Here is a 115343-nt window from a genome sequence, read left to right on the forward strand (position 1 = left end):
GTGGACAGGCATACGGATTGCGTTCCAACGCGGATAACTTTAGCTTTGAAGAAATGCGTGAAGGTGTGGAATTTGCCAAAAAATATGGAGCTAAGGTTTTCGTGGCAACCAATATTTATGCGCATAATGAAGATATCGAAGGCATTCAAGCGTATTTGCAAAACTTGTATGATGCAGGAATTGCAGCTATTATCGTAGCAGATCCAGCAATTATTGAAGTGGCTCAGCGTGCCGTACCGGGTCTGGAAGTGCATTTGAGTACACAACAATCCACTCTGAACTGGCAAGCTGTGAAGTTCTGGAAAGATGAAGGTCTTCCACGCGTCGTTCTCGGACGTGAGACAAGCTTTGAAGAAATTGAAGAAATCAAGGCCAATGTGGATATCGAGATCGAAGCCTTTATTCATGGAGCGATGTGCTCGTCATATTCCGGACGTTGTGTGTTGTCCAACCATTTTACGGATCGGGACTCCAACCGGGGTGGCTGCTGCCAATCCTGCCGCTGGAAGTATGATCTCTTTGAAGATGCCCGGGAAGATACCGTGTGGGTCAGCGAAGAAGAAATGCAACTGCAGGCACCTGCACCATTCAAATTGGGAGAGAACCAGCTACCCCTATTTCAGGAGCAGGACAATTCTTTTTCCATGGGTTCGAAGGATCTGTGCATGATTGGGCATATTCCTGAGCTGATTGATGTTGGTGTGGATAGTTTCAAAATCGAAGGACGCATGAAGTCGATTCACTACGTGGCTACCGTGGTTAACGTATATCGTCAAGCTATTGATTCTTATATGGCTGACCCGGAGAACTATGTATTGAAGCCTGAGTGGGTAGAGGAAATGAACAAGGCAGCGAATCGTCCACTGAATACCGGATTTTTCTATGATACACCGGATCATGAGGATCACATCTATGAACCGGAAGAAAAAGCGGTACCTTTCGACTTTGCTGGATTGGTTATGGACTATGATGCGGCTACAGGAATGGCGACCATTCAACAGCGCAATCATTTCAAACCTGGACAGGAAATCGAATTTTTCGGTCCGGGAGGCCACTTTTTCAAACAAGTGGTTGGGGAATTGCAGGATGAAGAAGGCAATGTGCTCGATGCAGCTCGTCACCCGTTACAGCGTGTAAAAATGAAGGTGGATCAACCTGTTTCCTACTTTGATATGATGAGAAAAAAGAAGTAGGTTCAAATGCCTAGTTTTCAACAAAATAATATTATGTTTTAACAATATAGTGTTATAAAATTTACAAATTTGACTTCCGTATATCGGTATATGGGGGTCTTTTTTTTATAGAAAAATAGGAAAAAAGTTGTAATAAATTTCGAAAAAACGAAAGGGGAAAGGAGAAAGCTGTCGAATACTACATATTTATAGGGGAGAGAAAGAAAAATCCAACAAGTAAATTACTGGCAGGTGAATGGGATTGGTTCAAAAGAAGCAGAAGGACAGTGGGGAAGAGTTGAAAATACCCGAGAAGGTTAAGCCCGAGAAGGTTCAGAAAGTAAAGAAAGAAAAAGTAGTGAAAAGTAAGACAGGGGATACTTCAAGCAGAAAGGCTTTTAAATTAGACTCAGGTAATCTGAGGTCAGGGTGGAACAAGACCAAAAACCAGTTGAAGAAGCAAAACTGGAAAAATGTTGGGGGAACAGCGTTAGAGCAAATGAAGAAGGTCAATCCGATTAAATCGGTAGGTGTTAAACTGTTTTTGATCTTTTTTGTAGCAATTATGTTTTTTGTAGTCGGTTTAGGTCTATTATCCTACGCTAAAGCCAAGGATACGATTGAAAAAAATGCTTCTCGATCAAACCAGGAAACGATTGAACAGACCAAGCAAAAAATGGACATTATTTTGGAGCGGTTTGTAGATACATCCACACAAATTTTCTTTGATCCAGAAATGCAGTCATTGCTTCAGAAGATGTCTGATACGAATTTAACGGCGTACGATACGTTTATAAATTCAAGTTCGATCAACAAACAATTGTCGAACATTGCATTTACGAATAAATCTATGGAAGCGATTTATCTTGTGCCGACAGACGAAACAAAGTCTACCATGGGCACAGGCAACAACAGTTCTTCCATGGGCGACATCCGTAAAGAGAGCTGGTACAGCGAGTTGGTCCAAGCAGGCGGATATCGCTGGCTTCCAACGGAAGTCAAAGAGGACGGCGCCACACCAACGTTCCGAATTGCCCGTTCAATGAAGAACCTGCAAGGGACAACCCAGTCCTATGTGTTAATCATTGAATTGAAATTGGAGGTTCTGGAGCAGCAATTGAAATCGCTTGATTTGGGTGAAGGCGCAGTCCTCCAGCTCATTGCTCCGGACAACAAGGTTGTAGCTTCAACAATTTCTGATCGTACAGGGAAAGATACGGATTTGACCTTTGTTAAGGAGCTAACAGACAAATCCGGTAGCACCAATACAGAGTATACCGTGGATGGAAATTCGACCGATATGCTGGCAGTGTATAGTACTATGGATTCATCCGCTTGGAAATTGATCGGAATGGTCCCAACTTCTATGCTGGTGAAAGATGCCAAAGGCATTCTGACACTGACTTTGTGGGTGGCACTCGTAGTTGCCGCTATTGCCATACTGATCGGTATTTGGATGGTTCGCATAATTGCCCGTCCAATGGGCAAATTGAAAGATCTGATGCAAGAAGGAGCAAAAGGTAATCTTAAAGTGCGTACACCATTTACCTCCAAGGATGAGATTGGTCAATTATCAGCGGCATTCAATCTCATGATGGAACAGATCACGAATTTGGTCGAACAAACCAACCGTTCTGCGCAAGAAGTGCTCGACACGGCTTCTGAGCTGAGCAGTGCATCCAAGAAAACAGCAGTCTCCGCTTCCGAGATTGCCGTAGCCACTGAAGAAATTGCAGGTGGAGCAAGTAGTCTGGCAACAGAAGCGGAGCGTGGAAATGAATTGACCGACAATATCTCCCGTCAGATGGAGAGTGTGGTCGCTGCAAATGAACAAATGGGTGATTCAGCTCGTCATGTAGAGAAGTCCAGTGAGACAGGTACACAGCATCTGAATCAGTTGATGACCAAAACGCAGAAGACAGAAGAAATGATTGGTGCGTTGGTAAACAAGGTGGATTCCTTGAAAGAGAGCACGTCTTCCGTTCTGAAGGTGCTTGACGTAATGCAGAATATTACTAAACAAACGAACATTCTCTCCTTGAATGCAACAATTGAAGCCGCTCGTGCCGGTACAGCTGGACGCGGATTCATGGTGGTAGCGAATGAGGTTCGCCAGTTGGCTGAACAATCCAGACAATCCATTGATATGGTTGGCGACATTACCGACAAGATTATGACCGAAATGAATGAGACGGTGGATCAATTGTCTGCAGCTTATCCGTTATTCAAGGAACAGATGGATGCCGTGAGAGATACCAATGTAATATTTGCTTCAGTACAGCAACAAATGGGTGCTTTTGTTGAGAGTCTGAGCATGGTCACCGGTTCAATCGGAGATTTGAATCAATCTCAAGGGACGTTATCCGAAGCGATGAGTAATGTCAGCGCTGTAGCTGAACAATCTTCTGCAACGTCCCAGGAAGTTGCCTCCTTGAGCAGTGAACAACAAAATATCAGTAACCAACTGGTGAATTTGTCTGCAAAACTGGAGAATGTGTCGACAGAATTGAAAGATACATTGTCTCGCTTTACAGTATAATTCGAACCTGTTTGCTTCATTTGAGAAGCCTGTACCTAATAAGGGACAGGTTTTCTTGTTGTTACCGGATAATTCCATTCTGAATGTAGAATACTATGCCAAAACGCTGAACGGAGTGGCCTGATGCATGTACAACTGAAACGGCGCATTTATATTGCATGTATTCTTCTTACGGGTTTATTCGCTTTGCTTATGATTCGTTTGGTTTGGATTCAGGGCATTCAAATCAACCGCACGATGCCTGGATTTCAACGTACTGTTCGTGAGATGTCCGTATTGCAGCGAGAACGAGGGGTTGTACTGGATACGGGACGAGGACAGTTTACTGATTATAAGGGGCAACCCCTAACAGGCAAGCTGGAATGGGGATTGGTCCTTTTTCCGCATCCAGATCAAACAAGTCATTCATATCCATCTACAATGGCAAATTCGGAAGTTAAGGAATTGGCAGCTCTATTACATACCGATACGAAGTCGTTACAAAAGGAATGGAATCAAGGGAACGCACCCCATTTCTGGACAGCAGGTGCCAACCAGCCGATTACGTTGACCGAATCCCAGGTTGCCCGACTACGTATATTGAAGGCAGACGGCGCAAGTGTATATCCTCTCATGACACGTTATGGACAAGCCACTACGGGTATGCAATGGTTGGGTTATCTTGCTGAACAGCCTGGATTCCCGAACGCACAGTCGCGTCATAAGAATGAGGTGAAGCAGCCTTTTGCCATGAAATCTGGAGCAGCTGGGTTGGAAAGAACAATGGAACCTTTATTGATGGGCATTGGGCCGACCCTGTTAACACGTATGGTTACAGGTTCAGGAGAGGTTATTCCAGAATTACAGCCGCGTGTGATTGCACCATCAAATACACACTACCCATTGCGTGCGGAGACGACGATCAATATCGATGTGCAGCAAGGGATAGAGCAGATTGTGAAGAAGTCCGGAATGAAGGAAGGGGCTATCGTTGTGCTGGATGCAGCCAATGCAGACGTGCGTGCAATGGTTTCGGCACCGTTCTATAATCCGCAACATGTAGACCCTAAACAAACGGCTTGGTCGAATCGTGCCGTGCAGGGGGCTGTATCGGGTTCCATATTCAAAATCGTTACAGCAGCGGCCGCGCTGGAATATCACGCAGTATCCAAAGGGGAGACTTTCCATTGTGGTGGCGAGTGGGGGAAATATGGTCTGTCCTGCTGGAAGGAGCATGGGCATGGGACATTGAATCTGGAGCAAGGGTTTGCCGAGTCCTGCAATATTGTATTTGCTGAAACTGCTCGTCGGCTCAGTATGGAGCAGTTGGAACGTACGGCAGATGCTTTGGGATTGGCACGTCCAGTTGGCTGGGAGGGAAAGCAAATCGCAGGAATGACGGTACTGCATCATTTTGATCATGAGGACGCAGGAAGAGTGAGACTGCCATCCGTCTCTCCTCAGGATGAAGGAGCCAAGGTACAGACGGCTATCGGTCAGCGGGACGTTCTGGTGACTCCATTACAAGCGGCTAATCTGATCGTTACGCTCTTGCATGATGGCAAGGTGAGTGCTCCACGCCTTGTTCAGCGTATCCGATATGCCGATGGCGATACGATGCTGGATATGCCGATGCATGATTCACCATCTTCGGCAGGACGGATCTCTCCAGCTACGGCGCATCAGCTGTTATCTTGGATGAAGAAGGTTGTCAGTGACGGAACGGGAAAATCCCTGCAACATGCACGGTGGCAGGTGGCAGGGAAGTCAGGCACAGCACAGGTACAGCAGCATGGAGAGAAACGTAACCATCAATGGTTTATCGGGTATGGACCTACGGAACAACCCAAATATGCTGTAGCTGTCCTTGTCCAAAACGTTGCTCCAAGCAGCCGTCATCAAGCAACGGCGATGTTCAGAAAAGTGATGGACTATTTGGCTGAATCCTCATGATTACCGGGAGGAGCAGGTTCTTGCACCGAAGGCTCAGCATTCATACCAGAGGTGGTGCTACCCGGTGTGTCCATCACTAATGGGGAGGATTCGAATTCATCCTTCGGCAAGTGAATCCATTGCTGGAGATATCCTTGTTGCAGTAGTTCTTTGAGCAGAATCAGCAGCACCGGAGACAATACCACACCGGCCAGGCCAAAGACGGAGAGCGAGATCAGCATAAAAGAAAGCATCAAGTATGCGGAAGAGACTCCGATTGAATTACCCGATATTTTGGGCTCCAGCAGTTGGCGTGTCAGCATGGTTACAGCAAGGACTACAATTAAGCCAATCGCAAGGCTGCTATTCCCCACAATGAACAGATACACAATCCACGGAATGAATATAACTGGAACACCCAGCAAAGGCACAAGGTCAAAAACGGCGCAGATGGCTGCGATGGTGAAGGCATTGGCAGTTCCAAGAATCAACAAGCCTGCATAAATCAATACAAAAGTAATCAGCATCATAATCATTTGGGCCTTCAAATACGAACGGATCGTCTTGAACACATGATTACGCATAAATTCAAGAGCCAGCTTCAACGTTTTTGGTGTTTTGGCCCGGGCAAATTTCCGCCAGGATTCAATCTCGATACTGAGAAAGAACGCGAGAATAATGGCAATCCCGAAATTAGTAATAAAGGAAGAAAATGAACTGAGAAAACCGATGACGATTTGTGCACCGCTGGTCACCCATTTGGACAGGAATCCGGTCAGTGTAGCAAAATAGTCACTAACCTTCTCGGTTATTCCGTCAGGTAAAGCATCGGACTTGTCCTGAATAAAATAAACCAGATTGGTGAATTCACGCTGGACCATCTCGATATAATAAGGAAAATTATCCTGCAAATTAGAAATTTGGGATACGATAATTAATCCCAATCCAAAAAAGGCAGCAACAATAACAGCAAGAAACAACAAAACCGAAATAGCGGCGCCCAAGGTTTTGGGCAATCCTTTGCGGTGCAGAAATCTTGCCAGGGGTTCGATCATCCAATACACTATAAATGAAAGAAAAACTGGCGCAGCCAATTGATATAATCGACTGAATCCGTACATGATAAAGTACACGGTTAATACGAGCAGCGCAATGTCAAAGACGGTGCGCCCATATTTTTTGTAAAGCGGCAGCATGGGCAGGGCTCCTTTGTTGGTCATTAAGGTAAAAATTAGGATGCATTTATTGTACACGATAGCTATCTTTTTGGGAAAAGAGGATTCAAGAAAAGGCTGAATTATGATAAAATTAAAGGCGGTTTATTTTGGTTAGTGCTATATTATGGCACGGTAATTCAGCAAGAGAAGCGGGGAGTTTGTAGCATGACAAATTTACTTCAGAGCATATTACTGTGGTTATTGTACATTTCATCGTTTTACGCCTTTATTCCGAGTTTAGTTAGCAGATTTTTCGGTTTTCGTGTGTTCAGGCGCGGGAGAAGTGAGACGGAGTTTTCCTTAACCTTTGATGATGGGCCGGACCCGGAATACACACCCAGATTGCTTGATTTACTACACCAGTATGGGGCAAAGGCAACGTTTTTTGTAGTCGGGGAGCATGCAGCCCATCATCCCGAACTCATTCAGCGTATACATGAGGAAGGTCATCTTCTCGGAATTCATAATTATATTCACAAAACGAATTGGTTGATGCGGCCGCGTACGGTTCGAGATCAGATTCAACGAACAGGTCAGATTATTCAGGAGGTTACGGGGGTAAGAACTTGTTATTATCGTCCACCGTGGGGGATTATGAATCTGTTTGATTTTTTCAGTAAAAAAGATCGTCGGATTATTCTGTGGTCGTCCATGTTTGAGGACTGGAGAAGTAGTGTAGGCGTTGAGAAATTGACAGAACGAATGTTGAAGGAGCTAAGGGGCGGAGAGGTCATGTTGCTGCATGATCGAGGGACTACCCTCGGCGCTGATGCACACGCGCCGGAGCAGATGCTCCAGGCGCTCGAAGTCGTATTGCAGGAGGCAAACAGGCAGCAGTTGCACAGTGTACGCATCGATACGTTGATGGGAGGCGTTACGGTGAGCGAACCTAAAAGTACAAATCAACCACAAACACATTTATCACCTTGGAAACGGATGGTTGTTGCTTTGTGGCTAGGGTGGGAGAAGTTGTTTCATTGGGTATACCATCTGCATACAGCGTCACCGGAGGACCCATTGCTGCATTACCGCTCCCGCGTATATCATGGAGCATTGGTTGAAATGAATGACGGTCATGTGATTCGTAACGGAGATCCGGTTATTGAACTTCATTTTGATAATAAAAAGCTTTTCGATCTAGGTATGACTTCACGCTCAAGTATGCATCTGGCCATTCGCATGATTCGGGCCATGGAACAGCAACTTCCTGATTTGGCCCGGCAGGTCGCACTTGAACCTGAACTTCGTTCAGCCAAGGCTCTATACGGTGTGAGCATGATTAACCGGGGACCGGAGAAATTCGGGTTTACGGTTCGGGAGTTGGCTCCTGGGCCGTTCAGTTCTGCATCCAAAGTGTATCTGAAACTTCTGCTGAGCGTCATTCATCCGGCAGGAACGAAACGTCTGAAGCAGCGATCCGAACAATTGGTTCCAAAAATGATTGCCATGCCGCTTGACGTGTTGCTGGATCGATATGGTCAGCACGCATTGGTAGCTGCAACGGCGGAACAGCCCTCTGAGGAATTGTTGGTTCCTGAACAGGATCTTGTACCTGAACGAAACTGATTGCGAAATGAATAAAGAAAAGGGTTGCCCTTCGCCGAAGTCGGCTGAAGAGCAACCCTTTATTTATGTTTCCGATATAGAAATTCACCGGATATCTCATACTTGAATTAGATACTCAGTACGCCACCGTTGCTTGCATTCGTTACCAGTTTGGAATAACGAGCGAGGTAACCGGTTTTTACTTTCGGTTCAAAGCCTTTCCAACCTGCGCGACGACGTTCGAATTCTTCGTCACTGATATGCAATTCGATGATGCGGTTGTTCAGATCAAGTTCAATAATGTCTCCTTCTTCAACAAAAGCGATTGGACCGCCTTCAGCAGCTTCTGGAGAGATATGTCCGATACTGATTCCGCGGGATGCGCCAGAGAAGCGTCCGTCGGTGATCAGACCTACTTTGGCACCGAGGCCCATACCTACGATCTGGGAAGTAGGAGCGAGCATCTCAGGCATTCCTGGTCCGCCTTTTGGTCCTTCATAACGGATAACGACAACATGTCCTTCTTTTACTTTGCCGTTTGCAATACCTTCGAGCGCTTGTTCTTGGGAGTCGAAGCATATAGCAGGACCTTTGTGATATCCACCAACCGAAGCGTCAACAGCACCAACCTTGATGATGGCGCCTTGTGGTGCAAGGTTACCAAACAATACAGCCAAGCCGCCTTTTTCGGAATGCGGGTTATCCAGGTGGTGGATGACATTTGTATCTTGGATTTCCTGACCTTCAACGTTCTCACGGATCGTTTTACCTGTTACCGTGATACAGTCGCCATGAATTGCACCTGGTTTCTTGAGCAATTCGTTCAGAACTGCACTTACGCCACCCGCATTGTGAACGTCTTCGATGTGAAGATCGGAAGCAGGTGCCAATTTTGCCAAGTGAGGAACGCGGTTAGCAACTTCATTGATTCGCTCGATTGGATACTCGATGCCTGCTTCATGAGCCAGTGCCAATGTATGAAGTACCGTATTCGTGGAACCACCCATAGCCATATCCAGTGCAAAAGCGTTGTCGATGGCTTCTACAGTAACGATATCACGTGGTTTCAGATCCATTTTGATAAGTTCCATCAGTTGTTTAGCGGATTGTTTAACAAATTCACGACGCTCAGGAGCAACAGCCAGGATGGTTCCGTTACCTGGCATAGCCAGTCCCATCGCTTCAGCCAGACAGTTCATGGAGTTCGCAGTGAACATACCGGAACATGATCCGCATGTTGGACAGCCGAACTGTTCAAGTTCAAGCAAGCTCTTATCATCGATTTTACCAGCTTGATAAGCACCTACGCCTTCAAATACGGAGGTCAGGGACAGAGCTTTACCATTGCTGTCACGACCTGCCATCATTGGACCTCCGCTGACAAACACGGTAGGGATATTACAGCGAAGTGCACCCATCATCATACCGGGTGTAATTTTATCGCAGTTCGGGATACATACCATGCCGTCGAACCAGTGTGCAGATACAACAGTTTCCACGGAATCCGCGATAATGTCACGGCTTGGCAGCGAGTAACGCATACCAATGTGTCCCATGGCAATTCCGTCGTCAACTCCGATGGTGTTGAATTCGAATGGAACGCCACCGGCTTCACGAATAGCTTCCTTTACAATTTTACCGAATTCCTGCAGGTGAACGTGGCCGGGCACGATATCGATGTAAGAGTTACATACGGCAATAAATGGTTTGCCAAAGTCCTCTTCTTTAACGCCCGCTGCACGGAGCAAACTGCGGTGCGGTGCACGGTCAAAACCCTTTTTGATCATATCGGAACGCATCTTCTTGGCTGACATGGTGTATTTCCCCCCAAATTTATAATATTGAGCAACATGAATGGAAATATAAATGGCAGTGCATCTGTCGTTTAATTTCATCCGTACTCTAAAAAAATTGACCAGTGATACTGGTTTCGAGCTTCCCGTAGTTTGTGAAGTTCTTTGCTGCTTTAAACCCGTGAACAACCCGGTTTTTCTATAGAGTCTATCACAACCGTCGTCATAATTCTACAATTCAATAGAAAGAAGCTTCAATCCATTAGTGGAATGAAGCTTTCTTGATTTGATGCACTGCATCAGGTGATCTTTCACCGCTACCTATGGGGATAGGCTAACTGCTCCCGCCTTTGCGGCCAATCTCCCGATAGAATTCTTTATTATGAGTGTCGGAAGTTGCTTCTCCACCCTTGCGTCCAATTTCCTTATAGAACTGAGAATCATGCGCATCTGAAGTCGCTTCTCCACCTTTTTTACCTATCATTTGGTAGAAGCTCCGATCATGCTTTTTGGATGTGGCCTTGCCACCTAATCTACCCGCTTCCTCGCGACTCATTTTGTGTTCAGACGTCTGTGGACGTGCCATTACAAATCACTCCTTATATCATAAGTAGATTGTTGTAGCGCGTATTCCTACTTACCACAACATTTCCAGCCTGAAACAAGTCGATTTGAATGGAAAGGAGCAGGATTTCAGTTTATCTAAACCAGGATGCTGAACGTTTTAATACACCCTGATGGTTGAAGTGAAAGCGGGAAATATCGGGCTCAATGAGAGGCTGAAAGGCATGACGGACGGCTGGGTGGGCCAGCGTTATAGCGAACAGTAACGCAATGGAGACAATCACCGGAATGTACAAGCTGGTCTCCATATAGTTGTAAACCCCGGACCAGACCGCCAAGCGAACGAGAAATCCATGTAAAAGGAACACATACAGAGTGCGTCGTCCCAATTCAGTCAATCTGGATGTTAATGAAGGGACCCAGGCGAGAAATAATGCTCCTGATCCAATTTCAAGTGCATAGATTCCGAGGCGGTAAATTCCTGCAAACCACTCATGATGTCCAAGCTCTGCGTAAGTCATGCTTCCCAGTAACCAGCCTGGTGAAATGTTGAACCCTCCGAGTCCAATCCAACCAAGAAGAGCAGCAGATAACGTAGCTGCAATTCTTCGGCCCCAGCCGGATCGCAAATGGGAGCGGATGGACGCTCCGTAGTCATACCCGATAACAAAGAAAGGAAGGAACACAAACGTTCGGCTGAAGCTCAACCAGAAACCATCAAAGGGTAAATATCCGGCACATACTCCCAGCATCACGGCACCCAGTAATCTATAGATCGGCTTCCAGGAGAGTGTAAGACGAAGCAACAGCCGCCAGCAGAAATGACTTGCCAGAAACCAGAGCAATAGATAAGGTGCAAAGAAAGACAAACGCATATGCGGTGTGTGGAATACGGTGAAATCCATTACTGCATACAGAGACTGAAACAGAAGGTATTGTAATGCAATCTGCTTAAGCACGTTACGGCCAGATGTACCTTTGAGTGAATGTCTGGCGAAGTAGCCGGTTACCCATACAAACAGCGGCATGTGAAACGTATATATCCACAGAAACAGAGCCTCTGCTCCTGCAAAACGCGTAATGATTGGTTCGAGAGCATTGCCTGCTAGTACACAGACAATGAGCATGAAGCGCAAGTTGTAAAAAAAGGAATCCTGATATTTGTGAATGATGGTCGGTTTGTTCATGTTGTAGCCCCCCTGATAACCCTTGGCGATTGCAATCTGCTTCTGTAATAAGGGTAATATGGATGTGTAACATTAATTGTGATATATTTCACAAGAGTAAGCGCTATCCTTTCTCAAAGCTGTGACAACAAAATGAACGCTCCGGGATTGACAACGGTTGCATAGAGGCTGACAATGGGGAAAGAAGATGAGAAATTGTAAATATAAGGAGGGGAGAATTCATGTCGACGAATACCCGCCCTAGCCCTGAAATTGTTACGTTTGGCGAAAGCATGGGTTTGCTGACAGCAAAGGATACAAGAGGTCTCGAATATGCAGCGACTTTAGACAAATCATTTGGCGGCGCAGAGAGTAATCTGGCTATTGGTGTATCCCGGCTTGGGCATACCAGCGGCTGGTTTGGCCGCCTGGGTAATGATCCGATCGGTAACATGATCTTGAAGGCAATTCGTGGTGAAGGTGTAGATGTATCCAGAGCAAGGATGAGCGACAAAGAGCCCACTGGTTTGATGATTCGTGAGAACGCTTCCGGGAAAGCCTCGGTGCACTATTATAGGAAGCTATCCGCTGCAAGTGCGATTACTCCTGAAGACCTGGACACGGATTATATTGCGGGTGCGCAAATCCTTCACGTTACAGGCATCACCGCAGCAATAAGCGCGTCGGGACTTGCTACTGTTGAAGCTGCTATACATATAGCTAAGCAGGCTGGTGTGAAAGTGAGTTTTGATCCGAATCTGCGTCTTAAACTGTGGTCAGCTGAAGAAGCGCGTCCTGTTCTGCTTCGTCTGGCTGAGCAAGCGGATTATTTCTTGCCGGGTCTGGACGAGATGAAACTTCTGTATAACGAAGAAGATGATCAAAAAGTCCTTGAGCGTTTGTCCGCCATGAATGCAGTCTGTATCGTGAAGGGCGGCCCTGATTTGACCTACGTATTGGTGAATGGTACCCTAACGGAAGTTCCGTACTTCAAGGCAGATCATGTCCTGGATACGGTCGGGGCAGGAGATGGATTCTGTGCGGGCTTTTTGTCCGGCCTTATCAAAGGATATTCTCCGCAGGAGGCGACCCGTCTCGGGAATTTGACCGGTTCCATGGTTATACAGGCTGTTGGCGATTGGGAGGCGCTCCCGACGTGGGAGCAGGTCGAGGCCAAGCTGAACAATGTAGCTCATGTTGAGCGCTAGTCGCTGCTGATATCATATATGTCTCATCTTCGTTCATTAATGTAAGGCTTGTAATAGACAACCACATTGACAAGGGAGAGAATGAAATGAAGAAGCTTCAGCTGCTACAAAAAATAACGGATAGTGGGGTTGTTGCGGTTCTGCGTGCAGATTCTGCTGATCAGGTTATCGCCATGGCCGAACAAGCCATCGCGGGTGGCATCAAGATTATCGAGATTACGATGACTGTGCCTAGTGCCCTCAAAGCCATCGAGAAATTAAGCCGTGTATACCATTGGAACACACAAGATCCAGAGAAATTTGCCATTATTGGAGCTGGAACAGTACTTGAACCTCAGACAGCACGTGCCGCGATTATGTCAGGTGCCGAGTTCGTTGTGGGTCCTTCCCTGAACCCGGACACTGTGAAAATCTGCAACCTGTACCGGATTCCGATTCTTCCAGGGGTTATGACCATTGCGGATGTTCAACGTGCATTGGAACTTGGCGTGGATATTGTGAAGTTGTTTCCCGGTAATCTCTACGATCCGTCCATTATCAAAACGATGAAGGGACCTATGCCACAAGCGAATTTCATGCCGACTGGTGGGGTGTCCTTGTCCAATCTAGGTGACTGGATTAAGGGAGGCGCCGTTGCTGTAGGTATTGGCTCGGACCTTACAGCGGAAGCAGTGAAGACGGGGGACTTGAGTCATGTTCGCCGCAAAGCGGAACAATATATGGATGCTTACCGCAAGGCCAAGGCTGAATAGCGATGAATGATGAAGAAGGGGAGCCTCAGGAATGAAGGCTCCCGTTCTGCAAGCCGCGGCACCTGCGGAAGTGCAGAAAGGTGATGAACGTTGAGAAACCGATATAATACAGGGCGCAAGAAGAGGGGCATCGGGAAATTCCTGCTCGTTCTTCTGGCGCTCATTGTCATTGGATGTGGGTTTGTGGCCTGGAAGCTGTTTACGCCTTATGGACCACAGGAGATGGCTCAGACAGCCATGGAAACTGCAAATCAGGTGACTGTAACTGAAAAAGAAAACTGGATTGATTTTGTACCGGACAAATCTGTTGGGGTGAGTGTTATTTTTTATCCAGGTGGATTGGTTAAACCGGAAAGTTATGCACCTCTTGCCCATGAACTTGCGGCAGCAGGACATCATACCATTATTGCAAAAATGCCTTTTAATCTGGCGGTAATCAAGCAGAATCTCGCAGATGATATTATTAAAGCCTATCCAGATGAACAATTTGTTATGGGAGGGCATTCTCTTGGTGGATCAATGGCAGCACGTTATGCGGCTTCCCATCCAGATGCACTTCAGGGCATCTTTTTCCTGGCATCTTATCCGGATGAAAAAGGCAGTGTGAAGTCACTGGGGATACCTGCGTTATCCATCTTGGGTACGAATGACGAAGTTGTGAATGCAACAAAGTATCAGAATGGTCGGGCATATTTGCCAGAAGATACGGTGTATTACACCATTGAAGGTGGTAACCATTCTCAGTTTGGTGACTATGGCCACCAGAGCGGTGACGGCGAAGCTGGGGTCAGTGAAGAGGAACAACTGTCTCAAACGGTTAAAACGACTGTGGGCTGGCTGGATACAATCAAGTAAGCTGCAATTTCAACGGTGAATGGAACGAATCCATAGCAGATGGGAACTGGGGGTGATACGTATGTCCATGCTTCAAATTCATGGTAAGCAAGTTACCTGCCGAGGCATTCTATTTGATAAGGATGGAACGCTGCTGGATTTCTTACAGCTATGGGGGCCGTGGGCGGATTCTTTGCTGAATCAGTTGGAATCACAGCTGTCAGAGCTTGGGGCCTCGTTCACGGTGGAGCGTGAGCAAGTTCTGGGTACGGTCCGCAATCGTGAAGGTCATCTGATCGGATATGATCTTCAAGGGCCATTGGCTATTGCCACAGTGGACGAGAGCAACGGTTTGCTTGCTGGGCAGTTGTATGCAGCAGGCATGCCTTGGAATGAAGCAATCACTACGATCCGCCGTTTTTCCAGTGTCGCCATGGGTGAGGTACGGCAGAGAAAAATGGCTGAATCGCTGCCTGGACTAAATGTATTTTTGCAGAGCTGCAAGGAAGCATCGATTCCCATGGCAGTCGTCACTTCGGACAGCACAGCTGCTGCCGAGGAACATCTGGAGTGGATGGGCATCCGGTCGTATTTTACATCGATTGTTGGAAGTGACCGGGTGACTCGGGGCAAACCGGATGGAGAGGCTGCGGTTCTGGCTTGCCGGGAATTACATATTCTTCCTGAGGAGGCTGTGGTGATCGGTGACAGCAATGGGGATATGCAGATGGGACGTAACGCAGGGGTGTCCTATAGAATTGGTTTCTGTCCAGAAATCCAGAGAAGCCACTATTTACATGACGCCAATGCAATTATCCAAAATTATGATGAGTTAAAAATCATCTCTGAATATTCTTCACAGGGGTGATCTCATAAAGGAGGAGAGAGGATGAACGCAACAGAACAACTGGCTGCCTGGATTAAGGAAAGTTCAAATATTGTTTTTTTCGGAGGGGCCGGAACTTCAACGGAAAGCGGGATTCCCGACTTCCGCTCTGCCGCTGGCTTATACCAGACAGAGCAGCATTCACCCTACCCACCGGAAGAGCTGCTGAGCCGACATTTTTTTGATCAGCATGCTGATATTTTTTATGATTTTTATCGAGGCAAAATGCTTCATCCCGATGCGATGCCCAACGGCTGCCATCGACTGCTCGCCAGATTGGAGCAGGAAGGAAAACTTCAGGCGGTTATCACGCAAAATATCGACGGGTTGCACCAGAAGGCTGGCAGCAGCAATGTCCTGGAGCTTCATGGTTCGATCCATCGAAACGCTTGTATGGATTGCAAGAGATTTTACGGGTTGGATGACATTATTACGGCAAAAGATACGGTTCCTCGTTGCACTGAATGTGGTGGCGTGATCAAGCCGGACGTCGTGCTGTATGAAGAAGAACTGGACCAGACGATATTATATCGTTCGGTTGACGCACTGTCCTCGGCAGATTTGCTGCTGGTTGGTGGAACTTCACTAACGGTGTATCCTGCCGCACAATTGATTACGTACTTTCAAGGGAAACACACGGTCTTGCTGAACGCTACACCTACGGCTTACGACAGGCGAGCTGATTTGCTGATTACAGACCCTATTGGTGAGGTAATGAATAAGGTGGACCAACTTCTTGGTTAAACGTAAGTCAACATTGTCCGAATAACCGCATTCTCCGGCATACGGACCGGGTACTAGAGGCGGAACCTGGGGAAAGAAGGGATTCATGATGGTCTACGTAGCCAGCGATGCACGCTACGAAACAATGAAATACAACCGCGTTGGACGTTCAGGTTTGAAACTGCCAGCGATTTCACTTGGGTTATGGCATAATTTTGGTGGCATTAATAATGCGGAGAACGGCCGAAATATGATTACCCGTTCGTTTGATCTGGGCATTACGCATTTTGACCTTGCCAACAATTATGGTCCGCCGGCAGGTTCGGCAGAGCAGTTATTCGGTCAGGTTTTGGCACAGGATCTGAAGCCATATCGAGATGAACTGGTCATCTCCACCAAAGCCGGGTACTATATGTGGCCTGGACCTTACGGTGAGTGGGGTTCTCGTAAAAACCTGGTTTCCAGTCTCAATCAGAGCTTGAAGCGCATGGGTCTCGATTACGTAGACATCTTTTATTCTCATCGTTATGATCCCGAAACACCTCTGGAAGAAACAATGATGGCGCTGGACCATATTGTTCGTTCCGGCAAAGCATTGTATGTCGGCATCTCCAACTATCCTGCAGAACAGACGAAGCAGGCGGCCGAGATTCTCAAAGGCCTGGGTACACCTCTGTTGATTCATCAACCCAAATATTCAATGCTGGATCGTTGGATTGAGGATGGGCTGCAGGATGTACTTGATGAGTATGGAACAGGCAGCATCGCTTTTTGTCCATTGGCACAAGGCGTGCTCACCAACAAATATCTGAACGGTATTCCAGAAGATTCACGTGCCAAGGGCCCGTCTGTATTTCTGAATGAGAACAACATCTCGCCAGAGACATTGCGCAAAGTGCGTGCTCTGAACCAGATTGCAGCATCACGTGGTCAGAGTCTGGCCCAATTTGCTCTGGCCTGGGTATTGCGTGATGGCAAAGTTACCTCTGCGCTGATTGGTGCAAGTCGTCCTTCGCAGATTGAAGAGAATGTGGCTGCTCTCAGCCAGTTGGAATTCTCCTCAGAGGAATTGGAGCGTATTGAATCGATTCTTCGTCCGGAACCGGATCATAAATAAAGTTCAAAAGGTGCATCTTAGCCATAATGGCGGGATGCACCTTTTTTGTCTTTTATTATTTATGCTGACCTAGGCGATAGGAGATCCTACTTTTGATTACAGGGTTATCGCTGGTTCGGTGGTACTTGGCGTGTCGCTTGATGCAAGGGCCTGTTAAGAATGTTCTCCCGGTACAGACTAGGGGCTTCCCCATGGAATCGCTTGAACTGTTTGGAGAAATACAGCGCATCTGGCAACCCCACGGAGGCCGATACCTGTTCAATGGACAGATCCGGACGTTCCCGCAGCAGCTGGCGCGATTTATCGATCCTCAGTTTAAGCAGGTAGGTAACTGGTGATAGTCCGGTTTCCTGTTTGAAAATGCGGGACAGGTAAGCACGGTTATAGCCAAGACTGGCCGACATTTGCTCAATCGAGACAGGGTAGGCATATTGAGTAGACATGTATTGAATCATCTGTTTTACAGTTCGTCGTATGGAAGATTCACCTGGTACTAAGGTTTGCCCCTGAGAAAGGTGATTTTGTGCCTCGGCTAGAATCATATATAACGTACCCAATGATGTAAAATGAGAGCTTTCTTTTCGCTCGGCAAAAGCCGTCTGCATCACGGATAACCAATCGGAAATACCGCAGGAAGGACCGGCATGAAAGACAGATTTTTCCGGACGGAAACCTGCTTCCTCTATATGCTTGGCAGCCTGGCTGCCGGTAAAGGCCATCCAGCGGTATTGCCAGGGATTCCGGGCATGGGATTGGTAGCTTACAAGCTGCCCTGGTTGAATAAGGAAACAATCTCCTGCGGATAGTTCGTAGGTATGTAGTTCAGTACGGAACGTACCGGCCCCTTTTTCTACATAATGCAATAGATAATAATCGTATAGCTTCGGGCCAAGGGCGTGACCGGGAAGGGTCTGGCTTGCCCCTGCAAAGAGGACATGCAATGCCCCTTTTTCATAATAAACAGGATTGGAGGCAACCGAGTAGCTGAGTGCTCCACTTTTGCCAGAGGTTTCCGGAATTTGTTTTATCGGATCCCCCGTTAGACCTTCCTTACGTTGTTCAGTCATGATGACATTCCTTTCCTTCCTGGATGTTCCATTCATTATACGTCGAAAGGTCACATTTATCCATATGGAACACACATGGTTGCATTTCAAGAGGAACCGCCTTCTTGTATAATAACATTAAGAAAACCAACAACATTGAGATGGGGTGCAGCAGCAATGAACATAAATGAATTGAAACAAAAGTTTATTGACAAGTACGGAGAGAGTGGAGCGGACATCCGTGTGTTCCATGCCCCTGGGCGGGTGAATCTGATCGGTGAGCACATTGACTATAACGGGGGGTACGTGCTTCCGGCAGCGCTTGAATTCGGTACCACTTTGATTATCCGTGAGCGTGAGGACAACAAGTTGCAGTTGGCTTCCACGAATATGTCCTATGAAGGAACGCTGGATACGCCCTCGATTGGAAAAGAGAAAACAGGGGAATGGACGGATTACCCGGTAGGCGTCATGGTTGAACTGCAAGGCAAAGGCGTAAAAGTAACCAAAGGTTATGACTTCCTCTATCATGGAGAAATTCCGAACGGCGCAGGACTTTCCTCTTCCGCATCGCTGGAGGTTCTTACCGGGTTTGCTATCCAGTCGCTTGAAGGTGTGAATGATATTGATACGGTTCAACTTGCGCTGCTGTCCCAAAAGGCAGAGAACGAATTCGTTGGCGTCAACTGTGGCATCATGGACCAGTTCGCTGTAGCTAATGGAGCAGAGGATCATGCGATCCTGCTGATGTGTGACACCCTTGAATATGAAAAAGTGCCATTCCGTACCGGCGCCTACAAGCTGGTCATTGGTAACACGAACAAACGTCGGGGGTTGGTGGACTCGGCTTATAACGAACGTCGCTCCCAATGTGAGCAAGCACTTGCCATTTTGAAAGAACAACTGCCTGCACTGAACTATCTGGCGCAACTTACACCTGAACAATTCGTTACACTGCAGGATCACATCAAAGATGAGAAGGTAAGACAGCGTGCCCAGCACGTCGTGGAAGAGAATGCACGTGTACTTGCATCGGTGGATGCACTGCGTGATAACGATCTGGAAACCTTCGGCAAGCTGATGAATGCTTCTCATGAATCCCTTCGTTATCTATATGAAGTGAGCTGCGAAGAACTGGACGTGATGGTTGAAGAGGCTCAACGTATTCCAGGCACTCTAGGTGCACGCATGACTGGTGCAGGATTCGGTGGATGTACGGTATCTCTTGTGCATGAAGACGATGTAGAGCGTTTTGTAAGCGAAGTTGGAGCGGCATATGAAGCACGTACCAGTCTCAAAGGCGAGTTCTATGTATGCGGAGTAGGCGATGGCGTTAAAGAATTGAAGGAGGCGAAGTAAGATGGCGATTTTGGTGACAGGTGGAGCAGGATATATTGGTTCTCATACGGTAGCGGCTTTGTTGGAACGTGGCGAAGAGGTAGTTGTACTGGATAACTTGCAGACAGGGCATCGTGAAGCTCTGCTGGGCGGAAAATTGTATGAAGGTGATCTGCGTGACAAGGAACTTCTGGCGAAGCTGTTCGCTGAGAACTCCATTGATGCAGTCATCCACTTTGCGGCTAACTCACTGGTTGGCGAGAGTATGAAAGATCCCGTGAAATACTATGACAACAACGTGTTTGGGACATTGTGCCTGCTGGAAGCGATGAATGCAGCGAATGTACGTCGCATCGTCTTCTCCTCCACGGCTGCTACTTATGGCGAGCCGGAGAAAGTGCCGATTGAAGAGAGCGACCGCACAGAACCTACGAACGTATATGGTGAGACCAAGCTGATGATGGAGCGCATGATGTCCTGGTTCGATAAAGTACAGGAGATCAAATACGTCTCCCTTCGTTACTTCAATGCTGCCGGAGCCCATGATAGCGGCAAAATCGGTGAAGATCACCAGCCGGAGAGTCATCTTATCCCACTCGTACTGCAAACGGCATTGAAACAACGTCCACACATCGCCGTGTTCGGTGACGACTACGCGACAGAAGACGGAACCTGTGTACGTGATTACATCCACGTAAGTGATCTGGCGGATGCACATCTGCGGGCCGTAGATTATCTCCGTAAAGGGGAGAACAGCAACGTGTTCAACCTGGGCAACGGTCAAGGCTTCTCTGTTAAACAGGTTATTGAGACGGCTAAGAAAGTAACCGGACTGGATATTCCGGTTGTACAGGAACCACGTCGTGCGGGTGATCCAGCTGTACTGGTGGCTTCGTCTGCCAAAGCAAGATCCGTACTGGGTTGGAATCCAAAATGGACCAATCTGGAAGATGTCATTCAAAGCGCATGGAGCTGGCATCAGTCCCACCCTGACGGCTACGGAAAAAACTAGGAGGCGAACATCGATATGTCACAGACTCATATTGCAGCAGGTGCCACAGAGCGGACACCGGAGCAGCAGGAAGCACTGCATGCCATTGAACGTCTGGTAGCATTTGCCTTGCAGAACAAATTGATTGAAGAAGCGGATCGGGATTACAGCCGTAATCTACTGCTAGAACAGTTTGGGTTCTCCGAGCCGTATGCTGGAGTATTGAACGAGACGGTGTTGGATGGACCCCAACCATTGCTGGATACGTTAATTGATTATGGGTTCACCATTGGACTTATTCCTGAAAATAGCGATACGTTCCGTGATTTGCTCGATGCAAAAATTATGGGTCAATTGATGGCACGTCCATCTGAGGTGGTGCGCGCATTCCGTCATACGGAGCAGACCGAAGGCATTGAGGCGGCTACCTCGCAATTTTATGAGCTTTCAATTCATTCCAACTACATTCGGATGGACCGTATCTCCAAGAATGTGTATTGGACACAGGATACAGCTTATGGAGATATGGAGATTACAATCAACCTGTCTAAGCCGGAGAAAAGTCCAAAGGAAATCGCGATGGCAAAGCTGCTTCCGCCTCCGGTATATCCGAAATGCCAACTTTGTCGTGAAAATGTGGGCTATGCGGGACGGGTCAACCACCCGGCCCGTCAAAACCTACGTGTCATTCCTTTGGAATTGAACGGCGAACCTTGGTTCTTCCAATACTCGCCATACGTGTACTACAACGAGCACTGCATTATTTTCCATCACGATCATGTGCCGATGAAATTAACCAAGGATACGCTGCGTAGGCTGCTGGCTTTCGTGGGGGAGTATCCGCATTACTTTATCGGTTCCAATGCCGATCTGCCCATCGTTGGCGGCTCCATCCTGACTCATGACCATTTCCAGGGTGGACGTCATACCTTTGCCATTCAAAATGCGAAACCAGAGGCAGTATTCCGCCATGCTGGTTCGCCGGGGCTTACGCTTAGTCTTGTGAAATGGCCAATGTCCGTACTGCGGCTGGCCTCACAGGATCCGGCGGAGTTGCTCGAAGCGGGGAATGCCGTTTATGAAGCATGGAAGGTGTACAGCGATTCTACGGTGGAGATTGAGGCCTTCAGTGAGGTTGACGGAGAACAGATTCCACACAATACAGTGACTCCAATCGTTCGTCGCAGTGCGGACGGAGGATATGAGATGGACCTCGTTCTGCGGAACAATCGCACGAATGATGAACATCCCGAAGGGATTTTCCATCCGCATCGTGAAATGCATCATTTGAAAAAAGAGAACATTGGACTCATCGAAGTGATGGGCCTTGCAATTCTGCCAGGTCGTTTGAAAGAAGAGCTGGACAGCATCGCGGATATTCTTGCTGGGGATACCAAACTTGCTGAGGCGGCCAAAGCTTCCGAACATGTGTTGAACAAACATCTGGGCTGGGCAGAAGAACTGATCGAACGTTTCGGTCCCAACCTGAACAAGGAGCAAGCTGTTGCGATTGTGCAACAGGAAGTAGGCCTAAAATTTGCCGAAATTCTGGAGCATGCAGGTGTATACAAATATGATGAGGCAGGACGCCAAGCCTTCCGTCGTTTTGTAAGCAGCATGGGATATACCGAATAGTAGTCAACTAACCAAAACACCCGCCCAATCATGAGCGGGTGTTCTTGTCGTTCTTGACATTTGTGTGCATTGGAATGAACTACCGAGCCAGTTATAATAGAGGGAAGTCCTAGAGTACCACAATGAATTGAGGAAATGGGGTTAATAATATGGAAAAGAAGGCATTGGATATTCCGTTGATCACAGATGCTGAGGAACTGCAAGGCATGGTGGGTGAACCGCATGAACATGTGCGTAACAAGGCAATCTCATTTGTGGATTCACATGTTCAGAACTTTCTATCCATATCACCATTATTTTTCCTCTCCACGTCCGATCGTGATGGGAAAAGTGATGTGTCACCCCGGGGCGATGGAGCGGGATTCGTAAAAGTTTATGATACATATCGGCTCGTCTATCCCGAACGCCCGGGCAATCGGCGGATAGACTCTTTGTTGAACATTTTGTCTAACCCTGGTATTGGCATGCTCTTTTTGATTCCGGGTCTGAATGAAGTGCTGCGCATTAATGGTACAGCGTCCATTACCAAGGATGAAGAATTTATCGCGAGTATGGGCTGGACCGGTAAAACGATTGGTGCGGCTGTCATTGTGGATGTGGAAGAGTGCTTTATCCATTGTCCGCGGGCATTCAAACAGGCTGGATTATGGGCCTCAGAAACATGGGTGGATGCTGAAGATTTGCCTTCAACGAGCGAGATGTTTCGAGCCCACTTGCAAATCAACGGGTTGTTATAAAGTGAGTGGCTATCGATTTGTTTTTGTATAAACGGGGTACTATAATTGGAGTTGCACTAAAAAATTCTAAACTCCATTGGAGGCGACAATAGATATGAGATCATTTCAATTTTATAATCCAACCCGATTGATTTTCGGTAAAGGTCAGCTGGAAGCACTGAAAACCGAAGTACCGAAATACGGCAAACGGGTTCTGCTTGTATATGGTGGCGGCAGTATCAAACGCAGCGGTTTGTACGATCAGGTGATCGGTTTGCTGAAGGAAGTTGGAGCTGAGGTTACGGAGTTGGCTGGTGTAGAACCGAACCCACGTCTTTCGACGGTTCACAAAGGCGTAGACCTTTGCAAAACGAATAATATTGACCTGATCCTCGCTGTAGGCGGCGGCAGTGTACTGGACTGTGCCAAAGCGATTGCCGTAGGTGCTAAATATGACGGCGACATGTGGGACTTTGCTCAGCGCAAAGCCGTAGCACAGGATGCTCTTCCACTCGGAACCGTGCTGACAATGGCTGCAACTGGCTCGGAAATGAATGCCGGTTCGGTTATCACGAATCAGGATACACAGGAGAAGTTGGGCTGGGGCAGCGCGTATTCGTTCCCTGCGTTCTCAATTCTTGATCCGGTAAATACATATACCGTTCCTCTGGACCAAACGGTTTATGGCATGGTTGATATGATGTCCCACGTACTGGAGCATTACTTCCATCTGGATGCCAACACACCGGTTCAACTCGGATTCTGTGAGACGATTCTGCGCACAGTTATGGATGTAGCCCCTCGTTTGGTTGAAGACCTGGAGAACTATGAACTGCGTGAAACGATTCTGTACTGCGGAACGATGGCATTGAATGGTGTACTGAACATGGGTCTCGCTGGTGACTGGGCTACTCACAATATCGAACACGCGGTATCCGCAGTGTATGACATTCCGCATGGCGGAGGGCTCGCGATTCTGTTCCCGCATTGGATGAAGCATAATGTGGACGTCAATGTGGATCGTTTCAAACGTCTCGCGATCAATGTGTTCGAAGTTAATCCTGAAGGTAAATCGGACAAACAGATTGCTGAAGAAGGCATCGAAGCGTTGAGCAAATTCTGGACATCCATTGGTGCGCCTAACCGTCTGGCTGATTATGATATCGATGACAGCCAAATCGAAGTGATGGCTGACAAAGCCATGCTCTTCGGCCCATTTGGTAACTTCAAAAAATTGCAACGTGAAGACGTTGTATCTATCTACAAGGCTTCTCTATAAGAATAAAACATAAATACACAGCGATGTGTTCTGGAACCGCACGTCTCCTTTAACGGAGATTTGCGGTTTTTTTGTTGTGAATAAGAGCGAATTGGAGAATGTTCCAGGAACTGGACCATTTTGCAACCAGAATAACCATTATCGGGTCTAGGAACCAAATGAGGAAAGATTTTGAAACATAACAGTGGGTTGCTACGTATTTATTTACATGAGGAATGCCCAGTTGGATGGAATTGCGGCAGAAGAGAGGAGGAACGGGGAATGGAGTCAATCTATTGGGGGTGTCTAATCGGAGGAGCCATATTTGCAGTCGTCAGCCTTGTGCTAGGTGACTTGATTGATGGCTTGCTGGACGGGGCCTTTGAATTGCCAGGCCTTGATTTTTTCAAACCTGTTGTGCTGGCTGGTTCCATAACAACCTTTGGCGGAGCCGGTATTATGCTGACACGTTATAGCTCGATAAGTGCGATTTCGGCACTGATACTATCCCTGCTTATAGGTATTGCTGCAGCCATGCTGGTATTCTTTGCATATATCAAGCCGATGCGTAACAGTGACGTTTCCATTGCGTTTTCCATGAAAGAGCTATCCGGGAAAATTGGAGAAATTACCATTCCGGTACCGGAAAAAGGTTTTGGTGAAGTCATGATCAAGATTGCTGCCGGTAATACGGTGCACACGGCATCCAGCTTTGAACATCGTCCCATTGCGGCGGGAGCGCGTGTTGTAGTTGTGGATGTAACCGAAGGCGTGCTGCGTGTGTCGGAATGGGATGAAGATGTACTTAAAGATGTTTAAGGTAGTTTAACCGTTAGCAGTGTAAGCACTCATGTATGAATAAGGGGAGAGATGTGGAATGAATAATCTGGATATGGATGTGTTGTTGGTTCCTGCAATTGTTGTCGGTGTAATTCTGATTCTTGGTTTGGCGTTCTGGGCGAGGTACAAAACGGTTGGGCCGGATGAAGCCATGATCGTTACGGGTTCATTCCTTGGAAGTAAAAATATTTCCGACGATGACTCCGGACGCAAAATTAAAATTGTTCGTGGAGGCGGCGCATTTATCTTGCCAGTATTCCAGCAGTCAGAGTTTATCTCACTGTTGTCCCATAAGCTGGACGTTTCCACACCGGAAGTATACACGGAACAAGGCGTACCGGTCATTGCCGATGGTGTCGCCATTATCAAGGTCGGAAGCTCAATAGAAGACGTGGCTACTGCAGCCGAGCAATTCATCGGTAAGCCGGTAGAATCGTTAAGAGGCGAAGCACAGGAAGTTCTGGAAGGGCATTTGCGGGCCATCCTCGGAACGATGACGGTGGAAGAAGTATACCGTAACCGCGATCGCTTCGCGCAAGAGGTTCAAGGTGTAGCTGCCAGGGATCTGAAAAAAATGGGACTGCAAATTGTCTCTTTTACCATCAAAGATGTTCGTGACAAACAAGGTTATCTGGATGCCCTCGGTAAACCGAGGATAGCAGCCGTCAAGCGTGATGCTGAAATTGCGGAAGCGGAAGCGATGCGGGATGCACGTATTCAGAAGGCCAATGCAGAAGAGCAAGGGCAAAAAGCCGAGTTGCTGCGTGATACGAATATCGCTGAAGCTGCAAAAGAGAAGGAACTGAAAGTAGCGACGTTTAAGCGGGATCAGGATACTGCTAAAGCAGAAGCGGATCAGGCTTACCATATCCACGAAGCGCGTGCGAGACAAACCGTGGTGGAGGAAGAAATGAAAGTTGAACTCGTTCGTAAAGAACGTGAGATTGATCTGCAAGAGAAAGAAATTATCGTACGTGAGAAGCAGTATGATGCTGAAGTGAAGAAAAAGGCAGAAGCGGATCGTTATGCGGTGGAGCAGGCTGCCGAAGCGGATAAAGCCAAAAGAATGCGTGAAGCCGATGCAGTACAGTACTCCATTGAAACGCATGCGAAAGCTACTGCGGAGCAGAAGCGTCTTGAAGGGCAGGCTATGGCGGATGCAGAACTCGCTAAAGGTACAGCGGATTCAGAAGTTATTCGTCTGAGAGGACTTGCAGAAGCGGAAGCGAAGGAAAAACTGGCCGAGGCGTTCCAAAAGTTCGGCGAAGCTGCCGTGCTCGATATCATCGTCAAAATGCTGCCTGAACTTGCTGGTAAAATTGCGGAGCCGATCTCTGCGATTGATAAACTGACTGTTGTGGACACAGGTAAAGGTGAAGGCGCCACTCGTGTAAGCAATTATGTAACTGAGCTCATGGCGACGGCCCCTGAGATGCTCAAAAGCGTTTCCGGCATTGATGTGGAGCAGTTAATTAAAGGCCTCACCAAACCTAAAACAACAGCACCGGTTGCTATCCAACAGAGTGAACCTGTAACGACTCCCTCTATAATCGATAAGATTGTGGAAAAAGCTGGAGTTGACGAGTAAGACAACGAATTATAAAGCAGTCATGCTCTATTGACCTTAAGGCGAATTTTTGTTACTTTTTAAGCGAGACGTCCGGCGCGGTTTGCCCGCTTCCGGATGTCTTTTCTTTCTTACTAGGGTGTGACTGAATCACACCTAAGATGGTGTGAAAAAGAGGTGCAAATATTGAGTAGCCTGCAAGTAGCCAAAGCGCTAAATAATAATGTAATTATTGCACAGCATCCTGAACATGGAGAAGTTGTCGTGATTGGTAAAGGCATCGGCTTCAATCGGAAAACGAATGATATTATTCCTCTGATGGCTGTGGAGAAGATGTTCATTTTGAGAAACCAGCAGGAGCAGGAGCAGTATAAACAGCTTCTTCCACAAGTGGATGAAGCATTGATCGAAATTATTAACGAAGTCATTACGTATATTGCAGAACGTACGGACGTTCCTTTAAACGAACATATTCATATCGCACTGACCGACCATATTTCTTTTGCATTAAAACGGAAAGAACAAGGGATTGTTATCCAGAATCCGTTTCTATATGAGACCCGTGAAATTTATCCTGACGAATATCGTATGGGTGAATATGCGGTTCGTTTGATTAAAGAAAAACTGGGCGTAGATCTAGGAATGGATGAAATCGGTTTTATTGCGCTTCACATCTACAGTGCCATGACCAACCAAAATATTTCCCAAGTTCGCGAGCATTCGCAATTGATAACTGATTTGGTGAGCCTGGTGTCCACCCAACTGGATTATTCGTTTGAGACCGAGTCACTGGATTATTCCCGGTTACTGACTCATCTTCGGTTTGCCTTAGAGCGTGTCCGTCGGGGAGACAAAGTGGAAGAAATCCACAAATTGGATTCCCTGTTGAAGTTGGAATATCCTGAAATGTACTCGCTTGCATGGAAGCTAACGAAGGTGATGGAAAAAAGGTTGAATCTCCCAGTGTATCCTGCGGAAGTAGGTTATTTGACCATTCATTTGCAGCGCTTGAATCAAAGGAAAGAAGAAGAGAGTAAGTGAAAAAATTCCATCATTGGAATTCTGGTTCGACAAATTTCGTGTAAAGGCTTGCATCGTTTTTGAAGTGGTGCTACAATGGTCTCCGTAATCAAGCAACTGAATAAACACAAACGACGTGTTACTGATTCGATCAGGCATGAGTTATCTAGAGCGTGATTGTTCTTACCTTATACCGGGTATGCTATACCCGAAGGTTGGACCAATTTGCTTTGTTAACTCGTGCCTTTTTTGTTTTCCCTTGCTTGCTTCACAACATAAAAATTTAAAAGAAAGGGTGGATACGACGCAATGTTTAAAAAGCTTTTTGGTGTATTGCAAAGAGTAGGTAAAGCTCTCATGTTGCCCGTAGCGATTCTTCCAGCAGCAGGTTTGTTGCTCGGGATCGGTAACATGCTTGTAAATCCGGATTTTCTGCAATATGCTACAGCGCTAGATACCCCATGGGTAAGCTCGATCGCGACGATTATGATGAATGCGGGTCAGATCGTATTTGATAATCTGGCATTACTATTCGCTGTCGGTGTAGCTGTCGGGCTGGCCGGAGGCGAAGGTGTCGCAGGTCTTGCGGCCATCATCGGTTACCTGGTCATGAATGTGACTTTGGGTACGGCTGTTGGTGTTACGCCGGCCATGATCGGTGAAGTACCCGGTTATGCCAGCATCTTGGGTATCCCTACATTGAGTACTGGCGTGTTCGGAGGTATTATCATAGGTATTACCGCCGCGCTATGTTACAATCGATTTTTCAAAATCGAACTGCCGTCTTACCTTGGTTTCTTTGCAGGTAAACGCTTTGTCCCAATTATCACTTCAGTCGTTTCCCTCTTAATCGGGTTGCTTCTGGTAATCATCTGGCCTCCGATTCAAAATGGGCTGAATGCTGTATCTCACTTCATGGTAGATACAAGTCCGACATTGTCGGCGTTCATTTTCGGAGTGGTAGAACGGTCACTTATTCCGTTCGGTCTGCATCACATTTTCTATTCACCATTCTGGTTTGAGTTCGGTGAATATGTGAACAAAGCTGGAGATGTCATTCGTGGAGACCAGCAAATCTTCTTCAATCAACTGCGTGATGGTGTGAACCTTACAGCGGGAACGTTCCAAGTTGGTAAATTCCCGTTCATGATGTTCGGTTTGCCAGCTGCGGCGCTTGCGATGTACCATGAAGCAAGACCGGAGCACAAAAAGTATGTTGCAGGGATCATGGGATCAGCTGCGCTGACTTCGTTCCTCACAGGGATTACAGAACCACTGGAGTTCTCATTCCTGTTTGTAGCGCCAATCCTGTTTGCAGTACACTGTATCTTTGCAGGTTTGTCTTTCATGACGATGCAAATTCTTGGAGTCAAAATCGGGATGACATTCTCCGGTGGATTCATTGACTTCCTGATTTTCGGGATTATCCCGAACCGCACGCCTTGGTGGGATGTTATCATCGTAGGTTTGATTCTTGCAGTGATCTACTATTTCGGATTCCGATTGATCATTCGCAAATTCAACCTGAAAACACCAGGTCGTGAAGAGGCAACTCCTGAAACTGCTTCGGGCGGTGGAGGCTCAGGTTCAACGGATGATCTGCCTCACAATATTCTTGCTGCATTCGGCGGGCAAGATAATATCAAACATCTGGATGCCTGCATTACTCGTTTGCGGATTGAAGTAAATGAGAAATCCAGTGTAAATAAAGATCGTTTGAAACAATTGGGTGCATCTGGTGTACTTGAAGTGGGTAATAATGTACAGGCCATCTTCGGTACACGTTCAGATACGATTAAATCTCAAATGCAGGATATCATTGCAGGACGGACACCGGCACCAGCTCCAGCAGCTGTGGCTAAGCCAGCTCCTGAACAGGAAAAGGCGCAAGGTGAAGAAGGCGAACGTATTATTGCGGAAGACATCGTTATGCCAGTTAACGGCGAATTGATGGATATCACAAACGTTCCTGATCCGGTCTTTGCTGAGAAAATGACAGGCGATGGCTTTGCTGTTCTACCTCATGATGGCAAGATTACTTCCCCTGTATATGGTAAGGTGTTTAACGTATTTCCAAGCAAACATGCCGTAGGGATTATGTCTGACGGAGGCAAGGAAGTGCTTGTTCATATAGGTGTCAACACGGTGAAGCTGAAAGGCCAGGGCTTTAACGTGCTTGTGCAGGAAGGCGACCTGGTATCGGCAGGACAGCCGATTATGGAAGTGGATCTGGAGTATGTGAAAGCTAATGCTCCGTCGATCATCTCTCCGATCATTTTCACCAACCTGCCAGAAGGCTCGACAGTAACGCTAACGAAAAGTGGGTTACTGAAAATTGGCGATCAGCCGATTGTTGAGATAAAATAAGAAGTGTTACGACGATGGCAAGCAAGTGTAAATATATGCAATGCCTAAATTAAATTATTGAAAGTGAGATGATTGTAATGCAACAAACATTCAGAATTACAGACGAAGATGGTATCCACGCACGTCCGGCGACAGCCCTGGTTAATACAGCAAACAAATTCAAAGGTGCAGAATCCTTTGCAGAAGCTAACGGTAAAAAAGTAACTTTGAAATCCATCCTGGGTGTACTTTCCCTTGGTCTGGAACAAGGCGACACCATCAACATCATCGTTGAAGGCGAAGGAGAAGCTGAAGCTCTTCAAGCTCTGACAGACGTTATGGTTAACGAAGGGCTGGGCGAAATTAATGCTTAATGTCTCTGGGATCGCGGCTTCGGCGGGTATTGCTATCGCCAAGGCGTTTATCTTGGAGCATCCCAATTACTCTGTAGAAAAACGCGAAATCAACGACGTTGACGCAGAGATCGCGAAACTCGACTCAGCTCTGGGCAAGTCCCAGGCTGAGCTTGAGGCGATCAAAGAGCGTACTTTACAAGAGCTTGGCGAGAAAAAAGCTGAGATTTTTGCTTCGCATTTGCTCATTCTGAATGACCCGGAACTGATTGATCCGGTTAAAGCGAAAATTGCAGATGATAAGATTAATGCGGAATTCGCATTGAACGAAACAGCAACGCAATTTATCGAAATGTTCGAAAACATGAAGAGTGCTTACCTGCAGGAACGTGCTGCGGATATGCGTGATGTAACCAAACGTGTGCTAAATCACTTGCTTGGTATCGAATTCATGAGTCCTGCTGAGATCAGTGAAGAAGTGATCGTGCTTGCGGAGGATCTTACGCCTTCCGACACGGCTCAACTGAACCGTCAATATGTTAAAGGTTTTGCAACCAATATTGGTGGACGTACTTCTCACTCTGCAATCATGGCTCGTTCGCTTGAAATTCCGGCTGTCGTTGGAACCAAGGACATTCTGGCTCAAGCGAAACAAGGTGACATGATTATCGTTGACGGTTTGGACGGTCACGTACTGGTTAATCCAACGGATGATGTTATTGCTGAGTATCGTTCCAAACAGGAGCAATACGATGCACAACGTGCGGAGTGGAGAAAACTGCGTGATGAGCCAACGGTAACGGTGGACAACGTTCATGTGGAACTGGCAGCCAACATTGGTACACCGAATGATGTTGCTGGTGTTCTGGAGAATGGCGGCGAGGCTGTAGGCCTGTACCGTACCGAGTTCCTGTACATGGGCAGAGACAAGCTTCCTTCCGAGGACATTCAGTATAATGCTTACAAGGCTGTACTGGAAAAAATGGAAGGTAAACCTGTTGTTGTTCGTACACTCGACATCGGTGGAGACAAAGAGCTTCCATATCTGGACCTGCCAAAAGAAATGAATCCATTCCTAGGTTTCCGCGCAGTTCGTCTGTGTCTGGACCGTCTGGACATTTTCCGTACTCAATTGCGTGCATTGCTGCGTGCAAGCGTACATGGTAACCTGCGTGTCATGTTCCCTATGATCGCAACACTTGGTGAATTCCGTGAAGCGAAAGCTGTCTTGCTCGAAGAGAAAGAGAAGCTGGTTGCTGAAGGTATTGCTGTTTCTGACAGCATTCAACTCGGAATTATGGTCGAAATTCCTTCGACTGCAGTTCTGGCGGATCAGTTTGCCAAAGAAGTGGATTTCTTCAGTATCGGAACGAACGATCTGATTCAATACACGATGGCTGCTGACCGAATGAACGAACGAGTGGCATATCTGTACCAACCTTACAATCCAGCCATTTTGCGTTTGGTTAAAATGGTTATCGATGCAGCGCATCGTGAAGGCAAATGGGTTGGCATGTGTGGTGAGATGGCCGGAGACGAAACAGCAATTCCATTGCTACTCGGTCTCGGACTGGATGAGTTCAGCATGAGCGCAACATCTATTCTGCCAGCTCGCAGTCAGATCACCAAGCTGTCCCGTGCAGACATGCAAGAACTTGCTGCCAAAGCACTGGATATGCAAACGGCTGAACAAGTCGTTGAATTGGTTCAAAGCATTCAAGCGTAATGTAATTTTACGGGGTTTCCACCCGATTTTAAGGGTTTCTTTTTCCGATAAAAAAGCTGCAGTCTTGCAGCGATTTTGCCGGTATCTGTTGTTACAGCAGATACCGGCTTTTTTTGTTTTGGGCCGATATCACTATTCTGCAGAGAAGTTACATTTTTCCGTTTGTATCTTGGTTGAAAATCATTATCATTAAGATATTCGAACAATTCAAACAATGGACATCATGCTGAGGGAGAAAGTAGGGCTACCATGAAGGTCAATGAAAAAAAGGCAGGCAAGATGCTTAAATATAGCAGTATCGATTCGTTTGAAGTGTCCTGGAATGGAGAAATTGTTCATGCAGCGACAGCGGAACACTTCGCTATTCTTTGTACAAGTGGCTCAGGAACTTTGGTATCGAACGAACACATATCCCGATTGAATGAAGGGGAAGTCTATTTGCTGGCTCCTGGACAGAGGTTCAAGCTGGCGGCAGATGAGCAGGCGTTAAAAGGCTGTATGGTCCGTTTCGAAGTATACGAATATGGCGGAGAACAGCAGATGACCGCTACCCATGCTTTCATGGAGGGTTTGTTTTGGTGCAAAGATCCGCATCAACTCGCGCTCTCTTGTGATCGATTGCTTCAACTGGAGGTCGCTGGTGACGAGGAACACTTCAATAGACAGGCCGCATTATACGGTTTGATGACTTCACTTGTTCAAGCGGAGGCCAAGCCGGAAAGCGTTGAGTCTACCGTTTCTGCGATTGCCCGTGTTGCCGATTATATGAATGAACATCTGGATCATGAGTTAAAACGAGATGAATTGTCCAAGCTTGCTGGCCTGAGTCCAGGGTATTTTTCGTGGGCATTTCAGCAATATACAGGAAAGACCCCGACGGCCTATCTGATGGATGTCAGAATGAAACGGGCCAAGGAGCTCCTTTTGTCAGGTGATGGTGTAAAAGAGACCGCGGTCCGAGTCGGCTATGAAGATGAATTTTATTTTAGCCGCAGATTCAAACAGAAGATGGGACTTTCGCCTAATGCGTTTGTCAAAAGCCGCAGATATAGTATCGCAAGTGTCTCTGATCCAATCTCGGGCAGTTTACTGGCACTTGGCCTGCTTCCGAAAGCTGCTGCCTTTTATCCAAATCATGAATTATACAACCGAATGACTCGTCTGCATTCTTATGAGCTGGGGGAAGGGCAGATCTGGCAAGAAAATGTGGATCGATTGCGTGCGTCGGAGCCGGAGCTTATTTTCTGCACTGACATTCTGGGCGAGCGGGCGCGAAAAGAGCTGGAGCAGATTGCGCCGACAGTTGCCATCCCTTGGTTATCCGCAGACTGGCGCGAGCAGCTTCGAATGATTGCAGAAGTCATGGAGCATCGGGCAGAGGCGGAGGTGTGGCTGTCAGAATATGATGGCAAGGCGGAAGCGGTCTACCGCAAAGTAAGACGTAACATCGGTGGAGCTACCGTCAACATATGGCGTATCACGGATTCGGAATATCGGATATATGGCAAACGCAATGCTGGCGCGGTCCTTTATGATGATTTTAGATTGGCAGCTACGCATCGTCTCGATGACATCAATGTTTTTGAATCGGTGACTAAAGAAGCTCTGGAAAAATACGACGCAGATATGCTGATTATCATGGTAGATTCCACACAGCAGGCGGCCCGGACATGGAAGGCGCTCCAGACGAGCGAGCAGTGGCATCGTTTGACAGCGGTTCGGCATGGACATGTGTACGAGGTGGGGACAGAAAAATTGTTTGAGTATTCAGCATGGTCGCATGATCGGGCGCTGTCCTATTTTATGCGGTTATTTGGCTGACTAAAGTCCAGTTCACTCCGTTTAAATATCCATGTTTAGCGGAAGCAATGAATGATATGATACGTATTGAGAAAGAAAATCATTATCAGTGTAAAGAGGAGGTGACATTCCATTTCTGGAAAGCCGCCTTGGAATCTGGAGCAATTGTTCGAAGTACCTCGATTATACCCGGTTTCAGAAGATCAACATACCAGCGTACATGCTTGCTTCTATGAGGGTGTGTCATATAAAGGTCGTGCTACTCGCATATTTGCCTACTACGGCATCCCGCGTCCGGTCTCTCCTAACGAGGAAGTTCCCGCGGTAATTTTGGTTCACGGTGGTGCGGGAACAGCTTTTAGCAGTTGGGTGAAAGAATGGATGGCACGAGGGTATGCTGCGATAGCCATGGATCTGGAAGGGCATGTTCCATTCGGGGATGAGGAGCACACCGAACGGATGGAATGGCCTTCACATTCATGGAGTGGTCCTGAGAAACAGGGTGTATTTGCAGATTACGAACAGCCTGTTGAAGATCAATGGATGTATCATGCCGTAGCCGCTGTAATATTGGCTCATTCATTGCTCCGCTCTTTTCCGGGTGTAGACAAGCAGAGCATAGGTATAACAGGAATTTCATGGGGAGGCATCATCACAAGTTTGGTTGCGGGGTTAGACACCAGGCTTTCTTTTGCCATGCCCGTTTATGGCTGTGGGTATTTGCATGAACCGGGTTCCTATTATGGGCTTAGCTTTGCATCGATGCCGGAGGCAGAGGCAGAACGTGTTCGTCTATTATGGGATCCATCTACATATCTGTCGGAAAGCCGCTTGCCGATGTTATGGCTTAACGGTAGTAATGATACCCATTTTCCGTTGACCATATTTAACAAGTCTTTTGAGCAGCATCTGGAGTGCCATCCGAACAACAACAAAAGCAGACTAAGCCTTCATCCGGGTCTTGGACATTCTTATAAGGAGGCATGGGCATGCGAGGGGGTCTTCGCTTTTGCAGACAGTATCGTTAAAGCGAAACCTGCGCTTGTTGAAATTTGTGAGGAGAAACACGAGGACGGTTGGTTTGTCGTTCGGTATGATTCATGCCTTCCTGTTCTGGAGGCCAATCTTTATTGGTGCGTGGATGATCGCAATTGGAGAACCGCAAGATGGGAGTCCATTCCCGCTTCGTTGGATACAACGAACTGCAAAGCGCTCATACGTCTTCCACAGCATGGGAGTTCGTTTTTTATGAATCTAAGAAATGAAAAGGGTTGGATCACAAGCACACGTGTAATGAGAAATGAGAGAATGGCAAAAAACAAAATAATAGAATAACCAAAGAATAAGGGGATCTGTAGAAAATGAAACAACGAAATCAACGCTACTTCACGTTAACAGCAGTTTTGCTTGCGGTGTTATTATTGATTGTGGCCTGTGGCAACAAAGAGAAGTCAGGTTCGTCTGAGGCAGAACCGACGAAACAGGAACAAGCGGCATCGGATGAGTCCCAAGATACCACGTTTACATTTAAGGATACAAATGGTGAGCAGACATTACCGCAAAAGCCAGAAAACATTGCTTCCACAGTGACATATTTGACGGATCACCTGATTGCACTTGGCATGACGCCAAAAGCTACGGTGAAATCACAGAACGAAGATTTTCCGTTATATTTGAAGCCATTCTTGAATGATGTGGCTATCATCGGTGATCAAGGTAAGGTAAGTGCAGAGAAAATGCTCTCTCTTGGACCAGATCTGATTGTGACGGATACGAACAGCAAAGAGCAATACGAGAATTATGCCAAAATTGCTCCAACGGCCATGCTTGAGAATGGATATGTGGCACCTGATTGGCAGACGGCATTTCGAGCTACCGCGGCGGCCTTTGGTCTGAACGAAAAGGCAGAAGAAGTGATAAATACCTATGAAACGCATAAAGCTGAGGCGATCCAGAAGGTTCACGCCAAAGCAAAAGGTAAGACACTCATGGTATTGCGCATAAGAAATGATATTCGGTATTACGGAGACATGGACTACAAATGGCTTTATGACGATTTTGGTTTCTCCAGACCAACTGTTTTCCCCGTGACAAGCGCTGAAAGTCGCTATGAAGTGCTGTCTAATGAAAAGCTGCCAGAAATCGATCCGGATTACATTATCCTTATCAATGATAATGAAGAGATCTATAACAATCTGCAGACCTTGGGGATTTGGAAAAACATGAAGGCTGTTAAAAATAATCAGGTATTCCAGGTGGCGTCGGATTCGTGGTTTGGCGGGTATGGACCCAATGCGGCTACTTCTATGCTGGATGACCTGAATCGTTTGTTCGGCGAATGATGAATGACCGGATTCGTGAGGAACTGGGGAAGAACTTTAATCTTGTACAGGAACTGAATGGTGTACCCGTGGCATCGCTATGTGGAGAATCTATTGTTGATCCGGAGGCAATGAGAAGCTTTTTGTCCGCCTATCAACAGTTAATCGAGGGACAGGATCTAACGGTTGCCGCAGCCTATTTCACCAGTTGGTTCGGTGATGTGGCAGCTGCGCTGCAATATACCGTATCCGTCCATGATTCAGCTCCGAATTTTTCGCTAGCCAATCTGAGTATACATTTGATGAAGGAAACCGGCTATACACGAATTGCTTTTCAACTTGAGAACATGGATGTCACTCTCGCTCCGAAGGATTCGGAGGAAAGAACGGTCTGGCTTGAAGCAGAATTAAGACGTTTTTACAGTCAGACTGCACGTCCCCTCATGGAGTGTTTGTCCAAAGCTTCTGGGTTGCATGTCAGCATGTTGTGGGGGCAGTTGCCAACGGCTCTGCAAAACTACAGGGAGAATATTCATAATACGTATCAAGACGATGAAGCTCTCTTGCGTCAGTTTGCCGCTGATGAACTGGTGCTGCAAAATGGTCTGGAAGCTGATGTATTTGGTCTGGCCAAGAATCCGCTTCGTGTCAGGGTTCGGATGATTGATCATCCGCTGGAGCCTACGAAGAGACTTGCGATCAAAAACGTCTGTTGCTTGCAATATTTACGACAAGGTCGCTCCTATTGTTACACCTGTCCGCGATTGGGCAAGAAGGAACGGGCCAATTGGAAGCCCTAGACCGGAGAAGATATAATAAAGCTGACAGGTTAATAAGCAATAAAGAAAACAGCCGCGCAGAAAGCAAAATGCGGCTGTTTTTGGCATTTATTAATGATTATCAACGACTGAATATGTTTTCATTAGTTTATTAGAGGTTAGCTTTTAACTGCAAGCACAGTTCAGTACAGGTTTACGGGCTGCTGTTGTTTCATCCAGACGGGTAACCGGTGTGCTATAAGGGGCATTGAGTACTAATTCAGGCGTTTCTTCTGCTTCTTTGGCAATGCGAATCATCGTATCGATGAACCCATCCAGTGTTTCTTTGCTCTCGGTTTCCGTTGGTTCGATCATGATGCACTCCTCAACGTTCAGCGGGAAGTACACGGTTGGCGGGTGATACCCAAAATCAAGCAATCGTTTGGCAACATCCAGCGTGCGTACACCATATTGCTTCAACCCCCGGCCAGACATAACAAATTCATGTTTACACACGCCTGGATACGGAATCTCGTAGTAAGGTGCGAGACGAGCCATCATGTAGTTGGCGTTGAGCACTGCACATTCAGATACCCGGCGTAAGCCTTCAGGTCCATAAGTACGAATGTAGGCATAGGCGCGGACCAGAATACCGAAGTTACCATAGTAAGCTTTGACCCGGCCAATGGATTGATCGCCTTCGCGATCCAATGCATATATGCCCTCATCATTTTTGATGACCATCGGTTTCGGCAGAAACGGAATCAAGCGGCTCTTCACGCCAACCGGGCCGGCACCAGGTCCACCTCCGCCGTGCGGAGTACTCATCGTTTTATGCAAATTCAGATGCACTACGTCGAAGCCCATATCGCCAGGTCGGGTGATGCCCATAATGGCATTGGAGTTGGCTCCATCGTAATACAGCAAGCCACCTGCCTGGTGCACAATGGAGGCAATCTCCTGAATGTCTTTTTCGAAAAGTCCGAGTGTGTTCGGGTTAGTCAGCATGAGTGCTGCGGTGTCCGAACCAACAGCTGCGCGAAGTGCGTCCAGATCTACGAGCCCGTCTGCGCGGGAAGGGATCGTTACCGTTTCGAAACCTGCTACTGTGGCACTTGCCGGGTTGGTCCCGTGAGAAGAGTCCGGTACGATAACTTTCGTGCGCTGTTCACCACGGCCTTCGTGGTAGGCACGGATCATCATGAGCCCAGTCCATTCGCCATGTGCGCCAGCAGCTGGTTGGAGCGTAACGGCATCCATACCGGTTAGTCCGGCAAGGTCATTTTGCAACGTGTAGAGCAGTTCAAGTGCACCTTGAATGCTGGATTCATGCTGATAGGGATGAATTTTGGCGAACCCGTTGTAACGGGCCACATCCTCATTAATCTTCGGATTATATTTCATCGTACAAGAGCCCAGCGGATAGAATCCGTTATCTATCCCGAAATTACGACGAGACAGGGCAGTGTAATGGCGAATGACGTCAACTTCAAAAACCTCAGGCAATGCTGCTGCTTCCGACCGAAGCATTTCCCGGGGAATCAGGGAATCCACAGCTTGACGGGGAACGTCGCATTCAGGCAACGAATAAGCGACCCGACCCGGACTGCTGAGTTCAAAAATCAACGATTGCTCCGGTGCTGGAGAGGCAGCCTGGTTAGTGTCTGTTGTGATAGTTTCAGGTTGGCCCGAAGTGGAGATAGAGGTTACCGTTTCCGATTGTCCTTGTGCTGATGTCGTCGTTGTCTTTGTTGTCGTTTCCTGAGTCACAGCGATCCCTCCAATACACGTGCGAATTCGTCGATCTCTTCCTTGCTGCGTCGTTCAGTAACTGCAATCAGCATATGTCCGGCGAGCTCCGGATAATCACGTCCAAGCTCATAGCCGCCAATGAAACCTGCATCCAGCAATTTCAGTTGCAGTGGTTCCACATTTGTTCCTTCAGGCAGTTGGATAACAAACTCATTGAACGTAGGTGCGGTAAACGTAAGAGAGACGCCTGGAATTGCGGTAAGCGTGTTAAGGGCATAATGGCTCTTTTGCAAATTCAAATCAGCGACGTCGATCATGCCTTGTTTACCCATAATGGACATATATACAGAGGCGCTCAGCGCGAGTAACGCCTGGTTGGAACAGATGTTGGACGTCGCCTTTTCACGGCGGATATGCTGTTCCCGTGCTTGCAGCGTGAGTACAAAACCACGCTTGCCGTTGCGGTCCGTTGTCTGGCCTACAATTCGGCCAGGAATTCGGCGCATATGAGCTTGGGATACGGCGAAGTATCCGCATGTTGGGCCGCCGAGTGAAGCGGCGATGCCAAGGGGCTGCGCGTCGCCAACGACGATGTCAGCACCCAGCTTGCCTGGGGCTTCCAGCAGACCCAGCGATAGCGGGTTGGCGCTGACCACGAGCAGGCTCTTGTGCGCATGCGCAAGGTCTGCGGCCTGTTTTACATTTTCCACGGCGCCGAAGAAGTTCGGGCTCTGGATCATGACGGCTGCGGTGTCATCGGACACGGCGGCTTGCAGGGCATCCCAGTCTGTTACACCATTTTGATATCCAATCTCAACAATCTCCAGATTGAGGCCGTGAGCATAAGCTTGCAATACCTGACGGGATTCGGGGTGCACGGTACGTGACACAATCAGCTGTTTGCGGCGGGTTGCCGCTGCGGCCAGATTGCCTGCTTCCGCAAATGCAGTTGCACCATCGTACATGCTGGCATTGGCTACAGCCATGCCTGTCAACTCACAGATGTAGGATTGAAACTCGAAAATCGCCTGCAATTCTCCTTGGCTGATCTCGGGTTGATAGGGTGTATAGGCTGTATAGAACTCGGAACGGGAAATTACATGATTAATGACGGAGGGAACGTGGTGATCATAAATGCCTGCACCCAGGAAACTGGCGTGTGTCTCGAAGTTGGCATTCGCTGCCGCTTGCTTCGACATATGACGTGTCAGTGCGTATTCATCCAGTTTGGAGGAAACAGGCAGTTCGCCCTGATAGCGAATCTCCTGTGGAATGTCATGGAACAGATCCTCAATCGTTTCCACGCCGATGGTTGCCAGCATGGCACTCTGATCCTGCTCGGTCATGGGGATGTAGCGATGCTTGCTCATGCTTGATCAGCTCCTTGAGTAGGTGTCTTTGGCGCACGTGTCCGTTTATGAAAAGGGGTCTTCACGACCTCGGCTTTCAGTTTCTTGCCACGAATCTCAATCTCCAGCGGGGTACCCAGTGCAGCATATTTGCTGTCAATCAAGGCCAGCCCCAGATTACGTTTTAACGTAGGCGACTGGGTGCCTGTGGTTACTTCACCAATCTGTACGCCTTCGGCGTAAATGGGATAATGAGGACGAGGGATGCCGCGCTCCAGCACTTCGATGCCGACCAGCTTTCGGGCAGGCCCATCATTTTTTTGCTGCAACAAGGCTTCATGTCCGATAAACGGTCCTGCATTTAGCTTCACAAACATACCTACGCCAGCCTCCAGCGGTGTGATGGTTGCAGACAATTCCTGTCCATACAGGGGCAGCTTGGCTTCAAAGCGCAGCGTATCCCGGGCACCCAGTCCTGTCGGAACGAGTTCGTGACCTTCTCCGGCTTGCATCAATCCGTTCCAGACCTCAGCAGCTTGTTCCGCGGGAACATAGAGCTCAAAGCCATCTTCACCCGTATATCCGGTGCGGGATAACAGCAATGTAACGCCACATACCTTCGCATTTGCCACAAAGCGGAAAGGCTCAATCGAAGACACATCGGTGTCTGTCACCGCTCTGAGAATATCCACTGCCAGCGGACCTTGCAGAGCAAGCAGCGCCGTTTGATCCGAATCATTGGTCATCGTTACGCCTGGCGTCATGTGCTGTTGCAGCCATGCCCAGTCCTTGTCGATGTTGGAGGCGTTAACCACCAGCATATAATGCTGGTCTTTCAGTTTATAGATCAGCAGATCATCGACCACGCCGCCATCCGGATAACACATTAACGTGTATTGGGCCTGACCGGGAACGAGTGTTGTTACATCATTAGTGGTCATGTGCTGTAAAAAAGCTTCTGCGTGTTCACCTTGTACGGTGAATTCGCCCATGTGGGATACATCAAATAATCCGGCACGTTCTCGCACCGCTTCGTGCTCTTTCTGAATTCCACTGAATTGTACCGGGAGCTCCCAGCCACCAAAATCAATGCATCGTACGCCTTCATATTGCTGATAGAGTGGAAAGAGTGGGGTTCTAAGCAAATCGGACATCCAATCACCTCGTCATGGGCCGTCAACCGGCCGAGTGTATAACCGTGGATCAATGAATCTGGCATCATATTTTATTATAAAAGTAAGGTAAGGACGCTATAGGCAGCGCCGCTCTATAACCTGTTTTCGTTTTTTTGGGAAAAAGGAAAAGGACAGGCCAAAGAATCGGCATGCCAGAAGCACGCTGTATTCTTAGGCTCTGTCCTTGGTACCTGAGAGTTACCCCGCCGCATGATGCAGCAGGTTTCCCCTTGGGTGATCATAACGCCCATACAGGGCGATTAGATGCTCTCCAGAGTTGCGTCCCGTAAAAGTCCTTTTGCCTGAGAGATTCACCTCCGCTTGTCGGTGGCTTACTCCTTCGGCGTTACCGCATGTACACCCTGATTCGGGTGTCAAGGGTAATCTCTCCCTTTACATTCATCCGCGGGTATTGCATAGACCAATTAAACACATTTACTACTCTCATTAAAGCCTGAATCGTCTATTGATGTCAAGAACGATATCATAGATATGAACAAAAAATCCGAATGAAATTTTTAATTAACATTAAAATGTTCGTCTATTTATAAAGAGTGCGCTTACTTTTCTAATATTCACCATTATATGTAGGGAGGGTCCATTTGAGTTACAGGCATATAAGGAAGAAAAACAAATAAATTGTGAGGTATCTTGACATTTGAATCGAAAATATCATACGCTATGTTCTGGGAAAAAGGTTAAGGTCAAAGAAACGCATGCACTCATTAATGAAAAGCGAGGCGGATATCGATGAGCGAATTGAAAAGTGATTTCCTGTACAGTGAAGAGCACGAATGGGTGCAGACCGTAGGGGAGGATACCGTACGTATTGGCATTACCGAGTTCGCGCAGCATCAGCTGGGTGACATTGTGTTTGTAGAATTGCCTGACCTTGAATCGGATGTAAAAGCGGAAGACGGCATTGGAACGATTGAATCCGTCAAAACCGTTTCGGATTTGTTTTCTCCTGTCAGTGGAACGATTATTGCTGTGAATGATGCATTGCAGGATTCCCCGGAGCTGGTTAACAACTCCCCATATGAGGAAGGCTGGATGATCGAGATTCGTGTTGAGGGCGACCTCACAGCAGCACTTTCCACATTGATGAACGCGGATGCGTATCGTAAACATACGGAATAATATTAAGGTACAAATTTCCGCTAGATACGGAGTTTCAGCTTAATGGAAAAGTTCGTTTAACGTAATAAAAATGAATCGATTGATTATAGATCCGGATGGTGATACAGCTCATTCGGAGAATACTTAGGCGCAATTGCCTCACCTGGGACAGGATGAGGCAATTGCGTTTTTTTCGTTGTTACTCGACTAAGTAGATGGAATAAATATCAATCTAACGTGTTTCATCATTATTTCTAATTGAGATAGAAACAGCTCATTTAAATAGAAGAAATTTACAATTTCATTTGTCATTAAAATGGGGCATTTCGTGGGTATGATACATGAAAGGGAATAACAGGTTCCATTCCATATACAAAGTTTAAACATGGGACAATCCTTTAAATTTAAATCTTGTCATCAACGTTCATGACGGAAGTAGGTTTTCATTTCGTTGTAGAAGATACCGTTTTCATTTACGATATGGTTGTAAATTAAGATTTATTGAAGATTTGTACCTTTGTTCGTCTGGATCATCGTTGTCAAAATTCAGTGGAATTAAGGTTTAATATGTTGAGGAGGTTTTCAATATGAGTTCAGTGGACGCAAAGTCCGAAAAAAGCGGAGGAATACGGGTCGGCGTTCAGAAGTTTGGACGTTTCCTGAGTGGTATGGTTATGCCGAACATGGGTGCATTTATCGCCTGGGGTTTGATTACGGCATTGTTCATTCCAAAAGGATGGTTCCCTAACGCAGATTTTGCATTGCTGGTTGATCCAATGATCAAATATTTGCTGCCTTTGCTTATCGGTTACACAGGCGGTACCATGGTACACGGCCAACGTGGTGGTGTAGTCGGTGCAATAATGACCATCGGGGTTATTGTCGGCAGTGACATTCCAATGTTCCTTGGCGCTATGATTGCCGGACCATTGGGAGCTTGGGTCATTAAGAAATTTGACAAAGCTGTCGATGGCAAAATCAAATCAGGGTTTGAGATGCTGGTTAACAACTTCTCCGCTGGTATTATTGGTGGGATTTTGGCCCTTCTAGCCCTTAAAGGCATCGGGCCTTTCGTTGAAGCGATTAGCAAGGTGTTATCGGCTGGGGTAGAAGCTTTGATGAATGCTGGTCTTCTCCCGCTGGTCAACCTGATCATTGAGCCAGGAAAAGTATTATTCCTGAACAATGCCATCAACCATGGGATTCTGACACCGATTGGTACGGATCAAGCAAGAGAACTGGGGCAATCCGTATTATTCATGCTTGAATCCAACCCAGGACCTGGACTCGGCATTTTGCTGGCATACTGCTTCTTCGGTCGCGGATCAGCCAAATCTTCCGCTCCAGGTGCTGTAATCATTCATTTCTTTGGCGGGATTCACGAGATTTATTTCCCTTACATTCTGATGAGACCGATACTGATTCTGGCTGCGATGGCTGGTGGTGTGGCGGGTACATTGACCTTCATGCTGACAGGAGCTGGTTTGGTATCTGCACCGTCACCGGGAAGTATCATTGCCTACTCATTGTTAACACCTAAGGGCGGATATCTTGGCATGTTTGCCGGGGTAGCCGTAGCTGCGGTCATCTCCTTCCTCGTGGCATCCATACTGCTCAAAACAGGTAAACAGAAGGATGACGAAGATCTGGATAGTGCTTCCAACCGCATGAAAGATATGAAAAATCAGGGCAAAACGGGCAACCTCACCGTTGATAAAGACAATCGTGAAGCTGACCGTGCAGCCGATATTGCTTCTTCGGCAGTAAAAACGGATATCAATAAAATTGTATTCTCCTGTGATGCAGGTATGGGTTCGAGTGCCATGGGTGCCTCGATTCTGCGGAAGAAAATGAAGGCAGCCGGTGTGGATGTCGCTGTAACCAACACGGCGATCAGTGAGATTCCACAAGATGCCGACATCGTCATCACACAGAAAACATTGACTGACCGGGCCAAATCCGTGGCTCCAAATGCAGAGCATATTTCCATCGATAACTTCCTGAAGAGTCCTGAATATGAGGCACTGGTGGAGCGCCTCAAATCCGACTCCTGATGAGTAATATTACAAGGAGACAGCGTGAGATCGTGGAGTTCCTGCTGGAGCATCCTCATGAGGTAACTGCTGGCGATATAGCTGTTGCGGTCAAAGTAAGCACTCGTACCGTACATCGAGAGTTGCAGATGATTGAACAATGGCTTGAGCCCCTTGGCATGAGATTGGAAAAAAAATCGGGAACCGGGGTTCGAATTGATCCCGGTTCCGATGATTTGGCCGTATTGCGTCAACAACTTGAGCTTAACGAATATGTGGAGTTTACGCCCGAAGAGCGTAAACTCTTCATGCTTTGTATTTTGCTGGATGAATCCGAGCCTGTGAAGCTGCTTGCATTGGCCTCAGATCTGAAGGTAACCGTGTCTACGGCAAGCAACGATCTGGACGATCTGGAACCACGCATTCAGCTGGCTGGATTGAAGCTGGTTCGCAGACGTGGATATGGGGTCAAGATCAATGGAAGCGAGCTGGCTCATCGCATGGCTATTTCTGCGCTCGCTCTTGAATATCTGGATGAATCCGATTTATTCGGTAGACAAGCGGAGCAGGGAGTTTCCAAAGTAAACAGCAAACTTCTGGAAATGATAGGGCATGAGGATGTACTTACGGTCGAAAATGCATTATGGCAGCCGGATATTGAGTGGTTGGAAAATATCCCGGAACGTCAATACATGAAGCTGCTGATCCAATTGTCTGTAGCGGTCGTGCGGATTCGAAAAGGTTTTGGCATAGGTCGGGGCACACAACAGGACAAAAATGACGTTGGGAATCCTCTGCAAGATGAGCGGAAGGTGCCGGAATATTTGGCTTCACGGTTGTGCGGCGTTCTATCTGCCCAGCTTGGGCTGGAGTTTGTCGGCGAGGAGCAGGCTTATTTTCACAGGCTGCTAGTTGAAATCGAGCAATCGATTCATTCCTCGCGTCTACTGCCCATAGACGATCTGGTCTTACTCGACATGGTTCGTTCTCTTACAGATCGAATGCAGGAGAAAACTCATTATTCGTTCCATGAGGATCGTCTGCTTCGTGAAGGTCTGATTGCCCATATAGAGCCGGTGCTGGAACGAATGGATGGGCGGCAGCTCATCCGTAATCCGTTGCTTCAGCAGATCCGCAAAGATTATGAATCACTGTTTGAGGATGTAAAGAAAGCCGTGCGAGAGGCTTGGCCCAATACGGATGTGCCGGATGAGGAGATCGGATTTTTGGTAATGCACTTCGGTGCTTCCATTGAACGGCTGCGGGTGCTGAAGCGTGAAATCAGGGCTGTCGTCGTCTGTACGAGTGGGATTGGATCTTCACGGATGTTATCGAGCCGTCTGTCCAAGGAAATTCCCGAAATTCGGATTGTGGACAGCGTGTCCTGGTATGAAGCCGCGCGTATCCCAAAGACGGAATATGATCTGGTTCTCTCTACCGTGGATCTGCCGATGGATAAACATCAATACTACAAGGTGAGCCCACTGCTGACGGCAGAAGAAAGTGAACGTTTAAGACATTTCATCAGGACAACGACGCTTCAGCGGGAACATAGTCCCCCACCTGAAGCAGACTCAAGGACAACAGGACGAATTTCCGATCCGGTTGGACTGGAAGCGACCCTGATTGAAATCGTACAGATAATCGGCAAGTTTCAGGTGTTCCCGCTGGATAATCAGGAGATCGGATTTTTAGAAACGGCTTACGCCATGTGCAGCGTTTTGCATCAATCCGGTGTATTGAATAATCCAGATGAGATTGCCAGGCTGCTGGAGGAGCGTGAAGCTGTTGGAAGTCAGAAGATTCCCGGAACTTCCCTCGCTCTGTTTCATACACGCAGTGATGGCATTCACAGTCCTTCAATTACGCTGTTCCAATTGACAGAGCCGCTTCTACGCACGCCGGAAGACCCGGCAGGTGTCAGCCATGTGCTCTTGATGCTTGGACCCAGACAGTTATCGAAGGAAAGTTTGGAGGTACTGAGTGAGATCAGTGCGCTATTGTTGCAGGAAGAAATGATTGCATTACTTGAAAAAGGCAACCGGGATGATCTTATTCATTACTTGTCCCAAGAACTTGCGGGATTTTACCGCAGCAAAACCGAAATTGGAGGTATTCAAACATGAGTGTGTTAACTAAAGATAAAGTCATCATGAATGCAACGGCTCAGGACAAATACGAAGCGATTCGTATGGCAGGTCAAATTTTGAAAGACGCGGGACATATCACCGCTGAATACATCGACAAAATGCTGGAGCGTGAAGAGATTGTCTCCACGTATGTCGGCAACGGACTTGCGATTCCACACGGCACGAAGGAATCCAAATCATTCATCCTGTCCACAGGCATTTCCGTCATTCAGTTCCCGCAAGGTGTTGATTTTGGGGAAGAAAAAGCGTATATGGTAATTGGTATCGCCGCTCAAGGTGGAGAACATATGGAGATCCTGACCAGCATCGCAGTCATCTGCGCCGAGGAAGAGAACATGGAAGCTTTGCGTCATGCTCAAACCGCCGAAGAAGTCATCACTATTTTGGAAAGTGAAATGGAACTATGAAGGCCCTTCACTTTGGAGCAGGTAATATTGGACGTGGCTTTATCGGTTTGATTCTGTCCCGTGCAGGCTACAATGTTGTTTTCTCGGACGTTAACCAGGAGCTGGTTAAGGCTCTAGAGCAGCGTGGAGAGTATACGGTTGAACTGGCTAACGAGGCCAAAGACCTGGAGACAGTTACCGGTGTGAGTGCAATCGATGGAACCAATCTGGATACCGTTGCTCAGAATGTTGCAGAAGCTGAACTGATCACAACTGCAGTGGGCGTGAACATTCTGAAACATATTGCTCCCGGTATTGCCAAAGGACTTACGTCCAGACTGGGAACGGGCGATGTCTTCCAACCCCTTCATATTATTGCCTGTGAAAATGCAATTGGAGCCAGCACTCAGCTGAAAGAACATGTATATGGCCTGCTTGATGAGCGGACTCGCCTGCTTGCGGATCAGTACGTGTATTTCCCGGACTCTGCCGTAGATCGGATTGTGCCGATTCAGCATCATGAAGATCCATTGCATGTACAGGTAGAGCCTTTCTATGAATGGGTTGTTGACCGTTCACAAATGGCTCCTGCGTTCAAACCGGTTGAGGGTGTAATGTATGTGGATGATCTGGAGCCTTATATCGAACGGAAGCTGTTTACCGTAAATACGGGACACTGTATTGTCGCTTATATTGGATATGTGAACGGGTTTGATACAATTCAGAAGGCTATTGCCGATGAAAAAGTCAAATCCATCGTATATGGTGCCTTGCAGGAAACCGGAGCCGTTTTGGTGAAGCGTTTTGGATTCAATGCCGACGATCATCAGTTGTACATTGCCAAAATATTGGAACGGTTCGTTAACCCGCATCTGACGGATGAGGTAACTCGTGTAGGACGTTCTCCACTGCGGAAACTGTCCCCGAATGACCGTCTGGTTCGCCCAGCTCTCCAGGCTTACGAGTATGGAACAGAGACAACACTTTTGGCGATGGGTATGGCAGCAGCCTGCAAGTTTGACGTATCGGAAGACCCGGAAGCGGTGGAACTCCAGACTACGATCCAGCAAAAAGGGATTGCAGCAGCACTCAGCCAGTATACGTCCATGGATGAGAGTCATCCTGTACTGAAGCAGGCTGTAGCGCATTATCAACAAATGCAGAAGTAACGTTCTGTATTTCAATACAAAATAATATTGATTGAAGAAGAGCCTCACAGGGTTAACTGTGGGGCTCTTTATTTTGCTCTGTCTTCTTTTTATACGTATCCAGACATGCCTCGCAGATGCAGGACTTCCTGCGCTGGTCTGCCGGAATGGGGTCAAATACCCCTTCTGGGAACACAGCCCGGTTACACCAGCATTCTGAATGAGGACGACCAGCCGCATAGGAGCAGCCATTGGCCTCACCGCATAAAGGACATACAAGAACTTCTGGAGTGACTTTCTTTGTATCCTGCTCAACAGACATACGAGTCTTCCTTCCCCGATAAATTTCTAACCACGAACGATCGATAGGTTTATTAAAGTATAGCAACTCAACCCATTATATCAATCCTGTGGTTATTCTTCAGGGGGCAATTCAATTTTCAGTCCTTCCACATGCTTGCGACTCATCAGTTTGCGTTTCTTTCGGTTCTCTTTGGACTCCAGCACAATGTCGAGGTCATAGTCACCCGGATATAGTTCATCTGCGGAGATGTGCAAGGTCAGGCGTTTCTTGTGAATTTTGACCTTGCGCCCACGCAGCATGACTCCGATATTTCCGCGACTATCCTCCACATCACAGACGATGCCTGACTGGTTCAGATAAGCTGCATAGACGCGATCCCCTTTTCGGAATGCTTTGACAGGGGAGGTGGGTTCTAATGTTTCAGGCCGATCAGATTGCTTTCTCGTTCCAGTCTGTACGGACGGGCTGACAGGTTTCATCGTGTTCCTTGTTTTATTCAATTGTTCTTGTTCAACCGTGCTGTTTATTTGCGATGACGTCGAATTTACGTTAGGCACGGATGAAGTGAAGCTGGAAGAGACACTTTGCGGGACACCCTGATCTGAAATGAGCTTGGATCGCTCAATAATACGCTGTGGCATACCCAGTTTCAGTGCAATGGAATAGGCATAGCTGTCTCCGGCTTCTCCGATCCGCAATCGATAAAGAGGTTGAAGAGAGACCGTATCGAATTCCATTCGTGCATTCTCAAATCCAGGCGTGGCAGCTGCAAAATGTTTGATTTCCCCAAAATGGGTTGTGGCGATAACGGTAGCTCCACGGCTGTGCAGCTCCTCCAGCATGGCGATCGAGAGTCCCACTCCCTCACCGGGATCGGTACCGGAGGCCATCTCGTCAATAAGCACAAGTGTTGATGAATCGGCTTGCTCCAGGATGCCAATCATGTTGCGAATATGTGCAGAAAAGGTACTGAGTGCTTGCTCCATGCTCTGTCCATCGCCGATATCAACAGCAATTTCATGATACACGGCCATCTCGCCATCTTCAGCGACAGGCACAAGCAGACCAGATTGCATCATCAATGTGAGCAGACCCAATGTTTTGAGTGCAACCGTTTTGCCACCCGTATTCGGCCCGGTAATGATTAGTGAGGAATATGTTTGACCAATTGCAAATTCAAGCGGAACCATGGATGCACCCATAAACGGATGGCGGGCATGATGAAGCCGAACACGTCCAATGGCATTGACGCGTACAGTTCGTCCATCCATGGTGGCCGCATATTTCGCTTTGGCAAATAGGAAATCCAGAATCCCTACCGTTTCCGTATTTAACGAAATTTCACGATTATAAGACTCTGCGAGGGAGGTTAAGTCACCGAGGATTTTCATCTCCTCCCGTGATTCCTCGGCTTGCAGTGAAGACAGCTCCATTTGCAGGCCTACTAATTCAGCAGGCTCAATATATACGGTTTGGCCACTTCCTGATTCATCCAGCACACTGCCTTTAACGTGCTTGCGGAATTCTTTCTTAATGGGCAGCACGGTTCTTCCACCACGCTGACTAATCACATTTTCCTGCATGATGGAGCGGTGTTTGCTTATTAGAGAATCCAGCTTGCGCTTCAAGCGTTCCTCATTCACCGTCATTTTTTTACGAATACGTATCAGCTCCTTGCTCGCTTGATCCTGAATGCGTCCACTATGGATACAGCGTTCAATCTCGCTCAGCAGGGATTCCATCCATATCATGGATGAAGCGTAGCGACTAACTGTGGGGGCCACTTCGGATTTGCCCTCCATGTATTTCATAAGCTGTGCGCAGCTGCGCAGAAATTGGGCGAGATTGCTGAAATCACGTTCCGTAAATAAATAACCGGTGCCGAGCAGATCCATGATGGTCTCCATGCCATCCAGTGAAGGAATGGGCACACTGGCACCGTAACGAATCAAAGCAGCCGCTTCAGCGGTCTCTTCTAGCCGCATTTGAATCAGAGAAGCGTCGACCATTGGCTTCATGTCTCTTGCGTAACGTTTGCCCAAATAGGATAGGGCACAGGCTGCAACGTTTTTTTGAATTTGGGGATAACCCAGACTGGTTAACGTTTTTTCATTCATGCTTGATCTCTCCTTGGATATAAAATGGAATTTCGGTTAAAGCGATGGGACATATTCCCGGAAAACGCAAAAAGGGCGGAGAATGAACAAACGTCATTCTCCGCCCTTAACGTACGGGAAAGTAGGGCCCGTTATAGGTCTATACAAAAAAATCCACGCTGAACACAGCGCGGAAATAGACCCGGACACGTACAATCCCGGAGGCGATTTATGATATCCGCTGTTCTTAACTAAGTACAGGGTAATGGCGCATCATGAAATACACGTATGCCACAAGGCACAAGTGAATCGAAGGCCAAACTCCTGAATATGAAACTAGTTAGTTAAGAACGCTCACCGACATCAAAATCTCTCCTTTGATTGAGGAATATGCAACCAATATAAACTGGAAATTGCCTTGAAGTCAACCTTCAATAATAAATAGTGGACTTGAATAACAATGGGTTTTAAAATAACAATAGTAAATTAATCCAATGAAAGCGATATTATACATACGTTTTGCATTAGATCGGGTAGTGATTCCGAAATCGTTCTCGATCAAATAACGCAAAATGCACAAAGGAGGATGCTCTTTTTGCCTAAATACCTGCTGCGTTTGCTCTGTTTTACCATGATTCTCGGAGCCCTTCCGGTCATTGTTATTGGTTCAGTCTCCTATTCGATTGCTTCACGTGACATTGAACAGAAGGTCCGGGAGAGTAATTTGCAGATTCTGCATCAGACCCAAATGCGGGTAGAGCAAGTATTGCGCAGCCTGCAATTATCGTCCATCCAATATGTGAATTCTCCACTGGTATTACAAGCGATGAAAAAACCGCTGGACAGCAGCGAATTTCAGGAAATTCGTGATCTGACTTCCGGATTTAATAATCTGCAATCGGTTACTAATATCGATCAGGCCTATCTCGTGAATCTGGATGAAGACTGGGTCGTTTCGATGCGTTCCTTTGGAAAATTGGATGATTTCAGTATTCGGGACCGGATAGTCTCTTATTTGAAATATACAAACAGCCTGTTCTGGGTAACGCAAAATGTGAGTTCAACCAAAGAAAGTGTGCCGGTATCGGCGGGAGTTGGTGAAGCAACGCCAGAACACGCACCTACTCTTATTTCATCCGACAACGTGGTAAGCATGGTATTCAAGATTCCGATGATACCAACGAATGTGAAACCCAAGGGATTTCTGGTTATAGACATAGCCGATACAGAGCTAAGTACATTTCTAAGTCGAAATCCGAATTCAGGGGATATGTACGTCCTTGATCGGGAGCAAAAATATTTTCTCAACGATACAGAACAAGACGGGAAATACGATACGCTGAATCAGGAAATCCATGAAAAGGTACAAACGACGGGACAGTCGGAGGGTTTCTTCAGTGCAGAGGTCGAGGGAAGTCAGGTGGCAGTTAGCTACCGGCAGTCCCCACTCAATGGTTGGTTGTATGTATCCGTTGTATCGCTGAGTCAGATAACCGCCCAATCGCAGAAAATTGCATTGGTTACGGGAGTGGCTACATTAGTCATGTTATGTTTGACGGGATTAGTAGCCATCTACGGCAGTCGCAAGATGTATTCTCCCATTTCCAGACTTCTGCAGTTTACAAAAGGACTGGATTCTCCATTGGCTCCGTCGGGACGCCGTCAGGATGAATTTATATACATCGAAGAGCGATTATCGACCTTGTTCAGCTCGGAAAAGACGATGCGTGAGCAGATGAAGGGCCAGCATGTTCATTTGCAGGAATTTTTTATGACAAAACTGCTTACAGGCAAAATATCGGAAGATGACTTCAGATATCAGGGTCAGTTATACGATTTTCCAACCTCATGGTCCAGACTTGGGCTACTTACACTTCAGATCGATACCCTTGAAGGGACAAGGTATGAGGAGCAGGACCGGGATCTGCTGCTGTTTGCGTTAAACAATATGGTTGGTGAGCTGCTGCCCTCTGAGATTCGTTTCGCACCTGTCATGATTGATGACGCCCAGGTTACGGTGCTGGCATCCGTGCTTGATGATGAAGTACAGCTAAAAGAGTGGATGCACACTCAAGCCGAATTGATCCGTGAGCGGGTCGTGACCTATCTGAATCTGCCTGTAAGTATCGGTATTAGTCGCTCTTACTCTGCAATAGGTGATTCACCAAGGGCTTACCAGGAGAGTCGTGAGGCGCTGCAAGGCAGGGTAAGTTTGGGCAGCCGTATTATTTTGCATTACGAGGATATTCAGCCACGCGGTCAGACGGAGGCAGCGTTATATACACAGCTCAGGATGATTGAAGACCAGTTGGCTTCTGCACTAAAGCAAGGGGACGAGGAGAAAACCGATGCGTACTTTAAGCAATACCTCGGTCTACTTGCAGACAAGAAGCTGCACTTCAGCGAATACCCCGTTATCATGGTTCAACTGTTGTCCCGTGTGTATCAGCTTGTACAGGAGCAGGGTGGGAATGTTGCGGAAGTGTTGGGCGAAAAGGCCTCTATGGCTCGACTACTCAAGTTATCCACATTGGATGAAATGACGAACTGGTTCCGCAAATGTTTATTTCACCCTGTCATTCGATTCTGGCGTGAACAGGAAGAATCTCAATATCTGAATATTGCCCGGCGCATGATTCGGCTGATCGAGGAGCGATATGATCGCGAATTGTCGCTGGAAGCTTGCGCAGAAGAACTGAATTTTCATCCAGTCTATCTGAGCCGTGTGTTCAAGAAGGAGGCTGGTGTGAACTTTACGGAATACCTTGCCGAATACCGGATGGAAAAAGCCAAAACCTGGCTGCAGACGACCAACCTGAAAATATCGGAGATTGCCGAGAAACTCAATTACACCAACCCTACTGCTTTTATCCGTACATTTCGTAAAATTACGGGAACTACCCCCGGAAAATACCGGGAGCAGCAGCGATAAAAGCAACCTGCTCTGCCTGCCATGGCAGGCAGGTTTTTCTTTGTTTCAAGGTCAGCCTTTATTCTGCGTTTGCAGCAGAGTTAAGACAGGAATATCGGAGGTTAAATGTGGTTCATTCAGGGGAGTAGCTCAGAATTACAATTGCCTTAAACCCTTGCTGTATAAGGGAAAACAAGAAGCTAAAACGAGACGATAGCCAGTTACCCATTTATCCTCCACAATGAAGACATGAATTCAGGAAGTGATATTTTGTAATCGTTTCCAATGTGGGGAGGAAGACACTATGAAAGCCGAAACGGCGGCTCGGACACGACCCGCTACCCGCAGTGACAAAAACCTGCTGTGGAGGGACATCATCAAAAACCGGTGGCTCTATATTATGTTGATACCGGGCGTGCTCTACTTTGTTATTTTCAAATACATACCCATGTACGGTATTACGATGGCTTTTCAGGATTACACGCCTTATAAGGGCATTCTGGGCAGCGACTGGGTAGGGTTCAAGCACTTCCAGCGTTTCTTCGGGGAACCGCAGTTCTGGACTTTGTTCCGGAATACGTTTTTGCTAGCGATTTATAATATGGTGTTCTTCTTCCCGCTGCCAATTGTATTGGCACTCATGATGAATGAAGTTCGCCGTGAACGATTCAAACGCTTTGTACAGACACTGGTATATGTTCCGCACTTTGTTTCCTGGGTTGTTGTGGTTGGTGTGTTCTACATGCTGTTCACAACCGAGGGCGGCGCTATTAACGAATTACTTTATAACCTGACGGGACAAAAAGTGGCTTTCCTGCTTGAGCCTGGCTGGTTTCGAACGATGATTGTTGGACAATCCATCTGGAAAGAGGTAGGCTGGGGCACGATTATTTTCCTTGCGGCACTCTCCGGTGTAGATACACAGCTCTATGAAGCTGCACGGATGGATGGTGCCAATCGCTGGCGTCAGACATGGCATATTACGTTGCCTGCCATCCGCAGTACAATCATTATTTTGCTCATTCTGCGTCTGGGTAACTTCCTGGATACAGGCTTTGAACAGATCTTCCTGATGCTCACGCCGACGAACCGGGATGTGGGTGAGGTATTTGATACCTACGTCTACACCAAAGGTCTCACACAGGCACAGTACAGCTATAGTGCTGCTGTTGGTTTGTTCAAGTCGGTGGTCGGACTGGCACTTGTACTGGGTGCAAACACGATGGCCAAAAAATTCGGGGAGGAAGGCGTCTACTAACGCTTGGCAGCAGACGTTCTTCACCAGACAGGAGTGAACATTAAGATGCAACAGGATAAAACGTGGGGCAACCGGATCTTTGATATCCTCAATCATGGTTTTCTACTTTTGATCGGAATCGTGACCGTTATCCCGTTCATTTATATTTTGGCCGTCTCGTTTACGAGTCCGCATGAAGTGGCTAAGGGAGGATTCATTCTTTTTCCGAAAGAATTCTCCCTCGCTGCTTACCGTTACATCTTCTCTACAGACACATTGATTCGCAGTCTGGGTGTATCGATCTACATCACTGTAATCGGAACACTGCTTAACCTGTTGTTCACTTCGCTTATGGCGTATCCGCTCTCCAGAAGATACTTGCGTGGACGCCAGCCGATCTTGCTGGGTGTACTGTTCACCATGCTGTTCAGCGGTGGGATGATTCCAACCTACTTTGTCGTAAAATCATTGCACCTGACGGATACATTATGGTCTTTGATGCTGCCTACAGCGATTAGTGCGTTCAACCTGATCGTACTTAAGAACTTCTTCCAAGCCATTCCGGATGAACTGGAGGATGCCGCCAAAATCGATGGATGTAACGATGTGGGCGTATTGTTCCGTATTGTTCTGCCTTTGTCGATGCCAGCAATGGCTACATTCTCTCTCTTTTACGCGGTGGCTCATTGGAACAGCTTCTTCAACGCTGTCATTTATATCAACGATAGTGAAAAGTGGCCCGTACAAGTGTGGCTGCGTGAGATTGTCATCCTGGCTCAGAGCCGGATCGGGGATACCAGTATCGAAGAGACCGAGATTCAGCCGCTCACCATTCGCATGGCCGTTATCGTGTTCTCCACGATTCCAATTATGCTGGTGTATCCGTTCCTGCAAAAACACTTTGCCAAAGGAGTGATGCTGGGATCGGTAAAAGGTTGAAATTGGCACACGGTTGAACATCTGAATTGGTTCATGACTGTATAAAAAGGGGAGGTTTTCGTTTAATGAAAGCAACAAAAAAGAAAGCCGTAGCTGTCTTGAGCACACTGGCATTGGTAACAGGCCTGCTGGCAGGATGCGGATCGGATGAAGGTCAGGCTGCCGAGGGCGGCGTGCAGAACGTGTCCATTGCAATAGCACAGGTGGGCGACGTACCGAGCAAAGGCAATGAGGTCCAGCAAAAGATCGAGGCGTATACGAACACCAAACTGGACATTCAGTGGATTCCGGCTTCGGCTTACAATGACAAAATCAATGTCATGATTGCATCCAGCGATATGCCCAAAATTGTGAAAGTACAGTATAACCCAACCGTAACCAGTGCGATGCGTAACGATGTATTCTGGGAAGTTGGACCTTTGCTGAAGGATTATAAAAATCTGTCTGCACAAAACGAGCGTTTCTTTGACAATATCAAGGTGGAAGGCAAAATCTACGGGGTACCCGTATTCTCTGATATTGCCCGTGCAACGGTGATTTACCGTAAAGACTGGTTTGATAAGTTGAATCTCAAGGTACCAACGACACCGGATGAATGGTATGAAACGATCAAGACACTGGCGACCTCCGATCCGGATGGAGACGGTAAGGATAATACGTTTGGACTCATGCTTTTCAAAAAGTATACCGAGGATCAATATTCCTTCACTACACGTCTTGGCGTAAGTTTTGGTGCACCAAACAAGTGGAAGGTAGAAGATGACGGCAGTTTTACGCCGGAATTCATGACACCGGAATATATGCAGGTGCTGGATTTGCTGAAACGTTTGTATAGCGAGAAACTGCTGAATCAGGACTTTGCCGTATTTGACTCCACAGAAGCGGAGAAGAAATATGATACAGGTGTTGTCGGAATGCGTATCGGTGTCGCTCAGAACGGAAAGAGCCAACAAGAGCGTCTTTCTAAGAATGACCCGGATGGCGTAGTAGACATTGCAGGTTTGCTTGGTGTGAGTGGCGACCGTGTGGCGGGGCAGACGGGTAACTCCGGTATTCTGGCCTTCCCGAAAGCGACGGTGAAATCGGAAGAAGAGCTGAAAAACCTGTTGTCTTTCCTGGATAAATTGATGGACCCGGAGATGGCAACGCTGCTGATGCGTGGTATTGAAGACAAACATTATAAGAAGGCTGGCGAGGACCAGGTGGAGATGAGCGACTTCGATGCGTTCCAGCGTGAAGTGAAGCCATATCGTGATAACTTGCCTTACGTAGAAGGATACAATGTGCCGAAATTGAAAGATACCGAACTCGGTGAGAAGGGTACGGAACTTGCCAAAGAGCTGGCCGAACACGCTGTGCCAAACCCTGCATTAACCTTGTATTCGTCTACTTATGGCGACCGTGGGGCAGATCTGGATCAGATGATTGCAGATGCGCAGACCAAATATATTATGGGCAAAATCGATGAAAATGGCTGGAAACAGGAGATCGAGAATTGGGGCAATGCGGGCGGTACCAAAATTCGTGAGGAATATGCCGAAGACTACAAAAAACAGGCTAAATAAAAAGCCGGAAGCGGAGGAACATCATGAAAGAAACCCTGCAATTCACACCGGTACGGATGGCTGAACAGTTCATGGAAAGTTATCGCAATCATGAGTTGTACCCTACCTGGCATTATGAAAATGGTTGTCTGCTGAAAGCGCTGGAAGAGCTGTACACCCATACCGGAGAACAGAAATATTTCGATTACATTCATGAACTGATGGATAACTTCATTCAGGAAGATGGCTCGATTCGTTCCTATGCGGTTGAGGAATATAACCTGGACCAGATTAACCAGGGGAAATCGCTGTTCCTATTGCTGGACAAAACGGGCGAAGAAAAGTACCGTAAAGCCGCGGATTTGCTCATGGTACAGCTTAAGGGACAGCCTCGTACGAGTGAAGGCGGATTCTGGCACAAGAAGGTCTACCCGTTTCAGATGTGGCTGGATGGGCTGTATATGGCCACGCCGTTCCTGACGCAATATGGTGCGGTTACTGGCGAGGAGAAGTGGTTTGACAAGGCGGCATTACAGCTGCTGCTGGTGGAGAAACGTACACGTGATCCACGCAGCGGTCTACTGTACCATGCCTGGGATGAGAGCAGGGAACAGCGCTGGAGCTCGGGAGAAACCGGATGCTCTCCGCATGTATGGAGCCGGGCGATGGGCTGGTATGTGATGGCGGTAGTGGATACACTGGATCATCTGCCTGTAGATCATGAGCAGCGCGGTCAGATTGTGGGGATTTTCGAGCGTGTAGCGAATGCGCTTGTACATGTACAGGACCAACAGTCCGGGTTATGGCCTCATTTGCTCGATCAGCCGGGGCGTGAGCGTAATTATTTGGAGGCTTCGGGAAGCTCAATGTTTGTATATGCACTGGCGAAGGGCGTACGTAAGGGGTATCTGAGTGGCAAGTTTAAAGCGATCGCAGAAAAGGGTTATCAGGGTCTGCTATTGCATCTGCTGCAAACGGACCGTGAAGGTGTATTGTCCCTGACACAGTGTAACGGTGGAGCAGGGTTGGGGGGGACCCCGTATCGTGACGGGTCATACGAGTATTATGTGACTGAATCCATTCGGATCAATGATCCGAAATCGGTAGCTCCATTTATTTTGGCAGGAGTGGAAATGGAACTGGCGACACGCTAGTTCTTTTCTTCAGACTCATTTGTGATAGCGCATTCATGGGGAATTTTTCATCAATCCAAGGAGCGAATTCAAATCAGCACAATATAGATCGGAACGGTTCAGTCCGTCTATATTTGTACCCGTAGCGATTTTAATCAAATGAGGAAAAATGTGAACAATTTGGTTATCCAAAGGAGAGATGGTTCATGAGTCCAAAAGGTCGGATGTCCCGTTTAGGCGGATTGGTCGTGGTTGGTGCAATGTCCGCCGGACTGCTTGCAGGCTGTGGGGGAGAAAAAGCGCCTGCGGCAGGTGAAGGCAAACTTCCCATTTCGATTTCTTTAATGCAGGTTGGTGATGTGCCAGCCAAGGAGAACGGGATTGAACAAAAGATTGAGGAATATACGAATACCGATGTCAGTGTACAATGGATTCCGCAATCTGCTTTTGATGATAAAGTGAATGTCATGGTAGCTTCGGGCGAGATGCCGACCATTATGCGCGTGAATTATGTACCCACAACATTTAACGCAGCCAAAACGGGGCTGTTCTGGGAAATTGGACCCTACCTGAAGGATTATAAAAACCTGTCTGCCCAATCCGAGGCCTATTTTGATAATATCAAAATCGAAGGAAAGGTGTACGGGGTACCCAACTTCCGCGATATCGGGCGTACAGCCATCGTGTATCGTAAGGACTGGTTCGACAAGTTGAAGTTGGATGTACCAAAAACGCTGGATGACTGGTACGAAGTGATGCGCTCCATTCGCAAGGATGATCCTGATGGTAACGGTAAGGAGGATACGTATGGAACAGTACTGTTCAAAAAGTACAATGAAGGCGTATCCTCGCCGCTGACACGAATCGCCGTAAGTATTGGTGGGGTGAACAAGTGGGGTGTGGACGATGCGGGTAAACTTACCCCTGAATTCCTGACCACAGAATATATGGACACAATGAAGCTGTTCAATCGTCTGTTCAGTGAGGGATTAATCAACAGTGACTTTCCTGCACTGGACCCTTCCGATGCGGATAAAAAAATCGACTCCGGTCTCGTAGCTATGAAGTTGAACGGTGTTGCTCAGAACGGAAAATCATTCCAGCAGCGGCTGACACCAAACGTGCCCGATGGTGAGATTGATGTGGCCCCGTTCCAGGGACCTAATGGCATTCGAATTGCCGGGGAACCGGGAAACTATGGCATGCTTGTCATTCCCAAAGCTTCCGTACCGGATGAAGAACAGTTAAAACAGGTGCTGACGTTCCTGGATCAACTGATGGACGAACCACTGAGTACGCTTCAGCTGCGTGGTCTGGAAGACGTGCACTATACGAAGACTTCGGATGGCAAAACCGAGTTCAAGGACTTCGACGGGTATCAGCGTGAAGTGAAGCCTTATCGTGACAATCTGTTAAGCATTGAAGGTTATAACGTGCCTGAGCTTGTCGATGTACCGATCGGTATGAAGGGCACGAAGATGGCACGTGAGAATGAGAAGTATGCCATTCCAAATCCGGCGCTGACCTTGTCTTCTGCCATCTATACTGAGCGCGGCCAGGAGCTGGACCAGATGATCTGGGATGCACAGACCAAATACATTATGGGCAAAATCGATGATGCTGGATGGGAGCAGGAAGTGGCGAACTGGAGAAAATCCGGTGGCGATCAGCTCATCTCCGAATTTGAAGCGTCTTATGCCCAGCTGAACGGGAAGTAATTTGAAGAACAAGCTGTGTTTTGCGTGAAATGACGTGAAGCATGGCTTGTTCTTTATGTTCTTTTTCATTCCCGAGATTATGGTTAGGTGACAGAAGGGGTATAAAAGGTAAGGAGCATTTGTTTACATCCATTTTTATTGCTCATCGAGAGGGGAATATACAGCATGATTGGTGACCATCACAAGTTAGACGTATTAAACGTAGTAGATACATACCAAGGAAGAGATCTGGGTGTCACGATGGAACCACAAGCCTGTAGTTTCAAAGTGTGGGCGCCTACCGCAGAGCAGGTAGATGTGCTGTTATCCCCGCCTTCAACAGGGGGAAGTCCCAATGAACAGAAGAATCAGGACGAACAGAAAGAAATACCAATGAACAAACAGGATCAGGGCATCTGGTCCCTGAAGCTCGAAGGTGAGTGGAACGGTTATCGTTATATGTACAGGGCAACCTTTGATGACGGAAGACAGGAGATTGCGGTTGATCCATATGCACGGGCTGTGACCATGAATGGAGAAATGGGAGTCATCGTCAGGCTCGAACAGACCCACCCGAATGGCTGGAATGAGGATATTCGTCCAGAACTGGCGAGCCCGGTAGATGCGGTCTTATATGAGCTGCATGTGCGCGATTTCTCGATCCATGAGTCATCCGGCATGAGGCACAAAGGAAAGTATCTTGCTTTTACCGAGACAGGTTTGCACGATTCAAACGGGAATACACTGGGGATCGATCATTTGGCTGAGCTGGGAATTACTCATGTACATCTGCTTCCGGTATTTGATTTTGCGACAGTGGACGAATCGAAGGCAGATGACGGGACTTCCGATTGCTCACGTTATAACTGGGGATATGATCCGCTTCACTACAACGTTCCAGAAGGTTCCTATGCATCCCGTGCAGATGAGCCGAAGACAAGAATTCGAGAGTTCAAGTCGATGGTACTCGCCCTTCATGAGAGGGGTATCGGAGTCATTATGGATGTGGTGTACAATCATACGTTTGATACGGCAGCCAGTTCATTTGAGAAGCTTGTTCCAGGGTATTACTACCGTCAGAACCCGGATGGCACGTACAGCAATGGATCTGGTACAGGCAATGAAGTGGCTACGGAGCGCCCGATGGTGCGCAAGTTCATTATCGACTCCGTACGATACTGGGCAGAGGAATACCATGTGGACGGGTTTCGTTTTGACCTGATGGGTCTGATCGACACGACAACAATGAAAGAGCTCGCAGCAGAACTGCATGCCAAAGTTTCTCCGTCCATCCTCTTATACGGTGAACCCTGGGGAGCGTTGGAATCACCCCTTGGGGATCAAATGACACTTAAGGGAGCACAGCGTAAAGCCGGATTTGCTGTATTTAACGATAACCTCCGTGGAACGATCAAAGGCGATAGTGATGGAACGGGAGCCGGATTTGCTACTGGAGCGGAGGGAAAGGAAGATGATATATGGACAGGTGTACGGGGAGCCATTACCGATTTTACGGATAACCCATCTGAAACGATTAATTATGTAACCGTACATGATAATCTCAACCTGTGGGACAAAGTCGCCCAGACACAAGGATTGCACGATACATTGGGATTTATCAAATATAGCGAAGATGGTCGTGTGAAAGGCAGCGCCAACGTGGAAGAGGCTGTACAGCAGGCGAAGCCGTATTTACACGTTGACCCGGATCGCATACTGGAGAACGAAACGGTCCGGCGCTGTCTACTTGCTAATGGCATCGTATTGACTTCCCAGGGGGTTCCTTTGCTTGCGGCTGGAGATGAATTTCTGCGAAGCAAATATGGTGATGCCAACAGTCATGAGAGTGGGGATTCAGTCAATGCCATTCGGTGGGAGCAAAAGCAGCAGTTTAAACCTGTTCATGATTATTATCGTGGCCTGATCCGTCTTCGGCGCGAGCATCCTGCTTTTCGTCTTCGTACCCGGAAAGAGATTGAGCTCCATGTTCGATTGCTTAAAAAAGGAAAAGGGCTGTTGGCCTATGAACTGGCAGGAACCGCTGTCGGAGAATCATGGGGACGGATAATCGTTATATATAATGCTTCCAAAGAAACCCGTACAACCTCCGTTCCTTCAGGTACATGGAATGTGGTCGTAGAGCAGGGGCAGGCTGGTACCGAGACGCTGCGTACGGCCAAGGATGGTCAGGTCAGCATTCCTGCTATATCCATGACGGTTATGTATTCAGGTGAATGAACGTTATTGCACCCTTTCTCCATTGTGGAACGAGGGTGTTTTGTTTTCTCCCGCCTTTTTTTCATCAGGACAGGTACAAATGCTGTCAATCTATGGCGCTTGTTTACATATGCTGTATCTTGAAAGCGATTGCTGTGTAGTTTGCATCATATTCAATATGCTAATTGAAAGCCTCTGCTCAACCGATATGTTGAGTACAGACAACCCCGGGTTGACAAATGACGTCTCGCTCCGTAACATCGGGACAACACGAAATCAATGGATATAAAGGCGGTGGGAACGATGCCGGAATGGACATCTTTTCGTTATGAAGGCAACGATCTTGGCTTAACATATACGCGTACAGCAAGCATATTCAAGCTGTGGGCACCTACAGCACAGCAGGTTTCCATACTCATATTTGATAATGAGGGACATTATGATGCAAGTGGTAAAGTAACCGAACATGATGACGGACAGCAACGGTCGATGACCCGTGACCCGGATGGAATATGGAGTATACAGCTTCAAGGGGATTGGGCGGGACATTATTATATGTATCACATTATGCATGATGATCAGCATATTGCAGTGGCACCCGATCCTTACGCTCGTGCTGTATCGGCGAACGGACAGCGAACAGCCATCATTGATCTGGATACAACCAATCCAGTGGACTGGGAAGAGGATGTGAAGCCCGTATTTCTACGTCCGGCAGATGCAGTTCTATATGAATTACATGTGCGCGACTTCTCCTCCGACCCCCATGCTGATATTCCGTATAAGGGCAAATATTTGGCATTTACGGCTTCCGGCTTGACGGACAGAGGCGGCAACTCCATCGGAGTAGATCATCTTGTCGAACTCGGCATCACGCATGTGCATCTTCTGCCTGTAGCGGATTATCAGACGGTTGATGAATTGGCATCGACAACGGACGGCGGTTCGAATGCCAAATTGCCATACAACTGGGGGTATGATCCGCAGCACTATAACGTGCCGGAGGGTTCCTATGCCACCAATCCACGTGATCCTGCGGTTCGAATCCGGGAGTTCAAGGCTCTCATTCATTCCTTGCACCGACAAGGCATTCGTGTCGTGCTTGATGTGGTTTATAACCATACGTACAGCGTGGATGATGGACCTTTTGAACGAATTGTACCAAGTTATTATTATCGTTACCGTGAGGACGGCACATTGAGCAATGGTTCGGGTGTAGGCAATGAACTGGCTACGGAGCGCCCCATGGTGCGAAAATATATTTTGGACTCTCTCCTGTATTGGGCAGAGGAATATCATGTGGACGGGTTTCGCTTCGACCTCATGGGTCTGATTGATACAGACACGATGAACGAAGTGACCCGTGAGCTGAGAGAACAGATTGATCCGGCTTTTCTGATCTACGGGGAGCCGTGGACAGGCGGAGATTCACCTCTGGATCGGAAAACGTTAAAAGGAACGCAGCGCGGTCAGGGATTTTCCGTTTTTAACGATCATTTCCGCAGTGCCATCAAAGGGGATAGTGATGGTATTAGCAAAGGTTTTGTTACAGGAGCAGACGGCAGGGAGTACGAAATTGCCATGGGTGTGGCAGGAGCGCTGGATGATTTCACATCTTCACCGGTGGAATCCGTCAATTATGTGACGGCACATGATAATCTCAACCTGTGGGACAAAATCGCAACAACGATGTTCCTCAGGCATGATCTCAGTTACCCGGTATGGAGAGACGGGCAGCCTGTAGAAGGGGGCAGTGCGGAGTCGGCGGTTAAAGCGGCGGATCCTTATCGTTATGTCGATGCAGATGATGTACTTGATCATGAGATGGTTCGACGTTCCTTGCTTTCAACAGGGATTCTGCTTACCTCACAGGGTATTCCATTTCTTCATGCAGGAGATGAGATGCTGAGATCCAAAGCAGGAGATCACAACAGTTATCGCAGCGGGGACGCCGTGAATACGATCACTTGGGCTAACAAAGCTCGATTCAGACCTGTTTTTGACTATTATCGCGGCCTGATTCATCTGCGCCGCACACATCCGGCTTTTCGCATGATTAACGCCGAGCAGGTACGGAACCATCTTCGCATGATGCGTGCAGAAGGAAATGTGGTTGCATTTACACTGGATCACGGAGCGAATCAGGATACCTGGAATCAGATCGTGGTGATTTACAACGGTACAGGTCAGCTGCAGCAAGTGAGTCTGCCCGAAGGCAACTGGCATATCGTGGTGAATGATCATCAGGCAGGTACAGATCGCATTGAGACGGTGAGCGGGACCGCAGTGGTAGAACGATGGTCACTGATGGTACTGTATGATACGGAGTATGCTGGCGGTGCTGAACCCGCTGTGATTGAGATTCATTCGCCGCGTCTTGTGTACAGTGTCGGAGAGATTGCCGGTTTGCGAGCATCGGTCAGAGACCGTTTTGGTAATGTGGTGGAGAACGCATCTGTGACCTGGGGCTCTTCGAACCCACAGATTATTGCGATTCAATCCGATGGGACAATTCATACGGGGGAGACCGGAGAAGCCACGATTAGCGTCCAATGTGGTACGATTACCACAGAGTGTACGCTGCAGGTTGATCACCTCCATCCGGAACGAATTGAAATTATCGGGGAATCCGTGATGTACACAACACGTGTCAGTCGATTCCGCGCCTTGGTTCTGGATCAATTCGGCCAGCCTTTGCAAGGTATGAATATACGGTGGAGCTCGTCTCATCTGGATCATGCAGCGGTTAGTACAGCAGGAATTGTGCGTGCTTTAACACCAGGATCTACCCAGATTATCGCGGAGGCTGGAGGAATTCAGGCATCGCTGAATATCAAAATCCACAAACCAATTTCGCGAATAGTAACTCTCCGATATGAACGGGAAGATCAGCATTATGAGGGATGGGATGTCTGGGTATGGGGCACAGGCATGGAGGATGGAGCGGTCTCCTTTGAGCGAGTAGGCAATGCAGCAGAAGCCCGTTTCCGGGTGGCTGCAGGACTGCATCATCTGGGCTTAATCATTCGTCTGAATGAATGGGAAGCCAAAGATACCTGCGGAGATCGTTATGTTAATATCGGTCCTGAAGACGGAGATGTGCACATTATCGTTCAGAGTGGGTCGGATCAGATGCAGGTTATCCGTGAAAGTGATGTAGAGGATGATCGTAACAGCGCTTAGCTGGCCAGGTTATAACTTCATACAAATGGTTGAAAAATATAGGCTTAACAAGCGGTCGGAAGGTATTCCGGCTGCTTTTTTGTTCATCAGAAAGAACCATTTCCACCCGAAAAATAAAAAAACTGTACATGTCAGTGTTTGAGATGGTCTTTCATTGGGGTAAATATAGATATGGCCCCAGATTCGGCCACGCACGAAAAGGCCATTCTGGTCTAAGAGAGAAGCTTATCGCTTCCTAACAAATATAAAGTAAGGATCCCTTGAAGGAGGATGTTCAATCATGAAATCCAACGGAAAAATGGCTCAACTTACGGCAACACCAAGAACTGAAAAGAAAGGTGCAGCATTGCGCCTGTTAAGACAAGGCGGACGAGTTCCGGCTGTCGTTTATGGCCCGGGATTAGAAGGTACCGCGATACATGTAGATGAAAAAGAAGTGCTGAAAGTAGCACGTACAGGTCGCTCCGAGATGTTCAACCTCAATCTTGAGGGTGGCAAAACGGTTCCAGTACTGATCAAGGATCAGCAGGAACGCAACGGACGTCTGCTGCACGTGGACTTTCTGCAAATTTCGAAGAACAAGCCGATTAGCGTTAGTGTAACGATCGACTTCCAAGGAACCGCAGCTGGCTCCAAGGCAGGCGGTGTATTCCAGACACAGGAAACTCAACTGGAGGTCGAAGGACTTCCGGCTGATCTGCCAACCTCCATTGAGGTGGATGTTAGCGGACTGGAAATTGGTGATCGTTTGACAGCTGGAGATATCAAGCTCGATAAAGGTCTGACTCTGGTGACGTCAGGTGATTCCATCATCGCTTCCGTTATGCCGCCACAAGCGGCTGAGGAAGAGCCTACGGCTTCTGCTGATGAAGCAGCACCGGCAGCACCAGAAGAACCAGCTAAAGAAGAATAGGGAGTCAGAATATTTATTATTCTGTATCTCAACCAAGCCCGGTCATCACGACCGGGCTTTTTTATATTGGAAATGGACCAAGTGGAGTCGCAGGAGATGCGCGATAACGAATGTCGTTTTGACTTATGAAAGATGGCTACATAGTCGAGTTATTCGGTATGATAACGTTGCCTGTTTGTGTGAAAAAGCGTTACAGTATACTATGATTCGGAGCAGCACCAATGCACTTTGGAATAATTTGCACAAGAAAGCAGGTTTCACACATGTTTGATCCGACGATTTATGACAATTTGAAAGTAGGCTTCGAAAATCACCTATATGATCTCGATAATTTGGATGAACTTATTTCCATAACAGATCGGAAGGATCAGCTTGAGATGGCCCGTATGTCCAGAGAGTTCGTGCTGCAATTCTGCCTGAGAGATTGCCCTGAAGTAACTGGCGAAGTGGTACTGAGCACATCGCTTGAGGATCTCGCGGCTGAGATTTTGGAGACACCAGGTGGTCCATCAGGTTGCCGTTTGCGGCTGCGGTTCAGAATGGTTGTTAAGGAGCCTGAGACTCAATGTCCGGCGATTAGCCCCATATTACAAGAGAGCTGGCCGGAACAACGAAAATTGCAGCATATTCATTATATATTTGAAGATCAGCCAGCAACTTACGCCGTCACTGCTGAAGTACATTTTGACCGTAGTGTGAATGAAGATCAGATGGGAGATATCCCTGATCTGTGCGACCATATGGTCAATGTGCTGACTAAATTATTGCAATTGCACAAATAACCAAGCGAAAAAGTCTTGCCTCTGCTCAAAGAGACAAGACTTTTTTTATTTTTTTTTGTATGCCAAATAGGCTATCAGGCGTAGGTATAAGGACTTGAGGTTAATATTTTACGCAAGCAAGTAAGAGAATGTATATTTAATAAGCCGAATAAGTGCGATTGAACTATATACATAAGGTGAAATTGCGAAAGTGAGTTTGGGACTAAAGATTTAGTACCGGACTAAAGGAACTAGTTTTCCTTGCCGATAAAATATCGAAGGGGAGAAACTACATGACAGAGAAATTAATTCGTCTTCTGCGTATACTTCAGGCTATACAAGCGAATCCCGGAATTTCCGCCAAAGAATTGGCGTTGAAATGCGGTACAACTGTGCGCACGATTTATCGCGATCTCCGAATTTTGGACAGGGTTGCCCCTATCATGAATGAAGGTTATGGCAAGGGATATCGGTTCATTGGTGAATTTGCCATGTATCCTCTGGATTTTACCGAACAGGAAGCGATGGTATTCTCGATGCTTCCATCCGTGGTGGATACTTCGCAACTCCCGGCTGAATTTGATTCAGCTTTTGACAAGGTGATGACAGCTCATACCAAAATGAAATCGAGAAACAGTGACATTGTAGAAAATATTGCAGGCATTATTCGTATGGGTACACCTGCATACCGGGAAGAAGGGAAGTATCCCAACTTGCTTATTCCAGTCATTGAAGCCATTCTGGATCAACAAACGATTCGAACCCAATATCATACACTTACGAAAAATGAAATAACGGTCCGCGACATTGATCCCTATTACCTCATTCCGCGCGATCAGCGTTTCTACTTAATCGGTTATTGCCATTTGCAGAAGAAAGTCCGTTTGTTTCGGATCAGTCGCTTTCTGGACGTTATACAGACCAATACCCATTTTGTTATGGGTGATTTCAACATAACGCAGTTCATGAAAAACACGTGGTCCATTGATCGTGGGGATAAACTGATTCATTTTAAAGTAAGGTTCAGTAAAGAGGTTGCCCCCTACATAAAAGAAGAAGAAATGTTTGTTCGTCCACGAATGACTGATTTGCCTGATGGCGGATTGTTATTTGAAGTAACGCTGAACAGTAGTCGTGAATTCCTGAAATGGTTATATCAATTTGGCCCCGAAGCGGAGGTCCTTGAACCCCGCGAATATCGTAAAGAAATTCGTAAACAACTCATAGAGTGGATGAAGCATTATGAGGAAGATCAATAATTTCAATCCTTCTAAATTTAAAAAAAATGTGTAAAAGGAGCTTTTTAGATGAGTACCAAATTATTTGCAGCCATGTATGGAATGGAAAATTATCATGGTGTAGAAGCTTTAAACGTAGGCGATATCCTGTTTCTGGTCAAAGACCCCGACAATCGGGTGGATCCCCGAGCCATCAAGGTAGTGGTTCCTCCTATTGGGACCGTTGGATATATTGTTAATAATCCGCTGCTCGTGCCTCACGGCTGCTGGACAGGCTCGGGAATTTATGATACTTTCCGCCAACAAACCTGCGCTAAAGTGAGGTTTGCCATGAAAGATATGATTATTGTGGAGTTAATTGAAATGATGTATGTTCCTGTTCCGCATATGGATAGCTTTATTGCAGACTGGCAGTCACGTGAAAAAGCCTAACGAAATCACAGGCGCAACAAGATTTATCCGCGGATGAGTCTTGTATAAGCTGCATCAAGATGCATGGCTGTCCGGGCCCAACTGAACTGTTCAACTGCACTGGCACGGCCAGCTTCTCCAAGCGAACGAGCGAGAGAAGGATTATCTGCCAGTCTAGACAGGTAAGCAGCGAAACTTCGGGGGTTGTGATACTGTCTCACAAGGTATCCATTACTCCCCGATACAATGATTTCACGAATGCCTCCATTGTCTGAAGCAATGACGGGTAGTCCGGAAGCCATAGCTTCAACATTAACCAGCCCGAAGGCCTCATGTTGTTGGGAAGGGCACACCAGGCAGTCCACAGCCCTGTACAAACGGTCAATACGTTCATGGGCGATCTGACCTCGGAAGGTGGCATCAACCTTTAATTTTCGGGCAAGTTGTCGCAGTTTTCTGACGTAAACTGGAGGTCCTTTCCCTGCAATGATCAGTTGCACGGGTACCTGCTGCTGAATAAGAGCTACGGCACGAATCAGCACATCCACACCTTTGCCCGGAATCAGTCGGCCTACATACAGAATGGAGAATGGCCCTGTAATACCGAACTGCTTCCGCAGAAGCTGCTGCTCTCCTTTAGCTGCAGGCAAAAAGCGGCTTAGGTCCGCGCCAAGTGGCACAACACCCATCCGTCGTTTCAAGGATGGGAATCGACGAGCCAGCCTTTGTCTGAGGGATCGACTATTCACGGCAATCCAGTTCGCTTTTTTTAACAGCGCTAATCTTGCAGGACCTGGTTGTGCAAAGGTTAACGAGTGAAGATAGAGCACCACAGGTAACGAAGGGAAGGCGCGTTTAATTGCAGCCATACTATGTGGTCTGTTGTCTACCTGGATCAAATCGAAGGGTTGAATTTTCAGAAAACGGATCACTGCCCTTGTGTACTCGCTGGGGCTGGTTGCTGGTACACGACGGATCGTAATGCCATCTAATTGCTCTGTGATGGCAAGGCCGGGCATCTGACGACTTAAGATGGTCACCTGGTGACGGAGTGCAAGTTCGCGAGCAATGCCGAGGAGGCAGATTTCGACTGATCCGTTACCTGGGACTGGCAATTTTTCAGGGGCTATCAGGGCTATTTTCATCAACAGGCTCCTCCTTGTCCATATTCGTAACAATCTACCTTGGTCATATATCCTATGTGCATCGAATGGATTTGGCTCCTGTGGAACTACGCGTGAGGGGAAATTTCGTTTTTGTGATATACTGTACGGGGTGCAGTGAAATCGTTGCGCGTTATTTAGAAGCAGGAGGAAAAAAATGTTACATTCAACACTCAGCCGCTTTCGACTGCTGTTGTGGTTGCAGGGGCTTTCATATGTGCTGTTGTTATTTGTTGCTTTTCCATTAAGGGAATCAGGAATCATGCCTCAGGCAGTCACGTGGTTTGGCAACATCTATGGCTTTTTATTTCTGATGTATTTATTATTTATGGTGAGTCTTTATACCACGCAAAAATGGCGTTTACGTCGTCCAATTGCTTTGTTTTTTGTCTCATTTATCCCACTAGGCAATTTCATCTATGATTTGCTGGTCTTTCGCAAGCTGGACCGTAGTCAGTCAAATAAAGCTTGACTTTGCTTATCGTTATGAATATGATGAGAACAGATTATTGAACCTGTTTCAACTTAAAACTAAATATTCCTGATGTTAAAGGGGAGTAGCTTTCACAGTAAAGTCGTCAGTTCGGGATTACATCCCCGGCTTTATTGGCAGCAATTTTGTTGTTAGCGAGACCTTTACCAAGTTTTCATACTGGGTAAAGGTCTCTTTTTGTGAATAAAAAGGACCTTACCAGCAATGGTAAAGGTCCTTTTTTTTGTACATCATAAGGATACTAAGGAGGAGTCAATTTTGGAGTTGTCATTATTATTGGAGTACGGGTGGGTTCTCGCCGTATTAGTAGTCCTTGAAGGATTGCTTGCAGCGGATAATGCATTAGTTCTAGCGATTATGGTTAAACACCTGCCTGATGATAAACGCAAAAAAGCGTTATTTTATGGGTTAATGGGTGCATTTATTTTCCGTTTGGGTTCGTTGTTCCTGATCTCATTCCTGGTGGACGTGTGGCAAGTTCAAGCGATTGGTGCTCTGTACCTCTTGTACATTTCCATTAACCACATTATCAAAAAGGTGATGGGTAGCCGAAACAAAACAGATGAAGCGGCGGATTCCGCTCCCAAAAAACCAAAAAAACAATCTGGTTTCTGGATGACTGTATTCAAGGTGGAAGTGGCAGATATCGCATTCGCGGTCGATTCCATTCTCGCAGCTGTGGCGCTGGCTGTTGCATTGCCACCAAGTGGTCTGCCTCCGATTGGCGGACTTGACGGTGGACAGTTTATCGTCATCTTCCTCGGCGGATTTATCGGCCTTGTTATCATGAGATTTGCGGCTTCCTTCTTCGTTAAACTGCTTCATTCCCGTCCAGGGCTTGAAGTTGCAGCCTTTGTTATCGTTGGCTGGGTTGGGGTTAAGTTGGCTGTTATTACACTTGCACACCCTTCACTGGGCGTTCTGGATGAGCATTTCCCGGAAAATAAAATTTGGAAATTTGGATTCTACATTGTGCTGATTACGATTGCAGTATGCGGTTGGTTCCTGTCTTCCAAGGTGCCTGAAAAAGAAGATGTAAATCCTGTGGAAGAATTGGAAAAACAAGCAGGGAAATGATAAGATGCAGATTCAAATCTGTCAAAACATGTACCATCAATAATCGATATCTAATCTCATGATATGCATGAGTAAGCAGGGTCTGTTCCTTACAGACCCTGCTTTTTTTATATAAGTTATTAGCACGAAGTTAAATCTAATGCATATGCAAAATAGGGGGTTTTCCAAGAAAAGGGTTGACACATCGAAATGAGTCCGCTTAATATAAACTTAATATTGATGAAGGGAGGCCGAGAGATATGATGGTTGGTTATGATTTGAAATCCACAAAGACACTACGAAGCACAGACACAATTGTATATCCAGTTCATCGTCTCTTTGGCCTCATACGGGCGACATAGGGGAAGATGCATATCGTTTATCATTGGAACGTTATTAATCGATATGCTACTCTCGGCGTATATTGCAATGGAGAACAGACGCGGTATGTTCATGCTGCTTTTGTTTTCTGTTATTGTCATGAAGAAGTCACGGGCGAACTGTCCGTGGCTTCTTTTTTTATTGGACTGAATATGGATATAAATTCGGAATAACGTTAGGGTTCAATTTTGAAATGAACCGAATTAGCTGAACGTACAGGAAGGAATAATAAACATTTATGAATACACAACCTAATTTATTTACAAGTCAAAATGAACTCACAGGTGGCTACCGACATGAAGTCAAATTGCCTGCTGGGGACTTAACGGTATATGCGGCACAACAACTATTCTCGTCATTGGACTATAAGGTGTTCGAGATGGCGAACAACAATCTTCAAATCCCGGGCATTTCCTATATGAGCTATACGCCTGACGTGCATGTCGGTGTAGGAACCTGCATCGGCACAACGGCGGTATGGGATGCCAATAGCGGTTATGTATCTCCATCCATCGTAGGCAGTGATATCGGCTGTGGCATGCGAGTGCATATGACCAATTTGCATAAGGACGACCTGAAGGATGTGAAGCTGCGCCGTAAACTCGTGAAAGCCATTGAGAAAGTGCTGCCGATGGAGGCAAATCAGCGCGGTCATTACTCGGACATTCGTTTGGAGCATATTGTGCGAAAGGGTCTGCATGGATTACCTAAAAAATATATCCCGGACAGCTATACACCCAAAAAATCAACTTCCATCACTCATGTAGAGAGCAGCAAATTTGCCTTTGATGAGGAAGTGTTGAATCTGGTACCGGATATGACTTGGCATCGGGCTCATCGCCAGTTAGGAACTTTGGGTGGAGGCAATCATTTTGCCGAGATTCAAGCAATTGAGATTGCCGAGGAAAATCGGGAGATTGCGGAAGCCTGGGGTCTGTACGATGGACAAATTGTTGTCATGATTCATTCCGGTTCCCGGGCTTGGGGTGGGTATGTAAGCCAAACTAGTTCATCAGCGATTGCGAAAGTGATGCAGCGAAATGGTCTGGGGACATCCGATCCAAGACTGGTTTTTGCTCCGCTTGAACATGCGGAAGGTCGCCATTACGTCAATATGATGTATTCTGCACTGAATTATGCTGTGGTGAACCGCCATCTGATTGCTTATGCAATTCGCGAAGCTTTTCGGGATGTGTTTGGTCCAAAATGCGAATTTCGAACCCTCTATGATCTGATGCACAATTATGCATGGGAGGAATCGCACGCGGATCAAGGTTCCGTTTTTGTACACCGCAAAGGAGCTACACGTGCATTGCCTGCTGGTCATCCGGATAATCCGAAGCCATATCTGGCAACAGGTCATCCCGCACTTATACCCGGTTCAATGGGGACTGCTTCGTATATCATGGTAGGTCAACCCGAGGGGAAGGATAACTATTACTCGATTTGTCATGGGGCAGGACGCATTCGTTCGCGTACAGCAACGAAGCGCCTGGTTACCGTAGAGGATTTTGCCTCGGCGCTGGGTGTGGGAACTGAAGATGAGATTGTGGTGAACCAGCGTTCGCTTGAATCAATTATTGATGAATCGCCGCAAGCTTATAAAAATGTCGATGAAATTATTGATAGTGTTACCGGCGCAGGTCTGGCTCAAGTTGTAGCCAAATGTAAACCACTTGCCGCTGTGAAGGGAGCTAAGTAATGACGATAGAGAAAGAACAATTGAATCATAATAGAGTCATCTATTCCTATGAAGAGCAACAAGACAGTCAAATCCGAAACGAAGGCTATGCCATATATGCCCGCTTGATTCGTGGCATCATTGAAGCGCTTGGCAATCGATACGACGTTCGTTATGAACTCTATGCGAGCGATGATCCAAACAGTGAATACTGGGATCTGCTAAAAGAAGATCTGCAAAGTAACAGTACGGAAGTGGAATTGGTTGCCCGGATTTTCGAAGATCTGGAGCTGCGTACACTGCATTATGAAGATGATGGAGATGCACCAACCTATGGGGTGCATTATTCGATTCGCAACAATGTATTTGCCTATCCGCAGTGGGGCGTGGCTCTCGTCCGCATTCCTTTCTTCCGGGAGAATGGGATATACAATGAGGATTTTGTTTTTGCTACAGGAGAAGAGGAATTGAAGCAATTTCTGGGCAGTGTAAGGGAACGGGAACGGCAGCAAAATATGAAAAAAGTCACGGTGTACACGGATGCCCGCAATGGCAGTGATCGTCATGTGGAATCCATTACCCGCTCTGTGGGGCGGGATGAGGTCGTGCTTTCTCCGCAAATTAAACAGGATATTTTCCGTTCGTTGGACCAGTTTTTCGAGGCAGATCGTTCCTTTTATCGGGACTATGATATTCCTTACAAACGTGGCATCCTGCTGTACGGCCATCCTGGAAACGGAAAAACGACCCTCGTGAAATCCATTGCGGGAAGCATTCCGGGGCCTGCGGCATATTGGCAAATTACCGAATACACAAACAGTGAATCGGTGCGTGAAGTATTCGAAGCAGCCAAACGTTTGGCTCCCATGGTACTGATTATTGAGGATATCGATTCCATGCCGGATGAAGTGCGATCCTTTTTCCTGAATACGTTGGATGGGGCAACGTCCAAAGAGGGCATTTTCCTAATTGGCACCACGAATTATCCGGAGAAAATAGACCCAGGCCTCATGAACCGTGCCGGTCGGTTTGATCGGGCTTATGAAATACCGCTACCGGACGAAGGGCTGCGCCTGCAATATTTGAATCAACGCGGCTTTGATGTCTTCGCAGGGGAAGAAGGTACGCTGGAAGCTGCACGATTGACGGATACCTTTTCTCTTGCTCAACTTGGAGAGTTGTATGTCAGTGCAGCACTGGAATGGCACCAGAATGGCCAGACGGACATTGTGCAGATCATTCAGTCGATGCGAGGAGAGCTGGACAAGAGTCATAAACATAACTGGCTGACCCAGCCAGGCAAGGGGCGTGCAGGTTTTTATTAATCGAATATAACCATTAAAATATTCTCACCTCAATTGGTTATACTAAGGCTGTCTGAATCAACATACAATGACTTTCGGGAGGTATATAACGCAGTTTTGAACTGTGTAAGATGCCGGAAGTGACACGATCTGTTTATAATGCCTTGTTATAGGCTGTTGAACAGAGAAAAGGGCATATGAACAAAAGGTAATATACAACAATTTTCATGCCAATTGTTTAAATGCTTCTGTAGCGGTTAATAGTAGACAGACAACAACAAAAACTTTAATTAGAGGTGAATGATATGGGTTGGTTATGGTCATTAATTATCGGTGGTATCATTGGATGGTTGGCAGGTCTGATTGTTGGTCGTGACATTCCCGGCGGCGTTATCGGTAACATCATTGCCGGTTTTATCGGCGGATGGTTAGGTGGAGTGATCCTGGGAGACATGGGTCCAGAAATGGGCGGATTCTACATAGTACCGGCATTAATCGGTGCCATTGTACTTGTAGCGATCGTGAGCTTGATCTTCCGTTCTATGGGTCGAAGCCGCGGGTAACGAATTCAAGAATTCTTGAATATACAGTTAGTCGGCAACACGCACTTTGAATAACTGTTGATATAACAGATGCTTCTGAAGAGGTTGATGGAAGTCCACGGACGTGGCTTTCCATCAACCTCTTTTTGTTTTAAGATATAGGTACAACAGAAAGGGATGAGTGTGCATGGAAAAAGCTACATTTGCCGGCGGATGCTTTTGGTGTATGGTTAAACCATTTGAAGAGCAACCAGGCATTCATGGTATTGTATCTGGCTATACCGGCGGTCACGTCGATAATCCAACATATGAGCAGGTCAAAACCGGGGAGACCGGTCATGTCGAGGTCGTTGAAATCACATTTGATCCAGAGGTGTTTCCGTATGAACGTCTGCTGGAGCTATATTGGCCCCAGACGGACCCAACCGATGATGGAGGGCAATTTCAGGATCGTGGAAGTCAGTACCGGACAGCAATCTTTGTCCATAATGAACGTCAACGTGAGCTCGCAGAGCAGTCCAAGCAGGAACTGGCAGCAAGCGGGCGGTTCAATCAACCGATTGTGACGGAGATACGGGATGCAGTTGTGTTCTATCCGGCAGAAGATTACCACCAGGATTACCACAAGAAAAATGAGAAGCATTACAAAGAAGACCGTGCGGAATCCGGACGGGATGAATTTATTGAAGAAAACTGGAATAATTAATTCCATTACATTAGATCAATTTGCATCAGATCTTATTGAAAAAGCCGGGAGAGTTCCAACAGGAACTTCCCCGGCTTTTTTTGATTATTCAATGATTAAGAGAATGTTATCTCAATGGCTACAGAACTTATCTACGTTCTCTGCGTTGATGGGAGAACTCCCCTTTGCCAATCAAGAGTAGGGTGAAAAGGTGAACGATACTATTATATCAGTTTGTGCAGAGAGGAAAAACAAGAGGGGGACTCTACATCGTTGTGTGAAATAACAGAGCGCCCTGTTAACCGTTAGTCGGTCAACCAGAGCGCTCCATTTACTATTTAGCTGAGGCTGTCTTCAATACATACTTGGATAATGCATCGTCATTGATCTGATAAATAATATGATCATTGTACGTTGAATATCCATCGAGCAATCCAGGAGAGGATGCAAACGTATATTCATGTACTGTATCCAATGTTTGCGGATCGAGAATATAACCTTTTTTGGCGAAATCAAGTTTATACTGCCCGTCCTGTGTACGATCAACCTGCATGAGAATAGGCTGCTCTTCCTTAAATGTACGTTCAGTCACTTGGCCTTTCATGGTGTACAGCTCCAGCTTTTGGCCTGTAAACAGAGTGTAACTGTTGCCTGCGGTCTGAACATAGGCATCACCGGCAATAGCACGGCCCCAGGCGAGTTTGCCATCGGTGCCAAAGCCCATCAACTTGTTACCTGTGTTGGCAAAATTGGCACGCATGATCACGGAGCCATCTTCCAGAATGGCCAGTGATTCACCGCCACCGTCTCCCAGAGTGTTGGCATTGCTCGGGAACTGATAGAAGGAAAGACGATTCAGCGTACGATCGTAAATCTCCACTTTGGGATTAGCGGCAGACTGCCAGAAGCTGCCCACTTTGGTTTGTTTGCTTGCATCGACTACGATTCGATCACTGCCTGCTTTGAGTACAGCACCGTTGATTGTTTTTTCCGTAATCAGTTTTCCCTTTTTGTCATACAGGGAGATGGCTGAACGGACGGAACCGTTCGATTGAACACCAGGGCTCGAAGCGATCAATAACGTATCGTCGTCCAGAAGGTACATGGATGATGAATTACTCACGTTTTTGACCCAGTTGGTTTTGCCGGAAGTATTGAACGAGTATACCTTTTTGGTTCCATCCGAATATTCCATATATACGTAAGCTGTGCCGTTGCTGGTATATAGTGAATTGGAGTAGGTTGTATAAGGCCCACTTTTCTCATGGAAAATAACGTTCCATTTCAATTGTCCGGTCGTGGCATCCAGCGCCTGAAGCGAATCCAGCTGCCAATCCAACTTCGTATTGCTGCTTGTTTTGGTTACGGGCTGGGAAGAATGCACATAGACCAGATTTTTCGCAGGTACTGCGTTCACTTCGTTGACGATAACGTCTTTCTCCGTATTCACTTGAGTGAGTGAGAGAGAAGATGATGTCCATGAAGGCTTAGGCAATGGTGCATTTTGTTCTGCGGCCGCGTAGCTTGGTGTATGCAGGCTGAAGAGGAGCGTGCCACTGAGAAGAAGCGCAGCCCATGTTTTGGACTTTCGTTTGTTGGATGTATGCAAGTTATAAACCACCTTTCTTCGATTCAAAATAGAACCGATTGTTGAATTCTACCATTTCATACATGTGAAATTCAACCTGAGTGTCTGTAACCTTTTATGATAGAGGTATAAAATTATTGTTGTTTGGAGAAGTTCGAGGGTTACAGGGAATTCATCTTCTTTCTGTTAAGAGAGAAGTCTGCTATATTTAGTCGGGTGACGAGGGCTAAGAGGGGTACAAGCCTGCCAGATTAGAGGAACGACAAGGAGAACAGACATGAATTGGAATGAAAATATGACCACTGTGGGTATAGGCGTTATTATCCTTCTACTTCTCATTGCCTGGATCATTCGCCGTGTAATTCGGCGAGGGCAGCGCATACGAAGTGAGGCCAATCCGCGTAAGATTACGATTAAGGATATCGATAAAATGCAGGATGGATCGGAATTTGAACTGTACCTGTATCATTTATTCCAACAACTCGGTTATGCCGAAGTACATAAGACCACAAGCAGCCGTGATTTTGGTGCGGACCTTGTGTTTGTGGATAGAGCAGGCAGACGTAATGTCATTCAGGCCAAGCGTTACGGAGCGAATCATCAGGTTGGACTCAGCGCAGTGCAGGAGATTTACACGTCCATGCGTTATTATGAAGCAGATCGATCCATCGTGCTCACCTCAGCCAGATATACGGAAGCATGCCGGACGCTGGCAGCGGTCAACGGGGTGAAGCTGCTGGACCGTGAAGATCTGATGGACCTGATCATGCTGTTTAAATCCAGAAGAATGGAAGAAGCACTGGAATTGATTGAGGAAGACGATCAGGAACCTGTGGAAACATGGCAATCACGGCGAAAAAGAGTTCCACGTTAATCACCTTCACTTGTCTGCCTGCACATGATATATTGAGTGCATACCAACCAAGGGAGTGTGTTCAATTATCATGGCACGTACACAAACGCAAAAAGCATTGCGCAAAGCAGAGCGGTCAGGACAATGGTGTCCAGAGCAAAGTCGGAGAGTAAACGGAGATTATGGAGCGTTATCCCAGCATGTTCGACTCATGCCCACGAAACAGGAAAAATTGCAAAAGGTCAAACACAAGAAGCGGACCCAGGATGGTGGTGCTTCTTTTTATTTTGTCTGTGATGTGCGGAGTGCTGCATAAGCATCAAATAGAAAAAGCGCTTCATCTTAGTTGGAATGACATCCCTTGGACTGTTAAAATCAATGTATCTCTTTGGAATTGGATTGCTATCGCAACACATCCTCCTATCTTCGATGAAGGGAAGAATCCTACATATGACAACAGCGCTTCGCATGAATAAGAAAATCGTTCGGCGTTTTTTGCTGCAAACGCAATCTTTATTGGGACGTTGGCCCGCCGTTTCCTTGCCTTCTGGTCCTGAACAGGTGATGCAACTGATTCGCTCCCTTGGCTGCGTACAGATTGATCCTGTCGCTGCCGTAACCGGAAATCAGCATTTGGTACTGGGTGCTCGTGATCCGGGCTATACCTCCGAATATTTACATACGTTGTTGAGTGATCATAAAGTGTTCGAATATTTTGCCAATGCTGCATGTGTTATTCCGATCGAAGATTATGCGATGTTCGAACCTGTACGTGCCCGATTACGGGATCGTCTGGCTCCGTCACTGCAAGGGCTGGAGAATACAGTGCAGCATGTGCTGAAGCGTTTGGAAGAAGAGGGACCGCTCCCGTCAAGGGCTTTTCGTGCCGTCGAACGGGTGAGTGGATATTGGGACAGTGCAGATGTGCCTAAAACGAAGGACACCTCGTTAGCGTTGAACTTGCTGCTGGATTCGGCTGCCATTCGTGTCGTGGCAAGGCAGGGGAATGAACGATATTTTCATATTACTGAATCCGGATTGTTGGAGCAGGGCGAATCCACGACAGCGGAAATCGATCTTTTGACTCAAAAGCAGGCTCTGATGGACAAGTACATTCATGCATATCGGGTCGTGGACGTGCGAGATCCACGATTGGGCTGGATGAAATCCACCGCTGCTGAACGTCGGAATGATATGGCTGCACGTGTCGCAGATGGTCGCATGATCCCGCTAGAGGTAGAGGACGTTGCGACGCCTTATTATATCCGTGCAGAAGATGAAGCTTTGTTGCGTGAGATGGAAAGGGAGGGGCCGCATTATGATACATCAGGTCCGGTACGATTCCTGCCTCCACTGGACAACCTGCTGTGGAGACGGGAACGGATTGTGGATTTATTTGATTTCCATTATAAGTGGGAGATTTACACACCAGAGGTGAGACGAACCTACGGATATTACGCCATGCCCATTCTTCACGGCGATCGGCTGATTGGACGCATGGACCCGCGACTCGATCGCAAAACGGGCATGCTAACGGTGCGGTTGTTATCGATGGAAGAGACTGCTCCGCCTGTGGAGGAATGGATCGCGGATTTTCGGGAGGGACTCTATTTCTTTGCAACGATGCATGGAGCGAGATCCATCACGGTAGAGAAGACGGTGCCGAAGGGGTTGAAAAAGCAACTCAAGTCGATCTTATAGAATCGGTAGACGTCAAAAAGGGAGCGAAAGCTCGCTCCCCTAAGGCTGGATCTGGACCCTGTAATAAGCTTGTTTACTCCAGTCCCACAGCAATATTGCTTTTCAATTAACGCAGATGTGGTACTTGAACATTCGGATCAACATCTGCTTCATAATCCACACCGTCGGTTTCGAAACCAAACAGTTGGAAGAATTCCTGACGGTATCCTACCAGATCGGACAGATCGTAGATGTTTTCGGTGGTCAGCTCGTTCCATAGCTTCGCCACTTCTTCCTGAACATCCGCTCTCATCTCCCAATCGTCAATACGAATACGCCCCGCTTCATCGGTCGGAACTTCTCCTCCCGCATAGAGGCGATCAGCGAACAAGCGTTGCAATTGCTCGATGCAGCCTTCATGCAAGCCTTTTTCCTTCATGACTTTGTACAATGCAGAGATATACAACGGCACCACTGGAATTGCGGAGCTTGACTGGGTTACCAGCGCTTTGGCTACGGTCAGGTAAGCACGTCCGCCCTTTGCACTCAGACGATCATTCAGCTTGTGGGCTGTCGCTTCCAGATGGTTTTTGGCCTGACCGATGGAACCATCACGATAGATCGCATGCGTAAGTTCAGGACCGATGTAAGAGAAGGCAATCGTTGTTGCATTGTCGGCGAGTACGCCACCTTGTTGCAAGGCATCCATCCACAGTTCCCAATCATCTCCGCCCATCACGGTCACGGTCTGGCGAATTTCTTCTTCGGTTGCCGGATCAAGCGTAATGGAAGTCACTTCTCCCGTATGGAAATTGACTGTTTTGTTCGTGTACGATTGTCCAATCGGTTTGAGCACGGAGTTGAATACTTCACCGGTATTTGGATCGGTACGGCGTGCCGATGCTACGCTGTAGACAACCAGATCAACCTGACCGAGTTCACTGCGAATCAGTTCAACGGTCTTTTCTCTGGTTTCGTTGGCAAAGGCATCACCTGTGATACTGTATGATTTCAGTCCTGCCTCTTCCGCAGCTTTCTCAAATGCAGCGGAGTTGTACCAGCCTGCTGAAGCCGTACGTTTTTCAGTGGCACTGCTTGGGCGGTAAATGCCGATGGTGTTGGCTCCGGCACCAAATGCGGATACGACTCGCGAAGCGAGTCCATATCCAGTGGAGGCTCCGATAACGAGTACGTTCCGCGGTCCGTTCAATTGCGGTTGGGATTTTACATAATCAATTTGCTCCTGGACTTGTGCAGCACAGCCTACAGGATGGGAAGTTGTACAAATAAAACCACGTGTTCTTGGTTTAATAATCATTCATTTGCATCCTTTCATATTCAACTCTTGTTCATCATTAATGGATAATGCTCTGGTACATACCTCCTTATTGTAAAACAATTGCCTCCGAAACGGAAACCGTTTCGATGGATTTGACTAAAAGACGGTATCCGGCTTCGCATCCGGGATGATATTATATAATTTGAGCTAAACATTTACACGATAACGGAGAGGACAGAACGGATCTGCAGAAGCGAAGCGTTCGCCTTTATCACCGGATTTTTGTGATTCACAGGATCGAAACGAAAGGAAGACTAGCCATGCTGAAGGAACGGATTGAATTTCTGAGCAAAAGAAAGCAAATCTCCCGCAAAGACCTCGTGGAAGGTTTGGTTACGCAGGCTCACTTTGCCAATATTCTGGCCAATCGTTATCCACTCCCTGAAGATCTGGCAAAGTCTATTGCGTCACGTCTTGGCGTAACGACTTCCTATCTGTTAAACGCTTCTGCACAGGATGAAGAAACACTGGCGCGGGCAGAGGCTATTTTTGAACAAATGTCAGTTCCAGCCTCCGTGATAGCGGAAGATATCGTACACGCGCTTGAGGATCGGGATGATGCGCTGACAGTAGAGCTGACCACGGCCTTGATGAAGGCAGTCTATTACCAACAATTAAATGATGCATCGGCTCATGAATATATACATATGTCCTATCTGAATTTTTATCTGGAGAAATACGGTCGTCCTGACGATGTAGATCTCCCACGTCCGCTGGCGAAGGCGTTATTATATTACAAAGTGCAATATTATCGTTCCAAGCTTTCTTATGTGGATGTGTTAACGCATGCAACCAGGCTCAGTGAATTGGCCCTTCCTGGAAGTGAATTCTGGCTGTCTGTGCAAAATATCAAGATGGAAGCCTACATTCAGGGCAGACAATACGAAGAGGCCAAGCAGGTCTTCGATCTCACCATGAGACATGTCTATGATCAGCGGCTGTTTCATCGGTTGTCCGGTTTATATGTGGCGTACAGCGGATATTGCTTTGCGATGGGACTGGTACAGGAGGCGCTCTCGGCATTGACCATGGCAGAGGCGAATCTGGTGTATGCGGGTAATCAGGGCGATCTGGTCACCGCCATTGCGAATAATCGGATTGTCATGTTAACCATGACGGGAGAACTGGATCAGGCGCAGTCGGAGATCGAGCGATTCGAATCCCTGTTGCAGCAGGAACCCGAAGAAACCCAGCAGGCCATGAAGCCGTTAGTCAGTGTGTATCGATGTGAAGTGGCACTGGCACGAAAAAACTGGGGTGTACTCGCGCAGAGTGTGGATCAACTGTTGAATAGTGCAACAACTCAGGATCAGCAGATAAGTGCAACCTTCTACCAGAGCCATCTGGCTCTTGCGCATGGAGATCGTGAAGTGTTCATGGAGCGTGCCCTCGCGTGCCTACCTTATTTTGAGTCCGTGCAGCATGTCATGCGTCTTGAGCCTTTATATGAGGGAATGGCCGTGGTATCCGAGGATCAGCGAAAATATAAGGAAGCCGCCATGTATTATCGGAAGCTGGTCTACCTGTTACGCAAAAAATAGATTGAAAATCGGCTTGGAACCGCCATTTTTTTGCATGATTTTGTTCAACACCGGTGCATTAGGCACAAAATATGCCTGCCAACCTTTCATTCAAGAGTCGTTTTCGGCTCTTTTTTTGCGGAATCAACCGAAATGTATGTTAAAGAAACGAAAATCCAGTGGTTTAATCACCGTTTTTTTCGTTTCTTTTGTATGCAGTCAAAAGGGTATTCAAGGACAAGCCGTCCTGTTTATACTTTAACTATAACCAAAAACAAAAAAAACGAGGTGTTCATTATGGGATGGTTTGGTAAAAAGAACAAGCAGGAAGATGCGATTTCGAAGGCAGATAAAATGATGAATAAAGGACTTACTGGCATGATGATGAAAGGTTTTGTATCGAAGGAGCATCGGGAAGCCATCAACCAGAGTCTGGATTCGGCAAAACAGGCACAACTGGCGGCAAGTGGTTCCCTTCCCTTAACTGCAACAGCCACGGTAATCACGATTACCGATACGGGCAAGCTGATCAATTTTGATCCGATTGTTGTGCTTGTGCTGGATGTAACAGAGACGAATGGCAATCAGTATCAGCGAACACTGGAAACCTTGGTGTCCAAGATGCAGATTCCACGCGTGGGAGATCGGGTGGGATTGGGTCAAAATCCGTCAAATCCATCGGAGCTGATCTACATGGGATTGTTGTCCGAGTAGAAGGTGCTCAAACTGCAAGATGGCAGGCTATCATTCAAAAAATGCAATTAACCACGAATAATAGAGATAGAGAGGGTGGGGCAGATGGTAGGTTTCCTGAGATTGATAGGTGTGTTGACTGTATTTGGGGTGGGATTCTCCCCATTTCTGGCACAGCAGCTGTGGAATGATCCTTTTATCATTATGCAGGCATGGTGGTATACACCAGCCATTATTGCCGGATTTGGGCTGATCTTTATTCCCTCCATTCTGGCTAATATCTTCGGCGTCGGGAGGGTGAAGTCAGGATTACCAGCGGTTGGTGTCATTAAAAGTATCCAGCAGACGGGTACGTATATTAATGAGCAGCCGGAAGTTCGACTGGGCCTGACCGTCTCGCTTAAAGGGCGTGAGAAATACGATACCGAGTTGAAAACCATGATACCGTTGACGTCCATGGCTCAGTTCCAGCCGGGTAGCTTCATTCCTTTAGTGGTCTCGGTGAAGGATGAACGCAAGGTAGGGCTTGATCTGAAAGGACGATTGTCTCAGGAAGATATGCAGCAATTGCTGGATGAGAAGATGGTGCAGCATGGCGTGGCACCTGAGATGATGGATATTGCACGAACGGGCGAGAAAGCGATGGCCAAGATATTGGACGTTACTCCGCTTGGAAGCGGGAGTAATGGCAAAATCAAACTTCAGCTTACGCTTAGTGTAACTAAGTCAAATGGAGAGACGTTTAAGGTCACCATACCAAAGGAAATTTATCCATCTACCCTGCCTCAAGTGCAGCAGGGTTATATCATTAACGTGATCTACTCGAAGACGGACCCATCAAAAGTAGTGTTGGCACTGAATGTACAGGAGGCACAATTAAGTGACCTCTTCTCATCCTGATGCTGTATGAACAAAAAAACCTGTAACATCACGATGCTAGTGATGGTGCAGGTTTCTTTTGTGTATTTTATTTTGGGGAGAATCTGGATGAGCTTAGCTTAAGATCAGACGATGCCCAGGCGCATCCGATAAGAGAATAGGACTTGTCTCGTTTCTCCGTTAAATATGCGTGTAGCCAGTTGTCTGAATTCGTCTGCTACCTCGAGCAGATCAGTGGCTCCGAGTTTCACTGCCGTTTGCAAGCCGCCTTGGCTTAGTGCCAGATTAACGTATCGGTCCGCATCGAATGTTTCCCGGTGATGAAACACAATTTCACGCGAATAACGGAACAAGCCGGACTGCTGAATCTGCTGCAAATGTCCGTCTTTACTCCATTTATGTGCTTGATTCTCCTGGGGAGCCAGACTGGCAGCTCGATGATCTGCCTCCGTATTCAACTGCAGATAGGCTTGTTCCAGCTGCCAATCAACTACTGGTGGCCAGTCACAGTCGTAGGCAGCAAATATGCCTCCTGGATGCAGTACACGCGCAAATTCGCGCAGTGTGGACTGGGGCTCCATCCAGTGGAACGACTGTGAGCAGGTCACGATATCCACACTGCCATCAGGCAGTCCCAGTTCGTGGGACAGGCCGGAGACAAAGCGGAGATGGTTCGGTTTGCCTGCTGTTTCCCATTTGGACTCTGCGACAGCTCTCATATCATCGCTGGGTTCGACGCCAATAACACGTTCTGCCTCATTTAGCCAAATCCATGACGATAAGCCCGTACCACAGCCAACATCTGCGACCATGCGAGGTTTGCTGCCTAAATAATTCGTCAGAATATCTACGACCTCGGTGGGCGCAGCAGGGCGGTTCTGGTCATATAACGTACCGAAACCTTTGAATCGTTCCACATTGTTACGTCTAATGTCTTGCATGGACAAACCTCCTTCAGGAAATGGATAGATAGCAAAAAAAGTAAAAGAATCAACAGATGATCAGAGCTTCATTATATCATTCATTTTCCAACCTGTTGTTAACGACCTGTTGCAAATGCTCTACCGCTTTGATATGTCGCCTAAGCAGTTCCTGTCCAATGTGCGGAGGTTTGACTACGGTCAGGTCAGATCCAAAAGACATCAGGAAGGAATACAGCCATTCTCCCTCATTGAGTTCAAGGGCAACACGTAACCTGCCGTCGGGATCTTTTTCAACGCGTGACGGTTCAAAAAAATCATACACCCTATATGCAATAGAGTCGGAGAACGACAGTTCCAGAGCGATTTGGTTGATTGTGACGTGAGTCTCATTTTCCGGTGATCCGATCTTTATGTTGTTTCGGGGAACCCTCGACAGAAATTTCAGCTGGGTAATGCGTTTCATTTTGAACGTCTGAAATTCGTTTCGGTCGTGCTCGTCGTGAATGTACCCCTTGAAATACCAAGTACTGTTCTTGAACAAAAGTTTGAGAGGTTCAACCGTCGGAACGCTCTTCTCTCCATCCGAATTAACATAGTGAAATGTAATCCATTGATTCGTGAAGATTGCCTGTTTGACCTGATTGAACAGTTCCCTCTCCTGCAGTGGAATGCTGCCCCATGGTGAAAAGTCGAACTCAATCCAATCCAGCTTGTGATCAAACAGGGCGGTTAAACGTTTGAGCATATGGGCAGTGTTAAGGTGAGGGATGGCGCTGACGCTGTATAATCCAAGCAAAATTTCATTCTGATCATCTTCGGACAACAGGGATTTGTCCATGACAAAGTTGTCCATGAGATGGATGCCGCCATGCTTTCCGGTTGTCGTGTATACGGGAATCCCCGCTGCACTCAGTCTGTCGATATCACGGTACACCGTGCGCACGGATATCTCGAACAAACGCGCGAGCTCGGGGGCGGTAGCTTTCTTTTTCTCCAATAACAGCAAGAGCATTCTGAATAATCGGTTATTTTCCATGCCGACATTATACCATGACAATAGGTGTCAGGGTATGGGTGGTACACTTGTGTTAGAGTCTCACCAAGACATTTTAGCTCAGTCTTATAATTAGTTTTTGATTTATTGCAAAGTAGTGAAGGGGACGAAATCGATTCTGAAGAAACGAAGTGTTCGCCGTTATCATCGGATTTTTCCACTTAGAAAGGGAATAAAAGAAATCCGAGGATAACAGCGATCAAAAGAACGATTCGTAAACGGAACGGCTACTTGCATAACATCAAGCACTTAATTTAGAAATGAGTTAAAAATGAAGGAGGAATTGATGATGTCGATGAAAGACGGATTTTTCTGGGGTGGCGCAACGGCTGCCAATCAGTTTGAAGGTGGATGGGACAAGGGTGGTAAAGGCCCGAGTACTTCCGATATGATGACAGGTGGAACGCATACGACACCACGGCGGATTACGCCTGTACTGGAAGAGGGCACGTATTATCCAAGCCATGAAGCGGTGGATTTTTATGGTCACTACAAAGAGGATATTGCCCTAATGGCCGAAATGGGCTTCAAAATGTTCCGCATGTCCATTAACTGGTCCAGAATATACCCGAACGGTTATGATCTGGAGCCAAACGAAGAGGGATTGCAGTTCTATGACAACGTCTTTGCCGAGTTGAAAAAGTACAACATTGAACCGCTCGTGACCATTTCTCACTACGAGACCCCATTTGGTCTGACCCAGAAATATAACGGCTGGGCTTCCCGCGAAGTGATTGATTGTTATATCCGATATTGTACAACCCTGTTCAACCGATACAAAGATCAGGTGAAATACTGGCTGACCTTTAATGAGATCAACTGTCTGACGATGCCAATGGGGGCTTATATGGCTGCAGGTATCCTGTTTGAAGGTAAAGAGACTTTGATCGATGGCGTTGATGATCCACAGACCCGCTTCCAGGCGCTTCATCACCAATTTGTTGCAAGTGCAAAAGCGGTTAAGCTGGGACATGAGATTAATCCTGATTTCCAAATCGGCTGTATGGTCGCTTTCATGACAACATATCCGAATACATGCAACCCGGACGATATTTTGCTCGCGCAGAAGAAGGACCAGCTGTCCAACATGATCTGTGGAGATGTACAGGTTCGTGGAGCGTACCCTGGATTTGCCAAACGTTTCTTCGCCGAAGAAGGCATTCAGATCGAGATGCAATCGGAAGATGCACAGACTCTGCGTGAAGGCTGCGTAGACTTCTATTCCTTCAGCTATTACATGTCCTTGGTCGAGAGTGCGGATGAGTCGTTGGATAGAGCAGAGGGAAATCTGCTGGGCGGCATCAAAAATCCGTATCTCGAAGCTTCCGACTGGGGCTGGCAGATCGATCCGAAAGGATTGCGTTACACCCTGAACCACCTGTATGATCGTTACCAAATTCCATTGATGGTTGTGGAGAACGGGCTGGGTGCAGTGGATGTAGTGGAGGAAGATGGCTCTATTCAAGATGACTATCGGATTGATTATTTGAGAGGTCACATTGAACAAATGAAAGAAGCCGTTGCCGACGGTGTGGAGCTTATCGCTTACACGATGTGGGGATGTATCGACTTGGTCAGTGCATCCACGGGTGAGATGAAGAAGCGTTATGGCTTCATTCATGTGAACAAGGACAATGATGGCAAAGGTGATTTGAGCAGAACACCGAAGAAGAGCTTCCACTGGTACAAAAAAGTCATTGAATCCAATGGCGAGGAGCTCTAGGTTTGCACTATAAAACGGCTTCATAATGACGTTAAAGAACCTCACCGGAGCAGGAGCACCCATGAGGTTCTTTAACGTATTCTGCGATGACTCCGGCAGGACACGCAGGCTTATTCGTACGGCTGGTCATCGTGATGCGTAGCACTCATTAAACCGCGCGCCAGGAGATGCACGCGATGTGAAGTTGTGCAGCCGCATTCTAGTACAGCTTCCAGCGTGTTCAACTCAGAGGATTAGACTGTAGCAGGGAGATTCGTTCCAGATAGCGCTGGTAGAACCATATGCATGTAGCAAGCCAGCATCCGCTTAAAAAGTAACCTCCGACTACATCACTGGGATAATGCACGCCCAGATAGATGCGGCTCATGCCAATGGTAAGGATGAAGGCTGCGCTCACAATGATCATCGCTATTCGTCCGGCTGTTGTAGGTACATGCTTCCAGATCAGGAAGCCCAGTCCGCCGTACAGGCTGAACGCTGCCATGGAGTGTCCGCTGGGGAAGCTGTACCCGGTCGCTTCAATAATCCGGTGAATGGTGGGTCGCGCACGCTGAAACACGAGCTTCAGCAGAGTGTTCAGTATTGCAGAGCCTGCGATGACACAGCCCAAAAACAGAAGCTCCCGTCGGTGCCCTAAAAAGACATACAAAGCGATCATCGAAATGAGGGTAATCGCGACGACGGGTAAGCCGCTGCCAATCCAGGTGAACAGCTCCATCCACCGGGTCATGCCCGGGGATTCCATACCCTGAATCCACGTCATCAGGGTATCGTCAAATCGGTGGATCTGATTATCGCTGATGGACAGGGCAATGATTGCAAATACAGCAAGGCTTAGTGCTGCGGCGAGCAACGGGATGGAAATATTCTTTTTCAAATTTTGCATCAATGGTTATGTTCCTCCAGGGTGTCTGTTTTCTTATCGTTTTCTAATTTCCCCTTAAAGCTGCTCCCAGAAAAGTGGGCTATGATTAAATGCAGGTTCATTAAATTGGGAAAAGGGGATTACTTATGTCTTTTATACGATTGGATTACCAGCTTTTTCATTGGATTAACCAGCAGGCGGTGCAGCTCTCATATCTGAATGGCATCATGATATTTTTTGCGAAATATGCCCTTTTTATGTTTCCTGTGGGAATGATTGTGTACTGGACATCGAAGAGTCAAAAAAACCGCATGATTGTGCTGCAAGCCATTTTGGCAGCATGTGCGGGGACCGCCGTCAGCTTTGTTACAGGTCACTTGCTGCACAGAGACCGGCCATTTGTGACCCATTCGGTGATTCAATTAATCAGCCACAGCGCTGATGCTTCCTTTCCAAGTGATCATGCGACGGTTGCCTTTGCATGTGCCACTGCATTTTGGCTGGGTCACGTCAGGTATCGGTGGGGGTGGGTTCTTATCGCCACTTTCATTGCAATTGCTCGCGTATGGTCTGGTGTACACTATCCCTCGGATGTAGCTGCCGGCGCGCTCATTGGTGTGGCAAGCGCCTGGGGAATCGGGCGGATTTTCATCCGTATGAAACTTTTAGCCCTGTTCATCCCTCATAAAGCGAGAACACTCCAATCAGAAAACCGCAAATGAGCGGCTGTTCACCCGAAGCTGCGAATCAGCTGTTCCGCCGGACGTAAGGAGGCTACACTATAGTGGTGAAAAAGAGGGCTGTTGTGTAGCCCTCCTTATTCATGTCCGGTGTTGGTTTCCGACATTCAGGATGCAGATGCGGGAAGCAGGACAGTTACGGTCGTTCCTTCATTTACATGGCTATCGATGAATATCTGCCCGTTGTATCGTTTGACGAGGCGTTCCGCAATGGCGAGTCCCAAGCCGGTCCCCCCTTGTTCGCGACTGCGGGCTTTATCAACACGGTAGAAACGGTCAAAAACATACGGCAAATCCTCTGCCGGAATGCCCATGCCTTTATCGGCAACCTGAATACATACATCGTTGTCACGTCGCATTCCGTGGACCCGAATCTCTTTGGTTATCGGTGAATATTTAACGGCATTATCAACCAAAATCCGCAGGATCTGCTCCAGATGTTGAGGAAGCATCTTCACTTCAATATCGGATAGATACTCCAGATCAATGTCAAAGGCAGTATCCGGGTGCAGCTGCACAACGTTGGTGAGCGCATGCTGTACCGTCTGGCGAAGATCGACCGCAGCTTCCACTACAATGTTCCCAGACTCGGCTTGGCTAAGTAATAACAGTTCATTCAATATGGTTTTTAACCGTTTAAGCTCCTGAGCGGAAACATCCAGGGATTCATTCAAAATGTCCGGGTCATGCTTGCCCCAACGGTTCAACAGGGAAATATGTCCTTCAATAATGGCTACGGGTGTACGCAACTCGTGCGAGGCATCTTCCACAAACTGCTTTTGTTGCTGAAACGAAAGCTCCAGCTCATCCATCAAGCGGTTGAACATTCGGGCGAGGTTGGTCAACTCATCATGCTGATCTGGCACATCCACCCGTTCATGAAGTCCCTTCTGCTGAATCTGGATCATCGTTGCATTCATGGTCGTAATAGGCTTGACGAACTGGCGTGAAAGGACAATCGCACCCAGAATGCTTAAACCCACAGCAGCAATCCCCCCACCAAACATGACCAGCAGCAGTATATCGCTTAGTTTATCCGTATTTTCCAGGTTGGTCACCATTTCAATCGTCCCGCTGAAATTTGTGGTTATGAGTGGTGACCTCATAATGAGCAGGTGATCTTCGTAGTGCCATGCATTGATCAGAATGCGTTTTTGCACCGTCTGCGGCTCGACCCACTGTTCAGGAAGACGGTTGGATACTTCAAGAAGCACAGTTCCTTCCTGATCCAGAATGCGGATCATCTGATTCTCCTGATTGAACTTGGTCATAGAAGAACGGTTGTCTGCAATTTGCGCTGAGGACACTTCTTTCTCTTGAAGGTAACTTTCCATCTCATTCATGCTTTTCTCCATATTTTGCTGTTCCTGATCAATGAGCCATTCGTCAATTACAAAGTATTGAACGATGTTATACACAATAAACAGCGTGCCCAGCAATAGTGAAATCCAGATCGTCAATTTCCAGCGGATAGACCAATGGGAGCGGGGAAGATATGTTCGAATCCAGCGTATCATTTCTGAATCCCGTAACCTAAGCCTCGTATCGTCTGCACAAAGCTGGGAGAGCCCGAAACATCGATTTTACTGCGCAAATAACTGATGTAGACATCAACCACGTTAGTCTCCACGTCAGCATCGTATCCCCATACCATATCCAGCAGCATCTCCCGGGTCATGACACGACCCATATTTTGCATGAGGATCACCAGCAGGTCAAATTCGCGCCGGGTTAATTCAACAACCTCTCCGTCTTTCTTGAAAATGCGCGCCTCCAGGTCCAGATGCAATCCATGATGAATCAGTACGGAATGTTCGCTGCCGGTGTTGGAACGGCGAAATAAGGATCTCATCCGTGCAAGCAGCTCTTCAATGGCAAAAGGCTTCGGAATATAATCATCGGCTCCGCTGTCGAGTCCCATGACGCGATCCATTACACCATCACGAGCCGTAATCATAATAATGGGTGTTTGTTTGATGTTGCGTATTCTCCTGCACACCTCTACGCCGTTAAGGCCGGGCAGCATTAGATCGAGCAGGATCAGATCCCACTCCTTTTCGAGTGCCAATTCAAGTCCGTGTCTTCCATCGTAGGCTACGCTGACCGTGTAGGCTTCATGCTGCAATTCCAGTTCTATAAAGCGAGCCAGGTTTTTCTCATCTTCAATCAGCAATATATTTCTCATCAGAATCGGTCCATTCCTTAAATTTGGAAGCAGTAGATCGAGCTTACAGGTTAAGCTTACCAAGTCTAGTCTACAACATTCAAATTGGAAAAGAATAAAAAAAGTAATGCGGTTTTCTTATCAAATTTTAATGCAGAAGGTCTAGACTGGGCTTAACCCCAGTATGAGAGAGAAGTGATCATAATGAGTCAGCCGAATCGGGTTCAATCCATTGGTTCAAGAACACCCGCCAATAGTGCAAGGACACCCTTCACAACGCCTAATGACAAGATCAAACCTGAACCAGCCAAGAGCACATCCAAAACTTCAACGAAGAAAAAATCATCCGGGATGGGGTGGCTTGTTGCCCTGATCTGCATTGGCGCTACCGGAGCAGCGGCATTTTTCCTGGTTCCGTCTGTCAAGGACACCGTATTGCATGCCGTAGAGAATGCAGTAGGAGTTCGTGCCACACCGCCTGCTGTATCTGCCAATCCAGTCGGTCAAGCTCAGACAGCACCATCCGGAGCTTCGTCGCAAGCACAGCAATCGGTTCAATCACAGGCCACAGCTTCCACAACGTCGACGGTGCCAGCTGTACTTTCAACGGATCATATTGCCGCAGCCAAGGACATTGCCAGGACTTACGCCGATATGCCTCCAAGCAAGGCTGCTGTTGCACTTGTACAATTGACCGATCTGGAGATTGTGTACGCAATGACCGAGATGTCCACAGAACAGAGAGCGCAAATCTGGAGTAAAATGGACCCGGAACGGGTTGGCATCCTTTCGGTGCAAATGAAGCCTCGCTCCGTGGTTACGGATCGTGAGCTTGCGCTCATTCAGCGTAAAATTAATAAGCAAAACAGCGACATAGCCAGTCAATCAGCCAAGGAACTGGTACATACCTTATCGAAAATGTCATCCCCAAGTGCAGCCAAGCTGATTCAAAAATTGTTCCAGACCGATTCCGCCCAAACGATAGATATTCTGAAGAAGATGGATGCGAATACCCGAGCGAGTATTTTAACAGTGATGTCCGGTGATTCGGTTATGATGGATACAGCAAAACAGATTTCTCAGTCTTTTCTGAAATAATGATAAAGACATTGAATCAAAAACCAAGCGATAGCTCGAAAAAAAATCCCCATAAAGGGGGTTTTTTAGTGTGTTATAATATTCCATAATTATGAAGTGTAAAGAAATTACCCGATGGCATAGCGAGTGATGTTCAATACGGGAAGGGGAAAAAGAAATGAAGTGTGCAATGATCGTAACGTTAGCTCTGTTGTTCATTACAGCTGGATTTCTGCTGGTACCGGAAGGTCGAGCGTATGCTTGCAGCTGTGTAGAATCGAATGCCCAAGAGAAACTGAAGACGTCCACATCGGTTTTTACAGGTAAAGTGGTGAAAAGGGGTGGGATGCAAATATTCAGCCCTGACCGATTGAGAGCATATACCTTTGAAGTGGATACCGCATGGAAGGGTGTTTCTTCTAAACGAATGACTGTCATGGGTAATGATGCCGGTTCGGAATCTTGTGGGATTCAATTGGAGAAGAACCAATCCTATCTGATCTTTGCTTATCAGAATAAAATGGACGATAAGTTGCATACGAATCTTTGCAGTGGCAATGTTTCCATTGATCAAGCTGGAGACGCGTTAAAGCTGCTGGGAGCAGGAAAAGTAGTGAGTCAGGATGATTTTGAAAAAACCGATCAAGGACGAAGTTGGTCATTCTATCTCATCATATATGGTGGGGTTATTCTATTGCTTGTATTGGTGAGTGGCTGGATCTGGAGAAGGAAGAAGCGCGCCTGATGTTAGGATCTGAATTAAGGGAGAATGGCAGTACGGCAACGGAAGAGAAAAGAAAATCCCCGTGTGGAACGTTGAGGTAAACGCGTTCCATGCGGGGATTTTATACAGTTTGTCGGATAATCGTACCGATTCAATTAGTTTAACTGCAGCATATATTCATAAGCCGTGATACCGAATACTCGTTTAAAGTGTCTGTTCAGATGAGTCAGGTCGACAAAACCACATTCGGCTACGGCGGAGTAAACATCCTTATGCATTTCAATGGACTGTCTGGCACGCTCCACCTTGCAATTCAGAAAGAACTGGTAAGGGGAAATGCCAGCATGGGACTTGAACTCGCGGATAAATTGAAACTTGGACATGTTGAATTCCGCACAAAGGTCGTCCAGCTTCAGCACATCTTCAATACTGCAAAACATCATTTCTTTCGCTTTTCGCACCAGATTGTCCTGAGGCCGCCACAACTTGGTGTCCATTTCCGACTGGGAAAGTAATTGCAACAGGCCCAAGAGCAGTTCACTGCATTTTGCTTCATCCTGTCCTTTTTGAACAGCATCATTCAGCATCAGGATGCTTCGTGCAAGCACAGGGTCATAGACGATAGGGCTATTAAAACGCAATTCCTTTTTCCCTAGAACCTCTTCGACTAAATCCGGCTTCAGATACAGCATGACATAGTCTATGCCGGCTTTGTCATAGGAACTTCCATCGTGGGACTGTTCCCGATTGAATAACATCACGCCGTTTTTGTGGGAGGCCTGATAATGTCCGTCCAGATGGTATTGCTGAATACCACGAAGCGTGACTCCTACTGCATATTCCTCGTGGCAATGTTTCTTATAGGTGAAATCCGTAAAGCTGGCGGATAAAGCCAGTACGTCCTGTGATTTCTTATAGTTAAACAATTCCATGCTGCACACACCTCCCGCGCGTTAGATGATTCCCGATACCATAATGGCTGAGTATAACAAAAAAAGGGCCATTAGGATACTCACTGCTTTTTGATGACGATTGAGTAAGGTTTTGAAGACGGAGCCAAACACGGCCCAACTGGAATAGGCCAGGAAGCCGATGATGGTAATAATGATCACGAACAGAAACGTTGACATGGTGCTATCGTAGTACGGCAGAACATAACTAGGAATAACTGTGAACGTGAACAGAACCACTTTTGGATTCACAAACTGCATGATTAAACCGTTTAGAAACCCCGTAACTTGCCTCGATCCCGTCTCGGTGGAACCCATTTTATAGACTTGATAAGCCAGATATATCATATAAACACTACCCACGATCTGCATCACTTGGAGGATACCAGGCAATACCTCAGCAAGTACATGATTGAGAAGAGCAGAAGCAGCAAGTAATAAGCCAAATGCAACTGTGGCACCCCACACATACTCCATCGTTTTCCGGGGACCAACCTGTCCGACGGAAGTGAGAATCACAATATTGCTGGGGCCAGGTGTGAAGGTAACGACAATGCAATAGATGAAAAAAGATGTAAGATTCATAGGGCCTCCCCGAGTTGTAGTTACATGATCATACTCCGGGGAGGCATTGGCTTATAGTACATTATTGCAGCAGAATGCACATGGGCGAAAAAAATCATAACTTTCCAGCTAATAGAAACGTCATAGAAGTAACTACTCTGATATCGAGGTGAGTGAATGAAAGCTGTAAGTAAATTGCTGTTCCTATGTATGATACCTCTTTTATTGTCTGCCTGCTTAAAAAATGGGGAAGGTAACCAACCGATCAATAATTTGGATCTAAGTCCTCCAGTTGAAATTTCATTTGAAGAGGCGGAAGCTAGGACCCCGTTTGAAATCAAACAACCGTCAGTTCCTTTCCAAGTTACTCAAAAATCAGCAAGGATATTAGATACCAATGGTACATTTGAAGCAGTAGAAATCACGTATGCCAATACCGACGAAGGATTGAACCTGATCACTATGATTACAAACTCAAAGGTGGATACGCCTCCGAATGGGAAGAAAGGTCAAAAATTATCTAATGGTTCGCAAACGTGGGACCAAGGAGACGGACATGTAAGTGCCATCTATTGGAGAAACGAGGGTTTAACTTACTCTCTTATTTCAGGAAAAAATAACAATCTTGAACCGTTATACGATTATCAAAAATTAGTCGAAATAGCAAATACATTAAAATGATATTGGTAGGCTAAATCGTTACGGTAACGGGGCACGATAGTTTAATTAACTACCTTTTCGCATAAGGCAGTTCTCTTTTAGATTGAAAATAACACCAAAAGACCCAACTTCTCTATATGTACAGAGGAGATTGAGTCTTTTTGTTACTGTATTAAAGCACCTGTTCAATGAATAAAGACTGCAAGGCTAATTTACATTAAGGCATCCAGAAAACGAGTTGCGATGCCGAAATAGATAAACAACGACAATATATCATTCAGCGTTGTGATTAATGGGCCGGAGGCGACCGCAGGGTCTACTTTGAAACGACTGAGCAGAAGAGGAATGCAAGTGCCGGTCAGTGTTCCAATAACCAGGGTGAAGAATAGTGATACTCCAATAATCGCTCCGAGCAGCCAGTCACCTTGCCAGAAATAGGCGATGACCGTGATCAGCAAACCGCATACAAGTCCAATCATGGTGCCTACTTTAATCTCTCGGCCAATAAGCGCGAGCACTGTGGCCTTGTCCAGCTTACGTCCAATCAAGCCACGTACAACCACTGCAAGGGATTGTGTACCCGTATTCCCCGTCATACCGGCTATCATGGGCATGAAAAACGCCAGCGCCACAACCTGATTCAGCGTGTCCTCGAAAAAATCCACGATACTGCCCGAGATCAGTCCGATAAATAACAATAAAATCAGCCAAGGAAGGCGACGTCTGACGGCAACTAACGGTTTGGTATCAAAATCAATGTCTTTACTGCCGCCACCCATCTTGGCGATGTCTTCACTGGCTTCGTCCATAATAATATCAATGACATCATCCATTTGGATTACGCCGCATAATCTGCGGTTCTCATCCACGACAGGCAGAGCCATAAACTCATACCGCTGCAACAGCTGTGCAGCTTCTTCCTGGTCCATATCGACTGTTGCATGGATGACACGCCGAGTCATCAGCTCTTCCACTTTGGTGTTGTCATCTGCCTGAGCAAGGGATTGATAACTCACAACTCCAACCAGTTTGCCTTCATCATCGGTGACATACAAATAACTGGTCGCAGGAATGTGCAGCGTAGCCTGCGATTCTCTCAGTGCTTCCTTTGCGGTTTCATGCGATAACAGGGTACGGTAACGATCGGTCATGATTCGTCCCGCCGTCTCCGGTGGATAGTTCAGCACGGAGCGGATAATGGCTGAATGGTCGAGATTCATATTGGATAGCAGTTCTTCTCTGCGTTGGAGGGGCAGATCATGCATGAAGCGAATCAGATCACTTTTGTCCATTTGCTGCATGACTTCAAGAGTGCGCTCCGGGCCTAACTGTTCGAATAGATGCACCTGCTCGTGAAGCGTGAGCGCTTCTGCCATGTCGGCGAGAACGTCCGGTTTGAATAAGAGCAAGAAGCGTTTCGTCTCTTGTTCAGGGAACTTTTTATATACGAGAGAAAGGTCATAGGGATGAAGTTCTTTGGCCCATTTATAAAATTCGGTCAAGTTTTGGGTTTGCACGAATTGCACAAGGAGCTCCGTAATCTCTTCAACCGAAAAATCTTTTTTGGGATGGGATCGATTCATATGTAGTCTCCTTTCTAGATGGGTTCAACAAATGAATATTTACACTGCCACTTCGATGACAGAACAACCTTCCGATCGCTGTTATCCCCAGATTTTTTTGATTCCTTTTAAAAAGGGAAAATCCGGGGATAAAGGCGAACGCTACGCTTCTTCAGGTTATTTCTGTCCTCTCCGTTATTGTGTAAATGTTTGGTTGAACATATTTCAAATGGATTCAACTCCGTATTCTTAAACGAAATGGAATGGAAGTTAAACAGTGACCACGGGAAATGGATATTGTAATCTTGCTAAAACATTCGATATAGGCTTACAAATGGATGCTGCCAGGATATACTTGTTGTAGAAAACCCGATGAGGAGGAGACATGTGGAATCGGTTGTAAGAACACAATTGTTATCTCTGGTCGAACCGGAATATCAGAAATTCTCGGCTGCGCTCATTCCGAATATCACGAATCTGTTAGGTGTGAGACTGCCTGAAATACGCAAGATGGCGAAACAAATCGTCAAAGAGGACTGGCGTGCCTATCTGAAAAACGCTGATGATGATTATTTTGAAGAAGTGATGCTGCAAGCGATGGTCATCGGTCATGCCCAAGCAGATATGGAGGAACTTCTGCAACATATTGCCTGGTTTGTTCCCAAAATAGATAACTGGTCTGTATGCGACAGCTTCTGCGGTGGTTTGAAATATACAAAGGCACATCTGGATCAGGTGTGGCAGTTCTTGCAGCCCTATCTGGTATCCAACCAGGAGTATGACATTCGTTTCGGGGTTGTGATGCTGTTGAACTTTTATATGGAAGAAAAATATATCAGCAGAGTGCTTGCTTCATTAGATACCATTCATCACGAAGGTTACTATGTGAAAATGGCAGTGGCCTGGGCGATTTCCATCGCTTATGTGAAACAGCCTGAAGCGACGCTGCGTTATTTGCAGGACAATACCTTGGACGACTTTACGTATAATAAGGCTCTTCAGAAAATAACGGAGTCCTATCGTGTTGATCCCGAGACAAAGCAGATCATCCGCAGCATGAAACGAAAAGTAAAAAAAACGGTTCGTGTGTAGTATGTGTGCATAACGAGAAAAGAAACCAGATATAAAACCTACGTGGGGAAAGGACGATAGACGTATGAGAAAGAGCATCATGTGGACCAAAATGGAACTGGACGGTCGTCCGTGGGTATTGCTTGCCACCGAAAAAGGGTTATGCCGGGTCATCATGCCCAATGAAACGCTGGAAGATTGGAGTAGTTGGATTGGCCTAATTGCTCCTGGAGTGGATCTCGAAGAGAATGAAGCAGCGTTGAAGCAGACGGGCATGATGGATTGGTTGGAATCCTATTTTGCCGGAGACAAGGTGGCTTTCACAGACGAAATTCCACTCGATTTGATCGGAACGGCATTCCAACAGCAGGTATGGGCGGAGTTGGGGAATGTTCCTTATGGTGAGACAAGAACCTATGGCGACATTGCTGCTGCGGTGGGAAGACCTTCAGCGGTGCGAGCTGTTGGGGCAGCCAATGGAGCCAACCCCATTCCGGTACTGCTGCCGTGTCATCGCATTATCGGTGCCAACCGCAAGCTGACCGGTTTTCGCGGAGGACTGGAGATGAAGCGAAGACTGCTGGATATTGAACAGATCGAAGGCGTGACGGATGGCGGGCATGCGCGTTTTAATTTCTAATTATCATATTTTCATATAAAAAAGAAGCAGTGAACTATTAGCTAAGTACTTAGCTTGGTTCTAAATATGTACAGGCACTTCCCTAGTGCCTGTTTTTTTTTGCATTCTCTAATGTTAGAAGAATGGAAGATGAACGGAAATATTGCGAAAGTAAAGTTTTTGTCTTCTTTCTGGGTTCACGCCGCTATTTTCGCATATACCACATTTTGGGTTATGATGGACGTGTATTGACTAGGAAGGCGGAGTCACAGTTCGTTTATGAAATCGATGATTAATGATCAATGATCAGGTGATCGGGACTGCTTACGCATACCACCAAGGAAAGGGAAATCGAAGCGAAGAAATGAACAATAATAAAAATACAATTTATTTAAAAATGAGTATTGTGTTGATCGTTGCTACCATAGGTTGTCTACTTGTTGTTCACTTCTTGCGTACCAAAACAAACACGAACATGTATCAATTTTTAACGTGGGACATTTTTTTGGCATGGGTTCCATTCATCATTTCATCAACGATTAGTTACGTAAGCAATAGGAAACTTACAAGAACGAGCATCGCACTAGTCGGGGTGATGTGTGCATGCTGGCTGTTCTTTCTACCGAATTCGGCATATCTTTTCACAGAAATTTTGCATGCATTCAGATACTTTGATCCTCAAGGGGAAACTAAATTCTGGGTTAATATTGATTTTTGGTATAGCCTTACCCTAGCGTTTGTCGTAGCCATACTGGGTTTACTTCTGTCCATTTGCTCCATACATCAAGTCCACAAATTGTTAAATAAACGATTAAACCAACTTAGTAGCATGGTAATTGTAGGCGTTATTTTACTTCTGAGCAGTTTAGGGGTATACATCGGGAGATTTAATCGGTGGAATAGTTGGGATGTCCTGAAGCAGCCTGACCTCATTTTGAAGGATATCATGACTGATTTAAGTGCGGGCAACAGCATTCTGGTTGAATTTGTGGCTATGATATTTGTGATTCAAGTTTTGGGATATATTACACTTCGTATACTAATGGGGAAGTCCAATAATATCTAGACGATAATCGTATGGAACACCAACGTTTTAACTATTTTTGCTGAATGAGGTCCTATGGTACCATTGACCACAGATGAATCGGTACTCGATGCTCGATAGACCGAGTGGAAAGAGGGAGTGACTATGTTGAAGCAGGAATACTGGTTAACCAACGTATCATTGGAGCAAAGTTATGTAATGGAAGACGGGCAGGTAACTGGCACCCGGACGAGCCTTGGTCATCTGCGGATTGAAGATGGAGTCATTGCAGCCATCGTGGATGGGGATACGGAATTAACAAGCGAGTTGCCAAAGGTTGATGGTAAAGGACTGCTGCTGCTGCCTTCGTTCGAGGAAGCCCATATTCATTTGGATAAAACGTATTATGATGCACCATGGAAAGCGGTTCGACGCATCTCCAGCATTTTCGAACGTATCGAAGAAGAGAAAGTGTTGCTGCCCAAGCTATTACCCGATGCAAAGCGTCAGGCGGAGAGCATTCTGAGCCTGATTCAGGGATATGGTTCCACCCATGTGCGCAGTCATTGCAATATTGAACCGGTCAGTGGGTTGAAACGGCTGGAAGCTACAAAGCAGGCATTGGAGTCATTTTCGGGCAAAATATCCTCTGAAATCGTCGCTTTCCCGCAGCATGGACTTCTCCGCTCTAATTCGGTTGAACTCATGCGTCAAGCCATGGCGGAAGGGGCTACTCATGTAGGTGGACTTGATCCTCACACTGTGGACGAGCATATTGAGAAATCGCTAAATGTAATGGTCGAACTGGCTGTCCAGTTTCAGGCAGGCATCGATATTCATTTGCATGATTCTGGAGAACCGGGTAAACAAACGTTGCTACAATTGGCTGACCTGACCGAAGAAGCAGGACTTCAGGGTAAAGTTACCGTAAGTCATGCGTTCTGGTTCTCTCGTGCGGAGCAGCAAGAAGCGGAAGATATGGCCAAGCGAATGGCTTCCCTTGGTATGAACGTTGCTTCGACCGTGCCTATCGGTAAAATGATGATGCCCCTTCCGATGCTCCATAAATATGGGGTGAACGTGAAGCTGGCGACAGACAGTCTGACGGATCATTGGTCACCGTTTGGCAATGGAGATCAACTGGAGAAAGCCGGCCGTTTCGCCGAACTGTACGGGTATAACGATGAACGCTCCTTGGCTCAGTCTCTTGCATTTGTCACAAGTGGTATCACTCCACTGGATTCAGAGGGCCAACAGGTATGGCCGAAGGTAGGGGATACAGCTAGTTTTGTACTGGTAGAAGCCAGCTGCTCGGCAGAGGCGGTTGCCAGAAGGTCTGCGCGACAAGCGGTATGGTTTGAAGGAAGACTGGTAAGTGGATCAGTAGAATAGAGCATACTCGAATGGATGGACCACGGGAAACCGTGGTTTTTTTGTTCTGGATCTGTAAGGAAAGAACTGCTAATCAGCAGGTGGAAAAAGAGGAAGTTACTGTTCGCATATACCGATTTTTGGGTTATTATGGACGTAGTTATCATTTAATTTACTATTTATGTTGAGGAGTGGAACCTGATGATCAGAGAGGCCGAAGCAAGGGATGTCGAGGTTATTGAAAGGTTGTACAAAGAATTATTACCGAACAACCTGAATACGAAGGTACTGGCAGAGCGGATAGAAGAAGTAAGGGATAATCCCAACAGTTTCTTATTTGTTTACGAAGTCGGTGATCAGGTTATTGGGACTGCGCATTTACATATTTGTCTGGATGCTTTGGTGGAAAATAGACCGTTTGGCGTGGTTGAGCGGGTTATCATTACGGAACATGTGCAGAGCAAGGGATATGGATCTGAACTTATGAAGTATATAGAGAATGTATGCATACAGAAAAATTGTATAAAGGTGTTTCTCACCAGCGGTTCATCCAGGTACGAGGCACACGGCTTCTACACGAAGTTAGGGTACGATGGGGAATCCAGCAAGGCTTTTAAGAAATATTTATAAAACAGCTCAAGCTTGATCGTATATTCGTATCCTTTAATTTTCTGAATTGATGGGAGGATATATAGATGAAAGACATGACCTATTATGAAACTTTCATTGCAGCAGCAGAAGATTGTCCTGTTAAAGTGGCAGAGATCCCCAAAGCCAAAAACGGCGGCAAAACCGTTCCAGTTTTACAATATGAAATGATAACAAACTACTCTTATCAATATACGCAAGAGGATGTCATGTTTGAAGTGTTCGCGCAGCGCAATCATATACCCGACGAACAAAGATCCATAGAGAGAACCAAGTTTTTCTCTAAGGGACAACCCTGTCTTCGTACTTCTTCGTTGGGTAAACGTTACGGTTGGGGTATTCATCATAATTCACAAGGAAAAGTGGCGATCTACGCCGTTGAATCCGAAGTCTATAAAGAGTTCTTAAACAATAGTAGTTTAAAACATGTAAAGGTGATGCGTTCGAGCCGTCAATAGCTCTATCCATTGGAGCACCAATGCTAAGCAGTCAGAATTTAAAAGAGAACTATAGGGAGGCAGTATGATAGTAGACCTCACTCCAGTAACATTGGCAGAGAAAAGTATGTTATCGAATCTGTATCAACTGTACCATTATGATTTCAGCGAATATACAAGCGAGGATATCAATCAAGAAGGTAAATACGATGTGAATATTGACTTCATTTGGGAAGGGGATAACAGGTGGAGGCCATATTTCATTACGATTTCTGGCACTATAGCAGGTTTTGTTATTGTGCTTCTTGAAAATTTAGATACCGATCCAGATCCTACACATGTAATCTATGACTTTATGATCCTGAAGAAGTTTAGAAGAAGTGGGGTTGGATATGCTGCTGCGATGCAGATATTTGAGTTATACAAAGCCAATTGGGCACTTGCTCAGATGGAGAGTAACGCTCCTGCAATAGCGTTTTGGCGAGAGGTGTTAAAAGATTATACAAACGATCATTATACGGAAACATTCAGAGACGATGCCAGAAAGTATATTCAGACATTTAGTACGAAGGAATAAAAAAAAACATAGGTTAAGGAGAAAAAAATGAAAATTCGTTCTGTCTCATTAGCTATTTTGAGGAAAGAAGATCGCATTTTGGTTCAGGAAATTAACTTCCCGGATATTTCAACTACTTTCTACAGACCTATTGGTGGAACGATAGAGTTCGGTGAGAACAGTAAGAAAACTCTGATCAGGGAGCTCAAGGAAGAGTTGGATCAAGAGATCGAAGAGCCCCGATTAATTTCCGTTATTGAAAATATTTTTGGGATAGAAGATGAATTAGGTCATGAAATTGATTTTATCTATGAAGCATCATTTATAGATAAATCTCAATACAATCAGGAAGAATTTGTTGGATTAGAAGGTTCTATCCCCTATAAAGCATGTTGGAAACCAATCACTTATTTTTCAACAACAATGGATGATGTAAAGCTAGTTCCTGATGGATTGCTGGATTTGTTATTGGAACAAAAACTAGAAAATGGGTCTATGGTAAGGCATATAAGAACCAAGTAATGGTGAGAAGAAGGCTTCTTTAACTGCGTACAGCAGTATCCCGTTCATTCAAATAAGGGAATGCGTTTGAAGAGAAGAACGGGATTATTCGTTACTACATAAAGAAAGATTAGCGTTGTACGCGTATGACAATATCCTGGTCATGATTGCCGAACCCGGAACCATAAAGTGTTAATCCCCCGACGTTAGCCCCCTCCTCGTCAACTGTGAAACGAAGCGTCCAGAATGGCTGCTCCAGTTTGATATCCTCGATCGTCACGTCCGACATCCGCTCTCCATCCATATACGTACCCGAGTCATCAACACGAATCGTCTTTAATAATCCATATTGATTCACATTGCGATGCCACCATGTTGGTGTATATTTGCCTCGGGCAGCTCTTCCGAAGTCAGCGGGGCTTGTCCACGTTCCAAGCGAAATGCCGTTAAACATAAATCGGATATCCGATGGCCAATGATCTCTTAAACCCGGGGCTTCAGAAGCCAGTTCCACTGAAATTTCAATGGCGTTAGCAGTCTGATCGGGAAGCATATAGTTAGGCGTTTTGTATTCGACATAACCTCTTCCAAACCAAAGGATGGCAGCGTGAACCCGCTCAGGATCAAGAAAGTAGCGTGGGTCGTCCCAAACACCAATTTCTTTCTCGTGCGTTCCAAGACCACAGGTAGGATGGATTTCAAATGCAGTATAGTGACCCACTGAAATTGTCTGCTCTCTAACCCTTGCTGTCCGGCTGGGGGATGGTAGTTCGATCTCGATGTTATTTTGTTTGAGAAAACACAATTTGTGGGTGCCTCCATTCAGGCGTATCCTACGGCTATCAATCAGTCCGGCTTGCTCAAGCTTCCGTATATGCATCGTGACGATGGAGGGGCTAAGTTCTAACGCAGCCGCGATATCCTTGACATTCATTTCGCTAACTGCAATCAAATCCATGATCCTCCATCTAACCTCGCTTGCCAGCGCTTCGTATAATGGTATGAATTTTGGATCTCCGTTCGCTTTGATCATCTTTAACAATCTCCTAACCAGAGCTATTGAAATCATATATATATTAATTTAATGAATTTAACTGGACTCTTCAACTCTAATGCATTGAAAGTATGTTTGCGATAGTGTTTAATTTTTTTATCTACTTATGAAGTTGGATTCTTAAATATATGAATTATAGAAAAAGAGGTGGCTCAAATGAAATACAATAATCCGGTTATTAAAGGATTCTATCCTGATCCGAGCATCTGCAAGGTGGATGACACTTATTATCTGGTGTGCAGTTCTTTTCAGTATTTTCCGGGTGTCCCGCTTTTTGAAAGCAAAGATTTATTGAATTGGACCCAAATCGGTCATTGTTTAACTCGAAAAAGCCAGATTCGTCTGGAGACGGTGGGCAGCTCTGGAGGTGTCTTCGCCCCTACAATTCGATACAACAATGGGCGATTCTTTATGACCACGACGAACGACACGACGCGTCAGAATTTCTACATATGGACTGACGATATATACGGGGAGTGGTCAGAACCGATTATTGTGGATCAAGGGGGAATCGATCCGGATTTGTATTTTGAAGATGGTAAGGCTTTCTTTATGAGCAACGGGACCGATGATGAAGGGATTGGGGGAATCATTCAGTGTGAAATTGACATTGAAACAGGTCGCAAAAAGACTCCAAGCCGTTCAATATGGCAAGGATCAGGCGGACGTTATCTGGAAAGCCCACATTTGTATAAAATCAATGGATACTATTACCTCATGGCATCTGAAGGCGGAACCGAATACGGTCATATGGTCACGTATGCGCGGGGAGATTCTCCTTCGGGTCCTTTCGAACCCTATGCCAAGAATCCTGTTCTGACCAACCGTAATCTGGGCGGTTACGAACTACAAGGGGTTGGCCATGGTGACCTGATCCAGGACCAGGAAGGGAATTGGTGGATCTTCCATTTGGGATTCCGTCAGATTGGACAATGGCTCACCTATCATCATCTTGGCCGGGAAGTATTCCTTACGCCAGTTACCTTCGATAAGGATGGCTGGTTTACGGCAGGGCATAAAGGTACGACGCTTATGAGTTTTGACACGGATCGTATCTCTGATACAGTCATCCAACAAGAGAAGAAAAGCTATACGTTCGAGAATACGGATTGGAATCTGGACTGGTGTTATCTTCGTCATCCCAATACAGAAAATTACTTGTTAGAACAAGGCAACATAAAGTTAAAAGGAACTGAAGTGACACTGGATATTCCAGCATCCCCAACCTTCATTGGCCTACGTCAAAAAGACTTTGACGCGACCATCTCTGTTGACGTTAGTCTTACGAATGGCGAGGCAGGCATCACCATCTACATGGATGAACAGCACCATTATGACTTGGCCATTCGCAAAGAGCAGAGCGGGTATAAGGTCATTGAGCGTCTGAATATTGGGGATATCAAATCAGTCGAAAATGAAGTGGAACTGGGAAATGAGCATCATGCCACACTAGTTATTCGATCAAGCCATGAACGCTACAGTTTCTTTATTCATGCAGATGGCAAGGACACCCTCTTAGGGACAGCACAGACGAAATACCTTTCCTCGGAAGTTGCCGGAGGATTTACAGGGGTACTCGTTGGTTTATATGCGAGCGGAGAAGGTTCTGTGGCTGAGTTTTCTAAATTTAAGTGTGATTATCTTTGAAAAGGTAAGGGGAGGGACTTTTGTTCCTTCTCTTTTTTTTTGAATTCTCTTAATTTATCAAACAAAAGTTTAGTGGCACGTGTTTATATATTATATGTCGCAAGCAAATATTGAGTTGTATGCTGAGAGAATAGAATACATAGTACATCATATTGGGATTACAACCGAGGAATAAGTTGTAGTAGAGAGGGGAAAAGGCAATGAATGATAGTACTTCATATTCTTTAGTCCTTGCGAATCAAACTAGCTATGCCAAGTACTTTGCGACGTATAGGGAGAATATCTGGTTTAGACCGAGCTGGACATTTCTTCAAGAAATGATGCTAGACGCAAGTGATTGCTATTGGATCTATCAAGACAATCTACGAGTGGGCGGGATTTCTTTGACAAGCAGTGAGCTCGGATCTTTCTTTATGATTCCTCCGTTCACATTGACTGTAGATCTGGTTCATTTCTTAAAGAATTATGCTATTCAAAATTCAGGGGGGCAGTCAAAGGTAGATGTTTACAATGTTCTGGCTGAACATATTGATGTACTGAAGTCGGCTGGTTTCGAAGTGTTAAACACAAGGAAATGTATGATTAGACCTACAGAGAAGATTGAAAATGATCTCCATACTGATTTTTTTGCTATTAAGCCCAAATTGGAGCATTTGCCAAGCATTGTCCAAGTCATGAACGAATCATATCGTGGAGGAATGGATGAAGGAAATCTGAATACATATCGGAATGACGTGAGTTATTATTTTGAACATAACCAGCAGGATGAGCTGTTGAATGCATCATCGGTTTTAGTAGATAAAAAGACGAACAAGGTCATTGGATTTTGTTTGATTTCAATGTGGGAGGATATGCCTCTTGTGTATGATATAGCAGTTAAGCCGGGCTATAGTAATCAGGGTCTAGGAAGATATATGTTATACAAGGCGATTTCTCATTTGGAAGGTTTCTCTCCAACCATTCGTTTGTTCGTTACTATAGGAAATAAGGCTGACTATTTATATACCAAATTAGGTTTTCTTTCAGGAGAGGAAGCATCTCGCATGGTTTATAGAGTCGTGTAGAGAAATGATGATAGAAACTATACTTAATGAAATTGAAGGGAGGACTACATGGAAGATCAATGGAGAATTGCAACTTATGATCCTGCTTGGAGGCACATGTTCCTCGATAACGGAATGAATTTAAGAGAGGCGTTGGGAGAAAAGGCTGTGCGGATTGACCATGTCGGATCAACTTCCATCGTCGGAATGGATGCCAAGCCGATCATAGATATACAAATTTCCGTATCTGATTATGATGGTTTGCTTAACTACAAACAAGAAATCGAAGCGGTCGGCTTCGTTTTCAGAGAAGAAAATCCGGATAAAACCAAGCGATATTTTCGCGAAGTACCCGGATGCAGGAGAACGCATGTACATGTAAGACATGCAGGGAGTTTCTCTGAACAGATGAACTTGCTTTTTAGAGATTATTTGAGGGAACATCCAGAGGATCGATTGAAATATGCGGAAGATAAGCACAGGCTTATGGCATTATACAAGGACCAGCGGCCAAAATACGTGGAAGGCAAAGGACCGATGGTGTGGAGCATATTAGAGAAAGCTCATATATGGTCCCAAGAAATCGGGTGGCAACCGGGAGAATCTGACGCATAGGAACATTCATTGTATATGGATAACCTTATGGGAGTGGTGAGATGAACATTGGAAGAAAGCTGCTGACGACCGTTCTAACGATCATTAGTTTTACTTTAATTGCAAGTATAATATCCATGAATCGATCTTACAGCTTTGATTTTTATATTCTTGTTTATCTTGTATATGCGACTCCCCTGATCACATTGATCGGGCTACCGTTATCTTTATTGCTGGACTATCTGTTGAGCAGAATTCAGTTCGTTAATCATGCCTTGTATCTAAGTTTGAGAATACTGGGTTACGCATGTTCTGGAGTCTTAGGAATGTATATCTATTATTTACTCATGGGCGCGGGAGAAGAAATTTTAAATTTTAAAGAGTCGATAGTTTTGACTTTATTTGGCGTTCTAGCTGCTATACTATTTGTGTTGATCGATGTGGGATTGGAAGGTTTGTTAACGGTGCGAAAACGGAAGAAGGAGTCATAACAAGTGCTGATTTAATATTATTTTTCAGGAGGAATATAAGATGCCAACCCACTGTGCACTTCTTGTTATCGATGTTCAGGTAGCCATGTTCGATGAATCAGATCCCGTATATCAGGGGGACGTATTGCTTCAGAAAATACAACACGTCATTTCCAAGGCTCGGGAAAAAGGTCACTCCGTTATCTACATTCAGCACAGTGAAGGAGCAGGCAGTCCCCTTGAGCGTGGAACGGCAGGTTGGGCGATTCATCCGTCCATTGCGCCGATCACTGGGGACCTTATTATTGAAAAGCAAACCCCGGATTCCTTTCACGAAACAGATCTGAATCTGAAATTGCAAGAAAACGGAGTGACGGAACTTATTCTGACTGGCATGCAGACGGAAATATGCGTGGATACGACTTGTCGCAGAGCAAGTAGCCTTGGCTATGCACTAACCTTGGTTCGTGATGCTCACAGCACATGGAATTCCAACATTCTTCAAGCTGAGCAGATTATAGAACATCACAATTCGGTTCTGAGCATGTTTGCGAATGTGGTGGATACCGAAAATGTATTGAATGGATGAGATGAATTGACGTTGAATAAAAGAATATTTAATCTTTCGGCTTGGCTTGCTGTGTTAGCTGTGATCTTTATTCCAGGAACAGCCTACACGGAGGGGACTTTACGAACAGAGTATGGTTTTCCATTGCGGTTTTTTACTGATTATCATTATAAGAAACCTGATGATACGATCTGGTTCCTTTCCAATGTTTATGTGAATGCTCTTCTTTATCTGTTTAATGTCCTGTTTATATACGCTGGAATTCATGTTTTACTCTATGTAAAGAAGAGAATGACGAAGCCAAAAGAGTAGGGAGCTGCGACGATCGCGGCTCTTTTATTTTTTCATATCATGGGTTATGATAGAAGGCTTATGATAATTGAGGTATACAGCCAGCTAGCGGAATGAAAGTAGGGATCGTTGCAGAAATGCTGACGATCCTTTTTGTATACCTTTGCGGACGGTGAAAAACAGGGGAATTATATTAGACTAATAATATCCCATTAAGCTTCATGTCCACGTTTTGAGCTGGCCGCCCATAAAATTTTGAAATTGTAATTATTTTCTTATTGTATATACATGTAACTTATGGTAAATTTGCAAAGCTATTTTTATGTATATTTTTAAATAAGAGGGATTTTTAATTATGAAGAAAAGCACTTTGTTCGTAGGTTTGTCGGCATTATCCTTGGTAGCAGCTGTCACGCTTGCATCTGCAGCACCAACAAATAATGTAGGGGACTCATCAGCAACTACTGCATCTGCACAAGGCGAAGGAATCATTACCCCAATGGCAGTTGATAATGAGATTGTGAATTCACAGATTTCCGGAAGTAGCTACACGAAGAGTTTTAATATCCAAGCAAATTATGGATGGGTCAAAGTTTGGGTTCAAAATACATCTAAGGAAACCCTAACTGTCCGAGTTACTCAAAGTACTCTGTCTGGTACTCAAAAAATGTTATTCTCTGTAGCTCCTGGTGCAACTTGGTCTGAATATGGAACAAAACCATGGGCAATAGGTACCCACTGGGTTAGCATCAGCACTAAAAACAGTGGCAACATGTCAGGATTGCTTTCTGTTAAACTTGCAAATATGAAGGAAGAGCTTTAATACGAAATAAAATAGAAATCTTAGGCTGCAAACTGAATTCGGTATTTACCGGCGTCAGATGTTGTTTTCAACTAGCAGGCTGTCAAAAAAGGATCGTTGCAGATATGCTGACGATCCTTTTTTTGTATACCTTTAGGGACGATAGAGAAATGTAAAATTATATTAGAGTGATGATGCCTCTTTAAGTTATGGGGCAGGATAGTTGAAATATATGGTAATATTACATTGAGAATAAATTGCCTGGGTAAACAAGGGTATCATCTCTTTTATGTAAAGGAGAGGAGTATGGTTATGGTTAGTAAAGAAATAAGGGGCATAATTGAAAATTATCTTGAAGCATACAATTCATTTGAAATTGAAAGAATGGTCGAACTCTTACATAATGACATAATATTCAGTAATATTTCCAATGGAGAAACTACAACGGAGACCAGAGGAATACAAGCATTTAGGGAGTTGGCAGAACAGTCGTCAACGATGTTCTCTAGCCGTCGCCAGACAATTACCGATTACAGTGTTATAAATGACAAAGTAGAGGTAGGAATCGATTATGAAGGTATTCTTGCCGTTGATTTTCCTAATGGATCAAAGAGTGGGGATAAGCTGCAATTAAAAGGAAAGATAACATTCGAGATTAAGGAAGGAAAAATTTCTTTGATTGAAGATTACAGTTGAATACACCACACGTTTTTTAAGCTAACGGGTAACGTTAGTTCAAATGAGTATGGAACAGCCGGCAGATAAGTAAGCGTAATGATTTACCCGTTTAGGAACCCCGATCAGCGCTGTGATTACGTAATGGATGCATAAGTTTCTATAAGTTTTTGGAAGCATGACATTGGATTTTGGAAAACAACTTGAACATTCGGACAAAACTTTTGCCAATATGGAACTGATCAAAACTCTTAAAACGCATGATAGAAAAGGAGAATTGGCTAAATGGAATCTTTCTTTCGTTATAACTGGATCGTGCGTGAGCAATGGTTTCAGTGGTGTGAGGATGTACCGCTGGAAGAGCTGCTTCGGCCTCGAACAGGCGGGGTAGGCAATATATTGCAAACGTTTTTTCATATCATCGATGTAGAGTGGAGCTGGCTCCAAGTATTGCAGGGCAAACCGGATGGTATGGAGAATTTTGATAATTATAAAACACTGGAAGCCGTACGACAATTCGACCGCAAGCTGCGACCTGATGTGGAGGCATTTGTTCTATCCTGGGACCCCAGCATGGAAAAGAGACCTTGCATTGATCCCGAATTGGATAGCACCGTCGCCAAGGAATCGTGGGGAGAAGTGATGCGACACGTGATTGCTCATGAGATTCACCATATGGGGCAGTTATCGGTATGGTCCAGAGAACTGGACAAGAAGCCTGTGTCTGCCAATTTCATTGGTAAAGGACTTATTACACCTGATAACTAGATTAGAAAAGGAGACACTATGATTCATTGCAGAGAAGCTAGAATTGGGGATGGCGAGGGGATTAGCCAATTATCCCATCAACTGGGTTACACCAGTACAACAGAAGAGATCATCGAAAGGTTGAATCGACTAGGCTCAATGACTGATCATTATGTTTGCGTAGCTGAGATCGATTCCCTTGTTGTGGGTTGGGGGCACGTACAGGGAAGATATTCTATCGAAAGTGTACCTTTTGCTGAAATTGGTGGCTTGGTTGTCGATGAGCATCATAGAGGTGCGGGAATTGGTAAAAAGATCATGAGCGAATGTGAGAAGTGGGCACGGATGAACGGGTTTAACAAGATTCGCGTGCGATCAAGCGGTAAAAGGGAAGCGGCGCATCGGTTCTATATTGCCATCGGATATAATGAGAAGAAGTGGCAGAAGGTTTTTGATAAATCATTATAAAGATCTATGGAGTATCAAATGCCGTTATTTCTAATTTCACAGAGAAGGGTTGGGAAAAATGAGGTTAACTCTGGAAAGTATTCGTTGGATGGAGTTGAGCGAAGAAACTCGCTGTCTGCTTGGGAAACCATACAAGATGCTTCCCCTGTCACCAGGGCTGGAAGCAGACGTTGTGAAGATAGAATGCGGTGATCACTCTTATGTGTTAAAGGTATGGAACAAGGACTCCAAACCCAATATTCGCAACCAGTATGAACTATTATCTGAACTATACGAGAGTGGAATACAAGTCTCCAAACCGTACGGTTGGGGCATGGATGTGGATTCTAATCAAGTCCTGTTAACGAGTTATGACGGGGAGCCTATAGCCAAGTTAAGCAAGACCAAGCTGGAGCAATTGGCTCAAACGTTAATTCAAGTCCATGGTTATGATGTAAATGATACGGGTAACGCGGATGCCAATTTCATACCACAACATGATTTCGTTGGATATTTTTTTCCTTCCATTGAACTGCAAGATGATATGCATCAGATCCTGACGAGCCTTCTTCAACGGACTGAGTTGAGGCAAGATCATTTGATCCATGGTGATTATAACCTGGGAAATGTTCTGGAGGCAGGTGATCAATATGCGATCATCGATTGGACAAATGGTCAGCGTGGTGATCCCAGATACGATATGGCGTGGTCCATTTTTTTGATGACGATCTATACGGGGGAACGAAACGGTAAGATGTACAGTGCTCTATTCAAGAGTCTGACGGAATACACACCAGACGATGAGGAGATTTTTGAAGCGATGGCTTGTTTGCGCTGGATTCTATTAAAGCGAGTGTTTAATGTTCCTCTGGGGCCGGGTGTTATGCAGCGAGTTAAAAAGATTACTGGCAATAATTCATATTTAAATGATGAACTGCTGTAGTTCTGTCCTAAACTGTTCTTCGTTGCATACCTATGGTATAGAGGAGCGTGATAGGTATGGAACAGAAGGTGCAAACCTATTTTGAATTAAAACAGCAACAAAAAGAAATTGAACAACGTCTATCTGTGTTACGAGATGAGATTGTCGGGTATTGTGAGGAGCAGGGCGTCTATGAGACGCAAGTTGGCGGATACGCTGTGAAAACGGTGCTTCAGCACCGCAAGGAATATGATGATCAGAAGCTGTATGCTTCCCTTCCCGATCCGGACATCTGGCGACTTCTGTCCAAGGTGGACAGTCATAAGCTGAAAAGCCTGATCAAACTGAACATACTGACTGAGGAGCAGATTAGTCCAGCTTGTACGGTGAAGCCGGTAACATTATTACAGGTGGACAAGTTGTAACCCTTCACACGCCATTACAGATTAACCATTCTATGATCGTCATCACAAAGCACCTTCCACGGCATATTGCTCTGCTGTCATCATCGACGGAATACGGAGGTGTTTTTGTTTTTTTGCGTGGAAGCAAAAACTGGCCTTTGTATATTCGATCAGCAGCTCAGCCAAAGAAGCCGTTCTGGAGTAACATTAAGGAGAGCAATCATGGGCTCCTTGCCATTCACTCATATTTGCAAACGCTCCCCGAGGAGCTGATTGAATCGGTCACGAGGTGGCCGGTTTTTTTGTTGTATGCAAAATTGTGTGTCAATTTCAGCCGTGCGTTTTAAGGCATCTGTAAGCATAGGCCTGATTCCGTGCCGGAATGAAATTAAGCGCATTGCTTTCAACAGTTATGTGAGCAGTTTATATGTTATAATTTGTAATTAATCATATGCCATCTTTGCGAGGGAGGGGGGGGATGAAGACTTTCCCATCCCTGTCCATATTCAATGGAATGAAGATCAGGAAGAGATAGTATATCTGCAAAAGTTGTAGACCGATAAATTGAGGAGATGGGCCATGAAGAAAAAAATCATTTCGATTGTGCTTGCCATCTGGGTATTAATGATTGTGATCAGTGTGGTTCTTCTGTTTCTGCCCAGAACGATCCATCTTGATGGTGTGGGTGTAAAGTATCGGCTGGGGGGAGAAGACAACAGGGAGCCAGAGCAAACGGTTCATATCAACATGGATGGCAAGCGTTATCTAACGACCTCGGGTGATTACATATTCAGAGGAACTATTGATATTGAAGGTGAATCTTTCCCTGTACCCGAAGATCAAAAGATGCTCAAAATTCGTTTTCATAAAGGATACGGATCGATGGAGTACTTCATTTTTGAAAATGGGAAAACGGATATCTTTCTATACGGAACACTATTTGTTGATCGTGCATTCAGCAAACTCACCATCGCCATTTCCGAGGAGGATTCGAACGGAGAGCAGAACAGTAAAAGCTGGAGCGCCGAAGATGGGCTTATGCTCTCGATGCCTGCAACGAATCGTTCCGAAGCTATTCAGCTCTCTAATGAACTGATGGAAACCTATCTCGGGGGCTATACATTAAAATGAGAAACAAAATCATAAACATAAACAGGCATGCATTTACGTTGAGGGCCTTCCCCCTTCATGTAAACGACATGCCTGTTTTTTTATTTATGCTGCAAATCTCTAGTCATCTTGCGTTCAGTTTCCAAGCAAAGCTTGTTCTACTTCATCCAGAACCTGACCATAGGCAATCGGTCCAAATCCAGCTACCCAGACCGTGTTGTCCACCATGTAGACCTGGTTACTTTTCACAGCCTTCAAGCCTTTCCAGACTGCATTGTCACGCAGCTTGGTGAGCGCTTGTTCATTCTCTGCTTCACTACCGGAGATGATCATGAAAATACGATCCGGATTCAATTCAGGCAACAATTCGAGCGACACATTCTCAATAACTTCATTCATGACGATGCCTGCTTTGGCAAGATCAGGTGCATGGAGTCCGGCTATATCGTAAAGCAGGTTCGGAGAATAGAAGGCATCAGGTGATTTGTCACTTGGAGCAAATACCTGAATCTGCTTATCGGTCAAACGAAAAATCAGAATGGTATCATCCGCGGCATCGCTGGCAGCAACCTTGGTGCCAAGATCCTTCGCCTTTTGATACAACTGATCCACGATTTCGTCTGCCTCTTTTTCTTTGCCCA

The 115343-nt window shown here is 46.4% G+C and carries 102 protein-coding genes, 1 pseudogene and 2 riboswitches (2 of these 105 cut by a window edge); of the genes and pseudogenes, 80 read left to right on the forward strand and 23 right to left on the reverse strand.

Annotated elements, in window-relative coordinates; genetic code table 11:
- The 3 genes from gpAD87_RS01845 to gpAD87_RS01855 form a co-directional block, all read left to right on the forward strand.
- A protein-coding gene (locus gpAD87_RS01845; protein ID WP_064635863.1) for a peptidase U32 family protein crosses the window boundary here: on the forward strand, positions 1 to 1193 show its 3' portion. Its footprint begins 136 nt before the window's first position; the window shows 1193 of its 1329 coding nt (coding positions 137–1329); the start codon falls outside the window, past its left edge; it ends in the stop codon at positions 1191 to 1193.
- A 235-nt stretch (positions 1194 to 1428) separates the two neighbouring features.
- Positions 1429 to 3711, forward strand: coding sequence for a methyl-accepting chemotaxis protein (locus gpAD87_RS01850; protein WP_064635864.1), 2283 nt, complete (start codon positions 1429 to 1431; stop codon positions 3709 to 3711).
- Positions 3712 to 3834: 123 nt separating this feature from the next.
- Positions 3835 to 5643 carry a peptidoglycan D,D-transpeptidase FtsI family protein gene (locus tag gpAD87_RS01855; protein WP_064635865.1) on the forward strand — a complete coding sequence of 603 codons (1809 nt, stop codon included), beginning with the start codon at positions 3835 to 3837 and terminating at the stop codon, positions 5641 to 5643.
- Here the strand turns inward: gpAD87_RS01855 and gpAD87_RS01860 are convergent.
- A complete protein-coding gene (locus gpAD87_RS01860; RefSeq protein ID WP_064635866.1) occupies positions 5622 to 6818 on the reverse strand; it encodes an AI-2E family transporter in 1197 nt (398 codons plus the stop codon). The two genes, gpAD87_RS01855 and gpAD87_RS01860, sit on opposite strands and share 22 nt — an antisense overlap.
- A gap of 186 nt (positions 6819 to 7004) precedes the next feature.
- On the opposite strand from gpAD87_RS01860, the gene gpAD87_RS01865 reads away from it, so the two are divergent.
- Positions 7005 to 8405 carry a polysaccharide deacetylase family protein gene (locus gpAD87_RS01865; RefSeq protein WP_064635867.1) on the forward strand — a complete coding sequence of 467 codons (1401 nt, stop codon included), beginning with the start codon at positions 7005 to 7007 and terminating at the stop codon, positions 8403 to 8405.
- 107 nt (positions 8406 to 8512) lie between these two features.
- Here gpAD87_RS01865 and ilvD read toward each other — a convergent pair whose 3' ends face one another.
- The 3 genes and pseudogenes from ilvD to gpAD87_RS01880 form a co-directional block, all read right to left on the reverse strand.
- The gene (gene ilvD / locus gpAD87_RS01870) at positions 8513 to 10198 is read right to left on the reverse strand and encodes a dihydroxy-acid dehydratase (RefSeq protein WP_064635868.1); all 1686 of its coding nucleotides are present in this window, start codon (positions 10196 to 10198) and stop codon (positions 8513 to 8515) included.
- Positions 10199 to 10514: 316 nt separating this feature from the next.
- Positions 10515 to 10763 (reverse strand): annotated as a pseudogene (locus gpAD87_RS01875) (KGG domain-containing protein); the annotation flags it as partial.
- A gap of 112 nt (positions 10764 to 10875) precedes the next feature.
- Positions 10876 to 11928 (reverse strand): acyltransferase family protein, encoded by a 1053-nt coding sequence (locus gpAD87_RS01880; protein ID WP_064635870.1) that lies wholly within the window; start codon positions 11926 to 11928, stop codon positions 10876 to 10878.
- 221 nt (positions 11929 to 12149) lie between these two features.
- Between gpAD87_RS01880 and gpAD87_RS01885 the strand changes: the two genes are divergently transcribed.
- From gpAD87_RS01885 to mgrA, 6 genes are all read left to right on the forward strand, one after another.
- Positions 12150 to 13115 (forward strand): sugar kinase, encoded by a 966-nt coding sequence (locus tag gpAD87_RS01885; RefSeq protein WP_063566859.1) that lies wholly within the window; start codon positions 12150 to 12152, stop codon positions 13113 to 13115.
- A gap of 86 nt (positions 13116 to 13201) precedes the next feature.
- Positions 13202 to 13867, forward strand: a complete 666-nt coding sequence (locus tag gpAD87_RS01890; protein WP_063566860.1) for a bifunctional 2-keto-4-hydroxyglutarate aldolase/2-keto-3-deoxy-6-phosphogluconate aldolase — start codon at positions 13202 to 13204, stop codon at positions 13865 to 13867.
- A gap of 90 nt (positions 13868 to 13957) precedes the next feature.
- Positions 13958 to 14722: an alpha/beta fold hydrolase gene (locus gpAD87_RS01895; protein ID WP_064635871.1), complete on the forward strand. Its 765-nt coding sequence runs from the start codon at positions 13958 to 13960 to the stop codon at positions 14720 to 14722.
- Between the two features lie 61 nt (positions 14723 to 14783).
- Positions 14784 to 15569 (forward strand): HAD family hydrolase, encoded by a 786-nt coding sequence (locus gpAD87_RS01900; protein ID WP_064635872.1) that lies wholly within the window; start codon positions 14784 to 14786, stop codon positions 15567 to 15569.
- 21 nt (positions 15570 to 15590) lie between these two features.
- Entirely contained in the window at positions 15591 to 16331 is a 741-nt protein-coding gene (locus gpAD87_RS01905; RefSeq protein ID WP_064635873.1) for an NAD-dependent protein deacylase, read from the forward strand.
- Positions 16332 to 16419: 88 nt separating this feature from the next.
- Positions 16420 to 17427 carry an L-glyceraldehyde 3-phosphate reductase gene (mgrA, locus tag gpAD87_RS01910; RefSeq protein ID WP_063566864.1) on the forward strand — a complete coding sequence of 336 codons (1008 nt, stop codon included), beginning with the start codon at positions 16420 to 16422 and terminating at the stop codon, positions 17425 to 17427.
- A gap of 104 nt (positions 17428 to 17531) precedes the next feature.
- Here the strand turns inward: mgrA and gpAD87_RS01915 are convergent, their stop codons facing one another.
- Positions 17532 to 18494: an AraC family transcriptional regulator gene (locus tag gpAD87_RS01915; protein ID WP_064635874.1), complete on the reverse strand. Its 963-nt coding sequence runs from the start codon at positions 18492 to 18494 to the stop codon at positions 17532 to 17534.
- 156 nt (positions 18495 to 18650) lie between these two features.
- On the opposite strand from gpAD87_RS01915, the gene gpAD87_RS01920 reads away from it, so the two are divergent.
- From gpAD87_RS01920 to gpAD87_RS01995, 15 genes are all read left to right on the forward strand, one after another.
- Entirely contained in the window at positions 18651 to 19832 is a 1182-nt protein-coding gene (locus gpAD87_RS01920) for a galactokinase (RefSeq protein WP_064635875.1), read from the forward strand.
- Between the two features lies 1 nt (position 19833).
- Positions 19834 to 20823, forward strand: a complete 990-nt coding sequence (gene galE / locus gpAD87_RS01925; RefSeq protein ID WP_064635876.1) for a UDP-glucose 4-epimerase GalE — start codon at positions 19834 to 19836, stop codon at positions 20821 to 20823.
- 15 nt (positions 20824 to 20838) lie between these two features.
- A complete protein-coding gene (locus gpAD87_RS01930; RefSeq protein WP_064635877.1) occupies positions 20839 to 22437 on the forward strand; it encodes a UDP-glucose--hexose-1-phosphate uridylyltransferase in 1599 nt (532 codons plus the stop codon).
- A 149-nt stretch (positions 22438 to 22586) separates the two neighbouring features.
- A complete protein-coding gene (locus tag gpAD87_RS01935) occupies positions 22587 to 23174 on the forward strand; it encodes an MSMEG_1061 family FMN-dependent PPOX-type flavoprotein (protein ID WP_064635878.1) in 588 nt (195 codons plus the stop codon).
- 94 nt (positions 23175 to 23268) lie between these two features.
- The gene (locus gpAD87_RS01940; protein ID WP_064635879.1) at positions 23269 to 24432 is read left to right on the forward strand and encodes an iron-containing alcohol dehydrogenase; all 1164 of its coding nucleotides are present in this window, start codon (positions 23269 to 23271) and stop codon (positions 24430 to 24432) included.
- A gap of 261 nt (positions 24433 to 24693) precedes the next feature.
- Positions 24694 to 25230 carry a protease gene (locus tag gpAD87_RS01945; RefSeq protein ID WP_063566870.1) on the forward strand — a complete coding sequence of 179 codons (537 nt, stop codon included), beginning with the start codon at positions 24694 to 24696 and terminating at the stop codon, positions 25228 to 25230.
- Positions 25231 to 25288: 58 nt separating this feature from the next.
- A complete protein-coding gene (locus gpAD87_RS01950) occupies positions 25289 to 26839 on the forward strand; it encodes a flotillin family protein (protein WP_064635880.1) in 1551 nt (516 codons plus the stop codon).
- A gap of 165 nt (positions 26840 to 27004) precedes the next feature.
- Entirely contained in the window at positions 27005 to 27859 is an 855-nt protein-coding gene (glcT, locus tag gpAD87_RS01955; protein ID WP_063566872.1) for a glucose PTS transporter transcription antiterminator GlcT, read from the forward strand.
- Positions 27860 to 28147: 288 nt separating this feature from the next.
- Positions 28148 to 30205, forward strand: coding sequence for a glucose-specific PTS transporter subunit IIBC (gene ptsG, locus gpAD87_RS01960; RefSeq protein WP_064635881.1), 2058 nt, complete (start codon positions 28148 to 28150; stop codon positions 30203 to 30205).
- 77 nt (positions 30206 to 30282) lie between these two features.
- On the forward strand, positions 30283 to 30558 hold the full coding sequence (locus gpAD87_RS01965; RefSeq protein WP_024633102.1) for an HPr family phosphocarrier protein: 276 nt from the start codon (positions 30283 to 30285) through the stop codon (positions 30556 to 30558).
- On the forward strand, positions 30551 to 32263 hold the full coding sequence (gene ptsP, locus gpAD87_RS01970) for a phosphoenolpyruvate--protein phosphotransferase (RefSeq protein ID WP_063566874.1): 1713 nt from the start codon (positions 30551 to 30553) through the stop codon (positions 32261 to 32263). Before gpAD87_RS01965 ends, ptsP begins: the two co-directional genes overlap by 8 nt.
- A 249-nt stretch (positions 32264 to 32512) precedes the next feature.
- On the forward strand, positions 32513 to 34084 hold the full coding sequence (locus gpAD87_RS01980) for a helix-turn-helix domain-containing protein (RefSeq protein WP_064635883.1): 1572 nt from the start codon (positions 32513 to 32515) through the stop codon (positions 34082 to 34084).
- A 144-nt stretch (positions 34085 to 34228) separates the two neighbouring features.
- Entirely contained in the window at positions 34229 to 35398 is a 1170-nt protein-coding gene (locus gpAD87_RS01985; protein WP_064635884.1) for an alpha/beta hydrolase family protein, read from the forward strand.
- 26 nt (positions 35399 to 35424) lie between these two features.
- Positions 35425 to 36405, forward strand: a complete 981-nt coding sequence (locus gpAD87_RS01990; RefSeq protein WP_064635885.1) for an ABC transporter substrate-binding protein — start codon at positions 35425 to 35427, stop codon at positions 36403 to 36405.
- Positions 36402 to 37184 carry a hypothetical protein gene (locus tag gpAD87_RS01995; protein WP_064635886.1) on the forward strand — a complete coding sequence of 261 codons (783 nt, stop codon included), beginning with the start codon at positions 36402 to 36404 and terminating at the stop codon, positions 37182 to 37184. Before gpAD87_RS01990 ends, gpAD87_RS01995 begins: the two co-directional genes overlap by 4 nt.
- Before the next feature lie 144 nt (positions 37185 to 37328).
- Here the strand turns inward: gpAD87_RS01995 and gcvPB are convergent, their stop codons facing one another.
- From gcvPB to gcvT, 3 genes are all read right to left on the reverse strand, one after another.
- Positions 37329 to 38816, reverse strand: coding sequence for an aminomethyl-transferring glycine dehydrogenase subunit GcvPB (gene gcvPB, locus gpAD87_RS02000; protein ID WP_064640708.1), 1488 nt, complete (start codon positions 38814 to 38816; stop codon positions 37329 to 37331).
- Between the two features lie 92 nt (positions 38817 to 38908).
- Positions 38909 to 40264: an aminomethyl-transferring glycine dehydrogenase subunit GcvPA gene (gene gcvPA, locus gpAD87_RS02005; RefSeq protein ID WP_064635887.1), complete on the reverse strand. Its 1356-nt coding sequence runs from the start codon at positions 40262 to 40264 to the stop codon at positions 38909 to 38911.
- Positions 40261 to 41397 carry a glycine cleavage system aminomethyltransferase GcvT gene (gene gcvT / locus gpAD87_RS02010; protein WP_064635888.1) on the reverse strand — a complete coding sequence of 379 codons (1137 nt, stop codon included), beginning with the start codon at positions 41395 to 41397 and terminating at the stop codon, positions 40261 to 40263. Before gcvT ends, gcvPA begins: the two co-directional genes overlap by 4 nt.
- 197 nt (positions 41398 to 41594) lie before the next feature.
- Positions 41595 to 41695, reverse strand: a riboswitch (glycine riboswitch).
- Positions 41696 to 41698: 3 nt separating this feature from the next.
- Positions 41699 to 41821: riboswitch (glycine riboswitch) on the reverse strand.
- Positions 41822 to 42168: 347 nt separating this feature from the next.
- On the opposite strand from gcvT, the gene gcvH reads away from it, so the two are divergent.
- The 5 genes from gcvH to gpAD87_RS02035 all read left to right on the forward strand — a co-directional run bounded on the left by gcvH (position 42169) and on the right by gpAD87_RS02035 (position 48275).
- Complete coding sequence (gene gcvH, locus gpAD87_RS02015; protein ID WP_063566882.1) at positions 42169 to 42558, forward strand: glycine cleavage system protein GcvH; 390 nt, start codon at positions 42169 to 42171, stop codon at positions 42556 to 42558.
- A gap of 566 nt (positions 42559 to 43124) precedes the next feature.
- Positions 43125 to 44591 (forward strand): PTS mannitol transporter subunit IICB, encoded by a 1467-nt coding sequence (locus tag gpAD87_RS02020; RefSeq protein ID WP_063566883.1) that lies wholly within the window; start codon positions 43125 to 43127, stop codon positions 44589 to 44591.
- Positions 44591 to 46696, forward strand: a complete 2106-nt coding sequence (locus tag gpAD87_RS02025) for a BglG family transcription antiterminator (protein ID WP_064635889.1) — start codon at positions 44591 to 44593, stop codon at positions 46694 to 46696. The genes gpAD87_RS02020 and gpAD87_RS02025 overlap by 1 nt, the downstream gene beginning before the upstream one ends.
- Positions 46693 to 47127, forward strand: coding sequence for a PTS sugar transporter subunit IIA (locus gpAD87_RS02030; RefSeq protein ID WP_024633110.1), 435 nt, complete (start codon positions 46693 to 46695; stop codon positions 47125 to 47127). The genes gpAD87_RS02025 and gpAD87_RS02030 overlap by 4 nt, the downstream gene beginning before the upstream one ends.
- A complete protein-coding gene (locus gpAD87_RS02035; protein ID WP_064635890.1) occupies positions 47124 to 48275 on the forward strand; it encodes a mannitol-1-phosphate 5-dehydrogenase in 1152 nt (383 codons plus the stop codon). The genes gpAD87_RS02030 and gpAD87_RS02035 overlap by 4 nt, the downstream gene beginning before the upstream one ends.
- A gap of 52 nt (positions 48276 to 48327) precedes the next feature.
- On the opposite strand, the gene gpAD87_RS02040 is transcribed toward gpAD87_RS02035, so the two are convergent.
- Together gpAD87_RS02040 and gpAD87_RS02045 are read right to left on the reverse strand one after the other, a co-directional pair.
- Positions 48328 to 48576, reverse strand: a complete 249-nt coding sequence (locus gpAD87_RS02040; RefSeq protein WP_064635891.1) for a cysteine-rich CWC family protein — start codon at positions 48574 to 48576, stop codon at positions 48328 to 48330.
- Between the two features lie 92 nt (positions 48577 to 48668).
- Positions 48669 to 50675 (reverse strand): endonuclease MutS2, encoded by a 2007-nt coding sequence (locus gpAD87_RS02045; RefSeq protein WP_064635892.1) that lies wholly within the window; start codon positions 50673 to 50675, stop codon positions 48669 to 48671.
- A 574-nt stretch (positions 50676 to 51249) separates the two neighbouring features.
- On the opposite strand from gpAD87_RS02045, the gene gpAD87_RS02050 reads away from it, so the two are divergent.
- From gpAD87_RS02050 to gpAD87_RS02105, 12 genes are all read left to right on the forward strand, one after another.
- On the forward strand, positions 51250 to 53586 hold the full coding sequence (locus gpAD87_RS02050) for a helix-turn-helix domain-containing protein (RefSeq protein ID WP_197521349.1): 2337 nt from the start codon (positions 51250 to 51252) through the stop codon (positions 53584 to 53586).
- Positions 53587 to 53869: 283 nt separating this feature from the next.
- Positions 53870 to 54823, forward strand: a complete 954-nt coding sequence (locus gpAD87_RS02055) for an ABC transporter permease (RefSeq protein WP_063566889.1) — start codon at positions 53870 to 53872, stop codon at positions 54821 to 54823.
- Positions 54824 to 54868: 45 nt separating this feature from the next.
- The gene (locus tag gpAD87_RS02060; protein WP_024633116.1) at positions 54869 to 55741 is read left to right on the forward strand and encodes a carbohydrate ABC transporter permease; all 873 of its coding nucleotides are present in this window, start codon (positions 54869 to 54871) and stop codon (positions 55739 to 55741) included.
- A 65-nt stretch (positions 55742 to 55806) separates the two neighbouring features.
- Positions 55807 to 57306 (forward strand): extracellular solute-binding protein, encoded by a 1500-nt coding sequence (locus gpAD87_RS02065; protein WP_064635894.1) that lies wholly within the window; start codon positions 55807 to 55809, stop codon positions 57304 to 57306.
- Between the two features lie 23 nt (positions 57307 to 57329).
- Positions 57330 to 58439: a glycoside hydrolase family 88/105 protein gene (locus gpAD87_RS02070; protein ID WP_064635895.1), complete on the forward strand. Its 1110-nt coding sequence runs from the start codon at positions 57330 to 57332 to the stop codon at positions 58437 to 58439.
- Positions 58440 to 58624: 185 nt separating this feature from the next.
- Positions 58625 to 60136 (forward strand): extracellular solute-binding protein, encoded by a 1512-nt coding sequence (locus tag gpAD87_RS02075; protein WP_082934969.1) that lies wholly within the window; start codon positions 58625 to 58627, stop codon positions 60134 to 60136.
- A 165-nt stretch (positions 60137 to 60301) separates the two neighbouring features.
- Entirely contained in the window at positions 60302 to 62353 is a 2052-nt protein-coding gene (pulA, locus tag gpAD87_RS02080; RefSeq protein WP_064635896.1) for a type I pullulanase, read from the forward strand.
- A gap of 282 nt (positions 62354 to 62635) precedes the next feature.
- Complete coding sequence (pulA, locus tag gpAD87_RS02085) at positions 62636 to 65515, forward strand: type I pullulanase (RefSeq protein ID WP_064635897.1); 2880 nt, start codon at positions 62636 to 62638, stop codon at positions 65513 to 65515.
- Positions 65516 to 65795: 280 nt separating this feature from the next.
- A complete protein-coding gene (locus gpAD87_RS02090; RefSeq protein WP_064635898.1) occupies positions 65796 to 66428 on the forward strand; it encodes a 50S ribosomal protein L25 in 633 nt (210 codons plus the stop codon).
- A 263-nt stretch (positions 66429 to 66691) separates the two neighbouring features.
- Positions 66692 to 67210, forward strand: coding sequence for a hypothetical protein (locus gpAD87_RS02095; RefSeq protein WP_064635899.1), 519 nt, complete (start codon positions 66692 to 66694; stop codon positions 67208 to 67210).
- Positions 67211 to 67482: 272 nt separating this feature from the next.
- On the forward strand, positions 67483 to 68448 hold the full coding sequence (locus gpAD87_RS02100; protein ID WP_064635900.1) for a helix-turn-helix transcriptional regulator: 966 nt from the start codon (positions 67483 to 67485) through the stop codon (positions 68446 to 68448).
- Positions 68449 to 68496: 48 nt separating this feature from the next.
- Positions 68497 to 68859: an HIRAN domain-containing protein gene (locus gpAD87_RS02105; RefSeq protein ID WP_064635901.1), complete on the forward strand. Its 363-nt coding sequence runs from the start codon at positions 68497 to 68499 to the stop codon at positions 68857 to 68859.
- A 23-nt stretch (positions 68860 to 68882) separates the two neighbouring features.
- Here gpAD87_RS02105 and gpAD87_RS02110 read toward each other — a convergent pair whose 3' ends face one another.
- Positions 68883 to 69983, reverse strand: a complete 1101-nt coding sequence (locus gpAD87_RS02110; RefSeq protein WP_064635902.1) for a glycosyltransferase family 4 protein — start codon at positions 69981 to 69983, stop codon at positions 68883 to 68885.
- Between the two features lie 175 nt (positions 69984 to 70158).
- Between gpAD87_RS02110 and gpAD87_RS02115 the strand changes: the two genes are divergently transcribed.
- The 7 genes from gpAD87_RS02115 (at position 70159) to gpAD87_RS32075 (ending at position 76345) form a co-directional block, all read left to right on the forward strand.
- Positions 70159 to 70473 (forward strand): DUF3817 domain-containing protein, encoded by a 315-nt coding sequence (locus tag gpAD87_RS02115; RefSeq protein WP_064635903.1) that lies wholly within the window; start codon positions 70159 to 70161, stop codon positions 70471 to 70473.
- Positions 70474 to 70752: 279 nt separating this feature from the next.
- The gene (locus tag gpAD87_RS02120) at positions 70753 to 71571 is read left to right on the forward strand and encodes a TerC family protein (RefSeq protein WP_064635904.1); all 819 of its coding nucleotides are present in this window, start codon (positions 70753 to 70755) and stop codon (positions 71569 to 71571) included.
- A 598-nt stretch (positions 71572 to 72169) separates the two neighbouring features.
- Positions 72170 to 73633 carry an RtcB family protein gene (locus gpAD87_RS02130; RefSeq protein ID WP_064635906.1) on the forward strand — a complete coding sequence of 488 codons (1464 nt, stop codon included), beginning with the start codon at positions 72170 to 72172 and terminating at the stop codon, positions 73631 to 73633.
- Positions 73633 to 74937 (forward strand): AAA family ATPase, encoded by a 1305-nt coding sequence (locus gpAD87_RS02135; protein WP_064635907.1) that lies wholly within the window; start codon positions 73633 to 73635, stop codon positions 74935 to 74937. Before gpAD87_RS02130 ends, gpAD87_RS02135 begins: the two co-directional genes overlap by 1 nt.
- 284 nt (positions 74938 to 75221) lie before the next feature.
- Complete coding sequence (locus gpAD87_RS02140; protein ID WP_017686880.1) at positions 75222 to 75479, forward strand: GlsB/YeaQ/YmgE family stress response membrane protein; 258 nt, start codon at positions 75222 to 75224, stop codon at positions 75477 to 75479.
- Positions 75480 to 75645: 166 nt separating this feature from the next.
- Positions 75646 to 76164, forward strand: coding sequence for a peptide-methionine (S)-S-oxide reductase MsrA (msrA, locus tag gpAD87_RS02145; protein ID WP_064635908.1), 519 nt, complete (start codon positions 75646 to 75648; stop codon positions 76162 to 76164).
- Positions 76133 to 76345, forward strand: a complete 213-nt coding sequence (locus gpAD87_RS32075; protein ID WP_231952407.1) for a hypothetical protein — start codon at positions 76133 to 76135, stop codon at positions 76343 to 76345. The genes msrA and gpAD87_RS32075 overlap by 32 nt, the downstream gene beginning before the upstream one ends.
- 132 nt (positions 76346 to 76477) lie before the next feature.
- On the opposite strand, the gene gpAD87_RS02150 is transcribed toward gpAD87_RS32075, so the two are convergent.
- Complete coding sequence (locus gpAD87_RS02150; RefSeq protein ID WP_064635909.1) at positions 76478 to 77752, reverse strand: hypothetical protein; 1275 nt, start codon at positions 77750 to 77752, stop codon at positions 76478 to 76480.
- A gap of 256 nt (positions 77753 to 78008) precedes the next feature.
- Between gpAD87_RS02150 and gpAD87_RS02155 the strand changes: the two genes are divergently transcribed.
- From gpAD87_RS02155 to gpAD87_RS02165, 3 genes are all read left to right on the forward strand, one after another.
- A complete protein-coding gene (locus tag gpAD87_RS02155; protein ID WP_064635910.1) occupies positions 78009 to 78605 on the forward strand; it encodes a restriction endonuclease in 597 nt (198 codons plus the stop codon).
- A 70-nt stretch (positions 78606 to 78675) separates the two neighbouring features.
- Positions 78676 to 78900: a hypothetical protein gene (locus gpAD87_RS02160; RefSeq protein ID WP_063565252.1), complete on the forward strand. Its 225-nt coding sequence runs from the start codon at positions 78676 to 78678 to the stop codon at positions 78898 to 78900.
- Between the two features lie 113 nt (positions 78901 to 79013).
- Entirely contained in the window at positions 79014 to 80285 is a 1272-nt protein-coding gene (locus gpAD87_RS02165; protein WP_231952408.1) for a DNA glycosylase AlkZ-like family protein, read from the forward strand.
- Between the two features lie 106 nt (positions 80286 to 80391).
- Here the strand turns inward: gpAD87_RS02165 and fabV are convergent, their stop codons facing one another.
- Entirely contained in the window at positions 80392 to 81582 is a 1191-nt protein-coding gene (fabV, locus tag gpAD87_RS02170; protein WP_064635912.1) for an enoyl-ACP reductase FabV, read from the reverse strand.
- Between the two features lie 281 nt (positions 81583 to 81863).
- On the opposite strand from fabV, the gene gpAD87_RS02175 reads away from it, so the two are divergent.
- The 3 genes from gpAD87_RS02175 (at position 81864) to gpAD87_RS02185 (ending at position 84716) form a co-directional block, all read left to right on the forward strand.
- Complete coding sequence (locus gpAD87_RS02175; protein ID WP_064635913.1) at positions 81864 to 83144, forward strand: transcriptional regulator; 1281 nt, start codon at positions 81864 to 81866, stop codon at positions 83142 to 83144.
- A 276-nt stretch (positions 83145 to 83420) separates the two neighbouring features.
- Complete coding sequence (locus gpAD87_RS02180) at positions 83421 to 83837, forward strand: hypothetical protein (protein WP_064635914.1); 417 nt, start codon at positions 83421 to 83423, stop codon at positions 83835 to 83837.
- Between the two features lie 111 nt (positions 83838 to 83948).
- Positions 83949 to 84716 (forward strand): hypothetical protein, encoded by a 768-nt coding sequence (locus tag gpAD87_RS02185; RefSeq protein ID WP_231952409.1) that lies wholly within the window; start codon positions 83949 to 83951, stop codon positions 84714 to 84716.
- 104 nt (positions 84717 to 84820) lie between these two features.
- Here gpAD87_RS02185 and gpAD87_RS02190 read toward each other — a convergent pair whose 3' ends face one another.
- The gene (locus gpAD87_RS02190; protein ID WP_064635916.1) at positions 84821 to 85636 is read right to left on the reverse strand and encodes a class I SAM-dependent methyltransferase; all 816 of its coding nucleotides are present in this window, start codon (positions 85634 to 85636) and stop codon (positions 84821 to 84823) included.
- 76 nt (positions 85637 to 85712) lie between these two features.
- The gene (locus gpAD87_RS02195) at positions 85713 to 86615 is read right to left on the reverse strand and encodes a helix-turn-helix transcriptional regulator (protein ID WP_231952410.1); all 903 of its coding nucleotides are present in this window, start codon (positions 86613 to 86615) and stop codon (positions 85713 to 85715) included.
- Between the two features lie 346 nt (positions 86616 to 86961).
- Here gpAD87_RS02195 and gpAD87_RS02200 point away from each other — a divergent pair, with 346 nt between their 5' ends.
- Positions 86962 to 88395 carry a glycoside hydrolase family 1 protein gene (locus tag gpAD87_RS02200; RefSeq protein ID WP_064635918.1) on the forward strand — a complete coding sequence of 478 codons (1434 nt, stop codon included), beginning with the start codon at positions 86962 to 86964 and terminating at the stop codon, positions 88393 to 88395.
- Between the two features lie 220 nt (positions 88396 to 88615).
- On the opposite strand, the gene gpAD87_RS02205 is transcribed toward gpAD87_RS02200, so the two are convergent.
- On the reverse strand, positions 88616 to 89281 hold the full coding sequence (locus tag gpAD87_RS02205) for a phosphatase PAP2 family protein (protein ID WP_064635919.1): 666 nt from the start codon (positions 89279 to 89281) through the stop codon (positions 88616 to 88618).
- Between the two features lie 140 nt (positions 89282 to 89421).
- Here gpAD87_RS02205 and gpAD87_RS02210 point away from each other — a divergent pair, with 140 nt between their 5' ends.
- Complete coding sequence (locus gpAD87_RS02210; protein WP_197521352.1) at positions 89422 to 89982, forward strand: undecaprenyl-diphosphatase; 561 nt, start codon at positions 89422 to 89424, stop codon at positions 89980 to 89982.
- Positions 89983 to 90107: 125 nt separating this feature from the next.
- Here the strand turns inward: gpAD87_RS02210 and gpAD87_RS02215 are convergent, their stop codons facing one another.
- Positions 90108 to 91517 (reverse strand): HAMP domain-containing sensor histidine kinase, encoded by a 1410-nt coding sequence (locus gpAD87_RS02215; RefSeq protein WP_082934970.1) that lies wholly within the window; start codon positions 91515 to 91517, stop codon positions 90108 to 90110.
- On the reverse strand, positions 91514 to 92185 hold the full coding sequence (locus gpAD87_RS02220) for a response regulator transcription factor (RefSeq protein WP_064635921.1): 672 nt from the start codon (positions 92183 to 92185) through the stop codon (positions 91514 to 91516). The genes gpAD87_RS02215 and gpAD87_RS02220 overlap by 4 nt, the downstream gene beginning before the upstream one ends.
- A gap of 183 nt (positions 92186 to 92368) precedes the next feature.
- Between gpAD87_RS02220 and gpAD87_RS02225 the strand changes: the two genes are divergently transcribed.
- Positions 92369 to 93262, forward strand: coding sequence for a hypothetical protein (locus gpAD87_RS02225; RefSeq protein ID WP_064635922.1), 894 nt, complete (start codon positions 92369 to 92371; stop codon positions 93260 to 93262).
- A gap of 169 nt (positions 93263 to 93431) precedes the next feature.
- Positions 93432 to 93986 carry a hypothetical protein gene (locus tag gpAD87_RS02230; RefSeq protein WP_197521353.1) on the forward strand — a complete coding sequence of 185 codons (555 nt, stop codon included), beginning with the start codon at positions 93432 to 93434 and terminating at the stop codon, positions 93984 to 93986.
- 134 nt (positions 93987 to 94120) lie between these two features.
- Here gpAD87_RS02230 and gpAD87_RS02235 read toward each other — a convergent pair whose 3' ends face one another.
- Positions 94121 to 94897 (reverse strand): AraC family transcriptional regulator, encoded by a 777-nt coding sequence (locus gpAD87_RS02235; protein ID WP_064635924.1) that lies wholly within the window; start codon positions 94895 to 94897, stop codon positions 94121 to 94123.
- Positions 94898 to 94918: 21 nt separating this feature from the next.
- The gene (locus gpAD87_RS02240) at positions 94919 to 95500 is read right to left on the reverse strand and encodes a LysE family translocator (RefSeq protein ID WP_064635925.1); all 582 of its coding nucleotides are present in this window, start codon (positions 95498 to 95500) and stop codon (positions 94919 to 94921) included.
- A 156-nt stretch (positions 95501 to 95656) separates the two neighbouring features.
- On the opposite strand from gpAD87_RS02240, the gene gpAD87_RS02245 reads away from it, so the two are divergent.
- Complete coding sequence (locus gpAD87_RS02245) at positions 95657 to 96160, forward strand: hypothetical protein (protein ID WP_064635926.1); 504 nt, start codon at positions 95657 to 95659, stop codon at positions 96158 to 96160.
- Between the two features lie 191 nt (positions 96161 to 96351).
- On the opposite strand, the gene mgtE is transcribed toward gpAD87_RS02245, so the two are convergent.
- The gene (mgtE, locus tag gpAD87_RS02250) at positions 96352 to 97722 is read right to left on the reverse strand and encodes a magnesium transporter (RefSeq protein WP_064635927.1); all 1371 of its coding nucleotides are present in this window, start codon (positions 97720 to 97722) and stop codon (positions 96352 to 96354) included.
- Between the two features lie 366 nt (positions 97723 to 98088).
- Between mgtE and gpAD87_RS02255 the strand changes: the two genes are divergently transcribed.
- The 8 genes from gpAD87_RS02255 (at position 98089) to gpAD87_RS02290 (ending at position 103949) form a co-directional block, all read left to right on the forward strand.
- Entirely contained in the window at positions 98089 to 98793 is a 705-nt protein-coding gene (locus gpAD87_RS02255; protein WP_064635928.1) for a DNA alkylation repair protein, read from the forward strand.
- Positions 98794 to 98857: 64 nt separating this feature from the next.
- Entirely contained in the window at positions 98858 to 99412 is a 555-nt protein-coding gene (locus tag gpAD87_RS02260) for a methylated-DNA--[protein]-cysteine S-methyltransferase (protein ID WP_082934971.1), read from the forward strand.
- Positions 99413 to 99686: 274 nt separating this feature from the next.
- A complete protein-coding gene (locus tag gpAD87_RS02265) occupies positions 99687 to 100457 on the forward strand; it encodes a DUF1361 domain-containing protein (protein WP_082934972.1) in 771 nt (256 codons plus the stop codon).
- Positions 100458 to 100580: 123 nt separating this feature from the next.
- Positions 100581 to 101807 (forward strand): amidohydrolase family protein, encoded by a 1227-nt coding sequence (locus tag gpAD87_RS02270; RefSeq protein ID WP_064635930.1) that lies wholly within the window; start codon positions 100581 to 100583, stop codon positions 101805 to 101807.
- Positions 101808 to 101987: 180 nt separating this feature from the next.
- Positions 101988 to 102416 carry a GNAT family N-acetyltransferase gene (locus gpAD87_RS02275; protein ID WP_064635931.1) on the forward strand — a complete coding sequence of 143 codons (429 nt, stop codon included), beginning with the start codon at positions 101988 to 101990 and terminating at the stop codon, positions 102414 to 102416.
- 65 nt (positions 102417 to 102481) lie between these two features.
- The gene (locus gpAD87_RS02280) at positions 102482 to 102892 is read left to right on the forward strand and encodes a DUF6157 family protein (protein WP_064635932.1); all 411 of its coding nucleotides are present in this window, start codon (positions 102482 to 102484) and stop codon (positions 102890 to 102892) included.
- A gap of 64 nt (positions 102893 to 102956) precedes the next feature.
- Entirely contained in the window at positions 102957 to 103448 is a 492-nt protein-coding gene (locus gpAD87_RS02285) for a GNAT family N-acetyltransferase (protein WP_064635933.1), read from the forward strand.
- 27 nt (positions 103449 to 103475) lie between these two features.
- Positions 103476 to 103949: an NUDIX hydrolase gene (locus tag gpAD87_RS02290; RefSeq protein ID WP_064635934.1), complete on the forward strand. Its 474-nt coding sequence runs from the start codon at positions 103476 to 103478 to the stop codon at positions 103947 to 103949.
- 109 nt (positions 103950 to 104058) lie between these two features.
- Here the strand turns inward: gpAD87_RS02290 and gpAD87_RS02295 are convergent, their stop codons facing one another.
- Positions 104059 to 104961, reverse strand: a complete 903-nt coding sequence (locus tag gpAD87_RS02295; RefSeq protein WP_064635935.1) for an ArsR/SmtB family transcription factor — start codon at positions 104959 to 104961, stop codon at positions 104059 to 104061.
- A gap of 177 nt (positions 104962 to 105138) precedes the next feature.
- Here gpAD87_RS02295 and gpAD87_RS02300 point away from each other — a divergent pair, with 177 nt between their 5' ends.
- The 12 genes from gpAD87_RS02300 to gpAD87_RS02365 all read left to right on the forward strand — a co-directional run bounded on the left by gpAD87_RS02300 (position 105139) and on the right by gpAD87_RS02365 (position 114723).
- Complete coding sequence (locus gpAD87_RS02300) at positions 105139 to 106629, forward strand: glycoside hydrolase family 43 protein (RefSeq protein ID WP_064635936.1); 1491 nt, start codon at positions 105139 to 105141, stop codon at positions 106627 to 106629.
- 200 nt (positions 106630 to 106829) lie between these two features.
- Positions 106830 to 107693: a GNAT family N-acetyltransferase gene (locus gpAD87_RS02305; protein WP_064635937.1), complete on the forward strand. Its 864-nt coding sequence runs from the start codon at positions 106830 to 106832 to the stop codon at positions 107691 to 107693.
- A gap of 48 nt (positions 107694 to 107741) precedes the next feature.
- Entirely contained in the window at positions 107742 to 108287 is a 546-nt protein-coding gene (locus gpAD87_RS02310) for a GrpB family protein (protein WP_064635938.1), read from the forward strand.
- 41 nt (positions 108288 to 108328) lie between these two features.
- Positions 108329 to 108757: a hypothetical protein gene (locus gpAD87_RS02315; protein WP_064635939.1), complete on the forward strand. Its 429-nt coding sequence runs from the start codon at positions 108329 to 108331 to the stop codon at positions 108755 to 108757.
- Positions 108758 to 108797: 40 nt separating this feature from the next.
- Positions 108798 to 109325: a cysteine hydrolase family protein gene (locus gpAD87_RS02320; RefSeq protein WP_064635940.1), complete on the forward strand. Its 528-nt coding sequence runs from the start codon at positions 108798 to 108800 to the stop codon at positions 109323 to 109325.
- Between the two features lie 625 nt (positions 109326 to 109950).
- Entirely contained in the window at positions 109951 to 110418 is a 468-nt protein-coding gene (locus gpAD87_RS02330; protein WP_064635942.1) for a hypothetical protein, read from the forward strand.
- Positions 110419 to 110709: 291 nt separating this feature from the next.
- A complete protein-coding gene (locus gpAD87_RS02335; RefSeq protein ID WP_064640712.1) occupies positions 110710 to 111093 on the forward strand; it encodes a nuclear transport factor 2 family protein in 384 nt (127 codons plus the stop codon).
- A 264-nt stretch (positions 111094 to 111357) separates the two neighbouring features.
- A complete protein-coding gene (locus gpAD87_RS02340; protein WP_064635943.1) occupies positions 111358 to 111840 on the forward strand; it encodes a DinB family protein in 483 nt (160 codons plus the stop codon).
- 18 nt (positions 111841 to 111858) lie between these two features.
- The gene (locus gpAD87_RS02345) at positions 111859 to 112287 is read left to right on the forward strand and encodes a GNAT family N-acetyltransferase (protein WP_064635944.1); all 429 of its coding nucleotides are present in this window, start codon (positions 111859 to 111861) and stop codon (positions 112285 to 112287) included.
- A 58-nt stretch (positions 112288 to 112345) separates the two neighbouring features.
- The gene (locus gpAD87_RS02350; RefSeq protein WP_064635945.1) at positions 112346 to 113209 is read left to right on the forward strand and encodes a phosphotransferase family protein; all 864 of its coding nucleotides are present in this window, start codon (positions 112346 to 112348) and stop codon (positions 113207 to 113209) included.
- A 56-nt stretch (positions 113210 to 113265) separates the two neighbouring features.
- Complete coding sequence (locus gpAD87_RS02355) at positions 113266 to 113613, forward strand: hypothetical protein (protein ID WP_029881333.1); 348 nt, start codon at positions 113266 to 113268, stop codon at positions 113611 to 113613.
- A gap of 558 nt (positions 113614 to 114171) precedes the next feature.
- Positions 114172 to 114723, forward strand: coding sequence for a hypothetical protein (locus tag gpAD87_RS02365; protein ID WP_064635947.1), 552 nt, complete (start codon positions 114172 to 114174; stop codon positions 114721 to 114723).
- Between the two features lie 114 nt (positions 114724 to 114837).
- Here gpAD87_RS02365 and gpAD87_RS02370 read toward each other — a convergent pair whose 3' ends face one another.
- Positions 114838 to 115343 carry the 3' portion of an ABC transporter substrate-binding protein gene (locus gpAD87_RS02370; RefSeq protein ID WP_064635948.1) on the reverse strand. It continues 562 nt past the right edge of the window, so only the last 506 of its 1068 coding nucleotides appear in the window; the start codon falls outside the window, past its right edge; the stop codon is at positions 114838 to 114840.

The sequence above is a fragment of the Paenibacillus sp. AD87 genome (assembly GCF_001659845.1).
Classification (GTDB): Bacteria; Bacillota; Bacilli; order Paenibacillales; family Paenibacillaceae; genus Paenibacillus; species Paenibacillus marchantiae.

What these genes read in the sequence shown, in the direction of transcription:
- gpAD87_RS01850 (WP_064635864.1), top strand. Translation starts at nt 1,429, where the DNA reads ATGGGATTGGTTCAAAAGAAGCAGAAGGACAGTGGGGAAGAGTTGAAA.
- gpAD87_RS01855 (WP_064635865.1), top strand. Translation starts at nt 3,835, where the DNA reads ATGCATGTACAACTGAAACGGCGCATTTATATTGCATGTATTCTTCTT.
- gpAD87_RS01860 (WP_064635866.1), bottom strand. Translation starts at nt 6,818, where the DNA reads ATGCTGCCGCTTTACAAAAAATATGGGCGCACCGTCTTTGACATTGCG.
- gpAD87_RS01865 (WP_064635867.1), top strand. Translation starts at nt 7,005, where the DNA reads ATGACAAATTTACTTCAGAGCATATTACTGTGGTTATTGTACATTTCA.
- ilvD (WP_064635868.1), bottom strand. Translation starts at nt 10,198, where the DNA reads ATGTCAGCCAAGAAGATGCGTTCCGATATGATCAAAAAGGGTTTTGAC.
- gpAD87_RS01880 (WP_064635870.1), bottom strand. Translation starts at nt 11,928, where the DNA reads ATGAACAAACCGACCATCATTCACAAATATCAGGATTCCTTTTTTTAC.
- gpAD87_RS01885 (WP_063566859.1), top strand. Translation starts at nt 12,150, where the DNA reads ATGTCGACGAATACCCGCCCTAGCCCTGAAATTGTTACGTTTGGCGAA.
- gpAD87_RS01890 (WP_063566860.1), top strand. Translation starts at nt 13,202, where the DNA reads ATGAAGAAGCTTCAGCTGCTACAAAAAATAACGGATAGTGGGGTTGTT.
- gpAD87_RS01900 (WP_064635872.1), top strand. Translation starts at nt 14,784, where the DNA reads ATGTCCATGCTTCAAATTCATGGTAAGCAAGTTACCTGCCGAGGCATT.
- gpAD87_RS01905 (WP_064635873.1), top strand. Translation starts at nt 15,591, where the DNA reads ATGAACGCAACAGAACAACTGGCTGCCTGGATTAAGGAAAGTTCAAAT.
- mgrA (WP_063566864.1), top strand. Translation starts at nt 16,420, where the DNA reads ATGGTCTACGTAGCCAGCGATGCACGCTACGAAACAATGAAATACAAC.
- gpAD87_RS01915 (WP_064635874.1), bottom strand. Translation starts at nt 18,494, where the DNA reads ATGACTGAACAACGTAAGGAAGGTCTAACGGGGGATCCGATAAAACAA.
- gpAD87_RS01920 (WP_064635875.1), top strand. Translation starts at nt 18,651, where the DNA reads ATGAACATAAATGAATTGAAACAAAAGTTTATTGACAAGTACGGAGAG.
- galE (WP_064635876.1), top strand. Translation starts at nt 19,834, where the DNA reads ATGGCGATTTTGGTGACAGGTGGAGCAGGATATATTGGTTCTCATACG.
- gpAD87_RS01930 (WP_064635877.1), top strand. Translation starts at nt 20,839, where the DNA reads ATGTCACAGACTCATATTGCAGCAGGTGCCACAGAGCGGACACCGGAG.
- gpAD87_RS01935 (WP_064635878.1), top strand. Translation starts at nt 22,587, where the DNA reads ATGGAAAAGAAGGCATTGGATATTCCGTTGATCACAGATGCTGAGGAA.
- gpAD87_RS01940 (WP_064635879.1), top strand. Translation starts at nt 23,269, where the DNA reads ATGAGATCATTTCAATTTTATAATCCAACCCGATTGATTTTCGGTAAA.
- gpAD87_RS01945 (WP_063566870.1), top strand. Translation starts at nt 24,694, where the DNA reads ATGGAGTCAATCTATTGGGGGTGTCTAATCGGAGGAGCCATATTTGCA.
- gpAD87_RS01950 (WP_064635880.1), top strand. Translation starts at nt 25,289, where the DNA reads ATGAATAATCTGGATATGGATGTGTTGTTGGTTCCTGCAATTGTTGTC.
- ptsG (WP_064635881.1), top strand. Translation starts at nt 28,148, where the DNA reads ATGTTTAAAAAGCTTTTTGGTGTATTGCAAAGAGTAGGTAAAGCTCTC.
- gpAD87_RS01965 (WP_024633102.1), top strand. Translation starts at nt 30,283, where the DNA reads ATGCAACAAACATTCAGAATTACAGACGAAGATGGTATCCACGCACGT.
- ptsP (WP_063566874.1), top strand. Translation starts at nt 30,551, where the DNA reads ATGCTTAATGTCTCTGGGATCGCGGCTTCGGCGGGTATTGCTATCGCC.
- gpAD87_RS01980 (WP_064635883.1), top strand. Translation starts at nt 32,513, where the DNA reads ATGAAGGTCAATGAAAAAAAGGCAGGCAAGATGCTTAAATATAGCAGT.
- gpAD87_RS01990 (WP_064635885.1), top strand. Translation starts at nt 35,425, where the DNA reads ATGAAACAACGAAATCAACGCTACTTCACGTTAACAGCAGTTTTGCTT.
- gpAD87_RS01995 (WP_064635886.1), top strand. Translation starts at nt 36,402, where the DNA reads ATGATGAATGACCGGATTCGTGAGGAACTGGGGAAGAACTTTAATCTT.
- gcvPA (WP_064635887.1), bottom strand. Translation starts at nt 40,264, where the DNA reads ATGAGCAAGCATCGCTACATCCCCATGACCGAGCAGGATCAGAGTGCC.
- gcvT (WP_064635888.1), bottom strand. Translation starts at nt 41,397, where the DNA reads ATGTCCGATTTGCTTAGAACCCCACTCTTTCCACTCTATCAGCAATAT.
- gcvH (WP_063566882.1), top strand. Translation starts at nt 42,169, where the DNA reads ATGAGCGAATTGAAAAGTGATTTCCTGTACAGTGAAGAGCACGAATGG.
- gpAD87_RS02020 (WP_063566883.1), top strand. Translation starts at nt 43,125, where the DNA reads ATGAGTTCAGTGGACGCAAAGTCCGAAAAAAGCGGAGGAATACGGGTC.
- gpAD87_RS02025 (WP_064635889.1), top strand. Translation starts at nt 44,591, where the DNA reads ATGAGTAATATTACAAGGAGACAGCGTGAGATCGTGGAGTTCCTGCTG.
- gpAD87_RS02030 (WP_024633110.1), top strand. Translation starts at nt 46,693, where the DNA reads ATGAGTGTGTTAACTAAAGATAAAGTCATCATGAATGCAACGGCTCAG.
- gpAD87_RS02035 (WP_064635890.1), top strand. Translation starts at nt 47,124, where the DNA reads ATGAAGGCCCTTCACTTTGGAGCAGGTAATATTGGACGTGGCTTTATC.
- gpAD87_RS02040 (WP_064635891.1), bottom strand. Translation starts at nt 48,576, where the DNA reads ATGTCTGTTGAGCAGGATACAAAGAAAGTCACTCCAGAAGTTCTTGTA.
- gpAD87_RS02045 (WP_064635892.1), bottom strand. Translation starts at nt 50,675, where the DNA reads ATGAATGAAAAAACGTTAACCAGTCTGGGTTATCCCCAAATTCAAAAA.
- gpAD87_RS02055 (WP_063566889.1), top strand. Translation starts at nt 53,870, where the DNA reads ATGAAAGCCGAAACGGCGGCTCGGACACGACCCGCTACCCGCAGTGAC.
- gpAD87_RS02060 (WP_024633116.1), top strand. Translation starts at nt 54,869, where the DNA reads ATGCAACAGGATAAAACGTGGGGCAACCGGATCTTTGATATCCTCAAT.
- gpAD87_RS02065 (WP_064635894.1), top strand. Translation starts at nt 55,807, where the DNA reads ATGAAAGCAACAAAAAAGAAAGCCGTAGCTGTCTTGAGCACACTGGCA.
- gpAD87_RS02070 (WP_064635895.1), top strand. Translation starts at nt 57,330, where the DNA reads ATGAAAGAAACCCTGCAATTCACACCGGTACGGATGGCTGAACAGTTC.
- gpAD87_RS02075 (WP_082934969.1), top strand. Translation starts at nt 58,625, where the DNA reads ATGAGTCCAAAAGGTCGGATGTCCCGTTTAGGCGGATTGGTCGTGGTT.
- pulA (WP_064635896.1), top strand. Translation starts at nt 60,302, where the DNA reads ATGATTGGTGACCATCACAAGTTAGACGTATTAAACGTAGTAGATACA.
- pulA (WP_064635897.1), top strand. Translation starts at nt 62,636, where the DNA reads ATGCCGGAATGGACATCTTTTCGTTATGAAGGCAACGATCTTGGCTTA.
- gpAD87_RS02090 (WP_064635898.1), top strand. Translation starts at nt 65,796, where the DNA reads ATGAAATCCAACGGAAAAATGGCTCAACTTACGGCAACACCAAGAACT.
- gpAD87_RS02095 (WP_064635899.1), top strand. Translation starts at nt 66,692, where the DNA reads ATGTTTGATCCGACGATTTATGACAATTTGAAAGTAGGCTTCGAAAAT.
- gpAD87_RS02100 (WP_064635900.1), top strand. Translation starts at nt 67,483, where the DNA reads ATGACAGAGAAATTAATTCGTCTTCTGCGTATACTTCAGGCTATACAA.
- gpAD87_RS02105 (WP_064635901.1), top strand. Translation starts at nt 68,497, where the DNA reads ATGAGTACCAAATTATTTGCAGCCATGTATGGAATGGAAAATTATCAT.
- gpAD87_RS02110 (WP_064635902.1), bottom strand. Translation starts at nt 69,983, where the DNA reads ATGAAAATAGCCCTGATAGCCCCTGAAAAATTGCCAGTCCCAGGTAAC.
- gpAD87_RS02115 (WP_064635903.1), top strand. Translation starts at nt 70,159, where the DNA reads ATGTTACATTCAACACTCAGCCGCTTTCGACTGCTGTTGTGGTTGCAG.
- gpAD87_RS02130 (WP_064635906.1), top strand. Translation starts at nt 72,170, where the DNA reads ATGAATACACAACCTAATTTATTTACAAGTCAAAATGAACTCACAGGT.
- gpAD87_RS02135 (WP_064635907.1), top strand. Translation starts at nt 73,633, where the DNA reads ATGACGATAGAGAAAGAACAATTGAATCATAATAGAGTCATCTATTCC.
- gpAD87_RS02140 (WP_017686880.1), top strand. Translation starts at nt 75,222, where the DNA reads ATGGGTTGGTTATGGTCATTAATTATCGGTGGTATCATTGGATGGTTG.
- msrA (WP_064635908.1), top strand. Translation starts at nt 75,646, where the DNA reads ATGGAAAAAGCTACATTTGCCGGCGGATGCTTTTGGTGTATGGTTAAA.
- gpAD87_RS32075 (WP_231952407.1), top strand. Translation starts at nt 76,133, where the DNA reads ATGAATTTATTGAAGAAAACTGGAATAATTAATTCCATTACATTAGAT.
- gpAD87_RS02155 (WP_064635910.1), top strand. Translation starts at nt 78,009, where the DNA reads ATGAATTGGAATGAAAATATGACCACTGTGGGTATAGGCGTTATTATC.
- gpAD87_RS02160 (WP_063565252.1), top strand. Translation starts at nt 78,676, where the DNA reads ATGGCACGTACACAAACGCAAAAAGCATTGCGCAAAGCAGAGCGGTCA.
- gpAD87_RS02165 (WP_231952408.1), top strand. Translation starts at nt 79,014, where the DNA reads ATGAAGGGAAGAATCCTACATATGACAACAGCGCTTCGCATGAATAAG.
- fabV (WP_064635912.1), bottom strand. Translation starts at nt 81,582, where the DNA reads ATGATTATTAAACCAAGAACACGTGGTTTTATTTGTACAACTTCCCAT.
- gpAD87_RS02175 (WP_064635913.1), top strand. Translation starts at nt 81,864, where the DNA reads ATGCTGAAGGAACGGATTGAATTTCTGAGCAAAAGAAAGCAAATCTCC.
- gpAD87_RS02180 (WP_064635914.1), top strand. Translation starts at nt 83,421, where the DNA reads ATGGGATGGTTTGGTAAAAAGAACAAGCAGGAAGATGCGATTTCGAAG.
- gpAD87_RS02190 (WP_064635916.1), bottom strand. Translation starts at nt 85,636, where the DNA reads ATGCAAGACATTAGACGTAACAATGTGGAACGATTCAAAGGTTTCGGT.
- gpAD87_RS02200 (WP_064635918.1), top strand. Translation starts at nt 86,962, where the DNA reads ATGTCGATGAAAGACGGATTTTTCTGGGGTGGCGCAACGGCTGCCAAT.
- gpAD87_RS02205 (WP_064635919.1), bottom strand. Translation starts at nt 89,281, where the DNA reads ATGCAAAATTTGAAAAAGAATATTTCCATCCCGTTGCTCGCCGCAGCA.
- gpAD87_RS02215 (WP_082934970.1), bottom strand. Translation starts at nt 91,517, where the DNA reads ATGATACGCTGGATTCGAACATATCTTCCCCGCTCCCATTGGTCTATC.
- gpAD87_RS02220 (WP_064635921.1), bottom strand. Translation starts at nt 92,185, where the DNA reads ATGAGAAATATATTGCTGATTGAAGATGAGAAAAACCTGGCTCGCTTT.
- gpAD87_RS02225 (WP_064635922.1), top strand. Translation starts at nt 92,369, where the DNA reads ATGAGTCAGCCGAATCGGGTTCAATCCATTGGTTCAAGAACACCCGCC.
- gpAD87_RS02230 (WP_197521353.1), top strand. Translation starts at nt 93,432, where the DNA reads ATGATCGTAACGTTAGCTCTGTTGTTCATTACAGCTGGATTTCTGCTG.
- gpAD87_RS02235 (WP_064635924.1), bottom strand. Translation starts at nt 94,897, where the DNA reads ATGGAATTGTTTAACTATAAGAAATCACAGGACGTACTGGCTTTATCC.
- gpAD87_RS02240 (WP_064635925.1), bottom strand. Translation starts at nt 95,500, where the DNA reads ATGAATCTTACATCTTTTTTCATCTATTGCATTGTCGTTACCTTCACA.
- gpAD87_RS02245 (WP_064635926.1), top strand. Translation starts at nt 95,657, where the DNA reads ATGAAAGCTGTAAGTAAATTGCTGTTCCTATGTATGATACCTCTTTTA.
- mgtE (WP_064635927.1), bottom strand. Translation starts at nt 97,722, where the DNA reads ATGAATCGATCCCATCCCAAAAAAGATTTTTCGGTTGAAGAGATTACG.
- gpAD87_RS02260 (WP_082934971.1), top strand. Translation starts at nt 98,858, where the DNA reads ATGAGAAAGAGCATCATGTGGACCAAAATGGAACTGGACGGTCGTCCG.
- gpAD87_RS02265 (WP_082934972.1), top strand. Translation starts at nt 99,687, where the DNA reads ATGATCAATGATCAGGTGATCGGGACTGCTTACGCATACCACCAAGGA.
- gpAD87_RS02270 (WP_064635930.1), top strand. Translation starts at nt 100,581, where the DNA reads ATGTTGAAGCAGGAATACTGGTTAACCAACGTATCATTGGAGCAAAGT.
- gpAD87_RS02275 (WP_064635931.1), top strand. Translation starts at nt 101,988, where the DNA reads ATGATCAGAGAGGCCGAAGCAAGGGATGTCGAGGTTATTGAAAGGTTG.
- gpAD87_RS02280 (WP_064635932.1), top strand. Translation starts at nt 102,482, where the DNA reads ATGAAAGACATGACCTATTATGAAACTTTCATTGCAGCAGCAGAAGAT.
- gpAD87_RS02285 (WP_064635933.1), top strand. Translation starts at nt 102,957, where the DNA reads ATGATAGTAGACCTCACTCCAGTAACATTGGCAGAGAAAAGTATGTTA.
- gpAD87_RS02290 (WP_064635934.1), top strand. Translation starts at nt 103,476, where the DNA reads ATGAAAATTCGTTCTGTCTCATTAGCTATTTTGAGGAAAGAAGATCGC.
- gpAD87_RS02295 (WP_064635935.1), bottom strand. Translation starts at nt 104,961, where the DNA reads ATGATCAAAGCGAACGGAGATCCAAAATTCATACCATTATACGAAGCG.
- gpAD87_RS02300 (WP_064635936.1), top strand. Translation starts at nt 105,139, where the DNA reads ATGAAATACAATAATCCGGTTATTAAAGGATTCTATCCTGATCCGAGC.
- gpAD87_RS02305 (WP_064635937.1), top strand. Translation starts at nt 106,830, where the DNA reads ATGAATGATAGTACTTCATATTCTTTAGTCCTTGCGAATCAAACTAGC.
- gpAD87_RS02310 (WP_064635938.1), top strand. Translation starts at nt 107,742, where the DNA reads ATGGAAGATCAATGGAGAATTGCAACTTATGATCCTGCTTGGAGGCAC.
- gpAD87_RS02315 (WP_064635939.1), top strand. Translation starts at nt 108,329, where the DNA reads ATGAACATTGGAAGAAAGCTGCTGACGACCGTTCTAACGATCATTAGT.
- gpAD87_RS02320 (WP_064635940.1), top strand. Translation starts at nt 108,798, where the DNA reads ATGCCAACCCACTGTGCACTTCTTGTTATCGATGTTCAGGTAGCCATG.
- gpAD87_RS02330 (WP_064635942.1), top strand. Translation starts at nt 109,951, where the DNA reads ATGAAGAAAAGCACTTTGTTCGTAGGTTTGTCGGCATTATCCTTGGTA.
- gpAD87_RS02335 (WP_064640712.1), top strand. Translation starts at nt 110,710, where the DNA reads ATGGTTAGTAAAGAAATAAGGGGCATAATTGAAAATTATCTTGAAGCA.
- gpAD87_RS02340 (WP_064635943.1), top strand. Translation starts at nt 111,358, where the DNA reads ATGGAATCTTTCTTTCGTTATAACTGGATCGTGCGTGAGCAATGGTTT.
- gpAD87_RS02345 (WP_064635944.1), top strand. Translation starts at nt 111,859, where the DNA reads ATGATTCATTGCAGAGAAGCTAGAATTGGGGATGGCGAGGGGATTAGC.
- gpAD87_RS02350 (WP_064635945.1), top strand. Translation starts at nt 112,346, where the DNA reads ATGAGGTTAACTCTGGAAAGTATTCGTTGGATGGAGTTGAGCGAAGAA.
- gpAD87_RS02355 (WP_029881333.1), top strand. Translation starts at nt 113,266, where the DNA reads ATGGAACAGAAGGTGCAAACCTATTTTGAATTAAAACAGCAACAAAAA.
- gpAD87_RS02365 (WP_064635947.1), top strand. Translation starts at nt 114,172, where the DNA reads ATGAAGAAAAAAATCATTTCGATTGTGCTTGCCATCTGGGTATTAATG.